Annotated in this window: 123 protein-coding genes and 8 tRNA genes (2 of these 131 cut by a window edge); 34 read left to right on the top strand and 97 right to left on the bottom strand. The window is 55.9% G+C overall.

The features are described from left to right. The 5 genes from cdr to CDI07_RS01580 all read right to left on the bottom strand — a co-directional run. A protein-coding gene (gene cdr / locus CDI07_RS01600) for a CoA-disulfide reductase (RefSeq protein ID WP_088179943.1) crosses the window boundary here: on the bottom strand, positions 1-905 show its 5' portion. It extends 421 nt beyond the left edge of the window; the window shows 905 of its 1,326 coding nt (coding positions 1-905); it begins with the start codon at positions 903-905; the stop codon falls past the left edge of the window. Positions 906-965: 60 nt separating this feature from the next. Beyond that, positions 966-2,132, bottom strand: a complete 1,167-nt coding sequence (locus tag CDI07_RS01595) for a 60S ribosomal export protein NMD3 (RefSeq protein WP_088179942.1) — start codon at positions 2,130-2,132, stop codon at positions 966-968. Between the two features lie 44 nt (positions 2,133-2,176). Continuing rightward, a complete protein-coding gene (locus CDI07_RS01590) occupies positions 2,177-2,476 on the bottom strand; it encodes a DUF424 domain-containing protein (protein ID WP_088179941.1) in 300 nt (99 codons plus the stop codon). 72 nt (positions 2,477-2,548) lie between these two features. After that, on the bottom strand, positions 2,549-7,066 hold the full coding sequence (locus CDI07_RS01585; protein ID WP_088179940.1) for a S8 family serine peptidase: 4,518 nt from the start codon (positions 7,064-7,066) through the stop codon (positions 2,549-2,551). Positions 7,067-7,208: 142 nt separating this feature from the next. Further along, positions 7,209-8,258 carry a hypothetical protein gene (locus CDI07_RS01580; protein ID WP_088179939.1) on the bottom strand — a complete coding sequence of 350 codons (1,050 nt, stop codon included), beginning with the start codon at positions 8,256-8,258 and terminating at the stop codon, positions 7,209-7,211. Positions 8,259-8,313: 55 nt separating this feature from the next. Between CDI07_RS01580 and CDI07_RS01575 the strand changes: the two genes are divergently transcribed. The 7 genes from CDI07_RS01575 to CDI07_RS01545 all read left to right on the top strand — a co-directional run bounded on the left by CDI07_RS01575 (position 8,314) and on the right by CDI07_RS01545 (position 18,623). Next, complete coding sequence (locus tag CDI07_RS01575; protein ID WP_088179938.1) at positions 8,314-10,773, top strand: glycosyltransferase family 39 protein; 2,460 nt, start codon at positions 8,314-8,316, stop codon at positions 10,771-10,773. A gap of 57 nt (positions 10,774-10,830) precedes the next feature. Next, positions 10,831-12,225, top strand: a complete 1,395-nt coding sequence (locus tag CDI07_RS01570; RefSeq protein ID WP_088179937.1) for a glycosyltransferase family 39 protein — start codon at positions 10,831-10,833, stop codon at positions 12,223-12,225. A 135-nt stretch (positions 12,226-12,360) separates the two neighbouring features. Beyond that, on the top strand, positions 12,361-14,712 hold the full coding sequence (gene ppsA / locus CDI07_RS01565; RefSeq protein ID WP_088179936.1) for a phosphoenolpyruvate synthase: 2,352 nt from the start codon (positions 12,361-12,363) through the stop codon (positions 14,710-14,712). A 133-nt stretch (positions 14,713-14,845) separates the two neighbouring features. Then, a complete protein-coding gene (locus CDI07_RS01560) occupies positions 14,846-16,240 on the top strand; it encodes an MATE family efflux transporter (protein WP_088179935.1) in 1,395 nt (464 codons plus the stop codon). Positions 16,241-16,278: 38 nt separating this feature from the next. Beyond that, the gene (locus CDI07_RS01555; RefSeq protein ID WP_088179934.1) at positions 16,279-17,733 is read left to right on the top strand and encodes an MATE family efflux transporter; all 1,455 of its coding nucleotides are present in this window, start codon (positions 16,279-16,281) and stop codon (positions 17,731-17,733) included. Between the two features lie 50 nt (positions 17,734-17,783). Further along, positions 17,784-18,452: a uracil phosphoribosyltransferase gene (upp, locus tag CDI07_RS01550; RefSeq protein ID WP_088179933.1), complete on the top strand. Its 669-nt coding sequence runs from the start codon at positions 17,784-17,786 to the stop codon at positions 18,450-18,452. Positions 18,453-18,535: 83 nt separating this feature from the next. After that, positions 18,536-18,623: transfer RNA gene (locus CDI07_RS01545), tRNA-Leu, on the top strand. 543 nt (positions 18,624-19,166) lie between these two features. Here the strand turns inward: CDI07_RS01545 and rpiA are convergent. From rpiA to psmB, 5 genes are read right to left on the bottom strand one after another with little or no spacing between them, the layout of a single operon-like run. Beyond that, on the bottom strand, positions 19,167-19,850 hold the full coding sequence (gene rpiA, locus CDI07_RS01540) for a ribose-5-phosphate isomerase RpiA (protein ID WP_088179932.1): 684 nt from the start codon (positions 19,848-19,850) through the stop codon (positions 19,167-19,169). A gap of 4 nt (positions 19,851-19,854) precedes the next feature. Further along, complete coding sequence (locus tag CDI07_RS01535) at positions 19,855-20,208, bottom strand: hypothetical protein (RefSeq protein WP_343232454.1); 354 nt, start codon at positions 20,206-20,208, stop codon at positions 19,855-19,857. Positions 20,209-20,247: 39 nt separating this feature from the next. After that, positions 20,248-21,582, bottom strand: coding sequence for a pyridoxal-phosphate dependent enzyme (locus tag CDI07_RS01530; protein ID WP_088179930.1), 1,335 nt, complete (start codon positions 21,580-21,582; stop codon positions 20,248-20,250). Between the two features lie 6 nt (positions 21,583-21,588). Further along, positions 21,589-23,535 (bottom strand): beta-CASP ribonuclease aCPSF1, encoded by a 1,947-nt coding sequence (locus CDI07_RS01525; protein ID WP_088179929.1) that lies wholly within the window; start codon positions 23,533-23,535, stop codon positions 21,589-21,591. Positions 23,536-23,545: 10 nt separating this feature from the next. After that, the gene (gene psmB / locus CDI07_RS01520) at positions 23,546-24,157 is read right to left on the bottom strand and encodes an archaeal proteasome endopeptidase complex subunit beta (RefSeq protein ID WP_088179928.1); all 612 of its coding nucleotides are present in this window, start codon (positions 24,155-24,157) and stop codon (positions 23,546-23,548) included. Positions 24,158-24,275: 118 nt separating this feature from the next. Between psmB and CDI07_RS01515 the strand changes: the two genes are divergently transcribed. Next, complete coding sequence (locus CDI07_RS01515) at positions 24,276-25,439, top strand: hypothetical protein (RefSeq protein ID WP_088179927.1); 1,164 nt, start codon at positions 24,276-24,278, stop codon at positions 25,437-25,439. A 3-nt stretch (positions 25,440-25,442) separates the two neighbouring features. After that, complete coding sequence (locus tag CDI07_RS01510; RefSeq protein ID WP_088179926.1) at positions 25,443-25,805, top strand: potassium channel family protein; 363 nt, start codon at positions 25,443-25,445, stop codon at positions 25,803-25,805. Between the two features lie 56 nt (positions 25,806-25,861). Here the strand turns inward: CDI07_RS01510 and gdhA are convergent, their stop codons facing one another. Then, complete coding sequence (gdhA, locus tag CDI07_RS01505) at positions 25,862-27,121, bottom strand: glutamate dehydrogenase (RefSeq protein WP_088179925.1); 1,260 nt, start codon at positions 27,119-27,121, stop codon at positions 25,862-25,864. A 612-nt stretch (positions 27,122-27,733) separates the two neighbouring features. On the opposite strand from gdhA, the gene CDI07_RS01500 reads away from it, so the two are divergent. Together CDI07_RS01500 and CDI07_RS01495 are read left to right on the top strand one after the other, a co-directional pair. Then, complete coding sequence (locus tag CDI07_RS01500) at positions 27,734-29,317, top strand: sodium-dependent transporter (RefSeq protein WP_088179924.1); 1,584 nt, start codon at positions 27,734-27,736, stop codon at positions 29,315-29,317. 157 nt (positions 29,318-29,474) lie between these two features. Continuing rightward, positions 29,475-30,203 carry an alpha-glucosidase gene (locus CDI07_RS01495; protein WP_088179923.1) on the top strand — a complete coding sequence of 243 codons (729 nt, stop codon included), beginning with the start codon at positions 29,475-29,477 and terminating at the stop codon, positions 30,201-30,203. Between the two features lie 13 nt (positions 30,204-30,216). On the opposite strand, the gene CDI07_RS01490 is transcribed toward CDI07_RS01495, so the two are convergent. Then, entirely contained in the window at positions 30,217-30,534 is a 318-nt protein-coding gene (locus CDI07_RS01490; RefSeq protein ID WP_088179922.1) for a P-II family nitrogen regulator, read from the bottom strand. A 62-nt stretch (positions 30,535-30,596) separates the two neighbouring features. Further along, positions 30,597-32,588, bottom strand: a complete 1,992-nt coding sequence (locus CDI07_RS01485) for a 1,4-alpha-glucan branching protein (RefSeq protein ID WP_088179921.1) — start codon at positions 32,586-32,588, stop codon at positions 30,597-30,599. A gap of 129 nt (positions 32,589-32,717) precedes the next feature. Here CDI07_RS01485 and rqcH point away from each other — a divergent pair, with 129 nt between their 5' ends. After that, positions 32,718-34,670: a ribosome rescue protein RqcH gene (rqcH, locus tag CDI07_RS01480; protein WP_088179920.1), complete on the top strand. Its 1,953-nt coding sequence runs from the start codon at positions 32,718-32,720 to the stop codon at positions 34,668-34,670. Here rqcH and CDI07_RS01475 read toward each other — a convergent pair. Both CDI07_RS01475 and nikR read right to left on the bottom strand, forming a co-directional pair. Further along, the gene (locus tag CDI07_RS01475) at positions 34,667-35,077 is read right to left on the bottom strand and encodes a hypothetical protein (protein WP_014012472.1); all 411 of its coding nucleotides are present in this window, start codon (positions 35,075-35,077) and stop codon (positions 34,667-34,669) included. The two genes, rqcH and CDI07_RS01475, sit on opposite strands and share 4 nt — an antisense overlap. 22 nt (positions 35,078-35,099) lie before the next feature. Beyond that, entirely contained in the window at positions 35,100-35,516 is a 417-nt protein-coding gene (gene nikR / locus CDI07_RS01470) for a nickel-responsive transcriptional regulator NikR (protein ID WP_088179919.1), read from the bottom strand. Positions 35,517-35,597: 81 nt separating this feature from the next. Here nikR and CDI07_RS01465 point away from each other — a divergent pair, with 81 nt between their 5' ends. Continuing rightward, the gene (locus CDI07_RS01465) at positions 35,598-36,044 is read left to right on the top strand and encodes a hypothetical protein (RefSeq protein WP_014012474.1); all 447 of its coding nucleotides are present in this window, start codon (positions 35,598-35,600) and stop codon (positions 36,042-36,044) included. On the opposite strand, the gene CDI07_RS01460 is transcribed toward CDI07_RS01465, so the two are convergent. Beyond that, the gene (locus CDI07_RS01460; RefSeq protein WP_226996594.1) at positions 36,041-37,057 is read right to left on the bottom strand and encodes a TIGR00341 family protein; all 1,017 of its coding nucleotides are present in this window, start codon (positions 37,055-37,057) and stop codon (positions 36,041-36,043) included. The genes CDI07_RS01465 and CDI07_RS01460 overlap by 4 nt on opposite strands. Positions 37,058-37,145: 88 nt before the next feature. Here CDI07_RS01460 and CDI07_RS01455 point away from each other — a divergent pair, with 88 nt between their 5' ends. After that, positions 37,146-37,802: a hypothetical protein gene (locus CDI07_RS01455; RefSeq protein ID WP_145954966.1), complete on the top strand. Its 657-nt coding sequence runs from the start codon at positions 37,146-37,148 to the stop codon at positions 37,800-37,802. A 148-nt stretch (positions 37,803-37,950) separates the two neighbouring features. Here the strand turns inward: CDI07_RS01455 and CDI07_RS01450 are convergent, their stop codons facing one another. From CDI07_RS01450 to CDI07_RS01440, 3 genes are all read right to left on the bottom strand, one after another. Continuing rightward, a complete protein-coding gene (locus tag CDI07_RS01450; protein WP_088179916.1) occupies positions 37,951-38,637 on the bottom strand; it encodes a Ribonuclease P protein component 3 in 687 nt (228 codons plus the stop codon). Then, positions 38,634-39,089: an RNA-binding protein gene (locus tag CDI07_RS01445; RefSeq protein WP_088179915.1), complete on the bottom strand. Its 456-nt coding sequence runs from the start codon at positions 39,087-39,089 to the stop codon at positions 38,634-38,636. The genes CDI07_RS01450 and CDI07_RS01445 overlap by 4 nt, the downstream gene beginning before the upstream one ends. A 157-nt stretch (positions 39,090-39,246) precedes the next feature. Continuing rightward, complete coding sequence (locus CDI07_RS01440) at positions 39,247-39,831, bottom strand: 50S ribosomal protein L15e (protein WP_088179914.1); 585 nt, start codon at positions 39,829-39,831, stop codon at positions 39,247-39,249. Between the two features lie 127 nt (positions 39,832-39,958). On the opposite strand from CDI07_RS01440, the gene CDI07_RS01435 reads away from it, so the two are divergent. After that, on the top strand, positions 39,959-41,029 hold the full coding sequence (locus tag CDI07_RS01435; protein WP_088179913.1) for a Xaa-Pro peptidase family protein: 1,071 nt from the start codon (positions 39,959-39,961) through the stop codon (positions 41,027-41,029). On the opposite strand, the gene CDI07_RS01430 is transcribed toward CDI07_RS01435, so the two are convergent. Beyond that, on the bottom strand, positions 41,019-42,593 hold the full coding sequence (locus tag CDI07_RS01430) for an amidohydrolase (protein ID WP_088179912.1): 1,575 nt from the start codon (positions 42,591-42,593) through the stop codon (positions 41,019-41,021). The genes CDI07_RS01435 and CDI07_RS01430 overlap by 11 nt on opposite strands. A 44-nt stretch (positions 42,594-42,637) precedes the next feature. Continuing rightward, positions 42,638-43,312, bottom strand: a complete 675-nt coding sequence (locus CDI07_RS01425; protein WP_088179911.1) for a DUF257 family protein — start codon at positions 43,310-43,312, stop codon at positions 42,638-42,640. Between the two features lie 255 nt (positions 43,313-43,567). Between CDI07_RS01425 and leuS the strand changes: the two genes are divergently transcribed. Beyond that, a complete protein-coding gene (leuS, locus tag CDI07_RS01420; protein WP_088179910.1) occupies positions 43,568-46,468 on the top strand; it encodes a leucine--tRNA ligase in 2,901 nt (966 codons plus the stop codon). A 24-nt stretch (positions 46,469-46,492) separates the two neighbouring features. Here leuS and CDI07_RS01415 read toward each other — a convergent pair whose 3' ends face one another. The 6 genes from CDI07_RS01415 to fni all read right to left on the bottom strand — a co-directional run bounded on the left by CDI07_RS01415 (position 46,493) and on the right by fni (position 53,094). After that, positions 46,493-46,756 (bottom strand): hypothetical protein, encoded by a 264-nt coding sequence (locus CDI07_RS01415; RefSeq protein WP_088179909.1) that lies wholly within the window; start codon positions 46,754-46,756, stop codon positions 46,493-46,495. Positions 46,757-46,907: 151 nt separating this feature from the next. Beyond that, positions 46,908-48,470 (bottom strand): MFS transporter, encoded by a 1,563-nt coding sequence (locus tag CDI07_RS01410; protein ID WP_088179908.1) that lies wholly within the window; start codon positions 48,468-48,470, stop codon positions 46,908-46,910. A gap of 91 nt (positions 48,471-48,561) precedes the next feature. Continuing rightward, positions 48,562-49,593, bottom strand: coding sequence for a polyprenyl synthetase family protein (locus CDI07_RS01405; RefSeq protein WP_088179907.1), 1,032 nt, complete (start codon positions 49,591-49,593; stop codon positions 48,562-48,564). Between the two features lie 67 nt (positions 49,594-49,660). After that, positions 49,661-50,983, bottom strand: a complete 1,323-nt coding sequence (locus CDI07_RS01400; protein ID WP_088179906.1) for an RNase J family beta-CASP ribonuclease — start codon at positions 50,981-50,983, stop codon at positions 49,661-49,663. Positions 50,984-51,071: 88 nt separating this feature from the next. Then, positions 51,072-51,968 carry a hypothetical protein gene (locus CDI07_RS01395; RefSeq protein WP_088179905.1) on the bottom strand — a complete coding sequence of 299 codons (897 nt, stop codon included), beginning with the start codon at positions 51,966-51,968 and terminating at the stop codon, positions 51,072-51,074. A gap of 4 nt (positions 51,969-51,972) precedes the next feature. Continuing rightward, on the bottom strand, positions 51,973-53,094 hold the full coding sequence (gene fni, locus CDI07_RS01390; RefSeq protein WP_088179904.1) for a type 2 isopentenyl-diphosphate Delta-isomerase: 1,122 nt from the start codon (positions 53,092-53,094) through the stop codon (positions 51,973-51,975). Between the two features lie 137 nt (positions 53,095-53,231). Here fni and CDI07_RS01385 point away from each other — a divergent pair, with 137 nt between their 5' ends. From CDI07_RS01385 to CDI07_RS01370, 4 genes are read left to right on the top strand one after another with little or no spacing between them, the layout of a single operon-like run. Further along, a complete protein-coding gene (locus CDI07_RS01385; protein ID WP_088179903.1) occupies positions 53,232-55,166 on the top strand; it encodes an aldehyde ferredoxin oxidoreductase family protein in 1,935 nt (644 codons plus the stop codon). Continuing rightward, positions 55,167-55,724, top strand: coding sequence for a 4Fe-4S dicluster domain-containing protein (locus tag CDI07_RS01380; RefSeq protein WP_088179902.1), 558 nt, complete (start codon positions 55,167-55,169; stop codon positions 55,722-55,724). It begins immediately after the preceding gene. Then, positions 55,724-56,173: a 4Fe-4S dicluster domain-containing protein gene (locus tag CDI07_RS01375; RefSeq protein ID WP_088179901.1), complete on the top strand. Its 450-nt coding sequence runs from the start codon at positions 55,724-55,726 to the stop codon at positions 56,171-56,173. Before CDI07_RS01380 ends, CDI07_RS01375 begins: the two co-directional genes overlap by 1 nt. A 4-nt stretch (positions 56,174-56,177) precedes the next feature. Next, positions 56,178-57,362: an NAD(P)/FAD-dependent oxidoreductase gene (locus CDI07_RS01370; protein ID WP_088179900.1), complete on the top strand. Its 1,185-nt coding sequence runs from the start codon at positions 56,178-56,180 to the stop codon at positions 57,360-57,362. Here CDI07_RS01370 and CDI07_RS01365 read toward each other — a convergent pair whose 3' ends face one another. Genes CDI07_RS01365 through CDI07_RS01345 form a run of 5 tightly spaced genes read right to left on the bottom strand, consistent with a single transcriptional unit; the run spans position 57,363 to position 61,978 of the window. Next, complete coding sequence (locus tag CDI07_RS01365; protein ID WP_088179899.1) at positions 57,363-58,097, bottom strand: hypothetical protein; 735 nt, start codon at positions 58,095-58,097, stop codon at positions 57,363-57,365. 56 nt (positions 58,098-58,153) lie between these two features. Continuing rightward, on the bottom strand, positions 58,154-58,945 hold the full coding sequence (locus tag CDI07_RS01360; protein ID WP_088179898.1) for an isopentenyl phosphate kinase: 792 nt from the start codon (positions 58,943-58,945) through the stop codon (positions 58,154-58,156). After that, entirely contained in the window at positions 58,942-59,946 is a 1,005-nt protein-coding gene (locus tag CDI07_RS01355; RefSeq protein WP_088179897.1) for a mevalonate kinase, read from the bottom strand. Before CDI07_RS01355 ends, CDI07_RS01360 begins: the two co-directional genes overlap by 4 nt. Positions 59,947-59,997: 51 nt before the next feature. Beyond that, positions 59,998-60,879 (bottom strand): MEMO1 family protein, encoded by an 882-nt coding sequence (locus CDI07_RS01350; RefSeq protein ID WP_088179896.1) that lies wholly within the window; start codon positions 60,877-60,879, stop codon positions 59,998-60,000. A gap of 34 nt (positions 60,880-60,913) precedes the next feature. Continuing rightward, complete coding sequence (locus CDI07_RS01345) at positions 60,914-61,978, bottom strand: pyridoxal-phosphate dependent enzyme (protein WP_088179895.1); 1,065 nt, start codon at positions 61,976-61,978, stop codon at positions 60,914-60,916. 70 nt (positions 61,979-62,048) lie between these two features. Here CDI07_RS01345 and udp point away from each other — a divergent pair, with 70 nt between their 5' ends. Further along, complete coding sequence (udp, locus tag CDI07_RS01340; protein ID WP_088179894.1) at positions 62,049-62,885, top strand: uridine phosphorylase; 837 nt, start codon at positions 62,049-62,051, stop codon at positions 62,883-62,885. A gap of 530 nt (positions 62,886-63,415) precedes the next feature. On the opposite strand, the gene CDI07_RS01335 is transcribed toward udp, so the two are convergent. Beyond that, a tRNA-Arg gene (locus CDI07_RS01335) sits at positions 63,416-63,493 on the bottom strand. 104 nt (positions 63,494-63,597) lie between these two features. On the opposite strand from CDI07_RS01335, the gene CDI07_RS01330 reads away from it, so the two are divergent. After that, positions 63,598-63,675: transfer RNA gene (locus CDI07_RS01330), tRNA-Gly, on the top strand. Between the two features lie 192 nt (positions 63,676-63,867). Here CDI07_RS01330 and CDI07_RS01325 read toward each other — a convergent pair. The 5 genes from CDI07_RS01325 to CDI07_RS01305 form a co-directional block, all read right to left on the bottom strand. After that, positions 63,868-65,205, bottom strand: a complete 1,338-nt coding sequence (locus CDI07_RS01325) for an FAD-dependent oxidoreductase (protein ID WP_088179893.1) — start codon at positions 65,203-65,205, stop codon at positions 63,868-63,870. Between the two features lie 123 nt (positions 65,206-65,328). Then, complete coding sequence (gene mtnP / locus CDI07_RS01320) at positions 65,329-66,132, bottom strand: S-methyl-5'-thioadenosine phosphorylase (RefSeq protein WP_088179892.1); 804 nt, start codon at positions 66,130-66,132, stop codon at positions 65,329-65,331. 41 nt (positions 66,133-66,173) lie between these two features. Next, positions 66,174-67,475, bottom strand: a complete 1,302-nt coding sequence (locus CDI07_RS01315; protein ID WP_088179891.1) for a hypothetical protein — start codon at positions 67,473-67,475, stop codon at positions 66,174-66,176. Positions 67,476-67,566: 91 nt separating this feature from the next. Further along, positions 67,567-67,776, bottom strand: coding sequence for a hypothetical protein (locus tag CDI07_RS01310; protein WP_088179890.1), 210 nt, complete (start codon positions 67,774-67,776; stop codon positions 67,567-67,569). An 82-nt stretch (positions 67,777-67,858) separates the two neighbouring features. Then, positions 67,859-68,713, bottom strand: a complete 855-nt coding sequence (locus CDI07_RS01305; RefSeq protein WP_088179889.1) for a damage-control phosphatase — start codon at positions 68,711-68,713, stop codon at positions 67,859-67,861. 416 nt (positions 68,714-69,129) lie between these two features. Here CDI07_RS01305 and CDI07_RS01300 point away from each other — a divergent pair, with 416 nt between their 5' ends. Genes CDI07_RS01300 through CDI07_RS01280 form a run of 5 tightly spaced genes read left to right on the top strand, consistent with a single transcriptional unit; the run spans position 69,130 to position 72,320 of the window. Further along, positions 69,130-70,476 (top strand): signal recognition particle protein Srp54, encoded by a 1,347-nt coding sequence (locus CDI07_RS01300; RefSeq protein WP_088179888.1) that lies wholly within the window; start codon positions 69,130-69,132, stop codon positions 70,474-70,476. Next, positions 70,473-70,712 (top strand): Lrp/AsnC family transcriptional regulator, encoded by a 240-nt coding sequence (locus CDI07_RS01295; RefSeq protein ID WP_088179887.1) that lies wholly within the window; start codon positions 70,473-70,475, stop codon positions 70,710-70,712. The genes CDI07_RS01300 and CDI07_RS01295 overlap by 4 nt, the downstream gene beginning before the upstream one ends. Positions 70,713-70,716: 4 nt before the next feature. After that, the gene (locus CDI07_RS01290; RefSeq protein WP_088179886.1) at positions 70,717-71,217 is read left to right on the top strand and encodes a YkgJ family cysteine cluster protein; all 501 of its coding nucleotides are present in this window, start codon (positions 70,717-70,719) and stop codon (positions 71,215-71,217) included. A gap of 54 nt (positions 71,218-71,271) precedes the next feature. Next, on the top strand, positions 71,272-71,988 hold the full coding sequence (locus CDI07_RS01285; RefSeq protein WP_088179885.1) for a phosphoribosyltransferase family protein: 717 nt from the start codon (positions 71,272-71,274) through the stop codon (positions 71,986-71,988). A 5-nt stretch (positions 71,989-71,993) separates the two neighbouring features. Next, positions 71,994-72,320, top strand: a complete 327-nt coding sequence (locus CDI07_RS01280; protein WP_088179884.1) for a hypothetical protein — start codon at positions 71,994-71,996, stop codon at positions 72,318-72,320. Here CDI07_RS01280 and CDI07_RS01275 read toward each other — a convergent pair. Further along, positions 72,306-72,758 carry an Lrp/AsnC family transcriptional regulator gene (locus tag CDI07_RS01275; protein WP_193432410.1) on the bottom strand — a complete coding sequence of 151 codons (453 nt, stop codon included), beginning with the start codon at positions 72,756-72,758 and terminating at the stop codon, positions 72,306-72,308. The genes CDI07_RS01280 and CDI07_RS01275 overlap by 15 nt on opposite strands. Positions 72,759-72,825: 67 nt before the next feature. Here CDI07_RS01275 and CDI07_RS01270 point away from each other — a divergent pair. Both CDI07_RS01270 and CDI07_RS01265 read left to right on the top strand, forming a co-directional pair. After that, a tRNA-Arg gene (locus CDI07_RS01270) sits at positions 72,826-72,903 on the top strand. A 456-nt stretch (positions 72,904-73,359) separates the two neighbouring features. Next, positions 73,360-74,115, top strand: coding sequence for a metallophosphoesterase (locus CDI07_RS01265; RefSeq protein WP_088179883.1), 756 nt, complete (start codon positions 73,360-73,362; stop codon positions 74,113-74,115). Here CDI07_RS01265 and CDI07_RS01260 read toward each other — a convergent pair. Next, the gene (locus CDI07_RS01260; RefSeq protein WP_088179882.1) at positions 74,087-75,409 is read right to left on the bottom strand and encodes a lipopolysaccharide biosynthesis protein; all 1,323 of its coding nucleotides are present in this window, start codon (positions 75,407-75,409) and stop codon (positions 74,087-74,089) included. The two genes, CDI07_RS01265 and CDI07_RS01260, sit on opposite strands and share 29 nt — an antisense overlap. 24 nt (positions 75,410-75,433) lie before the next feature. Further along, positions 75,434-75,733, bottom strand: coding sequence for an FUN14 domain-containing protein (locus CDI07_RS01255; RefSeq protein WP_088179881.1), 300 nt, complete (start codon positions 75,731-75,733; stop codon positions 75,434-75,436). A 112-nt stretch (positions 75,734-75,845) separates the two neighbouring features. Here CDI07_RS01255 and CDI07_RS01250 point away from each other — a divergent pair, with 112 nt between their 5' ends. After that, on the top strand, positions 75,846-76,172 hold the full coding sequence (locus CDI07_RS01250; protein WP_088179880.1) for a PadR family transcriptional regulator: 327 nt from the start codon (positions 75,846-75,848) through the stop codon (positions 76,170-76,172). 72 nt (positions 76,173-76,244) lie between these two features. Here CDI07_RS01250 and CDI07_RS01245 read toward each other — a convergent pair whose 3' ends face one another. From CDI07_RS01245 to CDI07_RS00980, 54 genes are all read right to left on the bottom strand, one after another. After that, on the bottom strand, positions 76,245-76,403 hold the full coding sequence (locus CDI07_RS01245) for a 50S ribosomal protein L40e (protein WP_012571071.1): 159 nt from the start codon (positions 76,401-76,403) through the stop codon (positions 76,245-76,247). 57 nt (positions 76,404-76,460) lie between these two features. Further along, a tRNA-Leu gene (locus CDI07_RS01240) sits at positions 76,461-76,548 on the bottom strand. A gap of 41 nt (positions 76,549-76,589) precedes the next feature. Further along, entirely contained in the window at positions 76,590-77,195 is a 606-nt protein-coding gene (gene rpsB / locus CDI07_RS01235) for a 30S ribosomal protein S2 (protein ID WP_088179879.1), read from the bottom strand. 13 nt (positions 77,196-77,208) lie between these two features. Next, positions 77,209-78,234, bottom strand: coding sequence for a hypothetical protein (locus CDI07_RS01230; protein WP_088179878.1), 1,026 nt, complete (start codon positions 78,232-78,234; stop codon positions 77,209-77,211). Positions 78,235-78,240: 6 nt separating this feature from the next. Continuing rightward, on the bottom strand, positions 78,241-78,414 hold the full coding sequence (locus CDI07_RS01225; protein WP_055430129.1) for a DNA-directed RNA polymerase subunit K: 174 nt from the start codon (positions 78,412-78,414) through the stop codon (positions 78,241-78,243). A gap of 21 nt (positions 78,415-78,435) precedes the next feature. After that, positions 78,436-78,513, bottom strand: a tRNA-Pro gene (locus CDI07_RS01220). Positions 78,514-78,529: 16 nt separating this feature from the next. Next, positions 78,530-78,727, bottom strand: coding sequence for a DNA-directed RNA polymerase subunit N (locus CDI07_RS01215; RefSeq protein ID WP_055430130.1), 198 nt, complete (start codon positions 78,725-78,727; stop codon positions 78,530-78,532). A 38-nt stretch (positions 78,728-78,765) separates the two neighbouring features. Beyond that, positions 78,766-79,173: a 30S ribosomal protein S9 gene (locus tag CDI07_RS01210; protein ID WP_055430131.1), complete on the bottom strand. Its 408-nt coding sequence runs from the start codon at positions 79,171-79,173 to the stop codon at positions 78,766-78,768. Positions 79,174-79,184: 11 nt separating this feature from the next. Next, the gene (gene rplM, locus CDI07_RS01205) at positions 79,185-79,613 is read right to left on the bottom strand and encodes a 50S ribosomal protein L13 (protein WP_088179877.1); all 429 of its coding nucleotides are present in this window, start codon (positions 79,611-79,613) and stop codon (positions 79,185-79,187) included. Between the two features lie 6 nt (positions 79,614-79,619). Then, complete coding sequence (locus tag CDI07_RS01200) at positions 79,620-79,985, bottom strand: 50S ribosomal protein L18e (protein WP_088179876.1); 366 nt, start codon at positions 79,983-79,985, stop codon at positions 79,620-79,622. A 68-nt stretch (positions 79,986-80,053) separates the two neighbouring features. Further along, positions 80,054-80,141 (bottom strand) — tRNA-Leu (locus CDI07_RS01195). A gap of 1 nt (position 80,142) precedes the next feature. Further along, positions 80,143-80,928 carry a DNA-directed RNA polymerase subunit D gene (locus CDI07_RS01190; RefSeq protein ID WP_088179875.1) on the bottom strand — a complete coding sequence of 262 codons (786 nt, stop codon included), beginning with the start codon at positions 80,926-80,928 and terminating at the stop codon, positions 80,143-80,145. 30 nt (positions 80,929-80,958) lie between these two features. Further along, positions 80,959-81,381, bottom strand: coding sequence for a 30S ribosomal protein S11 (locus CDI07_RS01185; RefSeq protein ID WP_088179874.1), 423 nt, complete (start codon positions 81,379-81,381; stop codon positions 80,959-80,961). Next, positions 81,378-81,920: a 30S ribosomal protein S4 gene (locus CDI07_RS01180; protein WP_088179873.1), complete on the bottom strand. Its 543-nt coding sequence runs from the start codon at positions 81,918-81,920 to the stop codon at positions 81,378-81,380. The genes CDI07_RS01185 and CDI07_RS01180 overlap by 4 nt, the downstream gene beginning before the upstream one ends. Before the next feature lie 10 nt (positions 81,921-81,930). Next, the gene (locus CDI07_RS01175) at positions 81,931-82,380 is read right to left on the bottom strand and encodes a 30S ribosomal protein S13 (protein ID WP_088179872.1); all 450 of its coding nucleotides are present in this window, start codon (positions 82,378-82,380) and stop codon (positions 81,931-81,933) included. A 39-nt stretch (positions 82,381-82,419) separates the two neighbouring features. After that, positions 82,420-82,506: transfer RNA gene (locus tag CDI07_RS01170), tRNA-Ser, on the bottom strand. Then, on the bottom strand, positions 82,492-83,079 hold the full coding sequence (locus CDI07_RS01165; protein ID WP_088179871.1) for a class I SAM-dependent methyltransferase: 588 nt from the start codon (positions 83,077-83,079) through the stop codon (positions 82,492-82,494). The genes CDI07_RS01170 and CDI07_RS01165 overlap by 15 nt, the downstream gene beginning before the upstream one ends. Before the next feature lie 22 nt (positions 83,080-83,101). Then, positions 83,102-83,728 (bottom strand): hypothetical protein, encoded by a 627-nt coding sequence (locus tag CDI07_RS01160; protein WP_226996593.1) that lies wholly within the window; start codon positions 83,726-83,728, stop codon positions 83,102-83,104. 74 nt (positions 83,729-83,802) lie between these two features. Then, positions 83,803-84,807: an RNA-guided pseudouridylation complex pseudouridine synthase subunit Cbf5 gene (locus CDI07_RS01155; protein WP_088179869.1), complete on the bottom strand. Its 1,005-nt coding sequence runs from the start codon at positions 84,805-84,807 to the stop codon at positions 83,803-83,805. A gap of 60 nt (positions 84,808-84,867) precedes the next feature. Continuing rightward, a complete protein-coding gene (locus CDI07_RS01150; protein WP_088179868.1) occupies positions 84,868-85,575 on the bottom strand; it encodes an SDR family oxidoreductase in 708 nt (235 codons plus the stop codon). A 75-nt stretch (positions 85,576-85,650) separates the two neighbouring features. Then, a complete protein-coding gene (locus tag CDI07_RS01145) occupies positions 85,651-85,902 on the bottom strand; it encodes a 50S ribosomal protein L14e (RefSeq protein ID WP_088179867.1) in 252 nt (83 codons plus the stop codon). A gap of 13 nt (positions 85,903-85,915) precedes the next feature. Further along, positions 85,916-86,497: a (d)CMP kinase gene (cmk, locus tag CDI07_RS01140; protein ID WP_088179866.1), complete on the bottom strand. Its 582-nt coding sequence runs from the start codon at positions 86,495-86,497 to the stop codon at positions 85,916-85,918. A 10-nt stretch (positions 86,498-86,507) separates the two neighbouring features. Continuing rightward, positions 86,508-86,780 (bottom strand): 50S ribosomal protein L34e, encoded by a 273-nt coding sequence (locus CDI07_RS01135; RefSeq protein ID WP_014788446.1) that lies wholly within the window; start codon positions 86,778-86,780, stop codon positions 86,508-86,510. Positions 86,781-86,822: 42 nt separating this feature from the next. Next, positions 86,823-87,350: a DUF106 domain-containing protein gene (locus CDI07_RS01130; RefSeq protein ID WP_088179865.1), complete on the bottom strand. Its 528-nt coding sequence runs from the start codon at positions 87,348-87,350 to the stop codon at positions 86,823-86,825. After that, positions 87,343-87,933, bottom strand: coding sequence for an adenylate kinase (locus CDI07_RS01125; RefSeq protein WP_088179864.1), 591 nt, complete (start codon positions 87,931-87,933; stop codon positions 87,343-87,345). The genes CDI07_RS01130 and CDI07_RS01125 overlap by 8 nt, the downstream gene beginning before the upstream one ends. 75 nt (positions 87,934-88,008) lie before the next feature. After that, on the bottom strand, positions 88,009-89,454 hold the full coding sequence (gene secY / locus CDI07_RS01120) for a preprotein translocase subunit SecY (RefSeq protein WP_088179863.1): 1,446 nt from the start codon (positions 89,452-89,454) through the stop codon (positions 88,009-88,011). A 35-nt stretch (positions 89,455-89,489) separates the two neighbouring features. Continuing rightward, positions 89,490-89,936, bottom strand: coding sequence for an uL15m family ribosomal protein (locus CDI07_RS01115; protein ID WP_088179862.1), 447 nt, complete (start codon positions 89,934-89,936; stop codon positions 89,490-89,492). An 11-nt stretch (positions 89,937-89,947) separates the two neighbouring features. Continuing rightward, the gene (locus CDI07_RS01110) at positions 89,948-90,415 is read right to left on the bottom strand and encodes a 50S ribosomal protein L30 (protein ID WP_088179861.1); all 468 of its coding nucleotides are present in this window, start codon (positions 90,413-90,415) and stop codon (positions 89,948-89,950) included. A gap of 11 nt (positions 90,416-90,426) precedes the next feature. Then, positions 90,427-91,134 carry a 30S ribosomal protein S5 gene (rpsE, locus tag CDI07_RS01105; RefSeq protein WP_088179860.1) on the bottom strand — a complete coding sequence of 236 codons (708 nt, stop codon included), beginning with the start codon at positions 91,132-91,134 and terminating at the stop codon, positions 90,427-90,429. Further along, complete coding sequence (locus CDI07_RS01100) at positions 91,131-91,736, bottom strand: 50S ribosomal protein L18 (RefSeq protein ID WP_088179859.1); 606 nt, start codon at positions 91,734-91,736, stop codon at positions 91,131-91,133. Before CDI07_RS01100 ends, rpsE begins: the two co-directional genes overlap by 4 nt. 10 nt (positions 91,737-91,746) lie before the next feature. After that, positions 91,747-92,193, bottom strand: coding sequence for a 50S ribosomal protein L19e (locus CDI07_RS01095; RefSeq protein WP_088179858.1), 447 nt, complete (start codon positions 92,191-92,193; stop codon positions 91,747-91,749). A gap of 5 nt (positions 92,194-92,198) precedes the next feature. Beyond that, a complete protein-coding gene (locus tag CDI07_RS01090; RefSeq protein ID WP_088179857.1) occupies positions 92,199-92,582 on the bottom strand; it encodes a 50S ribosomal protein L32e in 384 nt (127 codons plus the stop codon). Between the two features lie 10 nt (positions 92,583-92,592). Next, complete coding sequence (locus CDI07_RS01085; RefSeq protein ID WP_088179856.1) at positions 92,593-93,147, bottom strand: 50S ribosomal protein L6; 555 nt, start codon at positions 93,145-93,147, stop codon at positions 92,593-92,595. A gap of 10 nt (positions 93,148-93,157) precedes the next feature. Then, complete coding sequence (locus tag CDI07_RS01080; RefSeq protein ID WP_088179855.1) at positions 93,158-93,550, bottom strand: 30S ribosomal protein S8; 393 nt, start codon at positions 93,548-93,550, stop codon at positions 93,158-93,160. 11 nt (positions 93,551-93,561) lie between these two features. Next, positions 93,562-93,732, bottom strand: a complete 171-nt coding sequence (locus CDI07_RS01075) for a 30S ribosomal protein S14 (RefSeq protein ID WP_014012546.1) — start codon at positions 93,730-93,732, stop codon at positions 93,562-93,564. A gap of 1 nt (position 93,733) precedes the next feature. Then, positions 93,734-94,285: a 50S ribosomal protein L5 gene (locus tag CDI07_RS01070; protein WP_088179854.1), complete on the bottom strand. Its 552-nt coding sequence runs from the start codon at positions 94,283-94,285 to the stop codon at positions 93,734-93,736. A gap of 11 nt (positions 94,286-94,296) precedes the next feature. Next, the gene (locus CDI07_RS01065) at positions 94,297-95,028 is read right to left on the bottom strand and encodes a 30S ribosomal protein S4e (protein WP_088179853.1); all 732 of its coding nucleotides are present in this window, start codon (positions 95,026-95,028) and stop codon (positions 94,297-94,299) included. Then, positions 95,028-95,393, bottom strand: a complete 366-nt coding sequence (gene rplX, locus CDI07_RS01060) for a 50S ribosomal protein L24 (protein ID WP_088179852.1) — start codon at positions 95,391-95,393, stop codon at positions 95,028-95,030. Before rplX ends, CDI07_RS01065 begins: the two co-directional genes overlap by 1 nt. A gap of 10 nt (positions 95,394-95,403) precedes the next feature. Continuing rightward, positions 95,404-95,829 (bottom strand): 50S ribosomal protein L14, encoded by a 426-nt coding sequence (locus tag CDI07_RS01055; protein WP_055429656.1) that lies wholly within the window; start codon positions 95,827-95,829, stop codon positions 95,404-95,406. 5 nt (positions 95,830-95,834) lie between these two features. After that, the gene (locus CDI07_RS01050; protein WP_088179851.1) at positions 95,835-96,170 is read right to left on the bottom strand and encodes a 30S ribosomal protein S17; all 336 of its coding nucleotides are present in this window, start codon (positions 96,168-96,170) and stop codon (positions 95,835-95,837) included. Then, positions 96,167-96,544 carry a ribonuclease P protein component 1 gene (locus CDI07_RS01045; protein ID WP_088179850.1) on the bottom strand — a complete coding sequence of 126 codons (378 nt, stop codon included), beginning with the start codon at positions 96,542-96,544 and terminating at the stop codon, positions 96,167-96,169. The genes CDI07_RS01050 and CDI07_RS01045 overlap by 4 nt, the downstream gene beginning before the upstream one ends. Next, positions 96,430-96,696, bottom strand: coding sequence for a stress response translation initiation inhibitor YciH (yciH, locus tag CDI07_RS01040; RefSeq protein ID WP_206204009.1), 267 nt, complete (start codon positions 96,694-96,696; stop codon positions 96,430-96,432). Before yciH ends, CDI07_RS01045 begins: the two co-directional genes overlap by 115 nt. A 36-nt stretch (positions 96,697-96,732) precedes the next feature. After that, positions 96,733-96,933 (bottom strand): 50S ribosomal protein L29, encoded by a 201-nt coding sequence (gene rpmC, locus CDI07_RS01035; protein ID WP_088179849.1) that lies wholly within the window; start codon positions 96,931-96,933, stop codon positions 96,733-96,735. Further along, the gene (locus CDI07_RS01030) at positions 96,920-97,552 is read right to left on the bottom strand and encodes a 30S ribosomal protein S3 (RefSeq protein WP_088179848.1); all 633 of its coding nucleotides are present in this window, start codon (positions 97,550-97,552) and stop codon (positions 96,920-96,922) included. Before CDI07_RS01030 ends, rpmC begins: the two co-directional genes overlap by 14 nt. Before the next feature lie 5 nt (positions 97,553-97,557). Then, positions 97,558-98,028: a 50S ribosomal protein L22 gene (gene rplV / locus CDI07_RS01025; RefSeq protein WP_088179847.1), complete on the bottom strand. Its 471-nt coding sequence runs from the start codon at positions 98,026-98,028 to the stop codon at positions 97,558-97,560. A 10-nt stretch (positions 98,029-98,038) separates the two neighbouring features. Further along, entirely contained in the window at positions 98,039-98,440 is a 402-nt protein-coding gene (locus tag CDI07_RS01020; RefSeq protein WP_088179846.1) for a 30S ribosomal protein S19, read from the bottom strand. 2 nt (positions 98,441-98,442) lie between these two features. After that, positions 98,443-99,162: a 50S ribosomal protein L2 gene (locus tag CDI07_RS01015; RefSeq protein WP_058937894.1), complete on the bottom strand. Its 720-nt coding sequence runs from the start codon at positions 99,160-99,162 to the stop codon at positions 98,443-98,445. Between the two features lie 13 nt (positions 99,163-99,175). Next, positions 99,176-99,436: a 50S ribosomal protein L23 gene (locus tag CDI07_RS01010; protein WP_088179845.1), complete on the bottom strand. Its 261-nt coding sequence runs from the start codon at positions 99,434-99,436 to the stop codon at positions 99,176-99,178. Positions 99,437-99,442: 6 nt separating this feature from the next. Then, positions 99,443-100,210 carry a 50S ribosomal protein L4 gene (rpl4p, locus tag CDI07_RS01005; RefSeq protein ID WP_088179844.1) on the bottom strand — a complete coding sequence of 256 codons (768 nt, stop codon included), beginning with the start codon at positions 100,208-100,210 and terminating at the stop codon, positions 99,443-99,445. Between the two features lie 10 nt (positions 100,211-100,220). Continuing rightward, complete coding sequence (locus CDI07_RS01000) at positions 100,221-101,264, bottom strand: 50S ribosomal protein L3 (protein WP_088179843.1); 1,044 nt, start codon at positions 101,262-101,264, stop codon at positions 100,221-100,223. A 1-nt stretch (position 101,265) separates the two neighbouring features. Further along, positions 101,266-102,036, bottom strand: coding sequence for a putative RNA uridine N3 methyltransferase (locus tag CDI07_RS00995; RefSeq protein ID WP_088179842.1), 771 nt, complete (start codon positions 102,034-102,036; stop codon positions 101,266-101,268). Positions 102,037-102,199: 163 nt separating this feature from the next. Next, positions 102,200-103,342, bottom strand: a complete 1,143-nt coding sequence (locus tag CDI07_RS00990) for an RNA ligase (protein WP_088179841.1) — start codon at positions 103,340-103,342, stop codon at positions 102,200-102,202. A gap of 121 nt (positions 103,343-103,463) precedes the next feature. Next, the gene (locus tag CDI07_RS00985; RefSeq protein WP_088179840.1) at positions 103,464-104,012 is read right to left on the bottom strand and encodes a 50S ribosomal protein L16; all 549 of its coding nucleotides are present in this window, start codon (positions 104,010-104,012) and stop codon (positions 103,464-103,466) included. Positions 104,013-104,103: 91 nt separating this feature from the next. Continuing rightward, on the bottom strand, positions 104,104-105,270 hold the full coding sequence (locus CDI07_RS00980; RefSeq protein WP_088179839.1) for an MFS transporter: 1,167 nt from the start codon (positions 105,268-105,270) through the stop codon (positions 104,104-104,106). A 165-nt stretch (positions 105,271-105,435) separates the two neighbouring features. Here CDI07_RS00980 and CDI07_RS00975 point away from each other — a divergent pair, with 165 nt between their 5' ends. Both CDI07_RS00975 and CDI07_RS00970 read left to right on the top strand, forming a co-directional pair. Beyond that, positions 105,436-106,590 carry an alanine--glyoxylate aminotransferase family protein gene (locus CDI07_RS00975; RefSeq protein WP_088179838.1) on the top strand — a complete coding sequence of 385 codons (1,155 nt, stop codon included), beginning with the start codon at positions 105,436-105,438 and terminating at the stop codon, positions 106,588-106,590. Positions 106,591-106,619: 29 nt separating this feature from the next. Further along, the gene (locus tag CDI07_RS00970) at positions 106,620-107,405 is read left to right on the top strand and encodes a hypothetical protein (RefSeq protein WP_088179837.1); all 786 of its coding nucleotides are present in this window, start codon (positions 106,620-106,622) and stop codon (positions 107,403-107,405) included. Here the strand turns inward: CDI07_RS00970 and CDI07_RS00965 are convergent. Next, complete coding sequence (locus tag CDI07_RS00965) at positions 107,398-107,979, bottom strand: Flp pilus assembly complex ATPase component TadA (RefSeq protein ID WP_088179836.1); 582 nt, start codon at positions 107,977-107,979, stop codon at positions 107,398-107,400. The two genes, CDI07_RS00970 and CDI07_RS00965, sit on opposite strands and share 8 nt — an antisense overlap. Before the next feature lie 199 nt (positions 107,980-108,178). On the opposite strand from CDI07_RS00965, the gene CDI07_RS00960 reads away from it, so the two are divergent. Both CDI07_RS00960 and CDI07_RS00955 read left to right on the top strand, forming a co-directional pair. After that, positions 108,179-109,081 carry an asparagine synthetase A gene (locus tag CDI07_RS00960; RefSeq protein WP_088179835.1) on the top strand — a complete coding sequence of 301 codons (903 nt, stop codon included), beginning with the start codon at positions 108,179-108,181 and terminating at the stop codon, positions 109,079-109,081. Between the two features lie 69 nt (positions 109,082-109,150). After that, a complete protein-coding gene (locus CDI07_RS00955) occupies positions 109,151-110,329 on the top strand; it encodes an aminotransferase class V-fold PLP-dependent enzyme (protein WP_088179834.1) in 1,179 nt (392 codons plus the stop codon). A 26-nt stretch (positions 110,330-110,355) separates the two neighbouring features. Here the strand turns inward: CDI07_RS00955 and CDI07_RS00950 are convergent, their stop codons facing one another. Further along, positions 110,356-110,389, bottom strand: the 3' end of a protein-coding gene (locus tag CDI07_RS00950; RefSeq protein ID WP_088179833.1) for an NAD(P)-binding protein. It continues 2,822 nt past the right edge of the window; the window shows 34 of its 2,856 coding nt (coding positions 2,823-2,856); the start codon falls outside the window, past its right edge; its stop codon occupies positions 110,356-110,358.

The raw sequence follows: 110,389 nt of genomic DNA, 5'->3' as shown, positions 1-110,389 counted from the left end.
TTGTTTCCGACGGGAGCGAGGGGTATCCACACCCTCCTGCCGGTGATGAGGTGCTTCGTCTCGGCAACGTCTCCGGCAGCGTAGACGTTTTCGACGCTCGTCTCCATTTTCTCGTTCGTCCATATAGCGCCGGTCTCGCCCATTCTTACGCCAAGCTCCCTGGCCAGCTCAACGTTAGGCCTTATCCCCGTGGCCAGTATCACGATGTCGGCCCTGTACTCACCGGCGTCGGTGATGACCCTCTCGACCCTCTCCTCACCCTCGATGCGTAGGATTATCTCCTGCGTTCTCAGGTTTATCCTCTTCCTCATCTCCTCTTCAAGGACGTCGGTGACTTCCTTGTCGAAGGCCTTGGCCATGACCCTCTCGTTCCTCTCTATGAGGGTGACGTTCTTCCCCTGGGCCGCGAAGGCCTCGGCCATCTCAACGCCTATGTACCCGCCGCCGATGATGACAACGTTCTCAACGCTGTTCCTCTCCATGTACTCCCTTATGGCAACGGCATCTGGCGGGAGGTCCGCGGTGAAGACTCCCGGGAGGTCGATTCCCTCAACCGCCGGAACCCTGGGCGAGGCGCCGTTAGCGAAGACGAGGTAGTCCCATCCGTAGGTGTGCTCCCCATCGGGCTCCCTGACCCTGACCTCCCCCTGGGCGACTTCAAGGACCTCCGCCCTCATGTGGAGGTCTATGCCCCTCTTCTTAATGAAGACCTCCGGCGGGTAGTGCATGAGCTTCTCCTTCGGCGAGATGCCCTCGACAACGTAGGGCACGCCACAGGGAGCGTGGCTGACCCACTCGGTAGCCTCGAAGACCTTGACGTCCCACTCCGGTTTGAGCCTCTTAACACGTGAAGCCGCGCTCATTCCGGCCGCTCCACCACCTATGATAACCACCGTCTTCCTCATGAGCATCACCAGGAAAGGTTCAAAACCTAAGGTTAAAAAGATTGGTGGAACAGAAACGGGTCATTCCTTCCTGCCGAGGAAGTACTTCCTGCCCTTGACCTCTATCATGCGGTAGACCTCGCCTTCCTTGAGCTCCATGGAGGGCCTTTCTAGTTCGTAGGTCTCGTAGGTCTCCATGTCCATGAGCTGGACCTCCCTCGGGGTTATGCTCGTCACCATCGCCTCGCTCCTCTCGCCCTCGACCACATCTATGCCCTCGCGCTTAACGGTTTTCCAGTCGCGGTATTCGCTCTCGCGGGTGGCCAGGTTCCTCATGCTCATGCCCTTGCCGTCAACCCGCTCGACCTCGTAGACGTTGCCGTGCCTGTCCGTTACCAGGTCTCCCTTCTGAAACTTGGGGATCCTCACGCTCACGCTGGTGCGGTACACTTCCCTGCTCGTCTGCCTGTCAACCCCAACGAGTTCGTAGGCCTCGCTTATCGTACCCCCGAAGCGCTCCCTTATCGCCTGCGCCAGCTTCCTGGCGCTCGACGTGGAGCCCATGTAGAAGTCCAAGCCTTCTTCCTTCTCTATCGTGTCCTGGATGAAGCCCATCCTGTCCTTGCGCATTATCTCGTCCACCTTCTCCTCGACGAGTTTTCCGATGGCCTTCCTCTCCTCATCGGTTAGTGGCCTGTCCTCGGCGCGGACCTGGAGTATCGCCTCGAAGTAACCGCCTAAGAACTTTGAGCAGCGGGGGCAGACCGTCTGCCGGACGTAGACAGTAACGTGCTTGGTCTCGTCGTGAAGCTCCCTCTGAAGCTCATGTATCCTCGCCTTGACCCTGATCTCGTAGGTGATTATCGCCGGGAAGTACTCTATGTGCCAATCAACGGGCTGGAAGGCAACAAGGGCCTTCCCAACCGGAAGCTCCGCCGTCTCCTCAAGTTCCTCGAGGGGGACTATCTCAAACTCCCTCACCCTCTCGTCCAGTGAGTCTCCAATGGTCTCCAGCAGGGCGTTATCTGCAACCTCGAATATCAGCTCCTCAAGGTCGTAGCTGTTCGGATCGACCCAAACGCCCCTGCGCTTGTAGCTCCCGCAGTTCTGGCAGAGTTCGGTGTTTATCTCGCCTTTAATGAGCAGAACTGGGTTCTCCTTTCGGTAACAGACCTGACAAAGGCCGTCTATCAGCGGCCCTCCCTCGCTCTCGCTTATCCCGCATCTGTAACAGAACCTCTCGCTCATTCATCTCACCGGGGAGAAGTGAGGAAGGGAGTTTAAAAATCTAATCACAGAAAGAGCTTTGCCATCTGAGCGTGGGGAACGCCTGCAATCCTCAGGATGCGCTCCTCATCCACGTAACCAAGTTCAATCGCCTTGGAGACGCACCTTTCTCCAGTCAGGTTTGCTATCGTGGCCTCTTCGAGCAGCGAGCCGAGGGCGTCCTCTTCGACAAGTTCGCCTTTGTAGAAGCGCTCCTTCACCTCAAGCTTCAGTTCGCCCTCCCTGAATGTCTTTCCCAGGAGTTCCTCGTCGCATGCAGCCAGAAGGACCTCTCCCTGAACCCTGTACACTTTGACGTATATCATGGAGCGACACCGAATGAAGAAACGTCCGATGGTTTAAAAGCGTTGGGAAAAATCAAGAGAAAAGAGAGGGCATCAGCCCTCGGAGCCCTCAATCTCGTTGATGGCCTCTTCCAGTATGCTGTACGCTTTGCGGATGTTGAGGTACGCCTTGCGAATGTAAGGTAGTGCCGCGATGGCTAGGTTCTCCCTGCCAGGAGTGATGTATTTCTTGGCCTCCTCATAGTACTGGTCGGCAAGCTGCTTGTACTGCATGGCCTCCTGGAGGGTCTCGTTGTCGACGCCGAGTTCGACGGCCTTCTGGTAGAGCGGGTCGAACTTCTGGTCGTACCTCCAGTAGAGCATGTACCAGACGTAGTTCCAAGTACTGATGATCCAGCGCGAGGTCTTGTACTCGACGGTTATCGTCACCGGGGACGCGTACTTGACTTTGAGGACAAGGTAAACCGCGTTCTCTCCAGTGGTGGTGTAGTAGCTAAGCACGTGGCTTCCAGCAACGGTGATATACTGGGTGTCCACAGGCAAGGTGACCACCAAGTAAGCCACATCCCCGCTCGGACCGTCTGCGGTTATTGTCATGGTTGTGGTATCCACGCTTACATCGGTTACGCTGCCACTACCGATGGCGATGAATGGTTCAACGTCGCTTGGAGTAAGTACCCTGCCCGGAGCGATATCGACAACAGTGTATGCGAGTTCTTTTGAGAGCTCGGCGTATCCTTCCCTCTTGACGGTTACGTCAATTGTGTGCTCTCCAATGCTAAGCATTCCAGGCTCGAGGTCAACTTCAAGCTTTCCGTTCTCATCAGTAAGTCCGTAGTACTCCCCGTTGATGTAGATCTCGGCACCGGGTACGGGTACTCCAGTGAGGGCATCCCTAACGACTATTGTGGGAGCTTCTTTTCCAAGTTCAAGCTGGTTCTTTTCGAGACCCACTGCGAATGATGAACCACCTACTTTGACGAGTATTGTTGTTGTAACAGTACCCTCGAGCCATGGCACATCCGGAGTCAGTATAAGCTTTCCAATGTTAAGTCCCGGCAACACGTCTTCAGTGGCATTAAGCATTAGGGTTATGTTGGTGGTTCCTCCGGTGTCCAAGTTAATCGTGTTCTGCTCGGTGCTGAGGGTACCGGGGACTATTGCATACTGAGCAATCTGGAAGTTTGCAACTTTTGGAACTTCAATGCTTCCCGGGTTCATAACCCACCAGTAAACCATTACGTGGTACACTCCAGGCGTTGGGTTGGGTATGTCAACTACCTCATTGGCACTAGCAGTTGCCGAGGAATACAGAGTTCCGTCCGGTGCCACTACGTAGAGATCAAGATCAGCCGTTGAATCGTTCACGTATTGGATTTCAAAGTGGGCATTTACAGCACCTTCGGGGACTGTAAAGTCCAGATATGCAAAGTCTGCCTCCTTTATCTGTTCGATAGTTGCATTGTATGGTCCCACACCAACTGCCGAAACATTGCCATAGATCTTGTAATACCTGTTAACCAATGTGTAGTTAAACTTCTGAGCCCCACTGGAGTACTCCACTGTTGGTATCTCTCCACCGGGTGGAGTGGCTGTAATGCCATAGTAAGTAATGTTGAATGTCGCATCCACATCCGTTAAAACTGGGAAGAACCCAGTCTGCGGCCAAGCAGTTATCATTGAAGTACTCGGGAAGATTTCCCACGTTCCAGGCATTAATACTGGACTAAGCACGCTCTCCTTGCTAATGCTAGTAGCTTCAAATGGGCCTCCATAGTTGGAGCAATTTGTGGGATTACTCGGGCTGTAAGTGCAGTTGCATGGGTAATCTGGTCCTGTAGTCGTGAAACGGTCATAAATGAAGCTACTGGCTATCGGGTAGTATATACCAGTCCACAAGTCTCCGCCAGCCGTCTGATTTATCGTGATTCCGACTAGATCCACGTCCTTCGGGATGTCAAAGAAAATCCTGGTTGGTGGGACGTCCATTTTGTTGACATGGACACTTTTGACAATATTTCCATTCCCTATGTCCTCAGGAACCACTATGCTTATTGGAGTTATGGCATCAACTGGAAGCGGAGAATCTGGGTCATCCCAGTAAAGGATGAGCTCATTGAGTCCCGGTGGGAGGGTGTCTCCCCAATAATATGGCGTGGTGAAGCCAAGCCAGAGGAAACCATGGGCAGGTACCGTTAGGTTGTATGGGTCCACCCGGTATCCTGTCATCATGTCAAAGAACAATAGATCGTAGAAAATCAAGCGTGAATTTCCTGCACCAGGAGAAGCTCCTGCAAACTTAAGGGTTATGTTCTGGTCTCCGTTGTTCTTTATCCAGAACGCTCCGAATGGGAAGTCATAGTCCGGAGCGAAGGAAAGGCCGATGTCACTTATTGTTCCATCCTCCCAGTCAGTTGCGAAGTCAATAAGTGCCGGGTCTCCAAAGATCAAGTTCTTGTAACCAATGTTTCTAGCATAATATCCAGAGTACACAAGTGGCTCATTAACGACCTCCCCGTTGAATGAGTCAAGGAGGCTCCATGCGCTGGTTATGTTCAAGGCCCCAAACCCTTGGTCTGCAAAAGGCATTCCCAGGTCATCTGCCCCAAGTTCCAGGGAGAGCTTAAGCATATCCACGGTTGGCTTAACACCGTATTTCGCTTTGTAGGCTCCAATCAATATCGCCAGAGCACCGCCAACGTGCGGAGCGGCCATACTGGTTCCCTGCATGTACTGGTAAGCGATAGTAGATTCGGCATTGTAGTATCCCTGCGGATTATAGCTTCCAAGCATTGTAAGAGGCATGGTGGACATTATTGCATCACCAGGAGCCAGTATCTCCGGTTTTAGTATTCCAGTGTCCGTTGGACCTCTTGAGCTAAAGCCAACAACTGCATCGGTGGCCATTCCAAATCCGGATATCGGATCTCCTGTGACGTTACATCCAGAGCAGGCGACGCTGAAGAATTCCGCACCATACTCTGGCGTGTTGAACATGTGCTGATCGAGCCAATCCATGCGTTCTTTCTCGATGTACGCGCCAACGGCTATTGCATTGAACGCGTCTGCTGGACTTCCAATGGAGTTTACTTCGGGTCCCTCATTGCCAGCTGAGATTGAGAAGGGAATCCCCGTAAGCTCTGCCACATAGTCAAGAACATTTGCATCGTCCTCGATATACGGCCACCCCTGGAATATCGGTGTCCACCCAATGCTCATGCTGACGGCGTCAGCTTCATCTCCGGTGTTAGGTTCTCCGTCGGGACCAAACGCGGCATAAAGAAATGCATCGATAATGGATTCAGTCGGGATATACCCTCCGAAGTCAGTTCCGACCTTTATCACCATGAGCTGAGCGCCAGGGGCAACGCCTTTAATGAAGCCGTTTGCCGCTATGGTGCCAGCAACGTGGGTTCCGTGATCGCCCATGTCGTAACCCAGGATGACCCAATTGCCGTGAGAATCCAGGTCTGATACAACAAAGTCCTTCTTCTGTCCTAGGGTTTCATTCCAAATCCATGCACCAACGTTGTCTGGGCCTGGGGCAGTCCTATACACCCTCAATGGCTTTTCATCTGCAAAACTTCCATCGTCATCTGTGTCAACATATACGAGGTCATAGACCCCTGCAGTCTGGTTGTCAACTACAAGGATCGCCCCCGCCCAAGGATCATGGTGGTTTGAATAGCACTCCTCATCGATGGGATCATTTGTGTAAGGGCAGTGGTTGGGGTTATTGACGAAGTCTCCATCAAGTTCAACACCCCATTCCTCTACGTGTCCAATATGATAGTCCCCGCTCTTTGAGATTGCATTAGTAGGGAGTTCAAAAGTTCTCCCATCATAGACAACAGTACCATCTTGGGCTTTGACTACTGTTGATGTGTTGAACCATCCAGAGACGGGTTTGTTCGGTAACCCGTACCTATCTGAAATTACGTCCCAGTAGCTTAGATCGACATAATCAACTATCTTTGGCTTTCCATCTGTTGTCCATTGGAGGTCCGGATGCCCTGGGTCGACACCGGTATCTATAACAGCCACAGTAACGTTTTTTCCATCATATCCCAGAGTCCACATGTCCTTTGCTCCTGTGGTCTCAGCGCTAATGTCAGCGAGTTCTTGGACTTCAGTCAGGTTCAAAGTGACATTACCTGCAAACCAATTGGGACGTGGGGTGGGTGGAACAAGCCTGTAAGTCCTGCTGACCCACACATGCTCAAAGTACTTGCTTGCCTGGTACAATGAGTCAATATCATTGGGCGATATTGAAACTGCCACCAAGCCAAAGTGGCCGAAATCTTTTCTAATCATAAAACCAAGACTCTCAAGGAATTCGGGAGTATATCCTGGTTTTAATTGGACAATCAATGGCACAGATTTTTCTCCGATGGCCTTTGCGTACACCATTTCCGCAATAACAGACTTGGGGATAATTGCTGTGGACTTCTTGTTAACTGCTACATTTGTTGATATTTTCTCAGGGATGGAATCTATGTTACTGCCCAAATTTTTAGTGAATTTCGTGGCCGTAACTCCAGAATACGCCCCTGGAACTACTGCCAACAACATTACTACCACAATCAAAAGACTCAAAGCCTTCCGATTCATCCTGACACCTCCGGGTTGTAATGTTCACCTATACTGTGGATGGAGCACCGATATAAACGTTTCGCACCACAGGGATGTATAACCAACCTTAGCAGCCATATTACAACCTGGATGATTATTCTAGAACATTAGTGACCTTCCTTTATGTTACATCCGGCTCGGAGGCTAAGAATAGCAGAGTCCCCGCGATGAATAACATCACGAACGCATCCACACCGGGATCAAGGGAGTACAGCATCAAAGACAACACGACCACAAAGCTTTCTTTGCTCCGCTCGCTGTTGTAGAGGAACGTCCCAAGCAGAAATGCCTCCAAAATCCCTAGAATGCCAAAATCGGCTATGGGCTGTCCGAAAAAGAAGTAGGTGTAGTTGGTGGACGCGCCGAACATGGAGGCCACAATGTGACGGGGGTTATCGCTGAAGAGCAGCGCACCGTGGAAGAAGCCCCACGGGAGCGAAAGGCGGACTAGATTGTGGAAAACAAGGAAGGTGAACCCTATCCTGACAAGAACGGCGTTTAATCCGCCGCTCATTCCGAGTATTAGAAAGAGGGGAACCGTGCTGAGGGCAGCCAGCCATCTCCTGAGCTCCGGATAGTCCAGGTAGACCACCAGAAAGTAGGCGAGGTACACCAGAAGAACCAAGGAGCGGAACGTTCCCAGGAAGAACAGAATGGAATAAACCGCAACCAGAAAGGTCTTCCAGCGAAGGGAAACCTTGGAATACGCTATTCCGATGACGGCCAGAATGGCTGCCAGCACCAGGGGACCGACGAGCTCGTACCTGAGGGCGCGCTCGAAGAACGGAACCCCGATTACGATGTAGAGGCTGAGCGGAATCAGGAGGGCAACTATGAGGGAGATGTGAGGAAACAGCCGGAAGGGGTTTATCCGGAGCCGGTAAGCGATCAAAACCAGAACCGCCAGGGCCGGAATCACGGGGAAGTCATGAAAGGAAAGCACCAGGAAGAGCACCGCTAAGAAAGCCGGACTGAGCTTTATTCTGGAAACGTACCCCAGGGCAAAGACCGAGAAGAACGCAACGGCATAGACCGTTCCCAGAAGGAGCATCGAAGGCTCCAAACCGCGGGAGTATATAACCTCCGCGAGCTCCCCGTCGAAATAGTTGGCGTACAGTGAAAGTGCGAGGTACGAAAAGAAGGCAAGGCTAAAGATTTTTAACCCCCTCACTTTACCACCAATTAATGTTAAGAAAAGAACTTAAAAACTTGAGGGGTGTCGTGGAATGAAAAAGGAGAGCCTCTACCTCCCGCTGCTTCTCATCGCGTCCTTCATCGTTAGGCTAATACCCCACAGGACGCTCCTGCTTGCCACTTACGATGAATACCTCCACAAGGATATAACCCTGAGAATCGTCCACTACGGTCTGGATTCCATATCGAAGGATATCCCCTCCCTGCTCGGCCTCCGGGCGTACAGCTACCCTCCCCTGTTCCACATAATTGGAGCCGCGTTCTATAAGATTTTCCCATCGGACTACCTGTTCTTCGTTCTCCCCGCGATCTACGGCACCCTGGCCGTTTTTGGCTTTTATCTCGCTTTCAAGGAACTCATGGAGGATAAAAAGCGTGCACTCCTCGCCGTGACCCTCCTGGCGTTTGCCCCGAACTTCATCTACAGAACGAGCCTGTACATACCCGAGAACCTGGGGCTGTTCCTCTTCTCCCTCAGCATGCTCTTCGGGATAAGGTTCCTCAAATCAAAGAGAATCCCGGACCTAATCCCTCTGGCGCTCGTCTTCGCCCTGTACATGGTGACCCACAGGGGATGGATATTCTTCGTCCTCGCCGCGTTCCTCGTGCTCGTCTCGTACTGGTGGGATTTCATAAAGCGGCATCTCCACTACTTCGTGGCCCTTGCGGTGATTGCGCTCCTCGCCTACACGCAGGTTTCCTTCGTACACTCCACGCTGGGAGAGCTCGCCCTGAGGCTCCAGAGGAGCGAGGTCAGCTTCCTCGGATACTTCAAGTGGATAGGAGTTGTCCAGCTCGTTTTCGGGGCGATAGCGAGCCCGTACTACTTCAGGCGCGACAGCATAAGGCGCGGCTTTGTTTTGTGGGCATGGGCATTCATATTCGCCGGCGGAATCTCATTCCGCTTCCGTGACCCCTACGCGGCCATACCACTCTCCGCAATGGCCGCCGAGTACCTCATCGACGTCATATTCCCTACCATAGGGCCAACGCTCAGAAAAGCCTTCGAGGGCGTCAGGGGCTTCGGTGCGGAGTGGATACAGGGAGTATCAAGAAAGAAGTGGCTCACCTCGCTCGTAATCCTGTTGATCCTGGCCTCCCCCCTAGCCCAGGGCGTTTACGGGGCCTATAAATACGTTGAGGCTCCCACGGTGAGCGATAAAGAGGCCTACGAGTGGATAGTCCAGAACACACCGGAAAACGCCACGATACTCGTCTGGTGGGACATGGGGTATCTGCTGATAGGCAACACGAAGAGAAAGGACGTCGTCATCTGGAAGAAGGTCTACCAGGGCTTCTTCGGGGAGGCTCCAACGGTTCAGGAGGCCACCCAGGCGTACTTCGACCACGTCGTGATGTTCAGCTCGAACCAGAGGGAGTGGGCGTACTACCTCATGAGAAAATACAACGTGAGCTACATCTTCGTTGACAGGAGGCGCTATTCCTACGGCTTCATCCGCTACGGCCTCATGGAGTACGCCCCCTACGACACCCACTTCAAGCTGGAGTTCTGCAACGGCGGTTCGGTAATATACCGCTTCATTCCGGAGCCAACTCTGAAGATGGAGCAGCCGTTCCCGGTGAACTACACCGGCAACTACTCCCCGCTGGTGAACTTCCTGGAGAAGTTCTGGACCGGATATAACTACGCTGACTTCGACAGCAGGTACAAGGCTTACTTCAACCTCAACGCGTGGATGGTTGACCTGTACTCGCGCCTCTACCAGAGGACCGGCGATGAGAGCTTCAAAGCGAGAAGAGACTGGCTCCTTCGCTGGCTTTCGTACAAGCAGATGGATAACGGAGCGTTCCCATGGGGCATCCCCCCCAACGACTTTACGCTGTATACCTCATACACGCTCGAACCCCTGAAGGACGTTAACTTCGACGGAAAGGAGAGGTCGCTCAAGCTGCTGGAGAGCAGGGAACGCGAGGACTACTTCATGACGACCCCCAAGGACCAGCACGGAGGAATGGTGACCAACGCCCTCATGCTCCCCGTTTACAAGGAGCTTGGCATCCTGAACTCCACGACGGAGAAGAACATCGTCGACCAGCTGCTGAAGGAGCAGAAGGGAGACGGAAGCTGGAACGATAACCTCGGCACCACCATAGCGGTTGCATCGAGCCTCGCGAGGTACTATCAGTTGACTGGCAACGAGAGCGTTCTGGACTCCGTTAAGAAGGCCGCCCAGTGGATGACGGGGGAGCAGGAGGAGAGCGGAAAGCTCAAGGCCGAGAAATACGAATACGCGTATTCCAGGGCGACATACGCTCAGATGGTCTACATCTATCACGTGGCCGGGCTCACGGACGCCGAGGAGAAGACGCTCAGGTTCATCGAGGATACCTTCAACCCCAACAGGGAGGTTCATCCACTTGACGCGGTGCTCACGATGTACCGCTACTTCGGCTACGCCTACGGCAGTGAGAGGGCCATTGACATGCTGAACGAGCTCCTCAGTGACCATCCCCTGCTGGAGTTCGACTGATTTTTTTAATCTCGAAATGTTTAAATAGTAACACCAACAAGAGTAAAGGGGGTCAGCATGCCGGGGACTTCAAGGAAGGGAGAGTTGTTGGTGGCGGGGGGAATATCACTCTTCACACTAGTTCTTGCGGTCATGACGCTCCCCTCAAGGACCATAACCTACGACGGGGCGCTCTACATCAACATAGCCAGGAACCTCCTCCACGGGATAACGAACTACACGTACCAAGGAACTTACATGATGTACCGCCCGCCCGTTTACGTCTACACCCTGGCCGTGCTCTTCAGGTTTTTCTCGCCGGAACACCACGTGACAATCGCCCGACTGGTATCGGCGGTCTTCTACTCACTGACCGCCGGCCTCGTGTACCTCTTCGCCGTCAGGATGTGGAATGACAGCGTTAAGGCCACCCTGGCTGCCGCGCTGTACATCTTCAACCCCCTGGCATTCGCGATGGGAACCAGAGAGCTCGTCCACAGCGAGTTCACCTTCTTCTACACCCTCGCGGTGTACCTCCTCTACACGGGCAAGAAAAATCAGGCTCCCCTGAGGATATACCTGTCTTTCGTGGTTGCGGGAATAGCGATACTCACCAGGTACACCGGTCTGTCAATAATCGGGGTTATGGTGGCGTACCTGTACCTGACCGAGCACTGGGAATGGGCAAAGAAGAGGGAGTATCCCCTCGGCTTCGCCCTGCTGGCGATAACGCTCCTTCCCTGGCTGTACATGGGGCACCTCCACTACGGTGGAGCCTTCAAACCCTTCAGCGTTGCAACCCAGTACGTGACCAACGCACCCCCTGTATCGGCCTTTGACTACATCGGGATGCTCGTCAACACCATCGGGGTAATCGCCCTGCTGGCGGCAATAGGATTCATCCTGCTCAAGAAAGACGAAGAGGGTTGGCTCCTGATTAGCTGGCTCTTCGTTGGTCTGCTCGGCATAATGACCGTGACCCACAAGGAGGAGAGGTTTATAACCTTCCTATCACCCGTGCTGGCACTCCTCGCTGCCCACGGGCTGTGGGGAATCTCGAAGGCACTCTCAGAGGCCACCAAAGCTGTTGAATACAAAAGGCACGTTGCCGTTCTGCTCCTGGTGCTCTTCCTGGTGCCCATCTGCAGGGACGCCTCGGCCCTCAAGGACGACTGGGACGAGCAGGGGGCAATCTACGTGGAGGTTTTTGAGTACGCCTCGGAGAACTATCCCGCGGACTGGCTGCTGGTTTCGCAGAAAATGTATACAATGGCCGGCCTCTACTATCCGAACGCAACCATTCAGGTGATAATGGACGTCCCCCAGGTGAGGGAGCGCATCTCTGAGGGCCGCTATGACGTCATAGTCCGCATGAAATCGGACCCTGCGCTTAACATAGAGACCAGCGGAAACTACAGGATTGCGAGGGAATTCCAAAACGGGGACTTTATTGTTTACGTTAGAAAGTTTTAGGGAACCCTTATTCCCCCAATGGACACATTTGCCTTTTGTTTCATTCCTGTACGCCAGAGAACAGCCTTGGATAGTTAATTTTAAATATGAACCCTCGATATATCACCCGCAGTAAACGATTGTGGAGGGATTCGCATGAGCGAATACAAATTTATAAAGTGGTTTGAGGAACTCGGAAAGGGCGACGTCGCTCTTGTTGGCGGAAAGGGTGCCAACCTTGGAGAAATGACCAACGCCGGTATTCCGGTTCCGCCCGGCTTCTGTGTCACCGCCGAGGCCTACAAGTACTTCGTCGAGAACGTCAAGCTCGAGGATGGTAAGACCCTCCAGGAGTGGATTATGGGCGTCATCGCCGAGACCAACGTCGATGACTCCAAGCAGCTCCAGGAGAACACCGCCAAGATCAGACAGAAGATAATTGAGCTTCCGATGCTCCCGGAGATCGCCGAGGAGATTGAGAAGGCTTACAAGGAGCTCTCCCAGAGGTTCAACAAAGACGCGGTTTACGTTGCCGTTCGCTCTTCTGCCACCGCTGAGGACCTTCCTGAGGCCAGCTTCGCCGGCCAGCAGGAGACCTACCTCGACGTTTACGGCGTTGACGACGTCATAGACAAGGTCAAGAAGTGCTGGGCCAGCCTCTGGACTGCCAGGGCCACCTTCTACAGGGCCAAGCAGGGCTTCGACCACAGCAAGGTTTACCTCAGCGCCGTCGTCCAGAAGATGGTCAACAGCGAGACCAGCGGTGTCATGTTCACCGCCAACCCGGTCACCAACGACAGGAGCGAGATAATGATCAACGCCGCCTGGGGCCTCGGTGAGGCCGTCGTCAGCGGCAGCGTTTCCCCGGACGAGTACATCGTCGAGAAGGGCACCTGGAGGATAAAGGAGAAGTACATCGCCAAGAAGGAAGTCATGGTCGTCCGCAACCCGGAGACCGGTAAGGGCACCGTCTACGTCAAGGTTGCCGACTTCCTCGGTCCGGAGTACGTCGAGAAGCAGGTTCTCACCGAGGAGCAGATCATCGAGGTCGCCAAGATCGGTGCCAAGATCGAGGAGCACTACGGCTGGCCGCAGGACATCGAGTGGGCCTACGACAAGGACGACGGCAAGCTCTACATCGTCCAGAGCAGGCCGATCACCACCCTCAAGGAGGAGGTCAAGACCGAGGAGGCCAAGATGACCGAGGAGATGAAGGTTCTCCTCAAGGGTCTCGGAGCCTCACCGGGCATCGGTGCCGGTAAGGTCGTCATCATCTTCGACGCCAGCGAGATCGACAAGGTCAAGGAGGGCGACGTTCTCGTCACCACCATGACCAACCCGGACATGGTCCCGGCCATGAAGAGGGCTTCCGCTATCGTCACCGACGAGGGTGGAAGAACCTGCCACGCCGCTATCGTTAGTAGGGAGCTCGGCATCCCGGCCGTCGTCGGCACCAAGGAGGCCACCAAGGTCCTCAAGGACGGTATGCTCGTCACCGTCGACGGTACCAGGGGTGTCGTCTACGAGGGCATAGTCAAGAGCCTCGTCAAGAAGGAGGAAGAGAAGGCCGAGGGTGGCAAGGTCGTCGTTGCCGGTGCCCCGCTCGTCACCGCCACCGAGGTCAAGGTCAACGTCTCCATGCCGGAGGTTGCCGAGCGCGCTGCAGCCACCGGCGCCGACGGTGTCGGTCTCCTCAGGGCCGAGCACATGATCCTCGGCATAGGCGCCCACCCGATCAAGTTCATCAGGGAGGGCAAGGAGGACGAGCTCGTCGAGAAGCTCGTGGAGGGCATCAGGACCGTCGTCGAGGCCTTCTACCCGAGGCGCGTCTGGTACAGGACCCTCGACGCTCCGACCAACGAGTTCCGCGAGCTTCCGGGTGGAGAAGAGGAGCCCGAAGAGAGGAACCCGATGCTCGGCTGGCGCGGAATCAGGCGCGGTCTCGACCAGCCGGAGCTCCTTAAGGCCGAGTTCAAGGCCATCAAGAGGCTCGTTGACGAGGGCTACGACAACATCGGTGTCATGCTCCCGCTCGTCAGCCACCCCGAGCAGATCAGGAAGGCCAAGGAGATCGCCCTTGAGGTCGGCCTCGTTCCGCACAAGGACGTCGAGTGGGGTGTCATGATCGAGACCCCAGCGAGTGCCCTCATCATCGAGGACCTCATCAAGGAGGGCATCGACTTCGTCAGCTTCGGTACCAACGACCTCACCCAGTACACCCTCGCCATCGACAGGGACAATGAGAGGGTCTTCAAGCTCTACGACGAGAAGCACCCAGCAGTGCTCAAGCTCATCGAGAACGTCATCAAGACCTGCAAGAAGTACGGCGTCGAGACCAGCATCTGCGGCCAGGCCGGCAGCGACCCGAAGATGGTCAAGCTCCTCGTCAGGCTCGGCATCGACAGCGTCAGCGCCAACCCGGATGCCGTCGAGCTCGTCAGGAAGACCGTCGCCAGGGAAGAGGCCAGGCTCAGGCTTGAGGCCGCCAGGAAGGCTCTCTTCGAGTGAGCTTTCTTCCCTTTTCTCTTCGTTTCTACCGCTATTACGACTTCAGCAGCGTTTTTCGGGCGAAGGTATCCATAGTTGCTGGCTCTTTTATCCACCATAAGCCTTTTATACACACGTTTCGATAGCCGTCTCAATGAGGAGCGACAAAGTAGAGGCAATGCGCGACCAGATCGTCAGCGGACCGATAGTGAAAACGCTCATAGTGCTAGCCTATCCTTTAATCATAAACCAGCTCGTGCAGGTTCTCTACAACCTCACCGACACGTACTGGCTCGGAAAGCTCGGAAGGGAGGAATTAGCCGCCCCGGGAACGGCGTGGCCCCTCGTCTGGTTCTTCATGGCAATAGGCATGGGGTTTGCAACGGCGGGCTTCGCCTTCGTCAGCCAGTACGTCGGAGCAAGGGAGTACGAAAAGGCAAACCGCGCCGCCGGAGCGCTCTACTCCCTCATGATGTTCTTCGCCATCGGCGTTGGGATATTCGGCGTCATCTCCGCTCCCTACCTCCTCCAGTTCATGAACGTGAGCGAGACCGTTTACCCATACGCACTCGACTACACCCGCGTCATCTTCGCGGGGATACCCTTCGCCTTCACGCTCTTCGCCTTCAACTTCCTCCTCAGAGCGATAGGCGACACCAAAACTCCCGTTAAGATAAACATAGCCACCGTGCTTCTCAACCTGGTCCTGGACCCGTTCTTCATCTTCGGCTGGGTGGGCTTTCCGGAGCTCGGGGTCGTCGGTGCTGCCGTCGCCACGATGCTCTCCAACAGCCTCGGCTCGCTCGTTGGCGGATACCTCCTCTTTAAGGGGAAGGTCGGGATACACCTCACGGTTGAGGGTCTGAAGCCGGACTGGCCCTTCTACAAGCGCATCTTCCGCGTTGGCATACCCTCGAGTGTTGGTTCATCAACTACCGCCCTCGGCTTCGTCATACTCACTAGGATAATCTTCACCCTCGGTGGCCAGTTCGGTGAGGCCGATGTGGCCTTCGCAACGTACAGCATAACCAACAGGCTCACCAACTTCATGTTCGCCTTCTCTGACGGCATAAGCATGGCCATGGGCACGATGGTCGGCCAGACGGTCGGTGCGAAGCTCTACGAGAGGGCCAAGACCATAGCCGAGAAGACGATGGCGATAAACTTCGCCATCCTGAGCGTCGGAACGCTTCTTTTCGCCCTCTTCCGCGTAGAGATATTCAGCTTCTTCATCAAGGATCCGGCGATAATAGCGGAGAGCGCGAAGGTCGTCAAGTACTTCTCCGCATCGCTGCCGTTCTTCGGAATCTTCTCGGCGGTGAACAACGTCTTCCAGAGCTCCGGGCATACCAAGAAGAGCATGGTGCTGAGCATGTTCCGTCTCTGGGGGCTGAGGCTTCCCCTCAGCTACGGCCTTGGAATCCTCGTGAAAGACACCGCAGGAATGTGGCTCGGGATGGGCTTGAGCAACGTTCTCGGCGCGGTTGTTGCGCTCGCCTGGTTCCTGACCGGGAGCTGGATGAGCCGCATCATAGAGGAGAAGGGGTAGCTTTATATATCACCGTTTCGATTGCGGTCTGATTGCACATGAGGGGCGAGAAAATCCAGAGGATGCGCGAGGAGATACTGACAGGACCCATAGAGAAAACCCTCCTCGTTCTGGCGGGTCCGCTTATCGTCAACAACCTAGTCCAGGTTGTCTACAACATCACGGACACCTTCTGGCTCGGCAAACTCGGGAGGGAAGCGCTCTCGGCCCCCGGCGTTACCTGGCCGATAATCGGAACCCTCATGGCGCTGGGCATGGGCTTCACGACGGCGGGCTTCGCCTTCGTCGGGCAGTACATCGGGGCGGGGGAGTACAAGAAGGCCAACCGCTCGGCCGGGGCACTCTATTCGCTCATGCTGTTCTTCGCAACGGCAACTGCCATAATCGGAACGCTCCTCCTACCGTACGCCCTGCACTTCATGAAGGTCAGCGAGAACGTCTATCCATACTCGCTCACCTACGCGACGATAATATTCCTCGGCATCCCCTTCTCCTTCACCTTCATGGCCTTCGGGGCCCTCGTAAGGGCGACGGGAGACACGAAGACACCCGTCAAGATAACCCTCCTCACGGTGGCGATAAACATAATCCTCGATCCGATACTGATATTCGGCTGGCTGGGCTTCCCCGAGCTGGGCGTTGCAGGGGCTGCAATAGCGACGGTTTTTGCCAACTCCGTGGGAGCCTTCATCGGGCTCTACCTCCTGTTCACCGACAGGGTTGGACTGAGCCTGAGCCTTGAGAGCCTCAAACCTGACTTCGAGTTCTACAAGAAGATATTCAAGGTCGGCCTGCCGTCCAGCATAGGACAGTCGGCGAACAGCTTCGGCTTCGTCATCCTCACGAGGATAATCTTCGGCTTCGGCGATGTCACCTACGCCGCCTACGTTATAACCACCAGGCTAGTGAACTTCCTCACGAGCATTTCGCGCGGCATAAGCATGGCCATGGGAACGATGATAGCCCAGAACGTCGGGGCGGAGAACTACGAAAGGGCCAAGAGGATAGCCGAGAGGACGATGGTCATAAACTTCGCCATAGCGAGCCTTGCGATACTGATAATCGGGGTCTTCCGCGTCGAGATATTCCGCGTGTTCCTCAACGATCCCGCCGTCATTAAGGAGAGCGAGGTCGTTCTCAAGTACTTCCTCATATCGGTGCCGTTCTTCAACGGAATCTTCATAGTCGTCAACAGAACCTTCAGCTCCGCCGGCCACACCAAGAAGAGCATGGCCCTCGGCATATTCCGCCTCTGGGGGCTGAGGATTCCGCTCAGCTACGCTTTTGGATACATCGGAGCCATAACAATCCTTGGAATCACCATACCTCTCGCGGAGCTCTTCGACTTCACGAGCAAGGGAGTGTTCTTTGGGATGGGAATGAGCAACTTTATAGCCGCGATAGTCGCCCTCGCCTGGTTCCTGCGCGGAACATGGATGAGACGGATAATCGAGGAAAAATCAAAAACCGAGCCTGAGAAGGCCACGGCTTAACAGCCGGAAGGCTAATAAACCCTTCTCCCGACCCACCACCGGTGAGAGCGATGATAGAGGACAAGCGGTGGAAGGGTGTTTACTCCTTTGAGGACTCCCCGTTCATCATGGAGATTCTGACGGAGCTGAGGGACGAGAAAACGGGGCCAATACCGTTCAGAAAGGGACTCGTCAAGCTCGGCCGCTACATGGCCTACGAGCTGACCAAGACGATGGAGGTCGAAAGGGTTCCGATAAAAACGCCGCTTGAGGAGACAACCGGAACGATAGTCAAGGACAGGCGAAACGTCGTCATAATCACCGTTCTCCGCGCGGCGATACCCCTCATGGAGGGCCTCATCAAGGTCCTCGACCATGCCCGCGTTGGCATCGTTTCAGCATCGCGTGGAAAGGCGCCGAAGTTTGAGATAGAGATGAGGTACGTCAAGGTGCCGCAGGTAAAGCCCGAGGACACAGTCATCATAGCGGACCCAATGATAGCAACCGGTTCAACGCTCATCAAGGTTCTCGAAGAGGTCAAGAAGTACGGAAAGGCCAAGCGCTACGTCATAGTTGGAGTTCTCGCAGCTCCGGAGGGAATAAGCAGGATAAAGGAAGCCCACCCGGACGTCGAGATGTTCGTGGCGGCCATAGACAGGGAGCTCAACGACCACGGCTACATCCTGCCCGGCCTTGGAGACGCCGGCGACAGGGCCTTCGGTGCGCCGATTAAGGTTTGAGGTCCCTCCTTTCCGTTTTCTCCGCGCGAGGACGTTAAATTTATAAGCCAGCCTTTTGTTATTCTTTTTGAAACCCGCAGTGCGCGGGGGTTGCCGAGCCTGGTCAAAGGCGGTGGACTCAAGATCCACTCCCGCAGGGGTTCAGGGGTTCAAATCCCCTCCCCCGCACCACAACGAAAGACAAGGGGGCTCCGCCCCCTTATCTCTCTGTACTCTCAAACCCCCATAGTGGGGCTTCGCCCCACAACCCCGTTTCTCTTTAAACTACTGGGGGGCTAACGCCCCCACACCCCCAGAAATTTTCTTGTGCAAAGTTTCATCAAAGATTGTAGCGCCTTCTCAAAATTCCGAGTTTCTCATGTGATTTCTCTCCTTGATGGTGCATTTGGGAGTGGAGAACCTGTGGAATTGCTTCTTTTGGTATGGGTTTGTCGTTTTTAAATCGACGCCCAAAGGGCGTCAAGAGAAGTAAACCCCTTGTTAAAGCCGTTTGAGAGTGTTCTCCTATGGGAAAGCAGGTTTTATGAGTGTTAGGAAAATCCTTGCAGTGGGTTTTCTGTAAGGAGCTACTAACTTTTGGTCAAGCTTTTTCCAAAAGCTTCAGCGCCGTTCTCACTATCGTTCGAACGTCCTTGATGGACGGCGGAAAGAATACGTACGATTATGACGTACTTGAACAAGAGTCAAAACGAAGCCCGCAGAAAAGAAAAAACCTCAGCGCTCCAGCTTCTTGACGCCGTCCTTGGTTCCTACGAGGACTATGTCGGCTATGTCTGCAAAGATGCCGTTCTCCACCACGCCGGGGATGTTGTTGAGCTCTATCTCAAGGTCGAGCGGGTCGTCTATGCGGTGGAACCTGGCGTCGAGGATGAAGTTGCCGTTGTCGGTAACGACCGGCCCGTCCTTCTTGCTCGCCATCCTCAGCTCAGCGGTGGCGTTGAAGACCTCTATCTCCTCGGCTATGGCGCGCCAGGCCGCCGGAATCACCTCGATGGGAACCGGCATCCTCTGGCCGAGCCTCTCGACTAGCTTGCTCTCGTCAACGAGGACGAGGAAAGTTCCGGCGCGGTACTCGATTATCTTCTCCATGGTGAGGGCAGCGCCGCGACCCTTGATGAGGTTGAGGTGCGGGTCAACCTCGTCGGCGCCGTCAACGGCGATGTCAATCGCATCCACCTCGTCCAGACCAACTACCGGAACGCCGTTCTCGAGGGCGAGGAGCCTGGCCTGGTAGGATGTGGGAACACCGTAGACGTCCTCGAGCTCCTCCTCCATTATGAGCTTGCCGAGGTACTCGATGAAGTAAGCGGTAGTGGAGCCTGTGCCGAGGCCGACTATCATGTCGTCCTCGATGAACTTCAACGCCTCCTTAGCGACGGCCCTCTTGAATTCCTCCATAGGCTCACCCCATCACCGTTCCGTTCTGCGTGAGTTGATACAGCAGGCTCTGGTTTGAGTAGAACTGGGGCTGGAAGCTGACCATCAGGGTGTAGCTGAGCATGGTGAAGTATAACCAGAACAGGAACCAGCCAAAGAAGGCCTTCCTGAGTATAAGACGCTCCTCCTCGATGTCGGGCGGCAGCTCCTTTATGAGGGCCATGACTACCTTATCAATGACCAGGAACATGGCGATGCCTACCATCCAGCCATACTGAAACTTCGCAGCGGCAACCCCACTGACCAGGCCACAGATGAGTCCCCAGAGGTAAACTGAGAGTGAAAACTTGTGTTCAATTGCCAGCTCCACGTTCTTCACCTACGCTTAGCTTTAAAAAGACCTTTTAAAACCTTTCCGTTACTCGGACAGTGTCTCCAGGAACTTGCGACCCTTATCCGTCAGCCTGTAGTAGACGCGCCTGCCCTTTCTGTGGGATTCACCTATCAGACCCAGGCTTTCGAGCTCGCGGAGGTGCTGGTAGACCGCCTGGTACTTCAGGGGCTTCTCAAGGGCCTCCCATATCTCATAGCCGTACATGACCCTCTCGCTGAGGAGCCTTAGGATATCGAGCTTCGTTCCTCCTATGCTGAACTTCTCCCTGGTCTCGGAGTAGTGCCCCTTGAGACCCGAGCTGGTCACAATGAGCGCTATCCTGTCGTCCCTCTCAAAGTAGTTCTCCTCCGCCAGCTTGAGCAGAGCTGGAACTATCACCGCCGAAGCGTACTCCGCGAAGATGCCCTCACTGGCAAGCAGTCTCTGCCCGAGGTCAAGCTCATCCTCGCCGACCATCACCGCGGTTCCATCGGTCTCGTGTATAGCCCGGAGTGCGAGCTCCTTCATCACGGGGTTCTTCACGTAGAGCGCCAGCGCCTTGGTCGGCTCCGCCCTCGGCTCGACGCCCAGGATTTCGCTCGCTATGGGGGAGCACTTCTCGGCCTGAACCGCTATGAGCCGGGGCATCTCCTCGATGGCCCCTATCTCCATGAGCTCAACGAACCCCTTGTAGATGCTGTAGAGGTTGCTCCCGCTGCCGGTCGGAACCACCACGTGGGTCGGGTTCAGCTCCTCCCAGAGCTCAAAGGCAAGCGTCTTCTGCCCCTCAAGACCGATGATGTTGCTCTCCGGCGTTACGTTGTAGAGCCCTTTCCCCTCGGCCAATCCCTCCGCGTAGCTTATGCCCTCATCAACGCTCTCGCCGTAGCGTATAACCTTGGCACCAAAGGCCACTATCTGGTTGAGCTTTCCGGATTCTATCAATCTGGGCACGACAGTGTACGCATCGACACCCGCCCTCGCGGAATAAGCAGCCAGGGAAGCGGCCGCGTTTCCGTTGCTCGCAACCACGAAGCCGTTCTCGGCGTAGGGGAGACCGTAGGAAAGGGCGACCGTGATGAGCCTGTCGCGGAAGGAGCCCGTAGGGTTCCGGGTCTCGTCCTTGATGAATACGTTCAATCCCAGCTCTTCCCCAAGTTTCGCCTTCAGAAGGGGCGTTCCGCCCTCGTTCAGACTGATGACTTTCCTCACATCGGGGAGAAGCTCCCGGTACCTCCAGACACCGGGTTTCCTGTCCCTCCAGGCAGAAACGTTCACACCCTCGTAGTCGTAGGTTATTCCAAGGGGTTCACCACAGGAGCAGGTTAGGGGAATAAGGGAGGAATAGAGCCTCCCGCAGCTTGGACAGCGAACCTGCATCGGGCATCACTTCAGCCTTATGGCGTCGAGGTTGTTGGGTGCCCTCGTCGACAGGCCGAACTTCTTGTGGATGCTGGTGCTCAGGTCGAGGCACTTGTGGGGCTCGCCGTGGACAGTTATGACGCGCTCGGGCCTAGGCCTCAGCCTCGCTATGTAGCTTATCAGCTCCCTCCTGTCGGCGTGACCGGAGAAGCCGTCTATGGTGTGGACCTCCATGTTGACCTTGACGACCTCGGTCTTTCCGCCCTCTCCAACTAGCGGTATCTCCCTCAAGCCCCTCTGAACCTGCCTTCCGAGGGTTCCCTCGGCCTGGTAGCTGACGAATATCATGCTGTTCTTCGGGTCGGGGGCGAGCTGCTTGAAGTACTCGACGCTCGGTCCACCGACGAGCATGCCCGATGTTGCTATGATTATCGCGGGCTCTCCGCTGTCTATGATGTCCTGCCTCTCACGGCTGTTGGCGACGGGCTTGAATATCGGGTTGAGGAACGGGTTGTAGCCCTCGTGGAATATCTGCTCGCGGAGGTGCCTGCTGAGGTACTCCGGGTAAGCCGTGTGGATTGCCGTAGCTTCCCATATCATTCCATCGAGGTAGATTGGCACCTCTATGCCGCCAACGCGGGCGTACTCCTCAAGGACCATCATTATCTCCTGGGCCCTACCGACCGCCATCGCCGGAATCAGAACCTTGCCCTTCCTCCTTATCGTCTGGTGGATGACCTCTATCAGGCGCTTCTCAGCTTCTTCACGCGGCATCTGGTAGTCGTTGCTTCCACCGTATGTGGACTCCATGACGAGCGTCTCAAGCCTCGGGAATCTGCTCACAGCGGGCTCGAAGAGCCTCGTCGGGATGAACTTGAAGTCGCCGGTTATGGCTATGTTGTGGAGACCGTTGCCTATGTGGAGGTGGACGATGGAGGAGCCGAGAATGTGACCCGCGTTGTGGAGGGTAAGCCTCATGTCCGGGGCTATGTCCCTGACCTCGCCGTAGTCGAGTGTTATGGTATGCTTGATGACCTCTTTGATGTCCCTCGGCCTGTAGAGCGGCTCAACGCCGTTCATCTGCTGTATCTCGATGAAGTCCTGCTGGAGGAGCACCATCAGGTCCCTGGTCGGGGGAGTGGTGTATATCGGCCCGTCGAAGAGCTTGTAGCGGAAGAGGTAAGGCAGCATTCCGCTGTGGTCGAGGTGGGCGTGGGTTATGATGATGGCGTCAAGCAGGCCGGCATCGAGGACGTACCTGAACTCCGGCGCCTCGAAGTGTGGAAAGGCCTTCTTGGGATCCCTCAGTGCAGCTATGTTAACGCCGAAGTCAACGAGAACGTAGCTCTCGTTGGTTTGAACCAGGAGTGCACTCCTTCCAACCTCGCGGAAGCCTCCAAGGCCGGTGATTCTAATCCACTCACTCTTCAGCTCGGGCTTGCGGTAGATGTTCCGCCCAACCTGCCTGAGGAACTTCCTCCTGTCCTTCGCCTCGGCCTGGAGTATCTGCCTTATGGAGTAGATGGTCTGGCTCTGGAGGGGGGGAGTCCTTATGACCCTGGGGGCCCAGTGGACCCTCTGGGTTATGAGCCTCAGGGTTTCGCCGTTCTTTCCTATAACCAGACCCGGCTTCTTGGCCTCTATGAGGACCTCTCCGACGGAGGGGTCAAAGCTCACATTGGTTATCTCTGCCTCCGGTGGAACGAGCTGCTTTATCATTTCCTCGGCCTTTTCCGGCGGAAGAAGAACCTCCGGGTCAGGGCGAACGCTGATGCGCTTCTTGAGCACCTTGGCGAGGTTCTTGATGAGCTCCCCGTCCTGCATTATGGCCTCGGGGTTCTTGACGTATATGACCAGCTCCGGTCCCTCGAACTCGACGTCGGTTATCCTGGCCTCCCTGGGGACCATCTGACTTATAACGGCTTTTATGTCCCGTAATATGTCATCAACGAAAGTTTCTCTCCTTATCAAAGTCACCACCTCACTTTAGAAGAGCCTCTATCTCCTCCTTGCTCAGCTCTCTGTAGCCATCCTTTGTCACGGTAACGAGGGTTATTCCCTCTCCGGTGAAAACATCGCGCCTTGTGGCGGCTTTTATCGCCCGGAGAGCAAGTTTTATGCCCTCTTCCAGCTTAATGTCCTCGGTGTAGCCATCCTCCAGAACCGCGAAGGCAAACTCCATTCCAGAGCCCGCGGCGGTGAACTTATCCTCTGTAATGCCCCCGGCCATGTCTATCGAGTACAGCCCGGGCTTCTCGTCGTGGCCGGCTATGAGAAACCAGCCGAAGTACGGCATGAACCTGCTGCCGTGAAGGATGTTAGAAGTCAGCGTAGCAAGGGCCTTCACGCTCATTTCATACCCAACCTTCGCCCTGTACAGCTTGGCCTCGGCCCTCAGAAGCCTAACGAGCGAGAGTATGTCTCCAACGCTCCCCGCACCGGCCAAGGCCAGGTGGTCGTCTATCTGGAACACCTTGGTAACGCTCTCTGAAAGCACCATGTTGCCGAGCGATGCTCTCCTGTCCGCCGCTAGGACGACGCCGTCCTTACATACAATGCCGACCGTAGTCGTTCCCTTTAGCTTTTCAGCCAATTACAACACCCCTGCTGGTATGTTTTTAGAATAGAAGAACCTCTACAACGCCAGTTTAGGGGAATAGTATTTAAAGGTTTCGTCCGAAGTGTACGTTTAGACGCAGTGGGGTGGTATGATGAAGGAAGTTATCCTGCTCACCGGGCCGCCACTCAACGGACGGGACGAGTACATAACCGAGGCGCTGAAGCTCGCCGACGGGGAGAGCTACGCCTACTACCACGTCTTTGACTACATCAGGGAGGTCGGAAAGGAGCTGGGCGTCAAGATAACGAGGAAGAACGTTCTCGACTTCGCCATAAGCCACCAGGATTTGATGAATGAGATACGGGACGAGGCTTTCAATAGAATAAGAAAGGAGATAGACGAGAGTGACAGAGGCTTCCATCTCGTTTCAACACCGAGCCTCTTCCGCTGGGGAAGCGGAAGCGTCATCGGGTTCACAACCAGCAATCTGAAGCTTTTGAGGCCGAACCGCGTGATAATAGTCCTCGACGACGTCCTCTCGGTCAGACGGCGCATCATCAACGATCCGGAGTGGTTCGAGCGCTTCGGCGAGAACCCAGAGAATATTAAGCTGACGACCCTCGTCATGTGGCGCGAGGATGCCATAAATCACGTCAAAACTCTGATACACGAGCTGAAGAAGGAAGGCATCGAGGTCCGCTACATCCTCCAGTTCGGCATAAGGCACCCATACCATGTCTTCCTCGACCTGATATTCCACGAGGCCGAAAAGCCCCTCGTCTACCTCAGCTACCCAATGACCGGCCACGAGGAGGAGTACTACCACCGCGTCAGGGATTTCTACAACAAACTGAGCGGGCACTTCACGGTTCTCGATCCCGGGGCGCTGGACGACTGGTGGGTGGTCGCCGAGTACGACGCCCAAGTCAACAGGGACCCCTCGATAACGCGCATCAGGATCAAGCACCTCCTGGACGGGGAACAGGTGGAGGAGCTTGATCGGGAGGACATAGAGCAGGCCACGGACATACTGAGGCGCCAGCTCGTCGAGAGGGACTTCAACCTCGTCGATGTCAGCAAGGCCATAGCGGTTTACCACTACGCGGAAGGCGTTTCCGCCGGCGTTATCAGTGAGATGGCCGAGGCGTACAGGACGCTGGCGGCGATATACCTCTACTACCCGTTCAAGAGACGCCCGAGCCCGTTCATGGAGTTCTACGGCATGCAGAACCCATCGCGGAGGACGATGTTCAAGGATGAGGACGAGATGGTAAGGGCGATGGTTGAGGAGAAGGAGTACTGGGCGAAGGTGTGAGGGATGGAGAAGAGGACAGAGGAAGGGCTCGAAATCGAACTCATCGGCTTTCGCACCTTCCTTCACGAATTTTTGAGGGTTCTCTACTACGTCAAAAGCATTCTCCTCGGCCTCTTTACGATAATAGTGGTCTTCGGGGTGGTGCTGTCCTTCCAGGAATCCCTGAGCATCGGCAACGGAATTTACTTCGCATTCATCTCCGCCTTCACCGTCGGCTACGGGGACATAACCCCCACAACACCGGTGTCAAAGCTCCTCTGTGCCCTCGTGCTGCCCATACTGGGCATGATAATGACGGGAATAATGGTCGCGGCCGCGATGCAGGCGATATCGAGGCTCTATCAGGAGAGGGGCAGAAAGTTCTAGAATCTTTTCTTCATTGTTCCCAGGCTAACAGAAACGAATAGAAAAGGGAGAAGAAATCACTTCTTCACCCATCCGCGGTGCTTCATGGCGTCGTAGACCCTCTGGACGGCGACGACGTAGGCGGCATCCCTCATCGGGATGGCCTTCTCCTTGTGAGTGTTGTAGACGTCCCAGAAGGCCTTGGTCATCTTGTCGTCGAGCCTCTTCCTGGTCTCCTCGACGGTCCAGTAGAAGCCGTTGATGTTCTGGACCCACTCGAAGTAGCTGACGGTAACACCGCCGGCGTTACAGAGGAAGTCCGGTATGATGAGGACGCCCTTCTCGTGGAGGATCTCGTCGGCCTCCGGGGTGGTCGGACCGTTGGCGAGCTCGGCGACGATCTTGGCCTTGATCTTGTCGGCGTTGTCCTTGGTTATGACACCCTCGATGGCGCTCGGGGCGAGGACGTCGACCTCGAGCTCGAGGAGCTCCTCGTTGGTGATGTTGGTCGCGCCTGGGAAGTCCTTGACGCTGCCGTTCTTCCTCTTCCACTCGAGGACCTCGTCGGCGTTGAGGCCGTCCGGGTTGTAGATGCCGCCCTTGCTGTCGCTGACGGCGACGACCTTCATGCCGTACTCCTCGCTCATGATCTTGGCCATGTAGTAGCCGGCGTTACCGTAACCCTGGATGGCGATGGTCTTGCCCTTGAGGTCCATGCCGAGGGCCTTGGCGGCTTCCCTGACGGTGAAGCTGGCACCCCTGGCGGTGGCGTCCATCCTGGCGACGATACCGCCAACTCCGGGCGGCTTGCCGGTGATGACACCGAAGCTCGGGCCCTTCCTCCTGCTGATGACCTCGTACTCGTCCATCATCCAGGCCATGATCTGCGGGTTGGTGTAAACGTCCGGGGCCGGGATGTCGGTCCACGGGCTGATGACGTCGTAGATGGCTCTTATGTAGTTCCTGGCGAGCCTCTCCTTCTCCCTGTCGGAGAGCTCCTTCGGGTTGACTATGATACCACCCTTACCTCCACCGTAGGGGAGGTCAACGACGGCGACCTTCCAGGTCATCCAGGTTGCGAGGGCCTTAACGGTGCTGAGGGTCTCGGCCGGGTGCCACCTTATACCACCCTTGGTCGGACCGCGGGCCCAGTTGTGCTGAACGCGGAAACCGGTGAAAACCTTAACAGAACCGTCGTCCATCTCAAGCGGGACGGTAACTTCCACAATCCTCATGGGCTTCTTGAGCCACTCAAGGGCCTCTTCGCTTATGTCCATGAACTGGGCAGCCCTCTCGAGCTGCTTAACGGCCATCTCAAACGGGTCAATCTCGACCATCTTTACCACCTCGGGTTTCGGTAATTTGCGATAGGCTCTTAGGCATTTGCATATATAAACCTTTCGATAAAGAAGGCCGGAGAACGGTTAATTTTAAACAAAAAGTTATATACGCAAATTTTCGACGAAAAGAAAAATCCTCCCGAAATTTTAGGACAAAAACGGGGCTGTACATCCAAGATTTTTTATACATTGACGCACATAAAAAAGCACCATTGAATATAAATGCATGAAACGATATTGAAACGAGCGCCCTCAGCGAGAAGTCGGTCATCATCCCTTCAGATCACTCGCGTTCCAATCATCGGGCACCATTACAATTGTAATCGCCTTCAGTTAAATATTTTGGTGGGTGCGACCTGGCAAGGATTTGTCATTTTGCACTATTTTGGCCTTTTGATTGTCATAACGTCAAAAAGGTGTTTACGTCCCATTAACGTATTAAAAAAATGACGAGAGCGTAATTACCTTGGTTTAACGGTTGAGTAAATCGTCTTTTGTCGAAAAAAGCTATCAGAAAGCTTTTTATAGAATGCCTTGCCTTATACATAATGCCCCGCCGCAGTACACGGGGTACTAAAGCCCATGCATTTAAGAACGGGGGTGAATTGTGTGGAACAAAGAGATCAATGGGCTACAAAGATCGGTTTGATTTTAGCGATGGCAGGCAACGCCATCGGTCTTGGTAACTTCTGGAGGTTCCCGTACCAGCTCGCCAGCAACGGTGGCGGAGCGTTCATGATACCATACTTCCTGGCGCTCGTACTGCTGGGAATCCCTGTGATGTGGGTTGAATGGACCACCGGTCGCTACGGTGGTAAGTACGGCCACGGTACCATTGGACCAATGTTCTACCTCATGGCAAGGGAGAGCGTCAAGCCCAAGACCGCATTGATATTCGGTGTTATCGGCGGAATGCTGGCGTTCTCAGTCGCTTCGCTGCTGAGCTCATACTACTACCAGATCATCGGTTGGTCGGCAGCGTACACCTACTACAGCCTTACGGGAGCCTACTTCGGCAAGGACACCGTGCAGTTCTTCCTCAACTACGTCGCTGACACCAAATCGGTGCTGTTCTTCTGGGGACTGACAATGCTCCTCCTCGGAATAGCGGTCGGACAGGGCGTCAGCAAGGGTATCGAGCGCTGGGTCAAGGTCATGATGCCGCTCCTCTACGTGTTTGCTATACTCCTCGTTATCAGGGCACTGACCCTCGGTTCACCGGTCAAGCCCGAGTGGAGCGCAGTCAAGGGCCTTGAGTACATCTGGAAGCCGAACTTCGAGGTCCTGAGCCAGAACTTCTTCAAGATCAGCCTGGCAGCGGCAGGACAGATATTCTTCACGCTGTCTCTCGGTATGGGTATCATCCACAACTACGCCAGCTACCTCGGTCCGGAGGACGACGTTGCCCTCAGCGGTCTCGCGACGGTCTCACTCAACGAGTTCGCAGAGGTCATCCTCGGTGGTTCGCTCGCCATCCCGATAGCCTTCGCCTACATGGGTCCTGACGCCGCAACCAAGGCCGGTGTCGGTCTGGCCTACATGGCCCTGCCGAACGTCTTCATGAACATGCCGGGAGGACAGATATTCGGTGCAATGTGGTTCCTGCTCCTCTGGTTCGCAGGATTCACCTCGGCCATAGCAACCTACAACTACCTCGTCGCAATGCTCGAGGAGGACGTCCACCTCGACAGGAAGATAGGCACCTGGGCGGTCTTCGGATTCCTGTTCCTGCTCGGACTGCCCGTTGCCCTTGACAGCACTCTCGCCTACCTCAGCGAGCTCGACATGTGGGTCGGCAGCTACTTCCTCGTCATCCTCGGTCTCTTCGACGTCATCGTTGCAGTCTGGCTCTTCAAGCCCGACAACTTCTGGGAGGAGCTCCACAAGGGCGCCTTCATGAAAGTGCCAGGATGGTACAAGCCGATACTCGTCTACATAGCGCCGATCTTCATGCTGTTCCTCCTCGGAGGAAACACCTGGAACTACGCCAAGATGGGTGCCTTCAGCGTCTCAGAGGCCTACGTTACACAGGTTCTCGGCTACGACTACACGCCTGAGGTCGTCAGCCTCATCACCAGAGCGAGGATAGTGATCTTCATAATCCTCATCATCGGTGCCATCGAGGCATACATGGCCATCAAGAAGAAGTACGGCGAGGAGCTTGCAAAGAACGAGGTCCTCATAAAGATCTGAGGTGGTGAAGATGGACACAGGCGCTCTGGCTTTCCTAATCTTTGCTTGGGGCTCCATATTTATATTGATGTACTGGAGCATTACCAAGCTCCTGCACTCCGAGAAGCAGCAAAAGGCTTAAAGCCTTCTTTTCTTTTACATTTGGGAGGTGCGGTTAATGAAGAGCGCAGAGATTCTGCGAGATGTTGCGCAGACGTTAGAGGATGTCGAAAAAAGGATAAACTCACTCAAAAATCTCTCAGATAAAAACAAACAGAAGGCCCTCAGGCTCATCCACGAGTCCCGCGAGAACTTCCTCAAGTTATCCGAGACCCTCGCGGTGGACAACGAGGAGCTGGCCAACTTCTTCCTCAAGAGGGCGGTCAGGCTGAAGAACAACACGACCGACAAGTACATCGAGAAGATGGGGGAGAAGGAGTACATGAAGGACGTCACCGCGATGAACAAGTACTCCAAGGTTGCGCCGTACGATTTCGCTGGCGAGGTCAAGGTTCTCCGCCGGGCGTACTTTGCATTCCTCGCGGGAATGGTCCCGTTCTACATCGTCTCGGGTATATTCGGCCCGATGTACGCGTTCACCGCGCTGATACTGATAATCCCCACGCTCCTGGCGATGCTGAGCCTGAGGAAGAGGGGCAACCTCGGCCTGATGCTCTCGTTCGCCGTGATGCCCATTCCAATGGTCATGGGGGCGTTCTCGATAAGGTACGCAATCTACGCGTTTAACGACCCGAATGAGCTAGCCAGAATAGCGGAGGCCTTTGGAAGGAGCATATCTTTTGCCCAGGGAATAGTTGCTATGATGGGCGTCCTTGGAGCGGCCACGCTAATCCTGCTCGGGTACGCAAGCTACATGCTCTACAAGCACAGGCATGCTTTCCTCTGAAAAAAGAAAGCCCTCAGTAGAGGGCTTCGTTTCCCCTCTCCCCCGTTCTTATCCTGATCGCGTCTTCCACGGGGCTTATGAATATCTTCCCATCCCCCGGTGTTCCGCTCCTCGCGTTCCTGATGATGACGTCAATCACCTTCTCAAGGTCTTTGTCCTTCACGACGATCTCTATCTTCATCTTTGGAAGGAGGTCGTACGGCGGAACGCCTCCCTGAACGCCCCTCCCCTGTACGGGATAGGCCGTCAGGGGCACGATACCTATCTGCTTGAGGGCGTTCTTCACGCGGTCGAAATCGTTTCCCCTAATAATCGCCTCAACTTTCTTCATGGCAACCACATAGATAGTTTGTAGAAACTTCAGAAAAGACTTTCGAAAGGAAAAACGGAGGGTTAAGAAACCTGGGCCAGAAACTTTCTCAGCCTTTTGGGCGAAATGCGCGTTTTTCTGGCCAGTTCCTCAACGTTCGCCATCTTGAGGTCTTCGATGCTATGAACCCCGGCTCGCTGGAGCTTTGCCAGCGTTTTTGGCCCGATGCCCTTTATCCTCAGGAGGTCGCTCTCGACCCTGCCGGGTTTTCCCTTCTTCCGCGTCCGGGGCTCTCTGGATTCCTCCGGGCTGGGCCTCTTTACCTTTCTAGGGGGCTTAACGGCTATCTCCTTGACGACCTCGGTAGCGTACGCCCTCTCCGGAAGCTCCTCCCTCGGCCGTTCAACTGGCCCTTCACTCCTTTCGGGCGGAACCTCTGGCGGTTCCACGTACTCCTGAACCTCAGGGGGACTTTCGCTCACGTAGCTACCAACAATCACCGGTCTGAATGCGTTGTCCCTTTCCTCGAGCTCCTCGAGGAGCCTAACGTCGAAGTCTCCGGCTTTGGCGTACCTCACCAGCTCGTTGGCCAGCCTGTGGAAGTCCCTGCTGTGCACCAGAATCCTCCTCTTCCCGTACTCCTTCGCCTGTCCGGTCGTTATAAGAAACTGCCAGTCGCTCGCTTCGAGGATTAAAAGCTCCCTCGCAAGCTGTTCGAGGATTCTATCGGCGGTTCTATCCCTTCCGTAGTACTCACTCGCCAGGGCCACCATCCGGTCCTCGGCGCTGTAGACGTGCCCCCACGTCCATTCGGTCTCCTCGTTCCACCACGTCGAGTGGTCTGCATTGGCCCCCCACGATCCCTCCGGGAGCTCAATCTCATACCTCTCGCCGGTGTAGTTGTCAAGATAGGATGAGAGCGTTGTGGTGACGATTCCCCTTTCCGCCATCAGCTCAAGAACCCTTCCGAGCCACTTGACGCCCTCGAACCACCAGTGGCCGAAGAGCTCCGTGTCGTAGGGAGAAACGATTATACCCTTCTCCCCGAACCTCTCCTCGAACTCACCCAGCAGCCTCTCCGCCAACGAGACGAAGTGCCTGGCGTGCTCCTCGACCCGCTCCATGGCCTTCTCGGGATCGTAGAACTCCTTCTCGCCGAGGTCAACGTTTTTCCCCGTTACGCGCCAGTACTGGCCACCGCTTTTTTCGGCCTTCCTGTGGAACTCCCTGTACCAGAAGTCGCCGGGATAGCCGTAGTGCGCGCTCCAGACCTGGTGGCCCGTTTCCCTGTTGCGGGCAAAGACTGCCACCCGAGAACCCTTGATCCAGTAGGGCCTCAGCGTGCTCTTCTCTCCCTCGTAGAGTGGAATCTCGCCGTAGCCCTTCGTCACCGGGCCCTCGTCGATCAGGTTGCTCTCCACGAAGAAGTACTCGATGCCGAACTCTTCCAGGAATTTCTCTATGCCCTGCCTCTCAACCTTCCTCCCGTCCGGCAGCTCCCACTCCCCCGCGGGCCGGTAGGCGCATTCGGGCAGCCATATTCCCCTCGGCCTCCTGCCGAAGTGCTTCTCGTAGGTGGCTATTCCGTTGGCGAGCTGGGCCCTTATCGCCTCATCCCTTCCGAGGAGTGGCAGGTAGCCGTGCGTTGCCGCGGAGGCTATCACCTCGATGTATCCCGCATCCTGGAACTCGCGGAACTTTCCTACGATGTCGCCGTTTATGGCCCTCCAGTAGTCGTAGACCTTCCTGAAGTGGTCGAGGGATGCTCTGACGGCCCTTTCGTCGTACTTGCCCGATTTCAGGTCTTCCTCGGTGGTTTCAATCTTCCGTGTTAGGTACCTCTCGAACTCGGCCTTAATGTAGTCGTCGGCCAGTTGCTCGGCCAGGACAGGGGTTATGTTTATCACGAGCTGGAACCTCACCCCAGAGGAGCGGAGGCGCTCGAACTCCATGAGGAGGGGTAGGTAAGTTTCGCTCATGGCCTCGTAGAGCCATTCCTCTCCGAAGGGCCATTTGCCGTGCTTCCTAACGTAGGGGAGATGGGTGTGGAGGACGAATGTAAAGTAACCTTTCACTCTGTATCACCGGGAGTGTTATCGCACTCGGAGTATTTAACCTTATCCGGAACAGAGTTGGCCCCGTGAACACTTGCGAACACCGGTTAGGTTTAAAGGGGAGAGGAACAATCCGTGAGGGGTGAGAGGATGAAGGAAGAGATGAGCAGCGTTGATATCCGCTACATCGTGAGGGAACTGCAGTCCCTAGTTGGCTCTCGCGTTGACAAGATTTACCACGATGGCGATGAGATTAGGATAAAGCTCAGGACGAGGGAGGGGAGGCAGGATTTAATCCTCCAGGCCGGGAAGCGCTTCCATGTGACGACGTACGTGAAGGAGGCGCCGAAGCAGCCGTCGAGCTTCACCATGCTCCTTAGGAAGCACCTCAGCGGCGGCTTCATAGACGCGATAGAGCAACACGGCTTCGACAGGATAGTGAAGATCCGCGTTGGGGACTACACCCTCGTCGGCGAGCTATTCAGGAGGGGAAACGTGATACTCGTGGACGGGGAGAACAAAATCGTTGCGGCGTTACGCTACGAGGAGTACAAGGACAGAAGGATAATGCCGAAGGCGGAATACCAGTATCCCCCAGCCAGGGAGAACCCGCTCGAGGTAACGCGGGAGAGGTTCATCGAGCTGATGAGGGAGAATGAAGAGCTCGAGCTCGTGCGCGCCCTCGCGAGGAAGCTCAACATGGGCGGGATGTACGCGGAGGAGATTTCCATCAGGGCAGGCTTCGACAAGACGACACCGGTTAAGGAGCTGAGCGACGACGACCTGCTGAGGGTCTACGAGGCAATGATGAACACGTTCAACGATGAGCCGAGGCCCAACATAGTCCTCAAGGACGGGAACATGCACGACGTCGTTCCGATAGAGCTGAGAATCTACGAGGGGTTCGAGAAGCGCTATTTTACCACCTTCAGCGAGGCCCTCGACGAGTACTTTGGGAAGATAACCATTGAGAAGGCAAGGATTGAGCAGACGAAGAGGCTCGAGGCCAAGAAGAGGCAACTCCTCATGACACTCAAGAAGCAGGAGGAGATGCTCAGGGGCTTCGAGGAGGGTGCGAAGGCCAACCAGGAGATAGGAGACCTGATCTACGCGAATTACTCCCTCATAGAGAAGCTTTTGGAGGAGTTCAGGAAAGCCACGGAGACCCTCGGCTGGGACGAGTTCAAGAAGCGTATAGAGGAGGGCAAGAAGGCCGGAAACAGGGTCGCGCTTATGGTGAAGGGAACCGATCCGAAGGAAAAGGCCGTGACGATAGAGCTTGAGGGGAAGAAGGTCAGGCTGTACCTCAACAGGAGCATAGGCGAGAACGCCGAGCTCTACTACGAGAAGGCCAAGAAGTTCAGACACAAGCACGAGGGGGCGCTCAAGGCCTACGAGGACACGAAGAGAAAGCTGGACGAGATAGAGAGGCTCATCGAGGAGGAGCTCAAGAAGGAACTCAGCGTTAAGAGGATAGAGAGGAGAAAGAAGAAGTGGTTCGAGAAGTTCCGCTGGTTCGTTTCGAGCGAGGGCTTCCTTGTTCTAGCTGGTAAAGACGCCGGCACCAACGAGATTCTCATAAAGAGGCACATGGACGATAACGACCTCTACTGTCACGCCGACGTTTACGGCGCCCCGCACGTCGTCATCAAGGACGGCCAGAAGGCTGGAGAAAAGACCATCTTCGAGGCCTGCCAGTTCGCGGTTTCGATGAGCAAGGCATGGAGCAGGGGCGTTTACAGCGAGGACGCCTACTGGGCGCATCCGAACCAGGTCACCAAGCAGACGCCCAGCGGCGAGTACCTGGGCAAGGGGGCCTTCATGGTCTACGGCAAGCGGAACTGGCTCCACGGGCTTCCGCTCAAGCTCGCCATCGGCGTAATCAACTACGAGGGCGAGGACTTCGTCGTCTGCGCGCCTATCGAGGCCATAAAAGCCCACACGGACAGGTACATCGTAATCCGTCCCGGCTCACTCAAGAAGAGCGAGCTGGTGAAGAGGATAAAGCGCATCCTCGAAAAGTGGGGCTACAAGGTAAGGGAAGAGGACATCATGTCAGCCCTGCCGCCCGGGAACGGTGAGATAGCCGAGGTCGTTGGCTAGAGCTTTTCGCCGCCCGCGACTACGAAGCCTATTACAAAGCTGAGCAGGGCTATAACGTAGCCCTCCGCCAGGATTCCGAAGTAGCCGGAGCCGTAGACGTACCACGAGACCACGGTGAAGACGAACATTCCAACCGTGCCGATTCCGGGCCCGAGCCTGCCGCCCAGGACTCCGAAGAGCACCGCCACGAGGATCATGAATATCCCCGCAAAGAACGCTATGAAGGTGAACATGCCCGCGGTGCTGTTGGGGTTGAGCCACCAGAAGGCCCCCTCGAACCCGCTCGGGATGGTCAGGACTTCGCGGAGGATGCCGATGAATGTTATCTCTCCGCCGTCAAAGCGGAACCACGGCAGGGCGAAGGAGAGCACGACCAGCAGGGATGAGAGGAAGGAAAAGAGCCTCACCTTCGCCACCTCTCAAATTTTATCAAACCAGTTCCCTCCCGGTGGTCGTCATCACGAGCTTCCCGTGCTTTACCCCCTTCAGGCTTATCAGCCTCTCGGCTATCTCCTTTATCCTCGTGGCCTTGCCCTTGACCACGACGACCTCGAGGCAGTTGTGCTCGTCCATGTGGACGTGGAGGTTTGAAATTATCTCGTCAACGTAGTCGTGCTGGAGATCGAGGAGCTCCTTCACGACGTCGGCCTCGTCGTGGTTGTAAACTATCGTGATTGTACCGGCAACGTCCCGGTCTCCCTCCTCCCACTCGTGTCTGACTATGAAATCCCGCATCATGTCCCTTATTGCCTCGCTCCTGTTGACGTAGCCCTTCTCCTCGATTATACGGTCGAACCTTTCGAGCAATTCATCCGGAACCGATACACCGAAGCGAGTGATCTTCATGACACCACCGTAATCTCTTTGGACGTCATCGTTAAAAACGTGACGCGAAACCCTTTTATTCCCCCGGGGAAAGATAGCCCCATGCCAATCGAGGAGCTGTACGCCATAGCGACCAGGGAGCTCGCCAAGGACCTTGTGTTCGAGATAGACGAGGAGCCGGTGACCCTCTCCATAAGGGGGGTTCTGCTGGCGAGAACCGACTCCAAGAGCTACAACTTCTCCTTCTTCGAGCTGAGCGAGGATGAATTCGTTCTCGCGGTCCAGATGAAGGGCTTCGTCGTCTACCTCGGCATCGAATCGGACGAGGAGCTGGAGGAAGAGGTCTATCCCGAACTCGTCAGAGCACTCTTGGAGCACCTCACGCCCCAGATAGCCCTCCTCATCACGAAGGCTGAGAAGGAGTACCCCGGAAGGGCCGATCTGCTCCTCGACGACGAGATGGGTCCGGACATGAAGGAGTTCTTCTACGGTCTCCTGGTCAAGCACAGGAAGGGCAGACCCGTCTACGAGCAGACGGAAGTGGCCTAGCTGAGGAGCTCCACAAGGACGAGAGTGACGAGCATAACTGCCAGCACCAGCATCGTTCTCTTCGTGTAGAGCTTCGCGGCCCTTCTCTCGTAGTAACTCCTGGGGGAGACGTTCAGGACGTAGAGTCCAAGTAGAGAACCGCTGAGAAGGCCGAGGACGTTCTCAACTGTGAGGACGAGCGAGCCCCTAAAAATTCCCCACCAGCCCATAGCGAGGGATATCCCTATGACCGTTGTCGGCGGGACGAGGGCGGCGGCGATCGAGACGCCTGCCAGAATCTCCGGGATTCTGCTGACTATGGCAACTATTCCGGCGTAGCCGAGGATTATAGCTAAGAGTATGTAAATCAGCCCGGAGTCGCCGCGGACGAGTATCTCATGGGTTGGTTCGGGGGGCATTGAGCCCGCAAACCTGAGGGCCAGGGACACGAGGAGAGCCGACAGGAATATAACGCCGAGGAGCTTTAGGATTGAGGAAACGGCATCGAGGGCATCCCTCCCCTTGCCCATGACGATGTTGAGGGAGAAGCCGTAGAGCGGGCCGAGGATCGGTGAGAGGAGCATGGCCGAGATTATCATTACTATGCTGTCGTTGATGAGGCCGAAGAGGGCTATAATCGAGGCAACGGCACCGAGGGTGAGCTGAATCGGGTCGACTTGAGCCTGGTTGTTGGCGTTCTCGATGAGCCCCTCTATGGCCGCCAGGGTCCAGCGGCGCTTGAACTTTTTAAGGGACTTTACCGAGTTTGCGTATTTCACGGACTTCCCGCTGACGGGGGCCCAGGTTATCGATGAGTGCCCCTTCCGTAGGTCAACGGCTTTCATCAGCTCGTCGACGACGTCGTTAATCACGAAATCCGGCACGAGGACGGTGAATTTGAGCGCCCGGTGCTCGTTGCTCTGCACTTCCTCGGCGTAGAACTGGAGGCTCCATTCGGTCAGAACCTTCCTAACTTTCTCACCCTCACCCTCGTCGCAGTAGATTTCCAGCCGGAGCATGGCCCATCGTTTCAATTTGAACGGCGTCCCTAATAACGCTACCGCTTCAAACGGGTTCGAAGTGAAGGGAGCCGTTATAAAATCCGGCGCCGTAGTGGCCATTATGAAGGGACTCGCCCTATCACTCCTCTTTGGGATTCCCCTGCTCCTCGCGGCGTGGATGGTCGTTCAGCTGAACGAATTGGCCGGAGCTCTGCTCTTCATCACAGCGTTCACGCTCCCGCTCATCCTCCTGAGGGGATATTTTCACAAAAATCCGGGGAAGGCCGCCATCTTCGTGGGCGTCATGGTGGTGCTAACCCTCTTCCTCCGACCACCCTCGGCCTCCGGCCCCAACGTTTATTTCGGCCTTCACTTTGCTACCGGCTGCTGGAAGCCCGAGGAAAACCCCTGGCCTCTTAACGGGAGCGCGGACGTTGCCTATTCCTGCTATTACCTTACCGAATCGGGGGTTCTTCACGTCTCCGGCATGGCGTGGGAGAAGACGTGGGTGAGGCTTCCGGTGACCGGGCGCGTTGTTGTTTTGGATACTCCCACAGAGGAAGCGGACAGAGCTTATCTGGCCGCCGTCGAAAGGGCAGAGAAATCGGGATACGAGCCAGTGACGGGGAATCAGATCCCAAAAGCGACACTCCTGCGGAAGGGAAGTCAGTGCGTCTATATATCGGAGATGGACGTTTTGGGAGGGGGCGTTGCGGTGGTTTCCGCGCGGGGGAACTGCGAGGCGGTGAAGGAATTCGCCCGGATTCGGAGCCGTTGAGGGGGCACTTCGAACCCTGGGGAAGGTTTTTATAACCCGAGGGCCAATCCAATAGAAGGTGATACGATGGACGTTCAGGATGAGAAAAAACTGGCCGCGATTCTGATGATTCTGATGGTTCTCGGGGTCGGGATTGCATTCCTCGTTCTCAGGTACGGGAACTGGATGTGGAGCCCCTGAGCTTCCCCAGAATCCTCCTCGGATAGAAGTTCAGGCTGGCTCTGGCCTTTGGAATTTCCATGCCGACGTTTATCCCGAGACTCATCAAATCCCTCGGGGAGCGAACCTCCCACTTGCTCTCGGCCGAGCTCGTAATGAACCTCGGAACCGAGTACTTGTCAACGAGCTGCCAGGTCTTGGTCATGAAGCGGAGGAGCTGGACCCTCTCGTAGGGATTGGCGGTGAGGAGCGGGGAAAAGGAAAACCCTATCGCGACCCCCTTCTTGGCCGCTATCTTCGCCAGAACGTGGTCGAAGCCCGGGTCCTTCCTCCCCAGCCACGGGCTTATGAGTGCATCAACGCCGGCCTCAAGGGCGAAGCGGTTGACCCTCATGTCGCCGCCCTGGACGTAGAGCAGGACCTTTAAATTGCGGTTCTTCACCTCCCGGATGAGGCTGGGTTTCTTCGTGATGAGAAGGAGGGCGACCTTTCCGTATCTCTCGCGAAGCTCCCTAATCTCTTCCTTGAGCTCGTCCCAGTTGGGAGAACTTTCGAGGACGAGCTTTTTTGTGAAGACGACCTCGTCGAACCACTCTTTGGCCAAATCGTAGGCTTCCTCGCTCCTCACGTCCATCTCAACGAAGTAGTCCCTCGAGAAGGAGACCTCCTCGCTCATTCCTCCAGCCACTCCCTCACGGCTTTAACGACCGCTTCCTTCCTCATCGGGAAGGCCTTGACCTTTATCTTGACCTGGATGGTATCGCCGCCCTCGTCTATCTCCGGCTCGCCGAGGTAAGCTTTCTGCTTGTTGAAGCGGACGTAGAGCGTTCCCTCCTCGTCCACCTTTTCATCGAGGTTCTCGATGATGTAACGCCTGTCCTCCTCGCTCAGCAGCTCCTTGAAGTAGTCGATGAACTTTCTAACGGCCTTGCTCCGTTTTATCTCCACGTTGACGACCTTGATGGGGTTTCCGAAGAAACCCGTGGTCTCGTCTATGTCAAAGATGACATCTTCGTCGTCTATATCTTCGGGGATGAAGGTAGATATCGCTTCGAGAACCTTGTCTTCATCCTCGGTGGCGTGGATGAACGTGGTAATCCTGACGTGATGCGCCCTTATCTTCCCCATCGCTCTCACCGGGGTTGATTCGACGCCGTGCTTTAAAAGGTAACCGCTCAGGTCGTACGGCCACATTGCAGAAGACCCTTAACATGGATAGAACAGCAGAACGGGTTTCTGGAGAAACTCAACAGAAACCGAAACGAAGAGAAAAAGGGCCGAAAAATCACTTGCCCTTGCCCTTGTTGGCCCTTATGCTGGGCCTGATCTTCTCGGCGCCCTTGCCCTTGTTCCTCAGGCCGCGGCTCTTCCTGCCGGCGCTGGTGAGTCCGCGGAAGACGCGACCCTTGTGGGCCTTGCCGGTGATCCAGTTGATCTTGGGGTCAGCCTTGATGACCGGGTGGTGCGGGTCGACCATTATGACCTCAAACCACCTGTACATTCCGTCCTCGCCGACCCAGTAGCTGTTGAGGACCTCGAGGTTCGGGAACTTTCTCGCGGCCTTCTCCTCAGCTATCCACTGGAGGCTCTTCTTCGGGCTGTACTTGACCATACCCATCTTGCTCGGCTTTCTTCCGCCCTTCCACCTGGGCCTCTTCCTTCCGCCCTTTCTCACGCGGACGCGAACCATAACGTAGCCCTGCTTGGCCTGGTAGCCGAGGCTCCTGGCCCTGTCGAGCCTGGTCGGCCTCTCGATCCTAACGACGACAGGCTCACGGCGCCACTTTATCATCCTAACCTTGAGAAGCTCCCCGACGTAGCTCTTCTTGGGGCTCTTCCAGGCTTCCCTAATGTACTTGTACATTCCCATCTTGCTCCCTCCTTCCGTGCTTGTGGTTCTCCCTTACGGGAACATCCCGCGGGCTTGGCCCGCCCAGTCGGTCGAGGTTCGAGGTTGAGTTTTTAAGCCTTGCGGAGTAGTTAATACGGTGAAACCGATGCGCCTTCAAAGACTCGTATCCCTCATGAAGGAAAGGAACTTCGACGGTGCTCTAATAAGCCCCGGAACGAACCTCTACTACCTCACGGGGCTGAGGATACACGAGGCGGGCGAGAGGCTCACAGTTCTGGTTGTAAGCGCCGACGGTGAGTACCGGCTCCTGGCCCCGAGCCTCTACGAGAACGTGGTCAGGAACTTTCCGGTGACCTTCTGGCGCGACGGGGAGAACCCCTACGACAAACTCGCCTGGATTCTGGCGGAGTTCCACCTATCTGACGGGAGGCTTCTCATAGAGGACACGATGCGCGCCGACTGGCTGATGAACGTCATAAGGCTCGGCCCCTTCGAGTTCTATCCCCTAAGCTCGCTCGTCAGGGAGCTCCGCATGAGAAAGGACAAGCACGAGGTAGAGATGCTGGGGCACGCCGCCAAGGCAGCGGACAGGGTCTTCGACGAGATTCTGAGCTGGGACCTCGTGGGAATGCGCGAGAGGGAGCTGGCCTTGAAGATAGAGCTGGCGATAAAGGAGCTCAGCGATGGAATCTCCTTCGAGCCGATAGTGGCCAGCGGTGAGAACGCGGCCAATCCACACCACGAGCCGGGAAACAGGCGGCTCAGGAAGGGGGACATGGTGATACTCGACTACGGGGCCAAGTGGAAGGGCTACTGTTCGGACATCACAAGGACAATAGCCCTCGGACGGCCGAACGAAAAGCTCGTAGAGATCTACGAGGTAGTTAAGGAGGCCCAGGAGAGGGCGTATAAGGCCGTCCGTGCGGGTGTTCTCGCAAAGGACGTGGACGAGGCAGCAAGGGAGACGATAGCAAAAGCCGGCTACGGCGAGTACTTCACCCACAGGACAGGACACGGATTAGGGCTGGACGTCCACGAGGAGCCCTACATAGGGCCGGACGGAAACGTGGTCCTAGAGAACGGCATGACCTTTACGATAGAGCCCGGAATCTACGTTCCCGGCCTCGGAGGGGTTCGCATAGAGGACGACGTCGTCGTTCACGATGGAAAAGGAAAGAGGCTGACGAGGGCGGAGAGGGAGCTTATCAGGCTTTGAAGACCCTCTCCCCTCCTAGGTACGTTTCAAGGATCTTTATTTCCCTCAGCTCCTTTTCATCGACCTCGAAGGGGTCATCGCTGACGATTATGAAGTCCGCGAGCTTTCCCTCTTCGAGGCTTCCCAGGTCATCTTCCATGAGAACTTCCGCGGAGCCTGCGGTGTATGCATGAAGCGTCTCTTCAAGGCTCAAAGCCTCATCCGAGGTGAGCTCCGCGAGGGGGACTCCCTCATATTTCCCGCGCGTTACCGCGGCATAGACGGTTTCCCACGGGTCAAGGGGCTCCACCGGCGAGTCCGTGCTGAGCCCGAAGGGCATCCCTGCCTTGGCGATGCTCCGGAAAGGATAGACCCACTTTGCCCGCTTCTCACCAACCCTCTCAATCACCCACCAGTCGGTCATGACGAAGTGCGGCTGGAGCGCGAGTCTGACGCCGAGCCTCTTGGCACGCTCTATCTGGTCGGGTCTCATGAGGGAGGCGTGTTCTATCCTGTGGCCGGCCCCTTCAACGTTCCCAAGGGATTCGTAGACGTCGAGGACCATGTCCATAGTCGCGTCGCCTATCGCGTGAACCGCCATTTGAAGTCCGGCCTCGTGGGTTCCCCTCGCCACCAGCTCAAGCCACTCCTTCGTTACGTTTGGATGTCCACTCGTCTCGGCATCGCTGTAGGGGCTTGATAGCCACGCGGTCCTCGCCCCGAGGGAGCCATCGGCGAGAACCTTTATCCCACCTATTTTCAGTCTCCCACCGCCGAAGCCGCGCCTTATCCCGAGCCTTTTAAGCGATTCGAGAACCCCGAGGTTCTCACCCGGGTTCAGGTAGACCTTCACCCTCAGCCTGAGTTTCCCCTCGGCATCGAGCCTGCTCAGCGCCTTCAGGGCCCTCTCACTAACGCTGACGAAGCCGACGGTTGTTACACCCTTCGAGAGGGCATATTCAGCCGCCTGGAGCATGTACTTCCCGTATTCATCCTCGGTTACCATCTCGTCGAACTTCCTGACGGCATAACTGAAGGCATCCTCCTTCACGATGCCGGTGGGCTCTCCGTTTTCGTCCCTGAGGACGTCCTCTGAATCCCACTCAATCAAGCCAGTCTCCTCGAGGGCCCTCGTATTCAGAACGGCAGCGTGGAGGCAGACGCGGGAGAGCATGACCGGCCTGTCGCTCACGACCTCATCCAGATCGTGCCTCGTGGGCCAGCGCCTCTCCTCGAAGAGTTCCTGGTCCCAGCCGTGGCCGCGGAGCCAGCCGTCCTTTTTCTCCGCGAACTTTCTGAGCTTTTCCTTCAGCTCTTCGATGCTCCGCACTCCCCGGAGGTCGAGCATGTTGAGGTACTCCCCGAGCTCGTCGAGGTGCATGTGGGAGTCTATGAAGGCCGGCAGAACCGTCCCCCCGTCGAGGTCGATTATCTCAGCGTTCAGAACTTCGGCAGCCTTGAGGACTTCCTCCGTGCTTCCGAGCATTGCTACTCTCCCGTCCACGACTAAAAACGCCTCGACGCGCCTGACGGGACGGAATGAGACGTAGACGTTCCCGTTTATAAAAGCACGTTTCAAGCACATCACCGATCAGAGATGGCAAAACGAAAGAAAAGGGTTTCGAAGTATCAGAGGATGTCCTCGACCGAAACCTCTATCTCCCATCCCATCATCCTTATGTCCGGGGATTTGCGTATCCTGCCTATCAGCCTGTTGCCGTCGAGCCTAACGTCCAGGAAGGTGCTCGCGATCTTCTCCAGTTCGGGCAGGGGATTTATGGGAATCCTTTCGCAGATGTTCCTGTCGAGCAGGTAGAACGCTTTTCTCTTCCGGTTTCCGAGGAACCGGTCTATGCTGGAGATTATCTCGTAGAAGTTGCGGTAGTCCTCAACGAAAGCGAAGAGCTTTTCCAGTCCGATAACCACGTTTATGGACTCCCTCAGACCAGAGAAAGCCTTGGTACTTGCTTCCTCGTATCTGCGCAGGTATATCGAGGCCTCACTCTCCACTTTCACCCTGCCAACGACATTTCCGATGTTGACGATCCCCCCGGTCTTCAGAACGATGGCATCGTCGAAGATGTTCCTCACCCCGAAGAACTTGAGGTGCTCATTGATAACGTGGAGGGTGTCAAGGTTATCGTCAACGACGAAGGGATGGCCCCTGTCATCGGCGTAGCGTTTCAGAAGGAGCACCATGAAGTCCAGGGTGTAGTTGGGTGAAGTGTACTCAACGAGCACGGTTTCCCCAAATCCGATGGAATCCAGGAACTGGAACACCTCACCGAGCTTTCCCACAGCCATCACCCCACCAATTTAACCAAACGAACCCAAGATATATAACAACTTTGGTTCGGAAGACGCCGAAAAGTAAACGGAGGGAACCACCAGAACCCAGCAAAAGATTTAAATATGAGGAATCCTACTCGCTCCGATGCCAATGAGGGGGGAGTGTCTTCTCCATCGCTGGAATCGCAACCGTGCCTGATTTCCCGAATAGCCCCCCTATTCTGGAGTATCGCTCACGCTCTTTTGAAAAAATTCTGAGGAGGTATGGCCATGGCTGAGCTTAACTTCAAGGCCATTGAGGAGAAGTGGCAGAAGCGCTGGCTGGAAGAGAAGGCCTTCGAACCAAAGGCGAATGAGAAACCGAAGGAGAAGAAGTTCTACATCACGGTCGCCTTCCCGTACCTCTCGGGACACCTCCACGTCGGCCACGCGAGGACCTACACAATTCCCGACGTTATAGCACGCTTCAAGCGCATGCAGGGCTACAACGTTCTCTTTCCGATGGCCTGGCACATCACCGGTGCGCCGATAGTCGGAATCGCCGAGAGGATAAAGCACCGCGACCCAAAGACGATACACATCTACCGCGACGTCTACAAGGTTCCGGAGGATATACTCTGGAAGTTTGAAGATCCCAAGGAGATAGTCAACTACTTCATGAAGGCCGCCAGGGAGACCTTCATCAGGGCTGGCTTCTCCGTCGACTGGACGCGCGAATTCCACACGACGAGCCTCTTCCCGCCGTTCAGCAAGTTCATAGAGTGGCAGTTCTGGACGCTCAAGGACAAAGGACTGGTCGTTAAGGGTGCCCACAGGGTCAGGTGGGACCCGGTCGTCGGCACTCCGCTCGGAGACCACGACATAATGGAAGGGGAAGACGTTCAAATACTCGACTACGTCATCATCAAGTTCATCCTAGAGGAGAACGGCGAGGAAATCTACATGCCGGCCGCGACGCTGAGGCCGGAGACGGTTTACGGCGTCACCAACATGTGGCTGAACCCCGAGGCAACCTACGTCAAGGCGAAGGTCAAGCGCGGCGATAAAGTTGAGACGTGGATAATCAGCAAGGAAGCGGCTTACAAGCTCTCCTTCCAGGACAGGGAGATTGAGGTTCTGGAGGAGTTTAAGGGCGAGAGGCTGATCGGAAGGTACGTGAGGAACCCAGTCACCGGCGACGAGGTCATCATCCTGCCGGCCGAGTTCGTTGACCCGGACAACGCAACTGGAGTTGTCATGAGCGTTCCGGCCCACGCTCCCTTCGACCACGTGGCCCTTGAAGACCTCAAAAAGGAAACCGAGATTCTGCTCAAATACGACATCGACCCGAGAATCGTTGAGGAGATAAGCTACATCTCGCTGATCAAGCTCGAGGGCTACGGCGACTTTCCAGCTGTGGAAGAGGCGGAGAAACTCGGCGTGAAGAGCCAGAAGGACGTTGAGAAGCTCGAAGAGGCCACCAAGAACATCTACAAGGCCGAGTACCACAAGGGAGTCTTCAAGATTGAGCCCTATGCCGGCAAGTCCGTCCAGGAGGCCAAAGACCTCATAGCCAAGGAGCTGCTCGAGAGCGGAAGGGCGGAGATAATGTACGAGTTCGCCGAGAAGCCGGTGATAAGCCGCTTCGGCAACCAGGCGGTCATCAAGATAATCCACGACCAGTGGTTCATAGACTACGGCAACCCTGAGTGGAAGGAGAAGGCCAGGGAAGCGCTGGCAGAGATGACGATCTACCCCGAGAGCAGAAGGGCCCAGTTCGAGGCGGTGATAGACTGGCTTGACAAGAAGGCCTGCGCGAGAAAAGTTGGATTGGGAACGCCGCTCCCGTGGGACCCCGACTGGGTCATCGAGAGCCTGAGCGACTCGACCATCTACATGGCCTACTACACGATAAGCAGGCACATGAACAGGCTGAGGGAGGAGGGCAGGCTCGACCCGGAGAAGCTCACGAGGGAGTTCTTCGACTACCTGTTCCTGGAGGAGTTCAGCGAGGAACGCGAAAAGGAACTCGAAGAGAAGACCGGAATCCCGGCCGAGACGATCCGCGAGATGAAGGAGGAGTTCGAGTACTGGTACCCGCTCGACTGGCGCTGCTCTGCCAAGGACCTCATCCCGAACCACCTGACGTTCTTCATCTTCAACCACACGGCGATATTCAGGCACGAGCACTGGCCAAAGGGCATAGCCGTCAACGGCTTCGGAACGCTCGAGGGCACCAAGATGAGCAAGAGCAAGGGCAACGTGCTGAACTTCATAGATGCAATCGAGGAGAACGGTGCAGACGTCGTCAGGCTCTACATAATGGGCCTGGCCGAGCACGACAGCGACTTCGACTGGCGCAGGAAGGAAGTTGGAAAGCTCCGCAGGCAGGTTGAGAGGTTCTACGAGCTGATAAGTGAGTTCGCCACCTACGAGGCGGAGGAGACCGAGCTCAAGGACATCGATAAGTGGATGCTGCACAGGCTGAACAAGGCCATCGAGGGGGCAACCCAGGCTCTCGAGGAGTTCAGGACGAGGACTGCAGTGCAGTGGGCGTTCTATTCAGTCCTCAACGACCTGCGCTGGTACATGAGGAGAACCGAGGGCAGGGACGACAAGGCCAAGCGCTTTGTGCTAAGGAAACTCGCCGAGGTCTGGGTCAGGCTGATGGCGCCGTTCACACCGCACATCAGCGAGGAGCTCTGGAAGAAGCTGGGCGGAGAGGGCTTCGTGAGCCTGGCGAAGTGGCCGGAGCCGGTTCCGGAGTGGTGGAACGAAACCATCGAGGCCGAGGAGGAGTTCGTCAAGGCCCTCATCGAGGACATCAAGGAGATCATCAGGGTCGCCAAGATAGAGGACGCCAAGAGGGCCTACGTCTACACCGCCCCGGAGTGGAAGTGGCGCGTCCTCGAGGTGGTCGCTGAGAAGAGGGACTTCAAGAGCGCCATGGCCGAGCTTATGAAGGACCCGGAGATGAGAAAGCACGGCAAGGAGATCAGCAAGCTGATACAGAGGCTCATCAAGGAGCGGGCCTTCGACGTCAAGCGCATAGACGAGGAGAAAGCCCTGAGGGAAGCCAAGGACTTCATGGAGAAAGAGCTCGGTATCGAGATAATCATCAACCCGGAGGAAGACAAGGGAAGAAAGAAGAAGGCCGCGATGCCGCTGAAGCCGGCGGTGTTTGTGGAGTGAGCTCCTTACTTCCATTTCTTCTAATTATCTTCGCTTAAAATCGTCACCTTTAATCTGGCGGATAAACTCCTCTATCAAAGCCAGAGCATCATGAGCTCCACTGAGCAAAAGCACTACTGGCAATATCACTAAGAAGGGGGCTACTATCGGCAAATCCCCAAGATTCTCAACATTAGCAGTACTAAGAAGTATCCCGATAGCCACGGCAATGCCCAAGATAGACAGTACCATCCCTCCCACCTTGTACACTAAAACGGGCACCTCCTCCCCACTTTCTCTAAAGTTCATAACCAACCACCATCCAGAGATTGAGAAAATCCCTTATAATCCTATTTTTACGTACAAAATCCACTGCAACATAAATAGAAGACAAAAAGCCTACGAGAAATGGAAGAAAGGCGCGGAGCATCCGCCGGTTGGCTGGCTACTTGCGAAATAGTCATTCCCCTCTTTCCACCTCTTTCACCGCTTCTGGTTCCGGAACGGCCCCGGCCTTCTCCCCCCTCGGCAGGAGGAACGAGAGCAGGGCGCTGATGACGAGTATACCCATCATGAAGATTACCGCGACCTTCATGGTGTCTATGAAGGAGTTGTTCACGATTTGGAGCACAGTGTCATGGTACTCCGGCGGAATGTTAAGGTCACCCTGCTGCATCTTGATTATCCACTGGATCACGGCTTCCTTTATCTGCTCCTTGCTTCCCTCAAAGAGGCCCGACTCGTAAATCTGCCGGGTTATGCTGTGAATAACACCAAGAACCAGGACCGCACCGATGAAGGCCGTTCCAAGGGACAGACCGAACTGCTTCTGGGCGTTGAATATTCCCGAGGCGTCAGCCTGCTGCTCGGGCTTGGCGCCCATCATGGCGAGGTTGGTTATCTGGGAGAATATCAGCCCGAAGCCGGTGCCGTAGAGGGCGAGGCCGATGGCGAAGTCCGAACCTTCCACGCCGGGCTTCAGGACGCGCAGGACGAGGTAGAGGCCGACGAAGGTCAGAACGATGCCGAGCTGGATTATCTGCTTCGGAGTGAGGTACTTCGCGAACCTCTGCCCGCTCATGGAGAAGATGAACATCATTATCGAGAGCGGGACTATGACGAAGCCCGTCTGGATGGCGTTGTAGTGGAGGTACTGCTGGACGAAGACCGGAACGGTGAACATTATGCCCGCGAGGGTTATCTGGAAGAAGATGCTCACGAGGTTGGCGGCGGTGAAGACCTTCGACTTGAAGATGTCCACATCTATGAGCACGTCCTCTCCCCTGGCCTTTCTCCTCTCCTCGTACTTCCAGAAGGCCGCCAGAACGACCAAACCGGCGACCATGAGGAGCAGAACCGGCGGGTTCGACAGCGGATCCATTATGAGGACCGAGAGAGTCAGCAGGAACAGGCCGATGCCGACGAGTGCCGCCCCGATAACGTCGAGTTTTATCCGCTTCTCTGGCTTGTAGTCAGCGAGTATCTTCATGTAGGCGAATATCCCCGCGGCGATGAAGGCCTCCATGAAGAAGCCGAGACGCCAGGTGATGTAAGTAGTGAAGAAACCACCTATTATCGGGCCGAAGGCCGCCGCCGCTCCGCCGACGCCTCCCCAGACGCCGAAGGCGAAGGCCCTGTCCTTGCCGGTGTAGGCCTTGGTGATGTACGTAACCGTTGCGGGCATCATCATCGAGGCGCCGATGCCCTCGAGGATGGACCATCCAAGAAGAAGAACGGCGAGGTTTGGAGCGAAGGCGGCCATCAGCGTTCCAACGGTGTATATAACCAGCCCTCTGAAGAAAACCTTCTTTGTTCCCCAAATGTCCGCGAGCTTCGCACCGGTTATCATGAATGCCGCCATCACGAGGGCGTAGAGCGTTATCGCGCCCTGGACGCCAGCCACGGTTGTGTCGAGGTCCCTCACAAGGGCGCTTATAGAAACGTTCATCATCGTGGTGTCGATGAACATTATGAAGAGCGCCGCGCTCATTATGATAAGAACTCCCCACTTAGACTGTCCCATGCTTTTCACCAGAGAAGGATTAGGGGGAGCGATGTTATAAGATTTTGCATGAGAACCCATTGGTGGGATAATCAAAGGAGAGGGGCCAAAATCAGAACTCCCTTTCGACGAGGAACTCGGCGAGCAGCTCCAGATCCTTCCTCGCCTCGCTCTCGGGAAGAACCTTCAGGGCTTCGTTGGCCTCCCTGACAAGGTTCTTGGCGTATTCTGCCGCATAGTCTATACTGCCGTACTTCCTGAGGAGCTCGATGGCCCTCTCAACCTCCTCCTTGACCTTCTCGTCGTGTATCAGCGCGTCGCCCTTTGCATCGCCCGCGTACTTGCCGAAGACCCTCATGAACTCGGCCTTGTCATCCTCGCTAGCGTGCTGGAAGAAGTGGCTGACTATCAGCGTCTTCTTGCCCTTCCTTATGTCGCTGCCGACGGGCTTTCCGAGCTTCTCCTCGTCGGCTATGAGGTCGAGCACGTCGTCCCATATCTGGAAGGCTATGCCCACGTTCATTCCCCACTTGGCGAGCGCTTTGATGTACTCCTCGTTCTCAGTTCCGACTATCGCGCCTATCTCCGCCGAGCCCTCAAAGAGAGCCCCGGTCTTGCCGCTTATCATCTTGAGATACTCCTCGACGGTAACCTCTTCCCTCGTCTCGAACTCTATGTCAAGCGCCTGCCCCTCGCAGAGCATGTTGGAGGTTCTGACCAGAACGTCGAGAATCCTCGCCTTTTTCTCAGGGTTTACCTCGGCCTTGGCGATGGCCTCGAAGGCCTTTGAGAACAGCAGGTCGCCTGCCAGAATCGCCATGTTGACGCCCCAGAGCTTGTGAACGGTCGGCCTTCCGCGCCTCAGCTCGTCCATGTCCATGATGTCGTCGTGAACCAGCGAGTAGTTGTGGATGAACTCGACGGCGGCTGCCGGATAGAGGGCCTTTCTTGGGTCGCCTCCTACCGCCTCAGCGGCACGGAGAACCACGAAGGGACGAACCCTCTTTCCGCCGGCGAGCGGATAGTGTCTGGATGCGTCGTAGAGGTTCTTCGGCTCCTTCTCAGGGATGAGCTCAAATATCGCCCTATCAACGTCCTTCGCCATCTCCTTAACCCTTGCGAACAGCTCATCGTACTTCCCCATTATATCACCCCGTGAGTGATGAAAGCAATCTAAAGGAAAAATAGGGCAACTCTTTATCAGTTTTACCCTACCTTATCTCGACCAGGTAGCCGTTCCTCGACACGAAGACGTCCCTGCCTATCAGGTAGCCCTCCTCCTCGGCGAGCTCGGCGTAGTGGGTGAGCATCCTGAAGTCTCCGTGCGCTGGAACTATGTTCTCCGGATTGAGCATCCTGAGAAGGTAGCGGTGGTCCTCCCTGCTGGCGTGACCGCTGACGTGGAGGTCCTTTATCATCCTAACTCCCTTCATCTTGAGCTTCGTCTCAAGGACGTAGCGCTGGGCCCTGTTGAGCGGGTTGGGTATCGTTCCGGCGGAGAAAACCACGGTGTCGCGCTTGCCGATGTCGTAGAGCTCACCGTTGGCCATCCTCGTGAGGACCGCGCCGGGTTCTCCCTGGTGGCCGGTGACTATGAGCAGATAGTTCTCCCTCGCTCCGGAAACCTCCTTGAGAACCTTCCTGACGGCGTTTGGACTCCTCACGGCCTTCGCGCCCTTCATCTTAATGAGGCCAAGCTGCTTGGCTATTCCCGTATATTTAGCGAGCGAGCGGCCGACCAGCACAGCCTGCCTGCCCATCTTATTGGCTATCCAGATGAGCTCCTGAAGTCTTGCAATGTGGCTGGCGAAGGTCGTCGCTATCAGCCCATCGGCCTCCATGCCCTCGTAGAGGAAGAAGTCCTCAAGGAGCATCTGGGCTACCGCCTCACTGGGTGTTTTGGTCGGCTGTTCTATGCGTGTTGATTCGGGAATGAGAACCTTAACGCCCTCCTTGCCGAGCTCCCTCAGGCGCTTGTAGTCCGGCCTCTCCCCGAGCGGGTTGTTGTTGTCGAACTTGAAGTCGCCGGTGTGAACTACCGCACCTTCCGGGGTGTGGACGACGACCATGGAGGACTGGGGGATTGAGTGGGTTATCCTAACGAACTCTATCGCCAGGTTCTCACTCACCTGGACGATCTCGCCGTACTCGGTCTCGTACATCGGGTTCTTGACCTCGAAGTACTGTTCGCTCTTGACCTCACCCTTCGCGAGCTTTATCGTGTAGGGCGTGCCGTATATCGGGACGTCAGGGTAGTGGGGGGCGAGCTTGGCAACGGCCCCTATGTGGTCGAGGTGACCGTGGGTGAAGGTTATGGCGACAACCTTCTTGTTCCTTATTGACGAATCGTCAGGAATCGCACCGAGCTTCTGGAGTTCCTTCGTGGGGAACTGCTGGATGTTGACATCTTCATGAATGAGAACGCGGTCAAGCCTTATTCCCATATCTATTATAACAACTTCCCCGTTGTATTCGACGGCGGTCATGTTCTTGCCTACTTCCTCGTAACCGCTAACTGTATGGATTTTTATCATGTCTATTCCTCCTTACGCCCCCAGGCCTCTCCTGAGGCGTGGGGCTGCGTTGGTCTTAGTTGTGGGCAGGGGTTTAAAAAGGTGTGCATTACTTTTCCTCAGTTATTTCAAATATTGAAATTTCACTCCAGGGGATGTATTTTAAAATATTCCTAACTTTGAGCCCATCTCTTTCTAATGAAGCTATGACTACCACATTCTTATCAGAATAAAATGGAACCAAAAACCCCTCAATGATTCTACCGTTTTTTAAAGTCACTTTGGATTTGGGAAGAGCAATGTTTTTGGAGAATACTAATAGGTACTTTACTCTAGATATCATTAACCCTTTGTTAGAGTTGTAGGATCTGTAAAGATATACCAAATAAAGAATGAATATGAAAATAACAATACCTATTGTATACAAATGAGAAGAGTCACCAGAGTCAAGATACAATGCATACTGACCCAAGATATACATGCCGCTAGTGACTATAACAGAAACTATTCCCAAAAACATGAAAGTATCAAATAGCATTATGAAAAGGCGATCCTTAAAAGAAAGTAGTTTTTCCGTAGACAAGGTGAGTGTAGTATTCCGAAAATAACCTATTGCCATTAACCACGTAAGAAGCAATATCATACTCAGATTCATGAGAAACGCCATTCCATTACTTCCATTGTCCTTTATAAAGAGCTCATCTAGAATATCACCCTGGCCGATATTTAAGCTCGAAATCATCTGTTTCAGTAAGAAATAGAATAATACAAAACCCCCCACTACAGCTAGAGCCAATATACTTCTTTCCCGTGTTTTTGGTTTACCAAGCAAAACTAATTCCGACTCTCTTTCTATAATCTCGTTTATCTTATGATAAAAGATCGAAGATCTAAAAAGAGACCCCCTAAAAATTTTTTCAGGGGATTTTATAGTGTCCTTGTATAAACCATATAATGCCACAAAAGCTATTACTATCTGAGAGATTTCAACAAACGGAAAACTCACCTTTTCACCTCCCGCTCTTTAAATAGGCCGGCAGGTCGATCCTCTGCTCAAGCCACTCCCTCGTGAAGCCCGTAACCACGAGCGGAACCTTTCTCAGCTCCTCGACGTTCCTCGCCCCGACGAGGAACATTGCGTTTCTGAGTTCCTCGATGTAGCGCTGGAGGACTTTAATGACTCCCTCGACGTCGCCCTTCACAGCTGGCTTGAGGAGTGGCAACGCAACACCGGCGAAGGTAGCTCCCATCGCCAAGGTCTTCGCCATCGTTATCCCATCGCGCATTCCGCCGGTGGCTATAATCGGCAGGTCGGTGGCGTAGCGAACCTCGGCGACGCTTACCGCTGTCTTTATTCCCCAGTCCCAGAACCTGAGGGCAAGGTTCCTGCCCATCTCGTCTTTGGCGCGGTAGTACTCGACGGCGCTCCAGCTCGTTCCGCCGAGGCCGCCGACATCAATCGCGTCTATCCCGATGCTCTCAAGCCTCACCGCAACCTCCATCGAAACGCCGGCACCCGTTTCCTTTGCTATTATCGGATAGGGGAACTCAGCCTTGAGTTCTGCCAAAGCTTTAAGAACGCCCCTGTACTGGGTATCGCCCTCGGGCTGAACGCTCTCTTGGAGCGGGTTCATGTGTATCGCTAAAGCGTCCGCCTGAATGGTCTCAACGGCCTTTAGGGCCTCCTCAAGGCCGTATCTGCCGGGCATCGTCTCGGCGAACTGGGGGGCGCCGAGGTTGCCGACGAGGAAAACATCGGGCGCGACATCGCGAACGTAGTAGCTCTCCCAGGTTTCGGGCGTTCTTATCATCGCCCTCTGGCTGCCGACGCCCATAGGTATGTTAAGCTCCTGGGCGGCCTTTGCTAAAGTCTTGTTTATCTTTCCGGCCAGCTGGGAGCCCCTCGTCCCGCCGGTCATTCCGGCTATGAAAATGGGATAGTCGAACTTCCTCCCAAGAAACTCGACGCTCAGGTCTATTTCCTCCTTGTCTATCTCGGGCAGGCTCATGTGGACGAAGTGGACGTCCTCAAAACCGTTGGAAACGTGGGATTGGACGTTTCTCTTCAAGCAGTGCTCGATGTGCTCAAACTTCCTGATGATCGTGAGTTCCTCCTTATCAAAAGCCTCCATTTCAACCACCGAAGAGAGAATGGAGCCGAAGGTTAAGAGGTTTTTGGAGTGCAACTCGGGTTATAACCCCGGCAACGCTTATATACATCAACGTAGGATTTGGTATATTACGGCTCATTTCACGGAGGAATGAAAAAATGTCAATATCATCTGAGCGGAATGTTGGGGACATCCTGATCATCGACCTAACGAGGGAGAAGGTTGTTAAACGGGAAGTTTCGTCCGAGACCGTGAAGCGGTATCTCGGGGGAAGGGGGTTCAACTCAAAGGCCCTCTTCGACATTATACCCGGCAGAATAGACCCCCTGAGCCCGGAGAACGTTCTCGCACTGGGCAACGGAACCTTCGCGGGAACTGCACTGCCGATGACGAGCAGGCTCCACATAAGCACCCTCTCGCCGCTCTCTGGTATCCTCGGAGACGGTAATGCCGGCAGCGAATTCTCGGCGATGCTGAAGTTCGCCGGCTACGAGCAGATAATCGTGACCGGGAGGGCCCAAGAACCAAAGTACGTCTTCATCGAGGACGACGAGGTTGAGATAAGGGACGCAGAGGGGCTCTGGGGTCTGACCACCGGCGAGACCGTTGAGTGGCTGAGAGCCGAGCACGGCGATGAGGTGAGCGTCGCGGGGATAGGGCCTGCCGGAGAGAACCTCGTGCGCTTCGCCACGACGATGGTGGACAAGTACCACTCCGGGGCGAGGGGAAGTGGCGCCGTGTGGGGCTCGAAGAACCTCAAGGCGATAGCGGTCATAGGGACGAAGGGTGTCGAGCCGGCGGACCCCGAGCGGTTCTACGAGATGGCCAAAGAGGATATCGACTACTTCAACCGCAACGAGTTCGTCAAGAGGATTTACTCAGTCATTGGGACCCATTACGGGCTGATACAGTGGTATCCGAGCTGGAAGTACTTCCAGGTTCCGCTCAGCGCGGAGGAGCTGCCGGTTGGGTTAAGGCCGCAGGATCTGGCCGAGTACGAGGTCGGAAGAACCCAGTGCTTCTCCTGTCCTCTCGCCTGCAAGGATGTTTACTACCTGCCGAGCACGGGCGAATACGGCACCTCAAGCGAGTTCGAGTCGATATACGCCCTCGGGAGCAACAACTGCATAACCGACACCGAAGCTATTCTGCGGATGGAACACATGGCGGACGAGTACGGAATGGACGTGATGACGCTCGGAGACACGATAGCGCTCGCGAGGCTCCTCCACGAGAAGGGAATCCTGAGCGGGGAGGATGTGAGGGGCGTTTCGCTTGAGTGGGGTGACGCAGAGGGGCAGATCCAACTCATCGAGATGACCGCCTATAGAAAGGGCCTCGGGAACAAACTCGCCGAGGGCTACCGCAACTTCGCAAAGCTCTACGGAGAGGAGGCTTTAGCCTACTGCTACGACGTGAAGGGCGTGAACAGGGGCTGGTACGAGGTAGACTTCATCAACGGGATCTTCACTCTCTCCCACGCGACCTCGACGAGGGGGGCCGACCACCTGAGGGGCCGCTCGTGGGCCTACTGGGAGAACGACAAGCTCATGGACATCGAGGCAGTTAGGGGGATGCTCGAGGCCGGCCTGCCCGACTACAGGAAGGACCCCGTCGGGGCGCTCATCTACGGTGAGAGGGCCTGCACCCTGGCAGATTCCCTCGGGAGGTGCAAGGGCTCGATAAACAGCTGGCTCCAGGCGGTTCCGCTCGTCTGGAAGTATCCGGTCTTCAAGGGGACGGCGATGCTCCTGACGGCCTTCACCGGCATAGAGTTCACAGAGAAGGACGTCATAGACGCGACCGACAGGATATACCTCACGGAGATGGCCTTCAACGTCAAGCAGGGGATCAAGAAGAAGCACTACGACGTCAAGTTCCCGCCCGAGTTCGCCGCGACGGAGAGGGCAAAGGCGCAGGTAAGGCGGCACTGGGAGCTCGTTGATGAGTATCTGAGAAGGCGCGGATGCGACGTGGAGACTGCCTACCCCAAGAGGGAAACGTTGGAGGGACTCGGCATCGGCTACGTCGCTGACCAAATCGAGGGGAAGGAGTTTCCCGAGTGGGACGGCCCGGTAAGGGAGGTGGCCTGAATGTTCGTGCTGGCGGTTATCTACGAGAACTGCACCGGCTGCCACCTCTGCGAGCTCGCCTGCTCCTTCAAGCACCATGGCGTCTTCGACCTCTCGCTGTCGAGGATAACGATCCTCACCAAGCCCGAGGTGCAGACGTCGGTTCAGGTCTACTGCCTCCAGTGCCAGGATGCAGCCTGTGAACGAGTCTGCCCAGTGGATGCCATAAGCAGGGACAAAAACGGGGCCTACATCATAAACTACGACCGCTGCATAGGCTGCAGGGAGTGCGCCTACGCCTGTCCCTTCGGGGCGATAAGCTTTGAGGTAGAGGCGAGGCCGATAAAGTGCGACCTCTGTGAGGGTGAGCCCGAGTGCGTGGCGGTTTGTCCGCACGACGCCATAGTCTACATGGAGGAAAAGAAAGCCGTGAGGGAGCTGAAGAAGGCCAAAGCTGCCGGAGTTGCCTACGGACTCTACGGCGGGAAGGAGACGTCAGAACACCCCAGAAAGAAGGCGGAGGAGGCCGTTGAATATCTGCTAGAGCTCGTGGAGAAGAGCGGGGAGCTGGACGTCTGATGGAGTACCTTCTCCATGTTCTGACGGAGAAGTGCACCGGCTGCATGGACTGCGTCGAGGCGTGCCCGATCGAGGATGGGATTAGGGTGATTCCCCTCCCCACCCTTCCGGGGCGATGGGACGTCGTCCTCTGCCGTCACTGTAACCCAGCACCTTGTGTCGAGGTCTGCGAGTTCGGGGCGCTCAGCGTTTCGGAGAACGGAGCTGTGATCCTAAACCAGTCCCTCTGCACCTCCTGCAAGGCCTGCACTGCGGTGTGTCCATTCGGCGCGGTCTTCCTAAGGCCCGACGGGACGATGACGAAGTGCGACCTCTGCTCCGGAAGCCCAAGGTGCGTCGCGGCCTGCGAAGAGGGTGCCCTCGTCTACGAAAGAGTCGAGAGAAAGAGGTTTCTGATGAGGGAGAAACCTTCGGTGGTGGAGCTTCTAGAATTCAAGGGACTGCGGTGAGAGCATGGAAGGGAAAATCGTGATAATCGGCGGCGGAATCGGGGGGCTCTACACGGCCTTCAACCTCATTGAAAACGGGATTGACGCGGGGGGAATAACCATCGTGGCCAAGGAATGGCCGCCCTACACGAGGCACCGCCTTGCGGAGATAGTCTCCAGGGGACTCCCCCCAGACGAGGCCGTACTCGGCCTTGCGGAGAACCTTCAAAGGGCGAGCATCGATGTTGTGGAAGGTGAAGCCCTAGAACTCAGGGAGAAGGAAAAGCTCGTCTTAGTTAAAACCGGAAACGGAAAACGCCGGCTGAGATACGGCAAGCTGGTGGTGGCAACGGGAGGAAAGCCCTTCGTGCCGCCGATAAAAGGGATTGAGAAAAGGGGTGTTATCGGATTCCACGGCCGAGAAGACCTTGAGTTTCTCGCCTCTCTGCCCTCCGGAAGTAAGGTAGCGGTAATCGGGGCCGGGCTCGTCGGGCTGACGGCGGCGGTGGCACTGAAGGAGAGGGGACACTCCGTCACCGTGATCGAGGCGATGGAGAGCGTTCTCCCTAGCATTCTGGCGGGAGAACTCTCGGGGTTCCTCGAGGAACACTTGAAAGGCGAGGGAATTCAGATTCTCACGAGTTCCCTCGTGAAGGAAGTTGGGGGAAATGGAAGGGTAGAGGAGATAAAACTGGCGGATGGGAGAAGAGTCGACGTCGACGCGGTCGTCCTCGCCACGGGCGTGAGGCCCAACTCCTCTCTTTTGAGGGACGATGGGAGGCCGATAGAGATCGACAGGGTTGGGAGAACTGTGATTCCCGATGTATACGCCCTCGGGGACTGCGCGATGAGCTGGGACTTCATCACCGGAAAGGCCGTTTACCGTCCCCTCGGTTTCGTCGCCGGACATTACGCGCGGTTAATAGCGGAGGAGGTCGCGGGGAAGAGCGCTCTCGACAGGGGAGTAATCCCCGCGGTCTACGAGAGGATTGGAAGGGCGGAGGTCTACTCCATTGGACTGACGCCTGCGGAAGCAGAGCGGCTCGGCTTTGAGGTTAAGGTGAAAATTTCGGAGGGGCGGAACTGGAGGGAAGCCCTCCTAACGGATGAGAAGGGACGCGTGCTCGGATGGCAGAGGGTTCATCTCGGTCATTTCCATTCGATAGGCTCCGCGGAGGCGTACATCAAGATAAAAGAAGCTTGGGGATAATCAGTCGCTTTCGCAGGGAAGTGTGACGTTGAAAACCTCTACCCTGAGCCATCCACCCCTTTCGTCCCAGAATGTTCTGTGGACGAGCTCCGTGCCGTTTATTAGAAAAATGCTTTCAGCACTCCCGTTGCCGAAGAACGGATATTCCGGTCCGGGACGGAGAGTGAGTTTGAGGGAGGACTCCGTGGGGGTTACTTCGCGCCCACCGGTGTCGTGGAAATAGACGAAAACGACAGGTATTTCGGAGCACTCCGAAGGACCGGTTGGAATAAGAGGAAGTTCAATCCTCCCGGAATTTGAGCGCTCCGGTAGTGGATAGGCTATAGATCGCAGGACTACCCTGAAGGAGAGGTATCCAGAGACGGGAAGGTACTCCATGTGGAACGGCATCTCCGAAAGGGAAACCACTTCAGAATCCGTTTTCAGGGTTATGTTCACCCGCTCCTCATCGAGGAAAGACCTCGAACTGGCAGGCCCGGTTATCATGAGAGGATACATGAGGAAAACGGCATCCCTGCTTCTTCTGAGGCGCTGAACATAGGTTTCCTTCAGGCTCCACTCCAGAACAAAGGTTTCGGTTCCGTTTACGGTGATGGTCTTGGTCTCTATAATGAGATCATCCGGCTTTGCATCGTGGGCCGCCAAAAGGCCGTGCTGGGCGAGGGAGGAGAGTATCAAACTGACCCAGCCGAAGAGCACGAGGATCACTATCAGAGCCTTGAACGACCTTCCCATCCTTTCCCCCTGGGTGAGTAATCCAGAAACAATAAAAAGTTTACGATTTGCGGGCGTTACCTTTTGATTCTCGTTCCAAAGCCGTCGCCCCGTATCGCCCCGCTCAGCCTTTCCGGAACCTTTCCGTTGACGAACCAGACCTCCGAGTGTTCGGCTATCTTCTTTGCCTCCTCCAGCTTGTTGCAGATTCCTCCGGTGACGTCGGTTCCAGCCGCTGTGCAGTGGAGCCTTTCGAGGAGGGAATCTATTTCCGCCCTGCTGAGGTTCTGAATCAGTCTCCCCTCGCCGGGCCTGCCGTCGTAGATTCCATCAACGTCCATGAGGAAGATAACCTTGTCCGGCCCAAGCATCTTGGCGAGGTATGTGATGATCTGGTCGCCGGAGAGTATGTCGATGCCCTTCGCGAGGTCTATCGAGACGTCTCCAAAGAGAACGGGGATGAACCTGAGCTCCAGCAGTCTTTCCACGACTTCCATGTCCCCGTAGGCGACCTCACCGTTCTCGGTTATGAAGACGGAGGAGGTCGAGACGGAGAAGGCCGGCAGACCCTCACGGACGAACGCTTTGATGAAGTTCGCGTTTGCCCGGAGCATGGCCTGATGCGTCTCGGTGAAGCCTACCCTCCTGAAGTTTGCAGTATCCCAATCCTCGGGAAGGCCCTCTCTGATCCCGTATTTCTTGGCGTAATGGTGGCCAAAGCTCCCCCCGCCGTGGACGATGATGAAGTTCTCACGGGGATAGAACTTGGCTATCTCCTTCGCTATGTTCCCCACGGTTTCATGGTCAAAGTTCTCGGGCTCACCCTTCTTATCGCTGAAGACGCTGCCGCCAACCTTGACGATTATCATGGCAGAACCTCCTCTATCCTGAGTCCCTCGCGGCTTATCCTCGTTATCATCGGCGTTCCGCCGGCTATCGTTATGGCGGTTGCAACCTCGCTCTGGTTCTCCGGGGCCAGGGCGTACATACAGCCGCCACCACCGGCGCCGGTTATCTTCGCCCCTATCGCTCCGGCAACCCTCGCGGCGTAGACCAGCTCGCTGAGCTTTTTCGTTGAAACCCCAAGGGCATCTAGGAGGCCGTGGTTGATGTTCATGAGTCTTCCGAGCTGGGCGAAGCGGAGCTCCTCGTCGAGGTCGGAGGTTATAACGTCGCGGGCCTTCTCGACTATCTTGCCCATCGCAACGAGCACCGGTTCTATGACCTCGGGCATTTCCTCGTAGGTTCTCCTCACCATGGCCACCAGTTCCTTCGTTGACCCGCTCGAACCCGTGTAGCCGACGACTATGGGCAACTCCATGAAGGGCAGGTGCTCAAAGTCCCCCTTCTCGTAGTGGATGAAGCCGCCTATGGCAGATACGGTGGGGTCAATCCCGCTCGATGCCCCCTGAACGAGGAGCTCGACCTTATGGCCCAGCTTTCCTATCTCCTCGTTGGTCAGCTCAAGGCCGAGGAGCTTTGAGACTGCTCCAATAGTCGCTACCGCCACAGCGGCGGATGATCCGAGGCCGGCCCCAACGGGAATCTGTGACGTTATAGAGACCGTTACACCCTTACCGTTCGCATCGGCTTCCTCCCTCACCAGCTCTATTGCCTGACGGACGTAGCTGAGAACTTCAGCCGCCTTTCCGTAGTCGCTCTCAAAGTAAATCTCGTCCTCGGAGAACGAAACAGTAAGGCCCGGAACGCGGATGTCCTTGGCCTCTATCTTTATCGCACCCCTATCGTTGAACCCTGCTCTCACGTAGGTTCTGAGGTCTATGGCGGCGGCTATCGCGGGTTTGCCGTAAACGACGCTGTGCTCGCCGAAGAGTATAATTTTAGCCGGGGCAGATGCCAGAACCCTCATCTTTGACCCTCCCAGAAGAGAAAGAAGTGAAAGTTTATGTGGCTTTTGGTCTTACCTTCTCATCACGATGCTCGCGTAACCGACGATGGCATCCGTAGAGCGGCTGACCTCGAAGCTCGTCGTGTAGTGGAGCAGTTCTGCCTCAAGCGCCCCAGCGGAGCGGGAGTAAACAATCGCCGTTCCGACGGCGCCAGGCCCGCACATGGTGTGGTTCATCTCACGGAGCTCCCTGAACATACCCTTAACGTCGAAGTCGAGGATTCTCCTTATCACGCGGAAGTCCCACTCCTTTATCCTGTGGGGAAGCTCATCGGCTCTGGCTCTGAAGGGCACGTAGCCGTACATCGGGCCGTAATGCATGAAGTCTGTGCTCGCTATGACAATAACGTCCCTGCCAAGCTCCTGCGAAGCTTCAAATATGGCTCTTCCAAGGTCTTCGGAAACCTCCTCGTCCTGGATGCCGAGGGCTATAGGCACGATTCTAACTTCTTTCCCGGCGAGCTCGCCGAGGTACTGGATGAAGGGAAGCTGGACCTCTATCGAGTGCTCGTATTCGTGGGCAAGCTCGTCCAAGTCAGCTATCCCGGAGAGCTTCGCTATGGTCTTGGCCATCTCGGAATCAACATCGACGTCACCGAGGGGTGTGCGCCATTTTCCTGAAGGATAAATCGCTATCGGAGAGCCGAGGCCGGTATGATTTGGCCCGAGGATTACAAAGGTCTCCGGCAGGCCGTCCTCGAAGATGGCCTTGTACGTCCTCGAAGCCGTGTAGCCCGAGAAGACGTAGCCCGCGTGGGGCGCAACACCGGCAGTAATCCTCCTCTCGCTTCCCTCCTCGCCGAGGTCGTTGAAGAATTCCTCCAGCATCTCGATGAGCACTTCGCCCGAGGGGTAGAAGCTGCCTGCAACGGAGGGGTATCTTATCTCAGCCATTCTCCCACCTCCAGCGGTTCTTGGGATTCAACCCTTAAATACCTTCAACCGTCTTCAGCCCTGAGCCGGTGAGCGGAAGGAGGACCCTTGAGCCAGAGGGGATGAAACCGCTCCCCTGGAGCCTCCACAGGGCTGCGAGAACCACCGCGGAGGTCGGTTCCACCATGAAGCCCCTCTCCCAGAGCCATTTCAAAGCGCGCGCTATTTCAGAATCCCCGACGCTTACACAGGTCCCGGTTTCGTCAAGAACTGCTTTCATTTCCTCCAGCCGAGGAGGCTCGGTTATCGGTATCCCCTCCGCGAGACGGCTTTTAACCGGCGAGCGCTCGCAGAGACTCTCGTAGCCCGAAGCCTGGACGGCGACAAAGGTAGGGAGCTCCTCTATCTCTCCCATACCTTTGAGTTCTGAAAATCCCTTCCAGAGGCCGAGGAAAAGCGTTCCGCTTCCGGCTGGAGCAATAACGTAGTCGGGGACGCTTAGTTGCTCGTAGGCCTCAAAGGCAACAGTCTTCGTCCCTTCAATGAAGTAAGGGTTGAGCCAGTGGGAAACGTAGGTCAGTCCTTTCTCCTCTGAGAAGCGCACTGCATCCCAGTGAACGGTCATTCTATCGCCGTTGACGATGTGAAGCTCGGCCCCCAGTTTCCTCAGGAGTCTCAGCTTTCCGGGATTTGTGTGGACCGGAATGAAGAGGTGGGCCGTTATCCCTGCCCTCCCAGCAAAGGCGGCCAGGCTTATCGCCGCGTTGCCGGAGCTGTCGAGGATTACCTCTGGAATGCCCTCTTCCCTCAGCTTCGCCACGGTCACCCAGGTGCCTCTATCCTTGAACGAACCGGTCGGCTGAAGGTATTCGAGCTTGAAGAAAGTTGTTACATCTCCGATATCGAGTTTGGAGAGGGGAGTTATCGCGGGAACCGGTTCGGGGAGATGCTCCTCAGAAACCGGAAGGAGCCTCAGGTACCTTCTCATGTCGAGATACCCAGTGAGGGCATCGCTGAAGCCCGGGGGGAGTTCATGCCTGACCAGTAGCGTGCCACCGCAGTCACAGCGCAGTCTGAATCTTTCTGGATATTCCCTGCCGCATTTCGAGCAGACCAGCACGGGAACCACCCAAGGCTTTTTAGGACGTGCGTTGATATCTATGGCACAGGTGAATAAAAAGGTGGTTGCCATGGGAGAGAAGTTCGTTTCGGCAGACAGGCCCCAGACAAAGGAGGGCTATCAGTACCATATCGCGTGCAAGCCAGGGGACGTTTCGAGGTACGTTTTGCTCCCCGGCGACCCGGAGAGGGTTCCAAAGATAAGCTCCCTCTGGGATGAGGCCAGGGAAATAGCCTTTCACAGGGAATACAGAACGCACACCGGGAAATACAATGGAGTGCCAATAAGCGTCACCTCAACGGGAATAGGCGGCCCCTCAACGGCGATAGCCATAGAGGAGCTTGCCGCTATAGGCGCGGACACCTTCATAAGGGTCGGCTCGACCGGTGCAATCCAGCCGGGAATGGAAATCGGAGACCTCATCATAGCCAAAGCTGCCGTCAGGCTCGAGGGGACGTCGAAGCAGTACGTCCGCGTCGAATATCCGGCCGTTGCGGACCTTGAGGTTACCCTAGCGCTCATCGAGGCGGCTGAAACTTTGGGAGTGCGCTACCATATTGGCATAACGGCCTCGACCGACAGCTTCTACCTCGGCCAGGGAAGGCCCGGACTCAGGGGGTATTTCCCGAGCTTCGCAAAGCACATAATGGACGACCTGAGGCAGGCCAACGTTACCAATTTCGAGATGGAAGCTGCTACCCTCTACACCCTCGCCAACATCTACGGACTGAGGGCAGGCTGTGTCTGTGCGGTCTTCGCCAACAGGATAACTAACGAATTCGGGAAGGCTGGAGAGAAGGAGGCGGCCCTCGTTGCCAGCGAAGCGGTGAAGATACTCGCCGAGTGGGACGAGGAGAAGGAGAAGGCCGGGAAGAAGGTCTGGTTCCCAGGGCTTAGAAGGGTTTGACACCCAAGTTTTTGTTTTGTTATTTTCCTGAAACGTTCACAAAGATTTCTTTTCCCTTATTAGCACCCTCAGGGCGCTTTAGATACCGAAACCATCTATCCAGCGACAACAACTTAAAATCAAAACCTGCCTGAAAACATTATAGAAAAGGCACTTGATCTTCCGCCAACGCTCCTTGGGAAGCGAAGCTTCCCGAGGTGTTGAGGCAAAACCTCAACATGGGAAGGAAGCCTTTGGAAAAAGCTTCACTGAAAGTTCGTAGCTCTTCACCCAGAGGCTCAGATGAAAGAGGTTTTGCTCACAAGCCCTCACCTTTTAGAAGAGAACGCATCAGATAAGAACCATGACAGAGGGTTTACTTCTCTTTTGACGCCCTGCGGGCGTCGATTTTTAAAGTTAAACCCACACTCAAAGAGCAACTTGAGAAGTTCTCAACTTTAAAACGGCCGATTGATAAGAAATCACACAGAATTGAGCCATGAAAAGGAGCTACCAACTTTGATGAAACTTTTGCTTGTCAAAAGTTTCTGTGGCGCCCCGGCGGGGATTCGAACCCCGGACCTCGAGGTCCGCAGCCTCGCGCCCTATCCAGACTAGGCCACCGGGGCACTGCCCGCTAACCCTTCTCGGCAACGCTTTATAAATTTAACCGTCTCAGCTCACCGAAAGATTTATAAAGCGCCCGAAGGTGAGTATTCTACGGGCCTGAACTGCGGTGGTAGTCTAGCCTGGTCTAGGACAGCGGCCTGCCACGCCGCTGGCCCGGGTTCAAATCCCGGCCACCGCACCACACAAACTTTTCTGGAGAAAAGTTTGATTAAATGTTTCTTACTGCACGACTTATTTTTGCCTTCCGGAGAGAAGAATATTTTTGGTCAACCTTTGCTTGCGCGAAGGTTGTTCGCCAGCCTTTCCCAAAGGCCTGGTCAAGCTTTTCCAAAAGGCCAAAACAAAGAAGAAGAGGTGAGATTGCACAACCTCTTCAAGTTCTCAGCTTCGCCAAGGCATCCTCCGCGGCCTGGAGAATCTGGTAGCCGACCGGTGAGGCTGTAAGGAGCGGGTGGGTGGCTATCTGGAGCGTGTAAAGCTCGCTCGCCGTCAGTCTCTTCTGTATCGCGAGAGCGAGGATATTTATCATCTCCCCAACGCTCTTCCCTCCAGCTATCTGCGCCCCGAGTATTGCCCCCCTGTCGCGGGAGAATATGAGCTTCACCGTGACCATCGAGGTGTCGGGGAACTTCGCCGGGTGCCTGTCTGGCCCTTTTCCATAGCCAACTATGACCTCAAAGCCTTCCCTCTTGGCGGCTTCCTCTGTGAGTCCGGCCGCGGCCAGGGTGAGGCCCGCCACGTTGGTGGAGTAAACGCCTATCGTTCTCCTGTTCTCCCTGACGATCTGGAGCTTGAAGAGGTTCGCACCCGCTATTCTGGCCTCGAAGGTTGCCGTTGAAGCGAGCATGAGGCCGTAGGGCTTGCCCGTGAAGAAGTCCCTGTGTTCGACGCAGTCTCCAACGGCAAAGATATCAGGGTGAGAGGTTCTCATGTACTCGTCCGTCCAAATGCCATAGCGAGTAACTTTAAGGCCGGTCTTCACAGCCAGCTCGACGTTTGGCCGGTAACCGATGGAGGAAATCACGAGGTCTGCAGGAAGCTCCCTTCCGTCCACGAGCCGCACTCTCTCGACTTTTCCGTCGCCAACGAGGGCCTCAACCTGGCCGTAGACCACGTTTATGCCCCTCTCCCTCAGCCGTTCCTCAACCATTTCGCTGAACTCCGGATCGAAGGAGTTCCTCAGCAGTCTGCTCCTGACTAGGAGCGTCACGTCCTTTCCGAGCTTCCGTATCTCGTCACCGACTTCCAGGGCTATGAAGCCGCCGCCGACGATGACTATCCTCTCGGCCTCCTTGATCTTCTCCCGAAGGGCCTTCAGATAGTGGTAGTCCTTGGGGACGGTGTGAACGCCCTCCAGCTCGGAGCCCGGCACGCTTGGAAAGACCGGCTTCGAACCGGTCGCAATGACGAGCTTTTCCCAGGCGATTTCCCTTCCAGCCTTCGTTCTCACCACCTTACCCTTGGGGTCTATCTCGAGGACTTCATCCACGAGAACCTCAACATCAAGGGGTTCGAGGAACCTCTCCACTGGGAGAATGTCGTCGTCAACGCTCTCGAAGGTTCCAAAGACGTAGGGGATTCCGCACGGAACCATGCCAACGTCTTCCTTCTTGATGACCAGGACGCTCTTGTCCGGATAAAACCTCTTGGCGGCTATTGCAGCGGTTAACCCTCCCGCACTCGCACCGATAACTATAACATCGTACCTCATATTAGGCCCCCCTAAATGTTTTCGGTCTTATTTACACACCAAAGGATTTTAACCTTTCGTTAACCTCGGGTTCAAAACTCGGGCACTGGGAATTTCATTGATGAAGAAAAAAGAACAGGGAGGTCAGTCTCCGGTGGCGCCCCTGAGGGCATCCTTACAGCCACAGCGGCGCTCCTTCGGGATGTACTTGATGGACTTCATGAGGATGTACTTTATCTCCTCGCTCTTCTGGGCCATCAGCTCGACGACCTCGGTGTGGGTGAGCTTCTCCCTGCTTATTCCCGCGGCGAAGTTCGTGACGATGGCCACGCTGGCGTAGCACATCTCGAGCTCCCTCGCGAGGATCGCCTCCGGGCACTGGGTCATACCGACCACGTCGGCACCGAGTATCTTCAGGGCCCTTATCTCCGCCCTTGTCTCAAAGCGCGGCCCCTCCATGCAGGCGTAGGTCCCCATGGGGTGGTACTCAAAGCCCAGCTCCCTGGCGGCGGTTATGAGGGCCTTTCTGAGCTCCGGGCAGTAGGGGTCCGTGAAGTCCACGTGGGCGACGAACTTCCTGTCGTGGGGGCTCTCCTCGCCATCGTAGAAGGTGTAGTGCCTCGTTTTCGTGAAGTCCATGAGCTGGTCAAGAATGACGAAGTCGCCGGGCTTCATTGCCTCGTTGAGAGAACCCACGGCGGAGGTCGAGAGGATTCTCTCAACGCCCAGCTCGTGAAGGGCCCAGATGTTGGCACGGTAGTTTATCTTGTGGGGCGGAACGCTGTGACCCTCGCCGTGCCTCGCGAGAAAGGCTATCTCCTCCCCGTTGTACTCCCCGATTTTGACCCGTACCTTTCCGTAGGGCGTGCTCACGAACTCCTCCCTGACGTTCTGGAGCAGCTTCGGATCGTAGACTCCGGAACCTCCAATAATCGCTATCCTCGGCATGGTATCACCTGAAGAGAAGAGACGAAGGGAAGCTTAAAACGTTAGCCCTTCTCCCAGAGAATCCGCTGATGTTTGGCCCTCTCCTCTATGTCCTCGCTCACCTCGCCCTCGGCATGGAGTTCCAGTATCTTGGTCAGAATCTCACTGAGGAGCCATGAACCCCACTTGGGGTCCTTGACCTCAAGGGCAGCGTCTATGGCCCCGTCGATGTCCCCAGCCTTGAGCTTCGCGACGGCTATGCTTCCGAACGCCAGTGAGCGGAGGTAGTGGCCGCGGACGAGCTGGGCGAACTTAAGGGCGTCCTCAAAGTCGCCGAGCTTGGCCAGATAGGTCGCCACCTTCACCCTCACGGAGTCCTCCATCGTGCGCTCTCCGATGGTCTTAACGAGACGGCGATACTTTCCGTGGGCGGGCTTTGAGAGCAGCTGGTCCATTACGAACCCCGCTATCCTCTCAAACTCCTCCCCCTCAAGGTGGTTTATCAGGTCAAAGAGAACGTCCTCCTTGTCAACGGAGGTCTTGACGATGCCCTCGATTATCGAGAGCCTCTCGTCCGGATAAACCCTGCTCAGTATGTCCATGACGAAGTCCAGCTCCCCCTGGTTGCCCAGGCCTATGAGGAGGGATCTCAGGACGTCAAAACCCGTGTCTGAGGACATTCCAAGCGCTATGTCCACGAACTTTTCGTAAGTCGCCGTCGGAACGTCCGAGTTCTTCAGGTAGACGGCCACCTCCTTCATGGCCTCCCCAAGCCAGTACTCGCTCTTGAGCTCGGAGAGAACCCTGATGGCACTCCCGAACTCCTCCCTCTTAAGGTGCTCCTTTATGGCCTCTATGGCGGCTATGGAGTGCCAGGGCTCGTCGTCTATCTGCTCTATGATGAGCCTCGCCCTGCGCATGTTTCCTTTCCTGAGGTAGACCCGGAGTATCTTCAGAAACAGGTCGTTGCGCTTCACGGAGTCCTCAACATCGGTGGCGTAGAAGAGTGCATCGTCGGGCATGTCCAGTTCAAGGAGCCGTATAACCAGCTCTTCAAGGAGGTCGTCCTTCAGGGGTTCCGGAAAAGTCAGTATGGATTCGTAAGCCTGGTGAAAAACCTTCTGGGCGGTTTTTGAGTCGGCACGCCTGAGGTACGTTCCTATCTCCACAAGCGCCTTGACGAGGAGGACGGGGTTCTCAATAGAGGCGGCGGCGTTGAAGGCGTATTTGAAGGCGGTTTTATACTCTGGTTTTTTGGCCCGGTACATATAATAGCCAATTTTAGCGTAGGTGACCGCCCTGAGGTACTTATCCCGTATATCAGAAGCCAGCCGAAGGGCCTCGCGATAAACGTCCACAGGCATTATTTTCACCGGGAAAATTTACGATATCGGAGTATTTAATTATTTCCAACACCCCAAACAGAAGGCAAAAGGTTAGTCAAAAAACGAAAGTTCAGCCGAGCTCGTCGTAAACCACGCCGACGACCTCTCCGTCGTCCAGGGAGACGAAGCTTACCTTGGTTTTTCTACCGCTCTTGGGGTCAACAACAACGAAATCCGGCTTGGACAGATACTTACTGGTAGGCATCCTCCAGACATCGCCGTAATGGGCCCTAAGCTCCCTCAGAAACCTTTCCGCATCACGTCTAATAACGGTTGTCATCGATATCACCACTAGTATGTACTACTTCAAAATATAAAAAGCTTTCCTATAGACATTCGTCAAAGATAATATCGGCAATCGTCTAATATTTTCCCCTTACACAAACCATGGAACCCCTCGGAACCCCCAGCTCCCGTGATATGGGGTTGCACTTCGCCTTGAGCAGGAAAAAGATTCTCGGGTCTTTTAGGTCGCTCAGAGTCTCGAAATTGGCCTGTCCCTTCGCGATTATCACGTCCACCCTTTCAAAGAGCCGCAAAAACTCGGACGATGCGTACTCCAAGGGCGTTCCCGGCAACCTGGAACCGGTGGAGACCACCTTCGCGATTTCATCGAATCTTGCCTCGCGGAGGTCTTCGACGGTTGCATCGTTGATTATGGGCCCCTCCTTGGCGGCGACGTACATCTCGAGGCCCGGGAACTCCTCGCGTATGCGCTCTATGAATATCCTGTCGAAGTATATCTCACCGCAGTTGTCCACGAGGTAGAGAAGCGATTTCGCGTTCCCCAGTTCAGAGAAAAGCTCATCGCTGTGGTCGATGTAGAGCTCCTGGGAAGCGAGGCTGAGAACGTCTTCCTCGATCTTCTTTGGGTCGTAGCCAACGGCGAAGTCTATCAGATTTCCGGCTATCGCGAGTTTGAGGGCGGTTCTCAGGTCATCCACGCGGCCTATGTCCTCCGCCACGTCCCTGGCAAGCTCGGTGGAGATTCTCTTGTACTCCCCAAACGGGTCATCGTTTCCGAGGAACGCATAGAGCTCCAGGAACAGCCTCCCCCCGTCCGTCGCGGGGACTGAATCCTCCCTGAAAAATTCTCCCAGCCTCTGAGCGATGAAGAGCATCGCCCTTTTTCTCTGGGTCACGTCGTCCGTGCTCATCTCGGCTATCTTCTGAGCCTGATTGACGGCACACGCTATGCACTCGTAGTGAATTTTCATATGACCACCCAAGAGGAATAGAAAAGGGCCTTAATAAATCAAGCCCTCAGCATCTCGACGTACTCCAGCTCCTCGGGAATCGGCCTCCTTCTCCTCCTCATCTGTACCTCAACCATGTAACCGTAGAGCGCGGTCATCCACTCCATATTCCCCACCCTGTTTGAGTTCTCCAGGATTTTTTAACTCTGAGTCACGTTTAAAAGCTTTGTCAGTCCCCAAAGTCCCATTTATGTCCATAAACATTCCCCACCCTTCCGGAAAAGCAGAGATGCAGGTTTTTGTCAGGGAGTGTACATAAATTGACAGTTAAAAGGGTCTTCGTAGCCTTTCTCCCTCCAAAAGCATACATTTGAACAGAAGGCAGAAAACCCAACCGTTTATAAACTTTGGAGACTCCATCACTACGGTGGGAGAAAATGGCTTTAGAGAAGCTTGGAAAGGCACTCAACACGGCCCTCAGGAAGCTCGCCCGTTCGAGCACCGTTGATGAGGCCACCATCAAGGAGGTCGTGAGAGACATCCAGAGGGCGCTCATCCAGGCGGACGTTAACGTCAGGCTGGTTCTCCAGCTGACTAAAACCATAGAAAAGAGGGCACTTGAGGAGGAGCCCCCGGCGGGGGCCTCGAAGAAGGAGCATATAATCCAGATAGTCTATGAGGAGCTCACCAAATTCCTCGGAACCGAGGCGAAGCCCCTTGAAATAAAGGAGAGGCCGACGATTCTCCTGACCGTCGGTATCCAGGGCTCCGGTAAGACTACGAGCGTGGCGAAGCTGGCGAGACACCTCCAGAAGAGGGGCTACAAGGTCGGCCTTGTCTGCTCGGACACCTGGCGTCCTGGTGCGTATTACCAGCTCAAACAGCTCGTTGAGCCCTTTGGAATAGAGGTCTTCGGCGATCCCGAGGAGAAGGACGCCGTGAAGCTCGCCCGGGAGGGCGTTGAATACTTCAAATCCAAGGGCGTTGACGTCATCATAGTCGACTCCGCGGGAAGGCACAAGGAAGAGAAGGGCCTCATCGAGGAGATGAAGCAGATAAGCGAGGCGATAAAGCCCCATGAAGTCATCCTCGTCATTGACGGAACCATCGGACAGCAGGCCCACAACCAAGCGCTGGCCTTCAAGGAGGCAACGCCGATAGGCTCGATAATAGTTACCAAGCTCGACGGCTCCGCCAAGGGTGGAGGCGCCCTCTCAGCGGTGGCTGCAACTGGGGCACCCATAAAGTTCATCGGTGTCGGCGAGAGGATAGACGACCTGGAGCCCTTCGACCCCAAGCGCTTCGTGTCGAGGCTCCTTGGCATGGGTGACATAGAGGGCCTTCTTCAGAAGCTCGAGGAGCTCCAGAAGGAGCAGGAGTTCAAGGAGGAGGACCTTGAGAAGTTCCTCAAGGGCAAGTTCAACCTCAAGGACATGTACACCCAGCTCGAGGCGATGCAGAAGATGGGGCCGCTCAAGCAGGTTCTCCAGATGATTCCGGGAATGGGCTACTCCCTTCCTGACGATGCGGTCAAAGTCGGCGAGGAGAAACTGAAGAGATACAGGATAATAATGGACTCCATGACGGAGGAGGAGCTGGAGCATCCCGAGATAATCAACTACTCGAGGATAAAGAGGATTGCCAGAGGTTCTGGAACGAGCGCCCAGGAGGTCAGGGAACTGCTCCACCAGTACAACCAGATGAAGAAGATGTTCAAGAGCATGGACAAGAGAAAGCTTTCTAAGATGGCAAGGAAATTTAACTTTGGAGGGTTTGGCGTATGATAGAGGCCTTCGTGCTGGTCGTTGTTAAGCCGGGAACCGAGGAGAAGGTGTACAACGCCCTGGCCAAGGAAGAGAAGATAAAGGAGATATACCGCGTCTACGGGGAGTACGACGTGATAATCCGCGTGGAGGTCGAGAACATCCACGAACTCGACAGGTTCCACGACGAGACCCTGAGGAAGATAAGCAACATTGAGATGACAGAGACGCTGATAGCCAGCTCCTACAGGGGGTGAAGGTTTGGAGAAGAGGTGGGTCGCCAGGATTCACCTCGACACCCTCGAAGTCGAGTACGACTCCTCTTTTAAATTTAAGTGCATCGAAAACTGCGGGAAATGCTGCTACGAGCTTGAGATACCCGTCAGGGATGAGGATATAACTAGAATAGAGGAGCTGGGCTACAACGCCTGGGAATTCGTTGATTATGAGAAGATGTTCTACCGTGGGGACAAGTTTCTGAGCTACGCCCTCAAAAAGCGCCCCTTCGACGGAGGATGCGTTTTCCTTGACCCCGAGACCAAAAGATGCAGGATATACGAGAAGAGGCCCCTCGCCTGCAGGCTCTACCCCTTCGTCTTCGTGAAGCAGGGAAACGTCATGGAGGTTTACGTCAAGATGGACTCCTTCTGCCCCGGCCTCAACCATCCCGATGGGGAGCCCATAACCAGGGAGTTCCTCCTGAGGGAGTACGGGGACGTCATAGAAGCCTACCGCAGGAAAGTTGTGAAGAGCAGGGAGTGACCGAAACATATTTATACATTTTCTTGTTAATTTTTGGCCACCGGAGGTGAGAGAATGAGTCAGCTAAAGTCCGTTCAGGAAAAGCTCAGACTCGTCAGGGTGCTCAGGCTGCTCAAGAAGACCTACACCTACGAGGAGCTGTCCAAGATAACCGGCCTCCCCATCACGGTGCTCAACAGGTACGTGAGGGGGAAGGTCCTGCCGAGTGCCGAGAGGACCAAGGAGCTCCTAGACCTGCTGCTCCCCTACATTAACATAGAGGAGGAGGTTAGGAAGAGGATAAAATTCGACGAGTACGGGTTCTTTGACAACATGCCCGTCCTCAGCGACACGGCCTTGATGAGCCTCATAGCGGAGGACGTTGCGAGCAGGTACATGGACAAGAACGTGGACAAGGTGCTCACCGCGGCAACCGACGGAATCGCCCTCGGTGTCCACGTTGCCAGGGAGCTCAGCGTTGATGTCGTCTACGCCAAGAAGAAAAAGGAGGTCGGAGTCGAGAAGTTCTACGAGGTCAGCTACGTGCCGAGCGCCTCTGGAAGCGTGACAACTCTCTACCTGCCACAGTGGGCGCTCAAAAAGGGCGAAAACGTCCTTATCGTTGACGACGTAATCAGAAGCGGTGAAACCCAGAGGGCCCTCCTCGAGATGTGCAGAAGGGCCGGAGCGAAACCGGTCGGTATGTTTTTCCTCATAAGCGTCGGCGATGTCATAGACCACCTAAAGAAGGACTACAGCATCCCCGTCGAGAGCCTTATTCGGCTGGAGTGATACGGATGAAAGTGTTCATCTACAACGCCGATGGCCTCACGATACCAGTGGAGGTCGAGCTCGGCCTCCCCTTCAAATTCGTCTGTACTGAAGAGGAGTGTGGCAGAGAGGTCGTGATAGAGGGCGTCGTCAGGCTGGCGAGCGAGGAGGAGTTCACTCAGACCATCGAGGACACCATAGCGGAGAACTCGGACTTCAAAAAGATACGCGAGATAACCGCCAAGATGCTCATCTTCGAGGGGAAGGTGAACGGAAAGGAGGTAAAGCTCCCCGTTGAGAGCTTTGACGACTTCGCAAAGCGTTTCTTGGATGAGGTCTTAGTCCTCCGTTAGCTTAAGCCGCAGATCCTCCTTCACAACCTGCATCGCCACGCTCGTGTTCGTTTTTTCTACCCCTTCTAATGAGAGGAGCCACTTGACGAAGCGGTTCATATCGGCCCTGTCCTTGAACTTGGCAACCACGACTATGTCGAACTCCCCCGTTATGTCGTAGACCATTATCACCCTGTCGCTCTGGGCTATTTCCCGCTCTATCTCGACTATCCTCCTGCCCTGGGCCTTGACCCCTATGACCGTGGTGAGGCCAAAACCAAGCTTCTCGTAGTCGAGAATAGGCGCAAAACCCTTGATTATTCCCTCCTCTTCCATCCTCTTGATGCGGTTGTACACGGTTCCCACGGCAACCTTCAGTTCGCGGGCTATCTCGCGATAGGAGAGCCTAGCGTTCTCCTGGAGCAGAGAGAGTATCTTAAGGTCCAGCTCGTCCACCATTCTCACCACCGGGAAGAATACACCGTAAACTTTAAATACCCTTCCCTTGGAGGGAATAGCGGGCAGTGGACCGGTAGCCTAGCTAGGATAGGGCGGCGGCCTCCTAAGCCGCAGGTCCGGGGTTCAAATCCCCGCCGGTCCGCCACAACAACCCTTTCTAACGAAAGCGTTGACGGAAAGATAGTGTGCAATTTTGAAATGCTTGTTTTCCAAGGGGATTACTCTTCAATTGCCAATCCAATAGCGTTTCACTCACTCAAGGCGTTCGAAGAACGCCAGAATAAAAATGAAACCCGTTCAACAGCCTATTTTAAAGTTAAACCCTCCTCACGGGCAAATTTCAGAGTGCACATCATCCTTGCGCCAGTTGACAGAAAGAGAACCTCCTGATAAACTGTTCTCAAGGCTTCAGCGCTCTTCTCACTACTCAAGCAATGTTCCGCGATGAAGGAGGTCTTACAGTATTTCCCAAGGAACACAAGCCCCCAGCAGATGCCAAATCGAGCGTGGGGCAGGGGTCCATTCATCCCGGTTTCCCGAAAGATTTAAATATCCTTGAGCTTTTAGTTAATTTAGGTAAGAAAAAGTTGGAGGTGAGAGCATGGTGTACGTTGCGGTTCTGGCGAACGTCAACGGGAACCTCCCAGCGCTGGCAAAGGCCCTTGAGAAGATAGAGGCCCTCAAAGAGGAGGGCTACGAAATCGAAAAGTACTACATCCTCGGGAACGTGGTTGGCCTGTTCCCCTACCCGAGAGAGGTTCTGGACACCCTGGACGACCTCATAAAGAACAACAGGGTCAGCGTCATCCGCGGTGAGTTCGACCAAGTGATAGCCGCGAGCGACCCTCATGCGGAGGGGCAGGATTATATAGACAAGGTGGACTATCCGGAGTACGTCAAACGGGCGCTTAAGTACACATGGGAGAGCCTCGGTCACGAGGGCAGGGAGTTCATAAGGGACCTGCCGATTTACCTCGTTGACAGGATTGGAAAGAACGACATCTTCGGCGTCTACGGAAGCCCACTCGACCCATTTGGGGGAAAAATCCTGCCGGAGCAGCCGACGAGCTACTACGAGGCCATAATGCGCCCCGTGAAGGACTACGAGATACTCTTCGTGGCCTCGCCGAAGTACCCGGTCAACGCCATGACCCGCTACGGAAGGGTCGTCTGCCCGGGAAGCATAGGATTCCCGCCCAGCAGGGAGCACAGGGCCACGTTCGCCCTGGTGGACGTTGATACACTCCACACGAAGTTCATAGAGGTCGACTACGACAAGAGGCTCATCGAGGAGAGGATACGCAGGGAGGGCCTTCCCGAGGAGCTCGTCAAGATCCTCTACCACGGAAGGATTTGATGAGTTCTATCCCCTCCATTATTTCCCTTCTCTCGTAGGCGAGGAAAAGGAGGAATCCGAGGAGTACCGCGTACTTGGATAGGAATACCAGGGACTGAAGGAGCAGCGCCACGACCAGAGGGACGTATATCCCGGGGGATATTCTCAAAAGACTTCTGGCATAGTGGGCGACTCCGATGAGTATAAGGCCGTAGCCGAGGGTGAGGCCAACCATTACACCTATCGCCTCAAAGGCCGGGATGAGGTATAACCACGAGAGGAGAACTGCAAAGGCTCCAAGGAGCGCCACAAAGGTTCCTTTTTTAACGTAGGCGGTCGAGTTGAGGGCGACTATGCTGGGGTTGTAGGCTATGTAGACCTCCATCGCCATGAGGGCGAGGTAGAATGCAGGACCGACGTCGAAGCCGAATATTGCTGAGAGGACCTCCCTGCCCAGGAGCATTAGGACGAATATGGCAGAGCCGGTGGCGAGTATCAAAAAGGCCGTTGTCTTCTCGGCGAGGAGCCTAACGTAGTCGTCCTCGTTCCTGCCGTATTTGTACGAGAAGAGGGGCATTATGGCGGACTGGAGAACCTGGGGCAGGTACGTTAGGAGGAAGGCCGCGGAGAGTATCGCCGACACCACCCCCGCAACTTCGGGGCTGGATAGGTACTCGCTCATGAAATAGGGACCCTGTATCAGGAAGACGCCCGACAGAGTTCCCAGGAACGCAAAGGATGAATACGAGAGGAGCAGGCTCATCTCGCTTTTTCTCGGCTTTCCAACGAGATCGAACCTCACCAGATAAGCGGCGGAGAAAACCGCTATCAGGCCCAGGAAGAGCAGGTACGGGGCAAAGATGTTGGGAAATAAAAATCCTGCCAGAAAGCCCATGAAAGCCAGGGTTATTATGTACGCGTAATGTTCCCCCCTGTGGATGCCGTAGAGGAAGTTTCTGAGGGTCAGCTGAATCCCCCTGAGGGTTGCAAGGATTCCCAGGTAGAGGTTCAGGGGGAGCAGGAGCAGTCCGGTAAGGGGAAGGAGAAAGGCTGGAAGGGTTATGGAGCGTATTGAGTCGGTTTTGCCACCCCCCAGGAACTCGGAGGCGTACTTGCCGAGGGCTACCGCGAAAAAGCTCAGGGGTATCGCAGCAAAGAATGCCTTCGAGATCAGAGAGTTGGCCATCCCCAGCTCCTCAACGCCGAAGCGCCTGGCAACTATTGCGCTGTACAGAAACCGGGTTAATCCCGTGAGGCCCAGGGCAATCACCGATGCCAGTGAATGGCGTAGAATGACCCGGCGCTCGTAGCTCATGGATGGAGAAGGAAAGGGGAAAATTTAACCTTTGTGGAAGCCGAGGGCAAAGCCGCCGAGGAAAGCGGCCGTTCCAGGAAGGAGGGCCATTACCTTCTCCCCGAGGGTCAGGATTTCATGGGTCCACTCACCGGCCAGATTGAAGAGCTTGTCCTTGTCGATTATAAGGACTCCTTTCTGCTCAAGCCACAGGAGACTAACCAGGTAGGCGCCGATTAGTGCCAGTGCCAGCTTCATCACCTTCTTGACAGCGTAGCCCGTCACGAAGCCCACCACTGCACCAACGCCCATGTCGCCCATCATGGCGCTTACGTCGAACTCCATAGTACGCTCACCTGTAGAATACTAGCCTCCCCGAGGATAAAACGTTTTTGCCAAAACGTTTAAATTACACGATTCCAAAATATTTCCAAAGCATAAAAGTAGGTGTGAGAACATGACGACCCCGATGGAGAGGCTCAAGAACAAGATAACGAAGGAGGTTCTGTGGCTCTACATCCTGAGGCTCCTGAAGGAGAGACCCATGTACGCGTACGAGCTCAAGGAGAGGATAAGGGAAGCCTTCAACTTCGAGCCCGCAACGGTCAGTTCATACGTCGTCCTCTACAAGCTGGAGAAGGACGGCTACGTTACCGCGGAGTGGCAGGAGAGCGAAACCGGAAAGCCGTCGAGGAAGTACTACAGGCTCACCCCGGAGGGCGAGAAGCTCTTCGAGGAAGGAATAGCCTTTCTTGAGGACATGCTCTCGAAGCTCAAGGAGTGAATTTCTTCAAACTTTCTCGGTTTGATAATGCGTAGAAAAGTGCAAAAGAGAAACCTTTGAGGGCCAGAGCCCTCAGCGTCCCATTCCACCGCGCGGCTCTCTCGCCTTCGGGCGGAGACCCTTGTAGCCGCACTTCCTGCACTTCTTGGCCTTCCACGGGTTGGTAGCGCCGCAGCGCATGCATATGTACTTCCTAAAGATTCTGGCCTCAGCCTCTGGGAATCTCGCCATCGTGATCACCTCATGATCTTAATCCAACACACCTACCGCAACGGACTTTTAAAGCTTTGGTGCGGGGGACGGGATTCGAACCCGCGTAGCCCTGCGGCAGCGGATCTTAAGTCCGCCCCCTTTGGCCAGGCTCGGGCACCCCCGCGCGAGGGAGTGTAAAGCGGGGGGAATTAAAAGCTTTCCCCCTCAGGTTCTGATGATCCTCATCTCAAAGTCCTCAACCGGAACCTTGAAGTCCTCCCTGCTCTCTATCTCCTTCCTGTTGTAGAGTACCTCCCTCGCGAGGATCCAGTAGATGAGCGCGAGAGCCTTTCTACCCTTGTTGTTGGTTGGAATCGCAACGTCGACGTAGCTGAGGAAGTTCTCGGTGTCGACGAGGGCCACTATCGGGATTCCTATCTCGATGGCCTCCTTCATGGCCTGGTGGTCGGCCCTCGGGTCGGTGACTATGAGGACGTCCGGCTCCATGAAGTTCTTGACCTTCGGGTTGGTCATGGTTCCCGGCAGGAAACGGCCCGGAATGGCCCTGGCACCGGTGACGTCGCCGAACTTCTTGACCGGCTTCTGACCGTAGAGCCTGACGCTGACGGCGAGGATGTTCGCCGGGTCGAACTTGGCCAGGAACTTGCCGGCAACGCGGAGCCTCTCGTCGGTCTTCCTGACGTCAAGGACGTAGAGACCGTCCTGTCTAACGCGGTATATGAACTTCTTCATGTCCTGGGTCTTCTGCTGGGTGCCGATGTGGACACCGGCGGCAAGGTACTGGTCGAGTGGAACAAGGTATTCCTCCATTCTTCACACCTCCTCATCCTTCAAAGGTTATTATCCTACCCCTTTCACCCAAATCTTCGGCTATTCTTATCAGCTCGTTCAGCTTGGCGATGGAGTCCCCCCGGAGCACCATCGCCGGGCAGCGCAGACCCACCGCGAGGTGGGCCAATGCCTCATCGGAGGACTCGTAGCGAGCCTCCGCGAGGATGGGGGTTATCCTCTCCGACTTCGCGTCGTTCACGAGGTTGTATAAGTCGGTGAGCGTGCCTAGGTTTATCGGCTTTATTGACAGGGCGTTGTAGTAGCGCCTGTCGAGTATGTCCTTCTCGCGGAAGAGGTGCTCGCCGTCAACGAACACCCCGTGGGTGCCTGCTATGAGCTCGAGGAAGAGCTCCTCGTCGCCGAGGGGCTTTATGTAGGCGACGTTGTTGTCCTCAACCAGGGAGAGTACCTCCTCGGTCTCCATCGGAACCTTCTGCACGAGCCCGATGGCAACTTCGAGGCCGAGCTCGTCGGTTGCCTTTTCCGTGGCCTTCGAAAAGGCCTCCACCGTTCCGGTCTCCGCGTGCTCAAGGACCTTGTTGGCGGCGTCGACGACGTCGGTTATCTCCATGAGGTCACGGACCATCACGTAGTAGTCGAAGGCCTCACCGCTCGCTATCTCAAGGATTGGAACCGGTAGCTCGGTCGTGAAGGTGCCGCCGATATAGCTGTACAGGGGCATCCTCTTGACGCTCGCTGCGGCTTTGGCGACCGCTATCGAGACGGCCAAAGCCGTGTTGGCCCCGATGTGGCTGAAGTCCTCGGTGCCGTCTATCTCCCAGAGGTAGCTGTCTATGAGCTCCTGCTCGCCCGCGTCGAAGCCTATCAGCTCGGGCCCGATTATCTCGTCAACTTCGCTCACGGCGCGGTGAGCCTCGGCTATGTAGAGGCTCGGGTTCTCGTCCACGGGCGCGGCAAATCTTCCAAAGCCCGAGCTCGTTATGACGTCTACCTCGACGGAGTACTTTCCACCCTTGAGCACCGCGACCCTGCCGATTACGTTCTCTATCACGGTCATCTTTCATCAGCTCGGCCTGATTACGGTGAGCGGGATTATGCCTTTCTCGAACTCGAGCAGCGCGGCGTCGAGCGGCGTGATTCCTTCCGGGACGTCGATGAGTATGGGCGCACCCATCGCTATCTGGAGGGCCCTTGCTCCAATTATACGGGCCTTTTCAAACCTCGTGTACCTGAACATTCCAACCACCCGTGCAAATTTTGGTGGGGCCGCCGGGATTTGAACCCGGGTCTCCGGCACCCCAAGCCGGGAGGATAGACCAAGCTACCCCACGGCCCCCCAGAAATGTGGTTTTTCAGTATACTCTGTAAACCATTACCTGGTCGATGAGCTCGACGTGGCTCAGCAGGGTTCTCCTGCAGCAGTACCTCTCGATCCCGAGGTCGTCGAGGACCTTCTCGGGATCCTCGCCCTTCTCAACCCGGGCCTTGAATTCGTAGTATTTGTCCCCTATGACCTTTCCACACGTGAAGCACCTGACGGGAACTATCACCCGTATCACCTTCTCGAATGAATATTAAAGGAAAGCCATCAGCGGTAGGACTTCTGCCTCTTGGCGCGCGGACCCTTGGTTGAGCGGTTGGGCTTGTGCGGCTCGGTTCTCCTGCTGTCCCCGACGAGCATGGTCCTGTCGTACTTCATAAACTTTTCCTTGAGGTTCATGTCGTTCGTCCACTCGACGAGAGCCCTTGCTATGGCAACGCGGGCAGCCTCAGCCTGTCCCATGAAGCCTCCGCCCTCGACCTTAACGTCTATGTCGACCTTGCTCACTATTTCCTCGCCAGCGAGGACGAGCGGCTCCATGATGGTGAAGCGCGCTATCTCGGGCTCGATTATCTCAACGGGCTTGTGGTTGATCCTGACGCGGCCCTTTCCTTCCCTTATGGTGGCCCTCGCGATGGCCGTCTTTCTCTTACCAGCAGTCTGGATGACCTTCATTTTCTCTCACCTCAGAACTTTCCACCGAGGAACTTGGCAACCTCGCCAACGGTAACGTACTTCGGAGTTGCGAGCCTTGACATGTGGGCCTCGATTATGGTCTCAAGCTCCTTGCCCTCGAACTCCTTCGGAACTCCGGCGTAAACCTTGAGCCTCTTGAAGGCCTTCCTTCCGCGGTCGGTCTTCCAGGGGAGCATTCCCCTGACGGTTCTCCTGACTATCTCGTCGCTCCTCTTCGGATAGAACGGACCCTTCCTCGGGTTGGTCCTGGTTCTCAGCTCGGTTCTCTGCTTGTACTTGGCGAAGATGTCCTCGCGGTTTCCGGTGATGATGGCCTTGTCGGCGTTGACTATGACGACTTCCTCGCCCTCGAGGAGCATCTTGGCGACCTTCGAGGCGAGCCTTCCGAGTATGAGTCCTTCAGCGTTAATTATCCTCATGGCCCATCACTCCATTATGATTACTCCACTACCCTTCGGGTTCCTCTCGATGAGCTCCTCAATAGTGAGGACCTCTCCACCGGCCTCGACTATCTTCTTCTTGGCCGTCTCGCTGAACTTCCAAGCGGCAACGGTGACCTTGTGCTCGAGCTTTCCTGCACCGAGGACGCTTCCCGGGACGATGATGGTGTCGCCCTCCTTGGTGTAGCGGTTGATCCTGCTGATGTTCACTTCAGCCCTCTGCCTCCTGGGCCTCTCAAGGCGCCAGGCTATGTCCTTCCATATCTTAACCCCTTCTTCGTTAGACTTCTTTCTGAGGTAGCGGATGAGCCTCCTCAGGTTGATGTCAGTGGGTCCGGTTCTCTTGACCATGAACATACCTCCTTAACGCTCTCTCGCAGGTGGGAAACCGACAGGTCCAACGGGGTGAGCGTAAATACTGGTGCGGGGGCGGGGATTTGAACCCCGGAACCCCTACGGGACGGGACCCTGAATCCCGCGCCTTTGACCAGGCTCGGCAACCCCCGCGTCAGTCGGACGCTAATTTATGGAGTTCGCTTATAAATCTATCGCTCTTCCTCATGAGGATTTTGAGGGCTATGGCCACGATTTCCTCAACGGGGAGCTCTCCGTTGGTCTCCACGGTAAACACGAACGCCCCGGGAACTACCTCTTCCCTAATCTTATCACCCTGGTAGGCCTCGAACTTCCTCGGCAGGTAGAAGGCCTTGGTGGTCGTGATGATGAACTCCCCCTCGGTCTCCTCGACCGGAAGGCCGCGCCTCTCGGCGAGCTTCTTAAGCTCCTCCCAGTCGGGAATCTCCTTGCTCACGTGAATCTTCGTCAGGTACTTGTAGTAGACGAAGCCGGGCTGCCACTTGGCGTGATCCCTGCCACGGCCGAGCTTGGCGTAGGCGTTGAGTGTAAGCCTCTGCCCCTCCGCGAGCTTGACTATCGGTATGTCAGGGTTGGCGGGCTTGACGCCCTCATCGTCGCTCTTGAGGTCACCGGAGTAAACCATTCCCGGCCCTTCAGCCTCAAGGGAGAGCGTGACGGTATAGTCGTCGAGCTCAAGGGCATCCAGCGAGAATCTCTCAACCGGGGTGGTGAGCGGAATCATCGCCAGCCTGTGGGCGATTATCTCGTCAAAAAGGGCTGAATCGTTCTCGAAGAACTCGACCTCGTCAACGGCGAAGGTGGGAACCTCGGCAAGGATGGTTCTCCTCAGGGCGTTGGCGAAGGGAACGTCAACTCCCTCGACGAGGAACTTAATCGAGTCCTCCCTTTTCTCAAGAATCTGAAACTTTGGCTCCATCGGCATCACCAAAAAAGAAGTTGTTGGGGGTCAGACGCGCCTGCCCCTTCTTCCGCCCTTCGGCCTGGTGCCGTCGTGCGGAATCGGGGTGACGTCCTCGACCCTTCCTATCCTCAGACCGGCCCTAGCGAGCGCACGTATGGCTGCCTGGGCACCCGGTCCGGGGCTCTTGCTCCTGCTTCCACCGGGGGCGCGAACCTTGATGTGAACGCCGACGAAGCCCTTCTCCATGGCCTCCTCGGCGGCCCTTCTGGCGGCAATCATGGCCGCGTACGGGGAGGGCTCGTCCCTGTCGGCCTTGACGACCATACCACCGCTCCACCTGCTGACGGTCTCGGCCCCGGTGAGGTCGGTGATGTGGATGATGGTGTTGTTGTAGGAGGAGTAGATGTGGGCAACTCCCCACTTCTCCTTCTTCTTAAGGTTAACCTGCTGCTGAACTTCCTCACTCATGAGGCCTCACCCTGCTTAGCCTGTTCAATAACCATCCTCTCAGGGTGGCTCTCCTTCGCGAAAGGAGAGGTCTTCGAGTAGGTTATGGCGTCTTCCTCCTCCCTGAGGACGAGGTATCCCGGGGAACGGATGATCTGTCCGTTGACCTCGATGTGGCCGTGGACTATGAGCTGCCTGGCCTGCCTGATGGTCCTGGCGAGGCCCTTCTTGTAGACGAGGGTCTGAAGGCGCCTGTCGAGGACGTCCTCAACGGTGAGTGAGAGAACGTCATCCAGGACGGCATCGGCCGGAAGGAGGCCAAGCCTGTTGAGCCTCTGGAGGAGCTGAACCCTCTCGACCTCTGCCTGCTTGCCGCGGGCAGCGAGGAGGCGCCTGGCCCTACGCCTGAACTCCTTGAGCTGGGTCTCGTGGCGCCAGAGCTCCTTCTTGTTTTTGAGGGCGTACTTCCTCATGAGGACTCTCTCGCGGTCGAGCCTCTCCTTAATCCAGGGGTGAGAGGGAGTCTCGTACCTCTTCCTCTGCCTCTTAGGGTCTCCCATCTAAACCACCTCACTTCTTCTTCCTTCTCACGCCAATGGTCGAGCCGTGCCTGAAGTTCGACCTGGTCCTCTGTCCGCGGAGCGGCAGGCCGAGCTCGTGCCTTATGCCGCGGTAAGCGCGTATTCTCCTGAGTCTGTTGACATCCTCACGCCAGGCCATGACGAGCTTGGCGGTGATGAGGTGCATGTCCTTGCCGGTCTCGTAGTCCTTCGGCCTGTTGACTGCCCAGGCGGGTATACCGTGGGCGATTGGGTCTTCGAGCACTTTCTCAATCTTCTTGACCTGCTCGTCGGTGAGGTAACCGGTCTTCATGTACGGGTCGATTCCTGCAACCCTGAGCACCATCGTAGCGAAGTTTATGCCTATACCCCTGATGCCCGTAAGGGCCCATCTCAACTGCTTATTTCCGTCCAAATCAACTCCCGCTACACGGACGATGTGTCTGAAGTTGTCCGTCATTACGAATACACCTCCATCTCAATCCTTCATAGAGGATTTTGGCGCCGGGACGGGGATTTGAACCCCGGTGTCCAAGCGGACACGGGCTCTCAAGGCCCGCGCCATCCCAGGCTAGGCGATCCCGGCATACACGCGGTAGCCGCTCCCCTTCGCCAGCTCTCTCACTTCGGTGAAGTGGTCATCCATTAGAGCCTTAATATACTTTGCCCCCTGCTTCGTCTTAATTACCAGTTGCAGGAGGCCTCCATCGTTGAGATGCCGGGGAGCGTTTATAACTATTTCCCTCAGCACTTCCTTTCCCGCGTGCACCGGGGGGTTAGTGATGATTGCGTCGAACTTTTCGCCCCTAACGGGTTCGTAGAGGCTTCCCCATCTCACCTCGGCGTTTCTAACGCCGTTGATTTTTAAATTTTTCCTCGCCATCTTCACGGCCCTTCTGTTCACGTCGGTCATGACGACGTAGTCCACGAAGCGCGATGCAACGATTCCTATCGCCCCATAGCCGCAACCCAGGTCGAGGACGCGCCACCCTTCATCGAGCACCATGCTCTCTATGAGCAGTTCGGTTCCACGGTCGAGCTTCCCGAAGGAAAAGACCCCACTGGCCGTGATGAACTTGAAACACTGTCCCCTAAGGCAGACCTCTATGGTCCTCGTCTTCAGAGGGACGTTGGGCTCCTCGGAGTAGTAGTGGCTCATGTGCGGTGGTTCGTTGAGGGGTTTATAAAGATGAACCCCCAGCCAAACGCCAGAGGGTATCCCCAGCAACGGACCCAACGAACATGAAAGCCGTTCCGAGTGCCATAACGATTAGGACCTTCCTAACCCCCAGCGGTGCCGGACTATTCGTCCCCGGAGTATAAGCCGACAGTATCATGCCGTAGAGGCCCATTGCACCCCCGCCGAGCAGCACCAAACCGCTCCAAGCACCGTTCAGGATTATCTCAACGAAGAATCCAAAGAGCGCTCCAAAGAGGAAGAACTCACCGCGCGACATCGGTGCTATACGATGAGCCAGGTAAAGCCCCGTTCCAATCCCCATGAAGACCGGAACGGCTATCGTTAGGTCGTGCGCTAGGCTCGTTGCTTTTCCACCTAGGCCGCCGCCGTTCAGGGTCACCAGGGTTTCCTCAAACAGGGCCATCAGAAGAGCGGCAAGGAGATACGTGAAACCCGGATGGTCCTCAAACCACACCGATTTTTCAAAAACCTTATGTAAAGCCACCGCCGCGCACCACACGAGGAGGAGTATCCCCGAGCTGAGAACGTTTCTTGGGGAGCGCTCAAGAAGGCCGAGGAGCAGAAAGAGCAGAACATCCAGCCAGAACCAGAGGAGGACAAACCTCACGGAAAGCCGTACCCCTCGAGTCTCAACCGGGGAAGAAAAGGCATCGAGAAAGTGAAAAAGCCGGGACAAGTCCCTCACCACAGCTTCGGATACCAGTCCCTCGGCATGAAGACCTTGTCCACGTCGACCGCTATACCCTTGCTCCGCTGGAGCATCTCGCCGCTCGTCATGGTGGCCTTTCCGAGGGCAACCAGCTCATTTTTAAGGGTCATGACGGCGACGAGGTCACCCTTCTTGATGCCCTTGTTCAGCTTCACTATTCCCGGAACGGCCAGGTCGGCGCCGTAGGTTACGGCGGCAACGGCTGAATCCCTAATCCACACCTTGGGGAGATGCTCAACGGCTTTCTCCATCGGCTGGATGGCCTTCCTGAAGTATTCCTCGATGCCGTCGTCCTTCCAGAAGTGGTAGTAGTCTATGAGGTCGTGGAGCGTCACGAGGGTTTCGTCCTCCTTGAAGGGACCGCTCCTCGTTCTCCTCAGCTCGGCCATGTGCGCTCCAACTCCCAAGGCAAGGCCAATGTGGTGGATGAGCGACCTTATGTAGGTTCCGGCCTCGACCCCAACGCGGAAGAGCACATCTTTACCGTCTATCTCAAGAATCTCGATGTAGTATACCTTCCTCGTCCTCAGCCTTCTCTTGACCGCGCTCCTCAGCGGCGGCCTCTGGATTATCTCGCCCTCGAATTCCTTCATCACGGCGCGGATCTTCTCCTCAGGAACGTCGCCGTGGAGATGCATCAACGCGACGTATTCCTTACCCGCGGGCAGCAGCGCCTGGACAACCCTCGTGGCCCGTTCAAGGGCAACCGGGAGGACACCGCTGACCTTAGGGTCAAGGGTTCCGCCGTGACCGGCCTTGCCCAGGTTGAAGAGCTTCTTGACCCACGCAACGACCTCGTGGCTCGTCGGCCCCGGTGGCTTGTCGAGGTTTATTATGCCGAACTGCATGTGCATCTCCATGGGCCTCTTCTCGGGTGGAAAGCCCCACTTGGGGTTCGTCTCGGCCTTATCATCCTTAATCAGGACCTCTCGCTTTATGTCGGCCGGAAGAATTCTCCTAACTTCATCCCTCGCCATGAGCATCACCCGATGAGCGTTATCGCCCTAAGTTCGGAATAGCGCCTTATAAACCTGAGCTTAGTATTTGAACCGGTAGGTGAATACCGGCCAGCGGGGGAGGTATTTCACGAACTTCATATAGCCTGGCACGAAGACCTCGCGCCTGCCGCCCTCAATGGCCTTCAGTATAGCCTCGGCAACGTCCTCCGGGCGGAGTGCCCCCTTTGGGACCCGACCGTTCCAGAAAGGCGTTGAAACCTGCTTGGGATAGACTCGTATGAGGATTACTCCCTTCTTGGCCAGTTCACGCTCCAGGTTAACGGAAAGATAGTGGAGCGCCGCCTTCGATGCCCCGTACGAAGGAAACCCCCTCACGTTCACAAAAACCACGCCACTCAAAACCATCACAACCTTTCCACCTTTGGGAATCAAGTCCAAGAGTTCCCTCGTCAGAGCTACGGGGGCTATTGTGTTCACTCTAAAAACCTCCTCCAGTTCATCCTCAGTTTGCTCGAGTAGAGGCTTCAGTATTCCAAAGCCCGCGTTGTTTATGAGAACATCAAGCCTCTTAATTCCGAGTTCCTCCAGACCTTCCCTGACAAGCCTGGAAGCTCCCTCCTCCCTCAGGTCGACCACGATATAGTCAAAATTTTCCAGTGCCTTCAGTTCCCCAAACTTCCCTTCGCTCCGGGCAACCCCAATAACGTGGTATCCATTCCCTACGAGTCCCTCGACTAGAAGCCTCCCAATACCTCCGGTGGCACCGGTAACGAGTGCCGTTCTCATGCAACCACCGGAAGAACTTCGAAAAGCGACTTAAAAGCGTTGGGAAGTAAGAAGAGGCCAGAAGGCCTCAACAATTCACTCAAGGCTGATTCCAGCCTGCTCAAGGGCGGCCTTGACGGCCTCGTCGTCGGCGCCGCGCTCGATGCTGACCTTCTCCGGAAGGGGCTCGAGGTGCTTGACGTTCATCCTCCTGCGCTTGACCTTGTTGAGGCCAGCGCCGGTAACGAGGACGAAGTTCCTGTCGATGACGTCAACGACGACGACCTTCTGACCGGCCCTCCTTCCGGCGATTATAACGGCAAGCCTTCCGACTTCCATAGCTGGCATTCATCCCACCTCCTCATCTTTTGTTGCCCGGGTTTGCACCCGACCCCGCGTCACCGTCGGGGTAAAGGTGGTCGATGGCGGCCTTCACGATCTCGAAGACCCCATCGGGACCCCATTTAGCGGTGTTGATTATCAAGTCGTAAATCGACTTGTCGTCGATGTCAATTCCATAGAGGTTTAAATACCTTTTCCTGTTGCCCTTCTCACGCTCGGCGATTCCCACGAAGGCCTCCTCAACGGAGACCCCCTCACGACGGGCAACTCTCCTGGCGCGCTCCATTATCGGAGCGTCGAGCCATATCTTGAGATCGGCATCCTTGACCATCCAGCCGGCGAGGCGGCCCTCAATAACGACGTTGCACTCCTTGGCTGCCTCCACCTGCCTCCTGTCAACCTCGCGGTCGATTTCGGGGTGAAGCTCGGCGTACTCCTGGAACTCCTCCAGTGTCATGCCCATCTCCTTGGCCATCTGCCTGAAGATGAGGCCAGCGTAGATGTGCTTGAACCCGTAGTGCTTGGCCAGGTTCCTGCAGAGCGTCGTCGTTCCCGAACCTGCCAAACCGCTGACCGTTATGACGAGGCAGCCCTTCGGCATGATTACACCTTCAGAGGGCTATGCCGGCTCTTACCTGGGCCTTCATGACCTTCCTCATGCAGCTCGGGCAGAGGTTCGGGTAGGGCCTCTCGGGCCTCTTTGCCGTCTTCGGGAGCTTCCTGAGCTCGCTGGGCCTGCCGCGCGGAACGCCGTTGAGCGGCCTGCCGCACATGGCACAGTGGGCAACCTTGGGCTTTCTGCGCTCGAAGTGTATGACGGTCCTTCCGCCCGGAGTCCTGACGTACTTCCTTCTCCATGACCTTGACCTGTACATCGGCTTCATTTCTCTCACCTCGCAACCCCTATTTTCAGAGTGTTTTTAAATTTAACCCATGTCGAGCAGCTTCCTGAGGATGTAACCGGTTATCATCGACGTCATTATGTACCAGCCGACGTAACCGAGCTCGTTCGCGGGCAGTCCAGAGTGATAGAGCCTGTGGAACCAGTCGAAGATGAAGAAGTTGAAGGGCGATTTCACTATGCCAACCTCAACGTACCATCTCCTGAGCCAGCCGAAGAATATCCAGAATATCGGCAGCGTCAGCAGCGTGACCTTGAACATCTGATCCTTCATGACCTCGCTCTGGAGCTTCATGAGCTCCATCTGCTCCTGCTGGAGCTTTTTGAGCCTTTTTTCATCCTTCGCAGCCTGGGCTTCCTTGTACTTCTTCTGGAACTCCTTGCTCTTCTTCTGCAGTCGCTTCATTTTCTCCTGGTCGACCATGATGTAGTTAAGCAGGGTGAAAAACCCACCTAGGATTATGCCAGCAACGGTAACCACCACTATCGGATGGTGGGCCTGTATCAGGGGTCCAAACAGATTGTCAAGGAAAGCGTATATTCCCTCAATCATACTCTCCCACCGCCAGGTTAAGTACTTCAACAAGCTCATGAACGGCCTCTTCGAGGCCCTTATCCTCATGGTTCTCGATTATCTTGATGAGCGCGTTCGAGTGCATGGCGTAGCTCACGGCAGCGGCACGGTTAAGGTCCTGGTGCCTCTGTATCTGCTCCTCCGTCTCAACGTCCCTATCGCGCTTCAGGTCGCGGAGGCGCCTTCCGAGTATCTCGCTCGGCGTGGCCTCTATTATGACTATGAAATTGGGGTTTATGACCTCAATAACCTCCTTGGGGAAGCCTAGGAGGTATCCCACCGGCGTCCTTATGGTTGCGTGGGTGTCTATGAGTATCGGCTCGCTCTTGGACATCTCGACTATTCTCCTGGCAGCCTTCATCTGGAGCTCCTTCTGTATCTCAGGGTTTAATTTCCTCATCTCGTCCCTGTGGCTCACAAGCCCAGCCGTAACCGCCTCCTCGAACATCAGGTCGCCGAAGTTGACGAGCCTGAACCTAACCTTCGTCTTCCTGAGGGCCAGCCGGGTTATGGTGCTCTTTCCCACCCCTGGAATCCCTGTTATCATGACCACAAACGGCATCACGCTCACCCAAGGAGGTTTCTGGAAGAAGTAATCGAACCGGGTTTAAAAGGTTTTGTGAAAGAAAAGAAAGGCTCACTTGGTGAAGAACTTTCTCAAAGCCGGGAACATCTCGGTGGCCTGTTCCCTCGCTATCTCCTCGTAGAACCTGTAGAGGATACCGACCGTAAGGAGGATTCCTGTTCCGGTACCCAGGGCTCCGAGGAAGTCCGCCAGCACCGCGACTATTGCCAGGGTGAACGAACCCCAGAAGGTGACGTAGGGAATGTACCTGTTGAGCACCCTCTCCAGTATCCTCGGGTCGCGCCTGAATCCCGGAATCTGCAGGCCGGCGCTCTGGAGCTGTCTGGCGATGCTCCTGGCGTCGAGGCCGGTGAGCTCAACCCAGAGGAATCCGAAGAGTATCGCCCAGAATATCGTCATCAGCGCGTAGACAAGGGCCCTTCCTGGGTCGGCTATGACGTGATAGATGTCCCTCGGTGGGTAGAGGTAGGTGACGAATCCTGTCAGCGGATAGCCGTTCTCGTCGAAGGTTCCAAGGAAGGTGTAGCCGAAGTTGTTGAGGAGCCTGGCCCAGAGCTGGATGTTGGAGTAGAGGGCAAACGTCAGGATGATCGGTATGTTGCTGACGTACATGAACCTTATCGGGTACCTTCCGCGAACGGTAACGCGGCCGTAGCTCAGCGGTATCTCAACGCGCATGCTCTCGAGGTAGACGACCACCAGGAAGACGACTATCGTCGCCATCAGGTCCATCATGTCGGGCAACGTTCCCCTGTAGAGGGCGCCGGTTAAGTCGCCGTAGAACAGGTGCTGTATGAACGCTGGGATGGCACCTATTATCGCGGGCCCTCCCGTGACTGGGTCGATGTAGTCGGGGGTTGTTGCCGGGTTCAGGGCCTTCGTGATGACTGTCTGGGAAACACCCGCGGCGATGAAGAGACTGATACCGCTTCCGATTCCCCACTTGCTGACCAGCTCATCGAGGAGGATGAGCATCACGGAGGCGAATCCGAGCTGGAGTATGATGAGTATCGCCAGGCCGAGTCCGATGTACGCCTCACCGGCGGGTGTCGTGACGGTCTGGAAGGCGCCGAGGCTGGTGTCAACCCTACCGAAGGCGCCAGCGAAGACGTAGATGGCTGCCTCAAAGAAGCTCATGAACACTGCGAACAGCTTCTGAGCGGCCTGGTAAAACCTTCTATCCTCATGATTGGAGAGATCGAGGTGAACTATCTCGGAACCGACGAGAAGCTGCATGATGATGCTCGCGGTGACGATTGGTCCGATACCGAGCGTCAGAAGAGAACCGCTCCTTCCGGCAAGGACGAACCTGAGCGTGGCGAAGTAGTCCTGGATCTGCGAGGGGATTCCATAGAGCGGAATCTCCGCGAGGATGAAGTACAGCAGTAGAACGATTCCCGTCCACATGAACTTCTCCTTGAGCGGCACGTGCCTCTTGGGCCGCTCAACCTCGGGGAAGTACCTTTCAATCGCGAACACTACGTTTCTGAACCCCATGATTAACACCCGCCAAAAGTTAAATTAAAGGGGAATCAGGCGAGGAGAACCTCGCCGCCAGCGGCCTTTATCTTCTCCTCGGCCTTGGGGGTGACGTAGTAGGCCTTGATGGTAAGGGGCCTGGTGAGCTTTCCGGTTCCGAGAACCTTGTCGACGCCGAGCTGGGTGACGTCAACGACTACCTTCCCCTCCTCCTCGTAGGCAACGCCCATGTCAAGGAAGAGGGTGAGGTTCTCATCAATGTCGCTGAGGTTTATGGTCTTCGGGGTGTACTGGACGGCTTTGGGCCTGTGGAAGCCGCGCTTGCCGAGGTGGTCCGGGGCGTACTTGATGACCCAGGTCCACTTGGTGTTCTTCCTCTTTCCTGTTCCGGCCATTCCCTTACCGCCCTTGCTACCGCCGCCGCGGTGCTTCTTCTTGCAGCCCCATCCGTGAGTGTGACTTCCGCGGAGCTTCCTAACCTTCTTCTTTCTCCTTATCATCTCTCGCCACCTCAGAGCATTCTCTCAATGAGGTCGTTTATCCTCTCGCCGCGGTAGCCGAGGGCTCCGCCTTCCTTAAAGCTGCGCTTCTTGCTGCCCCTGAGGCCGCCCCTCGGCGGGTGAAGCCTGAAGACCGGCTTGATGTTCGGCAGGTCGGTGAGCTTCATCTCGCCGGCAACGACCTTCTCCGCGAACTCCTCGATGGTCATTCCAAGCTTCTCCTTGACGTACTCGTCGGTTATCGGCCTGTTGCCGATGAGCCTGCCCCTCTTCCTGAGGAGCTCCGCGAGGGTCTCGGCGTCGATCTCTCCCCAGGTGATGTAGTCCTTGACCTTCTGAACCATTCCCTTGTAGCTCGGGTTGTCGTCAACGAGGACGAGGTGGTTGATCCTGTGGAGGCGGAGCATGGCGAGGGTGTCCCTCACGTCCCCCTTCGCCCTTATCCCGCTCCTAAGCCTGATGAGTGCGAGCTTTGCCATTCTCTCTCACCTCACTCCAGCTCAAAGTTCGCCGGCATCTCCCTTCCGACGATGATACCGTACTTCTCCTCCATGCCCGGCTGGATTGCGACGCGGTTAGTGTTGTAGAGCGCGTTGAAGACTGCCTTGGCGAAGTTAACGGTGGTCCTCGTCTCACCCAAGCTCTGTGACCAGACGTCCTGAACGCCGGCGAGGCTGAGTATCTTCTTGCCGACGTCACCGATGACCAGTCCGAGGCCACGCGGTCCCGGCATGAGCTTGACGCGGACGCTTCCTTCCTTGCCCTCGACGGCGAACGGAATTGAGTGCGGCCTCCTGCACCTGCACTCCCAGGAACCACAGCCGCGCTTGATCTCGATGATGTTCATCTTGGCGTAGTTGATGGCCTTCCTGATGGCTATTCCAACCTCCTTTCCGTGGCCGATTCCGAGGCCGACGTAGCCGTCCCTGTTGCCCACAGCGGCAAGAACCCTGAAGCGGATCCTCCTGCCGCTGTCGGTCATCCTGACGGTGAGGGCTATGTCGAGAACCTCCTGGTTCTCTCTCATGTTGACCTCCGGAAGGAGGACGTCCACTATCTCCGGCTCCTTGATCTGGTATCCCTTGCGGAATATCTCGTGAATGTCAGTTATCTGGCCTTCTTTGACGAGCTGGCCGAGCTTGGTTCTCGGCTCCCACTCCTCCAAAACCCTCTGGGCGATCTCCCTCGGGTCGCTCATTCTCTCGCCTCCTCAAACTTCTCGATTATCCTCGCCTTGACCTCCTCAAAGTGCTCGGGGAGCTTCTCGGGCTCGAGACCCCTGACGAGGTATCCCGAGAACTGCTTCCTATAGCGCTCCTCGTCCTCCTCCTTGAGAGCCTTGGCGTAGTTGGCTATGTGCTCGCCGTTTATCCTGTAGTCCTCCGGGTAGATCTCCTCGCTGTGCGGGACGTTGAGGCCGGCATCCACTGCGCCCTTGAGGACGGCGAAGATGCTTGAACCCCTGGTCGGCGGGTGAAGGCCTATGTCGAGGATGGCCTCTTCAACGCCGGCCTTCTTGGCCTTGTAGCCTATGAGGAGACCGAGCAGGTAGGCTGAAGGCGTGTTGCCGCCGTGTCCCTTCCAGCCGAAGTCCCTCATGAGCTCCCTGGTGTGGGCTGAAACCACGGTCTTGTCTCCCTTAGGGTCGTAGACGACGATCTGAGCCACGTGGTGGTTGAGGGTCTTCCTCACAACAAGCCTGGGCTTCCCAGACTTGAGGAGGGCGAGCCTCTTGTGATAGTTAGTCTTACCCTCTCTCCTTCTCCTGAACGGAACCCTATACCTCGGTCCGTGTGCCATCTCTCTCACCTCACTCCTTCAGTATGTCGTGCTCCTGCATGAACATGTAGAGCTGCCTCTTGTTCTTGAACTGGCCGCCCTTGGCGCGGATGTAGAGCCTCCTGTAGGTGTGCTCGTCGAGCTTGCCCTCGGCCTTGAGCTTCCTGAGCTCCTTCCTGAGTGCCCTGATGGTCATCATCCAGCGCTCCTTCTTGCCCATCCTGGCGGTCTTCTTGCCCTTCCTGCTTCCGGGGCCCCTGTGGCGTCCCTTCTTCCTGGCTTCCTGGTAGGCCCTGGCGCGAGCCCTGCTCTGGCCCTTGACGGGCTTTTTCTTGATGACGCCGTCGTTGATGAGCCTCTTGATGTCCTCCCTGGTGATGGCAGCCGCGACGTCATCAATCCTCTCCGGGTCGATCCAGACCCTGTTCTCACCGCACTTCAACAAATCAGCGGCAATCCTTCTCTGCATCTTGAGCATGAGTCTCACCTCGCGTTAAGAACCTTCACACCGAGCTCCTTCGCCCTGGCAAGTATGGCCTCCCTCTTCCTGGCGCCAACGGTTCCGGCTATCCTGGCAGCCTGCCTGGTCGGGTCTATGGCCTCAAGCTCCTTGACGTTGTGGACGAGGACTTCCTCGTAGCCGCTCGGGTGGAGTCCGCGGACGAGCCTCGGTGAGCTCCAGCCTATGCTCGGTGATCTGGCCTTGCCCTTCTTCTTGAGCCTCATCTTGCTGTCGATTCCCTTCGGCCTGCGCCACTTCGGGTCGTTCTTGAACTTGGGGAACCTCCACCACTCCTGGCGAAGGAAGCGGGGCTTCTTCCTCTTGATCCTGGCCCTTATCCTAAGGAGTCTCGCCTTCTCGTTCATTTCTCACACCTCAGAACTTTATCGGCTTACCAGCCTTCTCAACGATGTAGATTCCATCCTGGAAGACACGCCTGTCCCACTTGGTTATCCTGGTCGCCTGCTCTATGTTCGCTGCGGTCTGGCCAACGGCCTCCTTGTCGATGCCTTCGACGATGACATCGCTGCCCATGACCTTGACGGTGACTCCCGGAAGTATCTTGGCCCTCCTCGGGTTCTTCTCACCGAGGAAGTTCTCGATGACGACCTCGTCACCCTGAACCTTAACGGTCATGGGGAAGTGGCTGTAGACGACCTTGAGCTTGTAGGTGAAGCCCTCGGTTACTCCCCTGATCATGTTCGCTATGTGGGCCTTGAAGGTTCTGGCTATGGCTATGTCGCGCTTCCTCGGGAACTCCTTGAAGACGACGACCTTACCGTCCTCGGTGAAGATCTGAACGCCCGGGTACTTGAGCTCCCTCTCGAGCTCGCCCTTCGGGCCCTTGACCTTGACGACGTCCTTCTCAACGGTGACCTCGACTCCCTCTGGAATCTCAACCTCTTCCCTTACCCACGCGTCTATCGGCATCTCTCTCACCTCAGTAGACGTAGGCTATCAGCCTTCCGCCGATTCCCTTCTCGATGGCCTCTTTGTGGGTCATGACGCCCTGGGAGGTCGAGACGATGAGGATACCGAACTCGAAGGCCGGAAGGAACCTCTTCTCCCAGGCCTCGTACTCCCTGGCCTTGACGGGGAACCTCGGCTTTATCGCTCCAGCCTTGTTGATCTTTCCTATGAGCTGCACCCTGTAGATGCCTGCCCTTCCGTCGTCTATGAACTCGAACTCACCGATGTAGCCGTTCTCCTGCATAACCCTGAGAACCTCTCCCATGAGCTTGGAGGCCGGCTTGAGGTAGACCTCCTTCTTTCCGACCCTCTCGCTGTTGGTTATGTGCGAAAGCGCGTTTGCCAGCGGGTCAAGCAAAGTCATCTCCTCTCACCTCACTCGTACTTCTTAAAGCCCAGCTTGGGGGCTATCTCTCTAAAGCAGTGCCTGCAGAGCATAAGGCCGTGTATCCTGATTATCGGGCCGTACTGGCCGCAGCGCATGCACCTTCTCGCACCCTTCCCAAACTTCCTGGGCTTCCTCTTGTTGTAGTCAGCCTTCGCCATCTCACAATCCCTCCACGGTAACCTTAAACTCCTCCATAGCGAAGACGATACCTTCCTCCTTGGTCAGCTTGTGCCTGTTCGGTATCTTCTTCCTCTGCCTCTTCCTCTTGGCGACCCTGAAGCCGGGCCTCTCGAGGGTGACGCAGACGTCCATACCGAAGATGCCTATCTCTGGGTCGTACTCGACGCCCGGTATGTTGATGTGCTCGTCTATTCCAAAGCAGAAGTTGCCGTGCTCGTCGAAGTTGCTCGCCTTGAGTTTGTTGTCAACCGCAGCGAGGAGTCTCTTGAGCATCTCCTCCGCCTTCTCGCCGCGGAGGGTGACCTTGACCGCTATCGGCTCTCCGCGCCTAATTCCGAAGTCCTTGTTGGTCTGCTTTGCCCTTCTCCTTATCGGCTTCTGGCCGACGAGTGCCTCGAGCATCTTCTCGGCCTTGGTGAGCCTCTCACCGCTCTCGCCAACTCCGATGTTTATGGTGACCTTGGCAATCCTGGGCTTTCTCATCGGGTGAGCTTCCCAGTCTGCAAGGATAGCCTCTCTGTTGATCTGCATCTCATCTCACCTCACGGAAGGGAAATCTCCGGCTTCTCCTTACCAACGACGAAGGCGTACTCCTTCAGGGTGTCGAAGAGCTCGCCGTTCTCGTCCTCGATGGTGACGACGTCCGGCCATCCCATCGGGAACTGCCTAACCTCGACGACCTTACCCTTCCTCGCAACGTTCTTACCCTGGGTAACGAAGACGTAAGCGCCTACCTCGAACGGGATGACCTCGATGACCTCCCTGTCGGGAACCTTCATGAGGACCGTGTAGGCCGTCCTGTACTTGTCCTTCTCGTCCATGGTGACGAGGTGGTTGCTTCCGTCGTGGAGGTTGAGCTGAACCTTCGCTCCCTTGACCATGCGCTTGTTGCTTATCCTGAGCGGCTTGATGTTGGCTTCCTTCTCGCTTATCGGGTGGAGTATGAGCTTGCCAATCCTGTTCGGAAGAACCCTGTAGTGCTCGCCGGTCTCGGGGATGGAAACGACGTCCATGATTCCGACCGGGAACTTGTAGTCCTTCCTAACGCGGCCGTCAACGAGGACCTTGCCCTCGTTGAGTATCTTCCTCGCCTCACGAGCGGTCTTGGCGTAGCCGAGGTAGTCCCTGACTATGTAGAGCAGCGGGATCGAGGTCCTCATGCTGTGCGGACCCGGCCTCGGCCTGACCGCCCACTTGTAGGTTTTCCTTGAGATGTACCACTGATTCGGAGCGGCAAGCCTCTTAAGGTGCCTCTTGGCTCCTTTCCTCGCCATCAACCAGCCCTCCTATTAATTATCTTCTCCCTCTTCTCGTCCTCAAGGTTGAGGTCTATTATCATGACGTTCGACGGGTGGACCGGGTAGAAGACCTCGGTGCCGTCGACCTTCTTCTGGGTGACTCCCTCGACGTGTATCCTGTACCTCTTGAGGTCAACCTCAAGGACCTTGCCTTCCTTGCCCTTGAAGTCGCCGCGCATAACGCGAACCTTGTCGCCCTCCCTGATCGGAAGGCTCCTCACGCCGTACTTGTTCCTGAGCTCCGGGCTCAGGGTGGCAGCCATTATCTTGCTCCTAAGGTGAAGGGGAGCGTTGTAGAGGAACTTCCTCTGCTTCTTGGGCTGTCTCGTCTTCAACTTCATCATTCTCACCTCACAACACTATGCTCGCTATGCTTCCGAGCCTGACCCAGCGCTCGGCGGCTTCCCTGGCTATGGCACCCCTGATCTCGGTTCCCCTCGGGACACCCTCGGGGGTGACTATCGCTGCCGCGTTGTCCTCGAACTTGACGCGCATGCCATCAAGGCGCCTGTACTCCTTCCTCTGCCTGACGACAACGGCCCTAACCACCTGGTGCCTGATGTCCGGCCTTCCCTTCTTGACGGCGGCGATGACCATGTCGCCGACACCGGCTGAGGCGAGCCTCCTCCTGGTGCCCTTGTAGCCAACGACGCCGATTATCTGGATGACCTTGGCGCCGCTGTTGTCGGCAACCTTGAGGTAAGCGCCTATCGGAAGAGCGCGAGTCGGCCTGACCGGGCTAATACCTCTCGTAGCACCTGCACCCTTCTTCGCCATTTAGATCACCTCTCGCCAGCCCTCTTGGTAACTGCAACGACAACCCAGCTCTTGGTCTTGCTTATCGGCCTGGTCTCGGCTATGAGAACCTTGTCGCCGACCTTGGCGTCTATGCACTCCGGGTTGTGAGCGTGAACCTTGCTCCTCCTGAGCTCATACCTCTCGTACTTTTTGAGGTAGTGGTAGTGCTGCCTCTCGACGACGACGGTCTTCTTGCCCTTGTCGCTGACGACTATTCCCTCGAAGTATCTGCCGTGTATCTTGAGGTGTCCGTGCCAGGGGCAGTGCGGGTCGTCGCACTTCTCAGCGGGAGGCTGAACCTTCAATCCGATCTCTCTCATTTTCGCCACCTCTTCTTCAATCTCATCTCGGGTCTTCCAATCAGCTCTTTTCCGTTGATTCGGATCCTTTTATCGCCAACTTCAAACTCGAGCTCCACCACGTCCTTCGGGATAACCCAGACCCTCTCACCGCCGATGGTGAGGGTGTTCCTCGTCTCGTCAAGGACGTAGCCCTCGATGCCAACCAGCTCTGGATGAGATGCCCTTATAATTTTTGCTTTCAGCCCTATGAGCTCGCTCCAGATGATGTTCTTTGCCGTTACTCGATTTCTATCAGGTCCTCTGAAAATCCAAGGTCTCCTAGCAACTTCTTGACCCTTTCTCTGTGGTCTCCCTGGAGCTCTATCCTTCCCTTCTTTACCGTTCCGCCGCATGCCAGCTTCGCCTTCAGCTTCTTTGCTATATCTTCGAGGTCGAACTCCTTTTCGTCTATGCCCTCGATTATGGTTTTAAGCTTTCCGTAGCGGGCCTTCTCTATGTAGACTCTAATTCTCTGCTGCTCCTTCAGCACTTCTTTAAAGAGCATCTCATCCAGAGGGTTAACAATCCTAGGCACTAACCATCACCTTTTCTCCCTAAGCTTCTCCTTCTTTATGGTCAGCAGGCGCGCGATGTCGCGCCTGATGTTCCGGATGACCATGGGGTTCTCAAGCGAGGCCCCCATGGTGAGCACACCCCTCTCCTTGGCGAGCTCGAGGCGGAGCTCCCTGAGCTTCTTCTCGATCTCCTCGATGCTCATCTCCCTAATCTCACTCGGCTTCATTGGTGCTCACCTCTTCCTCGACGGGCTTCTCTATAACCTCTATCTCGTCCGGGAGCTTGGCGTCGGGCGGCATGATGGAGACCTTAACTCCGATGACACCGAGCTTGAGCTTGGCCTGGGCGTAGCCCTTGCTGACGAGGGTCTCGGCGGGGTTTCCGACCTTGGCGAGGTAGCCCTGGTAGAACCTGACGCTCTTGGCCCTCTCACCGGTGAGCTTTCCGCTCAGGCGAATCTCAACGCCCCTGGCACCGTTCCTCATTATGGCCCTGATGGCTGAGTAGGCTGCCCTCCTGAAGTGGATGCCCCTCTCGAGGGCCTGGGCAAGCCTGACGGCCTGAACCTTGGCGTTGAGGTAGGGGTTCTTTATCTCCTCAACCTCGATCTGCGGGTTCTCAAGGTTGAACTTCCTCTCGAGGGTTCTGGTGAGCTCCCTGATGCGCCTTCCACCCCTTCCAATGACGTAGCCGGGGTTGGCGGCGAAGATGACGACCTTGGTTCCGAGGGGGGTCTTCTTGATGTCTATTCCACCGTAGCCCGCTCTGCGGAGCTCTTTCTCAAGGTACTCGTCGATGAGCATCTCCTTAACGCCTTCCTTGATGAAGTATCTCTCGATCGCCAAAAGTCTCACCTCCTAACTTCCTCAACGACTATCTCGATGTGGGTGGTCTGCTCGTTGAACGGTGTGGCCCTTCCGAAGGCCCTCGGTATGTATCCGCGAAGTACTGGTCCGCGCTGGGCAGCCGCGTGGATTATCTTGAGCCTGTCCGGGTCGAGGCCCTTCTGCTCGGCGTTGTTCTTGGCGTTGAGGAGGACTTTCTTGACGGCCTTGGCGACCTTGACCGGATAACGGCCCGGACCGAAGCCCTTGCCAGGCTTGTGACCCTGGCTGTCGTTGAAGCGCCTCATCGGAACCGGCCTCTTGAGTGCTATAATGTCGTCGAGGTAGCGAAGCGCGTCGTTGAGCATCATGCCCTTTATTTCCCTGAGGAGCTCGATGCTGTGCTTGGGGGAAATTCTGAGGTCCCTTCCGCTGGCGCGAGCCATCCTGTCCGGGTCAAAATTTTGGAATGAGTAGGAAAACCTGCCCCTGCTCATCTATACCACCTCACTTGATGGCCACGAACATTGACGACCTGGTCGCACCGACACCAGGTGAGCCGTGCTGGACGATTCTCCTCGTGAGGGCGAACTCGCCGAGGTAGTGGCCTATCATTTCCTCCTTGATCTCTATCGGGACGAACTCCTTTCCGTTGTAGACGTGGATGGTCATGCCGACCATCTCGGGGAGAATGACCATGTCCCTGCTGTGGGTCCTTATGGGCTTCTTGTACTTGCCCTTCTTGGCAAGCCTTATCTTCCTGAGGAGCTTCTTCTGCTCCGGGCTGAGGCCCCTCCTGAGGCTCCTCCTCTGCCTGCTCGGAAGGAGCTTGGCGAAGTCCTCGAGTGACATGTTGAGCAGTTCCTCGAAGCTGTAACCCCTGTACTTAAACTCCTTCTTTCTCGCCATCTTCACTTCCTCCTACCAGTTCTTCTCGCGGCTATGTGACCGACCTTCCTTCCGGGCGGGGCGCGCCTCGAAACGGTGCTCGGCCTGCCGATGTGGTGCTCCTTACCACCGTGCGGGTGGTTGACGGCGTTCATCTTGACACCCCTCGGCTTCGGCCAGAACCTGTTCCTTGCCTTGGCGATGTAGTAGGCCTTACCAGCCTTGACTATGGGCTTCTCGAGCCTACCACCGCCGGCGACGACACCTATGGTGGCCCTGCAGGTCGGCTTGAACTGCTTGAGCTCACCGCTCGGAAGCTGGACTATGACCTTGTCCTTCTCCCTGCTGACGACGAGTGCGTAGGCACCACCTGCTCTAACATACTTTCCACCGTCGCCAGGAACGCCCTCGATGTCGTAGACGTAGCTTCCCTCGGGTATCATTGCCAGCGGGAGGGTGTTGCCGATCTTAATCGGGGCGTTCGGCCCGATGGCTATCTCCTCGCCGACGAGGATTCCCTCAGGGGCTATGATGAGCTTCTCCATGCCGTTCTCGAACTTGACGCGGGCGACTGGGGCGGTCCTTCCCGGGTCGTGGAGTATCTCGACGACCTTGCCGACGAGGGTCTTCTCCTTGGTAAGGTTGAGCGGAACGTACCTGACGGCACCCCTGTACCTGTGGGAGGGGGCCCTAAAGGTCGTGGTTCCCTTACCTCTCCTCTGCTGAATCAAACTCTTTCCCATCTCACTCACCCCGTCAGAACAATCCTATCCTGGCAGCAACCTCACTTGCGCTGTACTCAGGCTTGAGCTTCACGTAGGCCTTTTTCTCTCCCCTCATGGTTATGAGGGTGTTGACCTTCTCGACCTTGACCTCGAACATCGCTTCCACGGCCCTCTTGATGTCCTGCTTGGTGGCGCGCTTGTCAACTATGAAGGTGAGCTTGTTCTCGTTCTCTATCATCGCCACGGCCTTCTCCGTGACGACCGGCTTGATGATGACCTTGTACGGATCCATCTCTCATCACCCGTAAATCTCCCTAAGCCTCTCTATAGCTCCCTTCGTCCAGATGGTAAGCCTTCCGGGGTGGGTACCCGGAGCGAGCAGCTCGGCACTGAGGTTCTCGACGGTGACGACGTCAACACCCGGGTGGTTCCTGGCTCCCTGGACGATTCCCTCGTTCTTGGCGACGACGATGAGCGGTCCCTTGGCCTTCTTGTAGCGCCTTCCGCGCATCTTACCCTTACCTGCCCTTATCTTGGTGTTCTTCTTGGCCCTCTCGATGTCGTCCCAGACGCCGAGCTTCTTGAATATCTCCCTGGTCTGGGCGGTCTTGAAGACCTTCTCGAGGTCGTCGGTGACGACTATTGGAACCTGCGGAACGTTGTCAACGATGTGGCCCCTAGCCCTGACGAGGTCGTAGTTGGCGGTTGCAGCTATGGCGCTCATTATAGCCAGCCTGCGCTCCTTCTTGTTGATGTCCTCCCAGATGACCTTCTCAACCTTGGGCGGATGGGTTCTCCTTCCGCCCCTCGCGAAGGGAACGAAGGCAGCAAACCTCGGGGAGGTCTTTATCCTCTCAACCCTCGCCATGCCGTGGCCCTTTCCGATGTTCTCGGTTACCCTTCTCTTACCGGCCATTGGGTCTCTGCCCTGCGGCTGTATCCTGTGGGTCCATGAGGCGATGACGGCACGCCTGATGAGGTCGGGCCTGAATGGAGTGGCAAAGACCTTCGGAAGCTCTATCTCCTCCACAGGCTCGCCTTCGAGATTGAAAACCTTAACCTTCATCTATCTCACCTCACTGCTTGGATTCCCTACTGACGTAGGTTATCTGCGGCCTCTCAACCGGCGGCTTCTTCTTCGGCGGCCTAATAGCCGGCCTGACCCTGATGATCCTCTTGAAGGCTCCCGGAACGGTGCCCTGTATCATGAGGAAGTCGCTCCTTATGACTCCGTAGTGCGGGAAGCCACCCTTCGGGGTGACCTCTACCTCGTTCTTCTCGTCGAGCTTGAGCTTGCCGTTCTCGCCTATCGCTATGAGCCTCTTGTTGAACTCGGTCCTGTGGTGGAAGCCCATCTGACCCGCCTGCGGAACCGTCCACATGACCCTGGTCGGGTGCCACGGACCGAGGTTACCGACGTGCCTGGCCTTTCCAGCGCGCTGGGCCTTGTGGAACTGTATCTTAATTCCCCAGCGCTTGACCGGGCCCTGGGTTCCCTTACCCTTGGTGACGGCTATGATGTCGAGGAGCTCGCCCTCGTGGAGAACCTCGCTCGCCCTAAGTTCCTTGCCTATCTTCTCCTTGGCGTACTCGAACTTGGCCTTGACGTCGTCGCCACCGATGGCGTACTCCATGACTTCCGGCTTCTTCTTGAGTTTGATGAGCCACGGCTGGGTGTGGACGAGAAGGCGAACGTCAACTATCTCGCCGTCGTTGACGAGGTCCTCAAGCTGGCCGAGCTTGGCCTTGAAGGCATCCTCGCCGTACTCCTTTGGCAGGGTCTTTATCCTTCTCTTAACGTAGTCGTTGAGCTCGTGGAACCAGACCTCGGTGGCGGTCTCGAGACCGAGGTAGCCCTGCCTGTAGGCCCTGATGCCGTAGACGAAGAGCGGCGGGACCTCGACTATCGTGACCGGCATGAAGATCTCCTTGCCCTTGGTGAGCCCTGGCCTGTCGTCTATCATGAGGATGTGGGTCATGCCAGCCTTATAGCCGGCGAAACCGAGCATCCTGACTTCGCTGTCCTGTGGCCACTTCCTGATTCTCGGGACTATGCTCTTGGCCCTCTTTCTAGGGGAGTAAGCCAGTGAACCTCTCCTTGGCCTATGTATTTTTCCCATCTCAATCCCTCCTTATGAGATTAAACACCGCGAGTGTGGCCAACACGGCCTCCTCGGTGCGGACGGTTTTCGTCCGCTGATTCGGAACGGTGTTGAGGATTAGATCAAAGTCATATTCCTCCTCGCCGAGGAGCTCTATCACACCTTTCCTCGGTGAGCCAAACACGAATCCGACCTCCCCCTCAAGCGGGGGAAGCTTCACCTCTCGAATGTCACGCCCCTTCCTGGAGGTGGCAATCGCCAAATCCAGCCTGGCCTTTTTAAGTGTTTTTGCCAGTGACTTCCTAGTTAGATGCACCCTGTATCCCCAGTATTCCTCTGGCTTCGCTGGTATCACTCGGAGCGGCCTTACCGAGACGATTCTGAACGTTGCACGCCCCTCAATGTCCCCCTCCACCATCGCAAGGTCGTCGAGACCTATGTCCGCGTAGGTTCTCCTGCCCTTCCGGAAGGCGAAGCCCTCACGGATTTCTCCAACCTTGGGCTTGCCCTTGAGCTTGTGGTGGGGCGTTCTCAGCGGCGGGATGACGCCGACGTACTTGAGTTCCGGCATGAGGGGGAACAGCCTCTTTCTGAGGTACTGGGGCGTTTCCGCGTACTCCAGGATGGTCTTGATGAACCTTCCGTCCCTGCCGCCGGCCCTGTAGATCCATATGTGCTCAACGCCGAAGATTGCGCAGGCCCTGGCTATCTGGCCAACTTTGTACGTTCTGATTTTGGGGTCGTCGGTCTCTTCGAGGAGCGAATCCGGAATGAAGACGTGCCAGGCCATTTTTCCGTCATCCTTCGCTATGGTAACTTCAACGCTGAAGTGGGGTCTATGGAGAGTATTTAAAAGGCTTTCGAACCCTTCCACCCTTTTTTGGGTTCGAAGGTATACAAATTTTTTGCAATCAGCCCTTGCTTCGCAAGGGCTAGCAAAAAAGAATGAGTAATTAATCCACAAACGCCAGCCCGTTCCACAACTCCCTCATCTCGCGTGTGGCGTCTGGATAGACCCTCTTGAAGGTTATCCGCCAGTAGCCGTTCCTGAGATCCTCTATGTCCTCGATGTGGATTTTCACGCCGAGTCTCTCGAAGTGGGTCACCATCCTGTGGGCGGTGCTTATGTTCTTCACCCTCACCGTGAAGACCTCCTCAACCTCGCCGCCGTTGGCGACTTCGTGGATGCTCTCGACGAACGGCCGGAGGAGGGCCTTGCTGAGGGCTTTCGCATATTCGTCGAATTCCTCGCCCTTAACGTGCTTTTCGGCCAGGTAGAACGCGAGGCGTTTAATCCTCCCCATGAAGTAGCCGTGCGGCAGGTCGAAGAATATGTGGGAACCTATCCGGATGTCGTTAATGTTGGCGTATGGCGTTACGTATTTCGCGATTCTCTTCATGTCAGGCGTTTTCATGACGATGCCCTCTCTCCTCTCCCGGCTGAGCCTTTCGATCAGCTCATGTAGCTCTTCAATTTTTGAACGGTCGTAGAGGCCGAAAGTTTCAACGTGACGAATGCCGTACTCCTCGGCAAGCTTGAGCCTCTCCTCCACCGGAAGGCTCCTCCCCGTTCCATTCTCCTGGATGTCAAAGAGGAAGAACTGGATGTCCTCCTTCACGTAGGGCGGCCCCTCCACGATGTACGGGCTTTCGGGCCCGGCCATCTCGCCGGCCAGGACTAGGTTGGGGTAATCCCTGAAGAACTCCTCGTTCACGAAGTCGAGTATCCTCTCAGTCGTGAAGGGGCAGACGAAACCTCCCCTGGTGAGGGCGAGAACCCTGTCTCGAACCTTGACGACACGGACATTGTAGCCGTCCACCTTCTCCTCGACGTGGAAGGGTTTGTTCTTGAAGACCCTCTTTATCCCCCTCTCCAGCTGGACGACGCGCTTTATGTGGGGAAACCCTAGGACAACGTCACCGTTCTCAAAGACAACGGTTCCACGCCGGAAGCCCTTGGCAGAATCGCGAAAGCGAACGTATCTGATGCCTTCGAATTCGCCCTCCACCACTCCACCCTTACCCTCAAGAACGGCCAGCCTGTCCTCAGGAACGCCGAGCTTGAGAAGCATTGCCCTAAAGCTTGAGCTTACCATCATCCCACCAGTCTAAGTTGGACTACATCGTTAATAATCATTATGAATATATGGAAAAACCCTCAGGGTCACGGGCACAAAACACACTATGAAAATTAGAAGAAGGTAAGGGCGCTGCGCTTCAGCGCTTCATGGTCGAGAGAACCTTGCTGGTGATGTCGTTGCCTTCCTTGTCGTATATTCTGTAGTAGGCGCTGTAGGGCAGCTTCATCTTGGCCCTGTGCATGGCGCCGAGGGCGAACTTGAGGTGGTTCTCGTTCACCCAGACGGTGAGTATCTTCTGGTCCTTCTTGACACGAGCGGCGAGGCCTATCGGCTTTCCGAAGGGCCTTCTCATACCGTTTCCGTAACGGTCGGCCTTCCTTCCGGTGGCCATCGGGTTCTCACGGAGAACCTGGAACGGGTAGACCCTTATCTTGAAGTGGAAGTTGCTCCTTCCAACGTTCTTCTGGAGGTACCTGTTCACCTGGATACGGATGGCCTCGAGGGCGTTCTGCCTTATCTGCATGGCCTGCTCGGCGTGAAGGCTGACTTCGTACTGGAATTCAGCCGAAAGGTTGCCCATGTCGAAGATCGTTATCTTCGGACCGGGCGCACCACGTATGTATTCCCTCCTCGTGTAAGCGGGCTTGTCAACGTCCCTATCAATCTTGGCTGGTCTCAGTCCCATACTCTCACCTCCAAATGAGCGTAAGCTAAGCCTAAACTTAGGCGAGTGCTCTCTTTTATAAAAGTTTTGGAGTGCTCGCCTGCATCAAAGGTTATTCACCACGACCTTTAAGCTTAACGCTCTGCCAGAGCAGGGCCACCGAAACGGGTGTGAATGCCAGCAGGGCAAGGTTGAGCGTTACAACCCCGTGGAGCTCCCCCAGAGAGTAGGCAAAGCCGAACAGCATTCCGCCCAGGAAAGTGGAGAGGTTCTGGACGCCGTTGACACCCCCAATGGCCAGGGAGGAGCGGTGGTAGCTCGCCAGAACCTTTCTGGAAATCGGTCTGAAGCTCTGGAAGGCGAAGAGGGCAAGGAATATCCCCAGAAAAACCGTCGGGGCTGTCTTTACTGCCGCAAGGAGCGGCGAAAGTGCTGCCATTATGGACGTGAGCAGAACCATCCGCCTCTCGCTCCTCACGTCGGCGAGCCAAGAGACGCCGTAGCTGAGCATCGCGGCGAGAAAACCCGCCCAGCCGATGAGCGTTGCGGTCGTTGCCTTCTCCATACCCAGGGCCTCGGAGACGTAGACGTAGGTTATCTCGCCGGACGTGAACGCCACTATCACCGCCATCAGCGAGGCGATGATTAGAACCCTCTTGGGTTCGAGGCTCGGCTTTTCACCGTCGGGAGTTTTCTTCCTTTTTGGCGTTATTCTCTCGTAGAGAAGGACGTAGCTGGCCACCATTATCAGGCCGGTCAGGATAAAGAACGCGGAGGAAATCCACATCTGCCCGCCCAGCCCGAGGTCTATCGTGTATGCGTAGACGTAGTTTCCGAGGAGGGAAGCGATGCTGCCAAAGAAGAAGTAGACCGCAGTAACCCTCGCCCTTATCTTCTTCGGAGTCGCCACGGCTATGACGAACTGCGCCATCGGCCAGCTCAGACCGTTGAGAAAACCGTTGAGGAGCTTTATCCCTGCAACCTGGAACCACGTCGAGGTCAGGGGGTAGAGCTGAACCGCCACGGCGTTTCCCATCATCGCTATCGCGCCGATGTAGACGAGCCTCTTGCCCCTTTCAAGCATCAACCCACCAAAGACGGAGGAAAATGCCCTCGCGAGCACGAACGACATCGAGACAATTGAAACGGATAGCATCGAAGCCTTGAGTATGTCGCGCGTGTAGAACGCTATGGCAGGGGTGGCGAGGCGGAAGGCTATCGTCCCGGTGAACGCCGAGACTATGAGAAGGATTATTCCAGCGAGGCGTCTTCGTTCCATCAGACCACCTTCTAAGCGTTAGGGCGAAGCTTTTAAAAGTATTGACCATGCCGAAGATTTTTCAGTTATCGGTGGAATAAATGAGTGGAGCTTCAACCAATCGGTGCACAATGCCAGCGAACCCTTTTTATATTTCCCCTCCAAACTCCCGCCGAGGTGATGCTGATGGAACTCAGGTTCGAAATGGAGTATGAAGAAGCCTACAGGGAGGTTTACGAGCTCGTCAAGCCGAAGTACAGGCTCTTTACCGCCGGTCCAGTTGCGTGCTTCCCAGAGGTTCTCGCGATAATGAGCGTCCAGATGTTCAGCCACCGCTCGGCCGAGGCCAAGAAGGTTCACGTTGACACCCTCAACAGACTCAAGGCTTTTCTTGAAGCCGAGAAAGGCGAGATAATAATGTTCCCCAGCTCCGGAACCGGTTTCATGGAAGCCGCTGTGAGAAACACCGTGCCGAGGGGAGGAAAGGTTCTCGTCACGACCGTGGGAGCCTTTGGAGACAGGTTCGCCGAGGTCGTCAACTCCAACGGCAGGGAAGCGGTTATCCTGAGGAAGGAGCCCGGCTACGCCGTCAAGCCGGAGGAGCTCGACGAGGCCCTCAGAAAGAACCCCGACGTCGTTGCGGTGACCATAACCTACAACGAGACCTCGACCGGCGTGCTGAACCCGCTCCCCGAGCTGGCAAAGGTCGTTCACGAGCACGACAAGCTACTCTTCGTCGATGCGGTCTCGGCCATGGGCGGCGCGGACATAAAATTCGACAAATGGGGCCTCGACATGATATTCGCCAGCTCCCAGAAGGCCTTCGGTGTCCCGCCCGGCCTGGCCGTCGCCGCTGTCAGCGAGCGCGTTTTTGAGATCGCCGAGAAGATGCCGGAGCGCGGCTGGTACTTCGACCTGCCGCTCTACAGGAAGTTCAACGAAAAGAAGAAGGGAACCCCATCAACTCCACCGCTTCCGCAGATATTCGGCCTCAACGTCGTGCTCAGGATAGTTGAGAAGATGGGCGGCAAGGATGCCTGGCTCGGAATGTACAAGAAGAGGAGCGAGACCATCCGCGAGGGCGTCAAGGAGATGGGCCTCGGCGTTCTGGCTGAGCCCGGCTACGAGAGCCCGACGATAACCGCTGTCGTCGTCCCCGAGGGGATGAAGGGCGTCGACGTCTACAACGCTATGCGCGAGCGCGGCTTCGAGCTGGCCAAGGGCTACGGAAGCGTGGCGGAGAAGACCTTCAGGATTGGAAACATGGGCTACATGACCTTCGAGGACATCGAGGAGATGCTCGCCAACCTCCGCGAGGTCATAGAAAAGCTTAAGGGCTGAGCCCTCTCCTTTTTATTCTAGTGAAGGTCATGGTCTCGAAGAAGTGGATAACCGCCTGGCTCGTCCTGAACTTCCTCATCTTCTGGTTCGTTGGACTGGCCTCAAGCGGTTATTCCCTGGAAGGCTACATGCCGGGCCAGAGTGAGAAGATAGACCTCTACACACCGATCGTTTATACCGCTCCGGAGGACAGACCGGTGGGAATCCTCTACATGGTGGACTACGACGGCGTTCTCTACTACTACATCGTCTGGGAGGACGAATACTTCAGCAACTCGCTGATAGACAAACTCTACCGCTTCTTCAGGGGCCTCGTTTACGGGGGCGCGACGCAGGACATAGAGGTCGTGAAGGTTAACCCCGAGAACGGCACCTTCTACTTCCAGACCTACGAGCACACCGATGTCCACGGAAAGCTCCTGGAGAACGGGAGCTGCCTGTGGGTGGACGAGAACGAGGTCATTCCAAACTGCACGGTTAACGGGACCCACATCAACGTTTACGTCGTAACCTGGAACCACATGCTGTCCCTAATCCCCGCCGAAGGCACCGAGAGGGCGGTTCTGCCCATGAAGCACATGACCCCCAACGACTACGTTGCCCTCGGAATGTTCAGGAGGACGCAGAAAACGATAGCCGGCGTCGCCGTCAACTCCCTGCTTCTGGCGGTGGTGGCTACGCTCGCGTTCAACGGCTTCATGTACGTCGCGTGGAGGAAGGGCTACCTAACGAAAGAGGGGCAGAGAAAGGTCAGAAACGAGATAAGGGACGGCTGGAGAAAGTTAAAGGAGCGTCTGAAAAAGCGCTCTAAATAAGGAGCCTGAGCTCCCCGTTCTTTACCTCGTATATGCGGTTTATGCTCTTCCTACCGGTTCTGAAGTCCCTCTTGAGCTCCACGACCACGTCGAACTTGTCGAAGGTTTCACCGCTTATCCTGAGCCAGTGCCTGACCTCATCCTTTATATCGTCAGTGAGGGCGAGGGAGGTCACTATAAAGGCGTAATCATCTATAAGCTCGCGGAATATCCTCGCGGCGTCAACGGTGTGAAGGGTGTCGATGACGACGTAGTCGGGATTCAAAGCTTTGATTTTTGAGATAACGTCCGAGGTGCGCCTCTCAAGGGGCTGGCTGTCGAACTGAGTATCTATGACGACGATGTTCGGCTTGAAGGGCTTGAACTCGCCGTAGGCGGTTATAACGGCCACCTTCCAGTCGTCGGGTATGAAGTGCATCAGCGCCTCAACGAGCTTGGTCTTTCCGGAGCGGCTGGAGCCAACTACTAGGATATCCTTCTTGGAGAGAATCGCGTTCTTCAGAACTCCCAATTGCTCCTCGGTTGCGGCGCCGTAGCGTATCAGGTCCTCAGGCGTGAATATGTACACTCCCATGCTTTACCACCATACAAGGTTCTCGACTGGCGTTATAACGCTATCGCCGGTGGGCTTTGATAAACGTCAAATAGAGCACAATATATCGTCGTATGTCCAAAAATTATCACATTTAAATGTCATATCTTGCCCAAAATCCAAAAGTTTTTGCACAAAGGCCATAAAGGGGAAAGTCTGTGGCAAAAATTAGGTGATAGATATGAACGCTCTCCAAATTGTGACCAGAAAAATTGAACCGGTTATGGAAATACAGACGAGAGTGATTGACTATATGACAAGATACATGGTGGGCGAGGGCTTCAAGTGGATGCTCCCAGTGATGCTCAGCTCCATAACAGACCCCCTCTGGCCGGATCCAGCGGCGGAAGAGGCGCTCAGACCGCCCGAAGTCGAGGTCTACGGCTCGAGGCTGAGACTGACCCACAGCATGATACTCCACAAGCAGATGGCGGTGGCGATGGGGATAGATAAGCTCTTCATCCTCTCGCCGAACGTGAGGCTTGAGGGACGCTCAGCTGACGACGGAAGGCACGCCTACGAGTTCACACAGCTCGACTTCGAGATAGCCCATGCCAGCATGGACGACGTGATGAGCCTCATCGAGGGCCTCATCAGTGGACTCTTCAAGGAGGCAAGGAGCTGGGGGCTCGAGAGGGAGGTGCCCAGAGTCAAGCCGCCCTTCAAGCGCTTCACCCTGGAGGAGATAAAGGAGGAGTTCGGAGACGAGGACGAGGCCAGCAAAGCCATGAAGGAACCCTTCTGGGTGACCGACATCAAGAGGGAGTTCTACGACAGGGAGGACCCCGAAAGGCCGGGGCACTTCAGGAACTACGACCTCTACCTGCCGGAGGGCTACGGTGAGGTCTCGAGCGGCGGCGAGAGGGAGTGGGAGTACGAGGTCATCGTCCGGAAGATGAGGAGCGCAGGGATAAGCCTCGAGGCATTCAGACCGTACCTTGAAGTGGCCAAGGCAGGTCTCCTGAAGCCCAGCGCCGGGGCCGGAATTGGCGTCGAGAGACTGATCCGCTACATGGTGGGGGCAAAGCACATAGCCGAGGTGCAGCCGTTCCCGAGGATTCCAGGTGTCCCCGCGGTCATCTGAGGCCTTTTTACATCTTCCCCTCTCAAAACCCATTTAAACGATTCCTTCCCTATTTCTTCGGGGATTTCTATGAGGAGGACTCTGTTTCCGGCACTGGAGAAGTTTGGGGCATACCTCAACACCGCGAGCCTCGGTCTGATGCCTTCAACCGCGGTTCTCGAGGCAACAAAGCTTCTCAACGACGTTATCGAGTTCAAAGGGGAGGTTAACTCGGTCGACTACATGGACGAGGTCGTTCTGAAGCCGCTGTTGGACGAGGCGGCGAAACTTATGAGGGTTAGTCCCGAAAACGTCGGTCTCTCAATACAGACCACAGAGGGCCTCAGGAGGATTCTGCTGGCACTCGAACCCATGAAGGGGCAGAACATCGTCTCGCTGGACACGGAGTTTCCAACCGTGCCCGCGCTTCTCAAGAGCTACGCAAGGCGTTTTAACCTCGAGCTGAGGGTCGTGAAGAACAGGAACGGGATTCACAGCCTGGAGGACATCGAAAAGGCCATAGACGACGACACCTTTGCGGTGGTTCTCAGCTCGGTGAACTGGGTCACTGGACAAAGGCTCAACCTGAGAGAGCTCTCGAGGATTGTCCACGAACACGGCGCCTGGCTGATAGTTGACGCCGTCCAGCACCTTGGAGCCCTGAGGCTGTTCCCCGAGAAGGAGGGCGTTGATGCGCTCTCGGCTGGCGGTGAGAAGTGGCTCATCAGTCCGGACACGGGGGCCGGCCTAATCTACGTCTCAGACGAGCTTCTGGAGAAAGTCAAGCCGATAACAGGATTACTCAACAACGAACCGCCGACGGGGGAGTGGGGCAGCTGGTGGGGATTGCCCGAGAAGGATCCTTGGGGTGAGCTGAAGCCCGCCAGGGGAGTCAAAAAGCTCGACTTCGGCGGCGGGCCGCCATACCTCATAGCTGCAGCCTTCAGAGCCTCGCTGAGGCTGATAAACGAGATAGGCATCGAGGAGATAGAGCGCCACAACCTCAAGTTAGCGGGCAGGATAAGGGACGAGGTTTTAAGTGCGGGCCTTGAAGTTCTCGCTGAGGGTTCCTCGATAGTCACGATAAAAACAGGGTTGAGCTACAAGGAAGAGGAGAGACTGCATGGGAAGCTCGCTGCGGAGGGAATCTCGGTCAGCCACCGCGGCGTTCTCGGCCACTACGGGATACGGGCTTCACCGCACCTGTACAACACGCCCGAGGACGTTGAGACTTTCCTTGAGGCGCTGTTCGGGGCTATGGGAGAATAAACCAAGACATCAAAGAGAAAAGAAAATCACGAGAAAAGCTCCAGCGGAGAGTAGCCTTCC

Source organism: Thermococcus sp. 5-4 (genome assembly GCF_002197185.1).
Lineage (GTDB): Archaea > Methanobacteriota_B > Thermococci > Thermococcales > Thermococcaceae > Thermococcus > Thermococcus radiotolerans.
This window is presented reverse-complemented; position numbering and strand designations above follow the sequence as displayed.

Coding starts and splice junctions, on each gene's coding strand:
- CDI07_RS01595 (WP_088179942.1), bottom strand. CDS start 2,132: ATGAGCGAGAGGTTCTGTTACAGATGCGGGATAAGCGAGAGCGAGGGA.
- CDI07_RS01590 (WP_088179941.1), bottom strand. CDS start 2,476: ATGATATACGTCAAAGTGTACAGGGTTCAGGGAGAGGTCCTTCTGGCT.
- CDI07_RS01585 (WP_088179940.1), bottom strand. CDS start 7,066: ATGAATCGGAAGGCTTTGAGTCTTTTGATTGTGGTAGTAATGTTGTTG.
- CDI07_RS01575 (WP_088179938.1), top strand. CDS start 8,314: ATGAAAAAGGAGAGCCTCTACCTCCCGCTGCTTCTCATCGCGTCCTTC.
- CDI07_RS01570 (WP_088179937.1), top strand. CDS start 10,831: ATGCCGGGGACTTCAAGGAAGGGAGAGTTGTTGGTGGCGGGGGGAATA.
- ppsA (WP_088179936.1), top strand. CDS start 12,361: ATGAGCGAATACAAATTTATAAAGTGGTTTGAGGAACTCGGAAAGGGC.
- CDI07_RS01560 (WP_088179935.1), top strand. CDS start 14,846: ATGAGGAGCGACAAAGTAGAGGCAATGCGCGACCAGATCGTCAGCGGA.
- CDI07_RS01555 (WP_088179934.1), top strand. CDS start 16,279: ATGAGGGGCGAGAAAATCCAGAGGATGCGCGAGGAGATACTGACAGGA.
- upp (WP_088179933.1), top strand. CDS start 17,784: ATGATAGAGGACAAGCGGTGGAAGGGTGTTTACTCCTTTGAGGACTCC.
- rpiA (WP_088179932.1), bottom strand. CDS start 19,850: ATGGAGGAATTCAAGAGGGCCGTCGCTAAGGAGGCGTTGAAGTTCATC.
- CDI07_RS01530 (WP_088179930.1), bottom strand. CDS start 21,582: ATGCAGGTTCGCTGTCCAAGCTGCGGGAGGCTCTATTCCTCCCTTATT.
- CDI07_RS01515 (WP_088179927.1), top strand. CDS start 24,276: ATGAAGGAAGTTATCCTGCTCACCGGGCCGCCACTCAACGGACGGGAC.
- CDI07_RS01510 (WP_088179926.1), top strand. CDS start 25,443: ATGGAGAAGAGGACAGAGGAAGGGCTCGAAATCGAACTCATCGGCTTT.
- gdhA (WP_088179925.1), bottom strand. CDS start 27,121: ATGGTCGAGATTGACCCGTTTGAGATGGCCGTTAAGCAGCTCGAGAGG.
- CDI07_RS01495 (WP_088179923.1), top strand. CDS start 29,475: ATGAAGAGCGCAGAGATTCTGCGAGATGTTGCGCAGACGTTAGAGGAT.
- CDI07_RS01490 (WP_088179922.1), bottom strand. CDS start 30,534: ATGAAGAAAGTTGAGGCGATTATTAGGGGAAACGATTTCGACCGCGTG.
- rqcH (WP_088179920.1), top strand. CDS start 32,718: ATGAAGGAAGAGATGAGCAGCGTTGATATCCGCTACATCGTGAGGGAA.
- nikR (WP_088179919.1), bottom strand. CDS start 35,516: ATGAAGATCACTCGCTTCGGTGTATCGGTTCCGGATGAATTGCTCGAA.
- CDI07_RS01465 (WP_014012474.1), top strand. CDS start 35,598: ATGCCAATCGAGGAGCTGTACGCCATAGCGACCAGGGAGCTCGCCAAG.
- CDI07_RS01455 (WP_145954966.1), top strand. CDS start 37,146: ATGAAGGGACTCGCCCTATCACTCCTCTTTGGGATTCCCCTGCTCCTC.
- CDI07_RS01450 (WP_088179916.1), bottom strand. CDS start 38,637: ATGAGCGAGGAGGTCTCCTTCTCGAGGGACTACTTCGTTGAGATGGAC.
- CDI07_RS01445 (WP_088179915.1), bottom strand. CDS start 39,089: ATGGGGAAGATAAGGGCGCATCACGTCAGGATTACCACGTTCATCCAC.
- CDI07_RS01440 (WP_088179914.1), bottom strand. CDS start 39,831: ATGGGAATGTACAAGTACATTAGGGAAGCCTGGAAGAGCCCCAAGAAG.
- CDI07_RS01435 (WP_088179913.1), top strand. CDS start 39,959: ATGCGCCTTCAAAGACTCGTATCCCTCATGAAGGAAAGGAACTTCGAC.
- CDI07_RS01430 (WP_088179912.1), bottom strand. CDS start 42,593: ATGTGCTTGAAACGTGCTTTTATAAACGGGAACGTCTACGTCTCATTC.
- CDI07_RS01425 (WP_088179911.1), bottom strand. CDS start 43,312: ATGGCTGTGGGAAAGCTCGGTGAGGTGTTCCAGTTCCTGGATTCCATC.
- leuS (WP_088179910.1), top strand. CDS start 43,568: ATGGCTGAGCTTAACTTCAAGGCCATTGAGGAGAAGTGGCAGAAGCGC.
- CDI07_RS01415 (WP_088179909.1), bottom strand. CDS start 46,756: ATGAACTTTAGAGAAAGTGGGGAGGAGGTGCCCGTTTTAGTGTACAAG.
- CDI07_RS01410 (WP_088179908.1), bottom strand. CDS start 48,470: ATGGGACAGTCTAAGTGGGGAGTTCTTATCATAATGAGCGCGGCGCTC.
- CDI07_RS01405 (WP_088179907.1), bottom strand. CDS start 49,593: ATGGGGAAGTACGATGAGCTGTTCGCAAGGGTTAAGGAGATGGCGAAG.
- CDI07_RS01400 (WP_088179906.1), bottom strand. CDS start 50,983: ATGATAAAAATCCATACAGTTAGCGGTTACGAGGAAGTAGGCAAGAAC.
- fni (WP_088179904.1), bottom strand. CDS start 53,094: ATGGAGGCTTTTGATAAGGAGGAACTCACGATCATCAGGAAGTTTGAG.
- CDI07_RS01385 (WP_088179903.1), top strand. CDS start 53,232: ATGTCAATATCATCTGAGCGGAATGTTGGGGACATCCTGATCATCGAC.
- CDI07_RS01380 (WP_088179902.1), top strand. CDS start 55,167: ATGTTCGTGCTGGCGGTTATCTACGAGAACTGCACCGGCTGCCACCTC.
- CDI07_RS01375 (WP_088179901.1), top strand. CDS start 55,724: ATGGAGTACCTTCTCCATGTTCTGACGGAGAAGTGCACCGGCTGCATG.
- CDI07_RS01370 (WP_088179900.1), top strand. CDS start 56,178: ATGGAAGGGAAAATCGTGATAATCGGCGGCGGAATCGGGGGGCTCTAC.
- CDI07_RS01365 (WP_088179899.1), bottom strand. CDS start 58,097: ATGGGAAGGTCGTTCAAGGCTCTGATAGTGATCCTCGTGCTCTTCGGC.
- CDI07_RS01360 (WP_088179898.1), bottom strand. CDS start 58,945: ATGATAATCGTCAAGGTTGGCGGCAGCGTCTTCAGCGATAAGAAGGGT.
- CDI07_RS01355 (WP_088179897.1), bottom strand. CDS start 59,946: ATGAGGGTTCTGGCATCTGCCCCGGCTAAAATTATACTCTTCGGCGAG.
- CDI07_RS01350 (WP_088179896.1), bottom strand. CDS start 60,879: ATGGCTGAGATAAGATACCCCTCCGTTGCAGGCAGCTTCTACCCCTCG.
- udp (WP_088179894.1), top strand. CDS start 62,049: ATGGGAGAGAAGTTCGTTTCGGCAGACAGGCCCCAGACAAAGGAGGGC.
- CDI07_RS01325 (WP_088179893.1), bottom strand. CDS start 65,205: ATGAGGTACGATGTTATAGTTATCGGTGCGAGTGCGGGAGGGTTAACC.
- mtnP (WP_088179892.1), bottom strand. CDS start 66,132: ATGCCGAGGATAGCGATTATTGGAGGTTCCGGAGTCTACGATCCGAAG.
- CDI07_RS01315 (WP_088179891.1), bottom strand. CDS start 67,475: ATGCCTGTGGACGTTTATCGCGAGGCCCTTCGGCTGGCTTCTGATATA.
- CDI07_RS01310 (WP_088179890.1), bottom strand. CDS start 67,776: ATGACAACCGTTATTAGACGTGATGCGGAAAGGTTTCTGAGGGAGCTT.
- CDI07_RS01305 (WP_088179889.1), bottom strand. CDS start 68,713: ATGAAAATTCACTACGAGTGCATAGCGTGTGCCGTCAATCAGGCTCAG.
- CDI07_RS01300 (WP_088179888.1), top strand. CDS start 69,130: ATGGCTTTAGAGAAGCTTGGAAAGGCACTCAACACGGCCCTCAGGAAG.
- CDI07_RS01295 (WP_088179887.1), top strand. CDS start 70,473: ATGATAGAGGCCTTCGTGCTGGTCGTTGTTAAGCCGGGAACCGAGGAG.
- CDI07_RS01285 (WP_088179885.1), top strand. CDS start 71,272: ATGAGTCAGCTAAAGTCCGTTCAGGAAAAGCTCAGACTCGTCAGGGTG.
- CDI07_RS01280 (WP_088179884.1), top strand. CDS start 71,994: ATGAAAGTGTTCATCTACAACGCCGATGGCCTCACGATACCAGTGGAG.
- CDI07_RS01275 (WP_193432410.1), bottom strand. CDS start 72,758: ATGGTGGACGAGCTGGACCTTAAGATACTCTCTCTGCTCCAGGAGAAC.
- CDI07_RS01265 (WP_088179883.1), top strand. CDS start 73,360: ATGGTGTACGTTGCGGTTCTGGCGAACGTCAACGGGAACCTCCCAGCG.
- CDI07_RS01260 (WP_088179882.1), bottom strand. CDS start 75,409: ATGAGCTACGAGCGCCGGGTCATTCTACGCCATTCACTGGCATCGGTG.
- CDI07_RS01255 (WP_088179881.1), bottom strand. CDS start 75,733: ATGGAGTTCGACGTAAGCGCCATGATGGGCGACATGGGCGTTGGTGCA.
- CDI07_RS01250 (WP_088179880.1), top strand. CDS start 75,846: ATGACGACCCCGATGGAGAGGCTCAAGAACAAGATAACGAAGGAGGTT.
- CDI07_RS01245 (WP_012571071.1), bottom strand. CDS start 76,403: ATGGCGAGATTCCCAGAGGCTGAGGCCAGAATCTTTAGGAAGTACATA.
- rpsB (WP_088179879.1), bottom strand. CDS start 77,195: ATGGAGGAATACCTTGTTCCACTCGACCAGTACCTTGCCGCCGGTGTC.
- CDI07_RS01230 (WP_088179878.1), bottom strand. CDS start 78,234: ATGACCGTGATAGAGAACGTAATCGGCAGGGTCGCGGTGCTCAAGGGT.
- CDI07_RS01225 (WP_055430129.1), bottom strand. CDS start 78,414: ATGTTCAGGTACACGAGGTTTGAAAAGGCCCGTATAATTGGAGCAAGG.
- CDI07_RS01210 (WP_055430131.1), bottom strand. CDS start 79,173: ATGAAGGTCATCCAGACTGCTGGTAAGAGAAAGACGGCCATCGCGAGG.
- rplM (WP_088179877.1), bottom strand. CDS start 79,613: ATGAGGATAATTAACGCTGAAGGACTCATACTCGGAAGGCTCGCCTCG.
- CDI07_RS01200 (WP_088179876.1), bottom strand. CDS start 79,985: ATGGTCAAGAGAACCGGACCCACTGACATCAACCTGAGGAGGCTCATC.
- CDI07_RS01190 (WP_088179875.1), bottom strand. CDS start 80,928: ATGGAGCCAAAGTTTCAGATTCTTGAGAAAAGGGAGGACTCGATTAAG.
- CDI07_RS01185 (WP_088179874.1), bottom strand. CDS start 81,381: ATGAGTGAGGAAGTTCAGCAGCAGGTTAACCTTAAGAAGAAGGAGAAG.
- CDI07_RS01180 (WP_088179873.1), bottom strand. CDS start 81,920: ATGGGAGACCCTAAGAGGCAGAGGAAGAGGTACGAGACTCCCTCTCAC.
- CDI07_RS01175 (WP_088179872.1), bottom strand. CDS start 82,380: ATGACGGACAACTTCAGACACATCGTCCGTGTAGCGGGAGTTGATTTG.
- CDI07_RS01165 (WP_088179871.1), bottom strand. CDS start 83,079: ATGAGCCACTACTACTCCGAGGAGCCCAACGTCCCTCTGAAGACGAGG.
- CDI07_RS01155 (WP_088179869.1), bottom strand. CDS start 84,807: ATGGCGAGGGATGAAGTTAGGAGAATTCTTCCGGCCGACATAAAGCGA.
- CDI07_RS01150 (WP_088179868.1), bottom strand. CDS start 85,575: ATGAGAACGGCACTCGTTACCGGTGCCACCGGAGGTATTGGGAGGCTT.
- CDI07_RS01145 (WP_088179867.1), bottom strand. CDS start 85,902: ATGCCAGCTATGGAAGTCGGAAGGCTTGCCGTTATAATCGCCGGAAGG.
- cmk (WP_088179866.1), bottom strand. CDS start 86,497: ATGCCGAAGGGCTGCCTCGTCATAACGGTCAGCGGTTTGGCAGGTTCG.
- CDI07_RS01135 (WP_014788446.1), bottom strand. CDS start 86,780: ATGAAGCCGATGTACAGGTCAAGGTCATGGAGAAGGAAGTACGTCAGG.
- CDI07_RS01130 (WP_088179865.1), bottom strand. CDS start 87,350: ATGATTGAGGGAATATACGCTTTCCTTGACAATCTGTTTGGACCCCTG.
- CDI07_RS01125 (WP_088179864.1), bottom strand. CDS start 87,933: ATGCCGTTTGTGGTCATGATAACAGGGATTCCAGGGGTGGGAAAGAGC.
- secY (WP_088179863.1), bottom strand. CDS start 89,454: ATGGGGTTCAGAAACGTAGTGTTCGCGATTGAAAGGTACTTCCCCGAG.
- CDI07_RS01115 (WP_088179862.1), bottom strand. CDS start 89,936: ATGATAAGGAGAAAGAAGAAGGTTAGGAAGCTCCGCGGAAGTCACACT.
- CDI07_RS01110 (WP_088179861.1), bottom strand. CDS start 90,415: ATGGCAAAGCTCGCACTCATCAGGCTTAGGAGCGGGATAAGGGCGAAG.
- rpsE (WP_088179860.1), bottom strand. CDS start 91,134: ATGAGCGACCCGAGGGAGATCGCCCAGAGGGTTTTGGAGGAGTGGGAG.
- CDI07_RS01100 (WP_088179859.1), bottom strand. CDS start 91,736: ATGGCACACGGACCGAGGTATAGGGTTCCGTTCAGGAGAAGGAGAGAG.
- CDI07_RS01095 (WP_088179858.1), bottom strand. CDS start 92,193: ATGCTCAAGATGCAGAGAAGGATTGCCGCTGATTTGTTGAAGTGCGGT.
- CDI07_RS01090 (WP_088179857.1), bottom strand. CDS start 92,582: ATGAACGAGAAGGCGAGACTCCTTAGGATAAGGGCCAGGATCAAGAGG.
- CDI07_RS01085 (WP_088179856.1), bottom strand. CDS start 93,147: ATGCCGATAGACGCGTGGGTAAGGGAAGAGGTTGAGATTCCAGAGGGA.
- CDI07_RS01080 (WP_088179855.1), bottom strand. CDS start 93,550: ATGACTTTGCTTGACCCGCTGGCAAACGCGCTTTCGCACATAACCAAC.
- CDI07_RS01075 (WP_014012546.1), bottom strand. CDS start 93,732: ATGGCGAAGGCTGACTACAACAAGAGGAAGCCCAGGAAGTTTGGGAAG.
- CDI07_RS01070 (WP_088179854.1), bottom strand. CDS start 94,285: ATGCAGATCAACAGAGAGGCTATCCTTGCAGACTGGGAAGCTCACCCG.
- CDI07_RS01065 (WP_088179853.1), bottom strand. CDS start 95,028: ATGGCGAGGAAAGGAGCCAAGAGGCACCTTAAGAGGCTTGCCGCTCCG.
- rplX (WP_088179852.1), bottom strand. CDS start 95,393: ATGAAGTTGAAGACGAGACAGCCCAAGAAGCAGAGGAAGTTCCTCTAC.
- CDI07_RS01055 (WP_055429656.1), bottom strand. CDS start 95,829: ATGGCGAAGAAGGGTGCAGGTGCTACGAGAGGTATTAGCCCGGTCAGG.
- CDI07_RS01050 (WP_088179851.1), bottom strand. CDS start 96,170: ATGAGAGAGATCGGATTGAAGGTTCAGCCTCCCGCTGAGAAGTGCGAC.
- CDI07_RS01045 (WP_088179850.1), bottom strand. CDS start 96,544: ATGCGGCGGAACGGTAAAGAAGGGAAGGATAGAGCTCCAGGGAGACCA.
- yciH (WP_206204009.1), bottom strand. CDS start 96,696: ATGCTCTTTAAAGAAGTGCTGAAGGAGCAGCAGAGAATTAGAGTCTAC.
- rpmC (WP_088179849.1), bottom strand. CDS start 96,933: ATGAAGCCGAGTGAGATTAGGGAGATGAGCATCGAGGAGATCGAGAAG.
- rplV (WP_088179847.1), bottom strand. CDS start 98,028: ATGAGCAGGGGCAGGTTTTCCTACTCATTCCAAAATTTTGACCCGGAC.
- CDI07_RS01020 (WP_088179846.1), bottom strand. CDS start 98,440: ATGGCGAGAAAGAAGGAGTTTAAGTACAGGGGTTACAGCTTCGAGGAA.
- CDI07_RS01015 (WP_058937894.1), bottom strand. CDS start 99,162: ATGGGAAAGAGTTTGATTCAGCAGAGGAGAGGTAAGGGAACCACGACC.
- CDI07_RS01010 (WP_088179845.1), bottom strand. CDS start 99,436: ATGGATCCGTACAAGGTCATCATCAAGCCGGTCGTCACGGAGAAGGCC.
- rpl4p (WP_088179844.1), bottom strand. CDS start 100,210: ATGAAGGTTAAGGTTTTCAATCTCGAAGGCGAGCCTGTGGAGGAGATA.
- CDI07_RS01000 (WP_088179843.1), bottom strand. CDS start 101,264: ATGGGAAAAATACATAGGCCAAGGAGAGGTTCACTGGCTTACTCCCCT.
- CDI07_RS00995 (WP_088179842.1), bottom strand. CDS start 102,036: ATGGCCTGGCACGTCTTCATTCCGGATTCGCTCCTCGAAGAGACCGAC.
- CDI07_RS00990 (WP_088179841.1), bottom strand. CDS start 103,342: ATGGTAAGCTCAAGCTTTAGGGCAATGCTTCTCAAGCTCGGCGTTCCT.
- CDI07_RS00985 (WP_088179840.1), bottom strand. CDS start 104,012: ATGGGACTGAGACCAGCCAAGATTGATAGGGACGTTGACAAGCCCGCT.
- CDI07_RS00980 (WP_088179839.1), bottom strand. CDS start 105,270: ATGGAACGAAGACGCCTCGCTGGAATAATCCTTCTCATAGTCTCGGCG.
- CDI07_RS00975 (WP_088179838.1), top strand. CDS start 105,436: ATGGAACTCAGGTTCGAAATGGAGTATGAAGAAGCCTACAGGGAGGTT.
- CDI07_RS00970 (WP_088179837.1), top strand. CDS start 106,620: ATGGTCTCGAAGAAGTGGATAACCGCCTGGCTCGTCCTGAACTTCCTC.
- CDI07_RS00965 (WP_088179836.1), bottom strand. CDS start 107,979: ATGGGAGTGTACATATTCACGCCTGAGGACCTGATACGCTACGGCGCC.
- CDI07_RS00960 (WP_088179835.1), top strand. CDS start 108,179: ATGAACGCTCTCCAAATTGTGACCAGAAAAATTGAACCGGTTATGGAA.
- CDI07_RS00955 (WP_088179834.1), top strand. CDS start 109,151: ATGAGGAGGACTCTGTTTCCGGCACTGGAGAAGTTTGGGGCATACCTC.